Annotated in this window: 101 protein-coding genes (2 of these 101 cut by a window edge); 51 read left to right on the top strand and 50 right to left on the bottom strand. The window is 60.1% G+C overall.

Going from position 1 to position 115,343, the window contains the following annotated elements; genetic code table 11:
* Positions 1–254: the final stretch of a LysR substrate-binding domain-containing protein gene (locus tag ICY20_RS18960; RefSeq protein WP_159956938.1), read on the top strand. The gene continues 661 nt to the left of window position 1, outside the view; the window shows 254 of its 915 coding nt (coding positions 662–915); its start codon lies off the left edge, out of view; it ends in the stop codon at positions 252–254.
* Between the two features lie 152 nt (positions 255–406).
* On the top strand, positions 407–1,675 hold the full coding sequence (locus tag ICY20_RS18955) for a tyrosine-type recombinase/integrase (RefSeq protein WP_194938335.1): 1,269 nt from the start codon (positions 407–409) through the stop codon (positions 1,673–1,675).
* Positions 1,676–1,886: 211 nt separating this feature from the next.
* On the opposite strand, the gene ICY20_RS18950 is transcribed toward ICY20_RS18955, so the two are convergent.
* The 9 genes from ICY20_RS18950 to ICY20_RS18910 all read right to left on the bottom strand — a co-directional run bounded on the left by ICY20_RS18950 (position 1,887) and on the right by ICY20_RS18910 (position 14,289).
* On the bottom strand, positions 1,887–3,227 hold the full coding sequence (locus ICY20_RS18950) for a CitMHS family transporter (RefSeq protein WP_194938334.1): 1,341 nt from the start codon (positions 3,225–3,227) through the stop codon (positions 1,887–1,889).
* Between the two features lie 55 nt (positions 3,228–3,282).
* The gene (phbB, locus tag ICY20_RS18945; RefSeq protein ID WP_194938333.1) at positions 3,283–4,026 is read right to left on the bottom strand and encodes an acetoacetyl-CoA reductase; all 744 of its coding nucleotides are present in this window, start codon (positions 4,024–4,026) and stop codon (positions 3,283–3,285) included.
* 198 nt (positions 4,027–4,224) lie between these two features.
* Entirely contained in the window at positions 4,225–5,868 is a 1,644-nt protein-coding gene (locus ICY20_RS18940; RefSeq protein WP_194938332.1) for an acetolactate synthase large subunit, read from the bottom strand.
* 77 nt (positions 5,869–5,945) lie between these two features.
* On the bottom strand, positions 5,946–6,671 hold the full coding sequence (locus ICY20_RS18935; RefSeq protein ID WP_194938331.1) for a transporter substrate-binding domain-containing protein: 726 nt from the start codon (positions 6,669–6,671) through the stop codon (positions 5,946–5,948).
* 26 nt (positions 6,672–6,697) lie between these two features.
* The gene (locus tag ICY20_RS18930; RefSeq protein ID WP_159956950.1) at positions 6,698–7,951 is read right to left on the bottom strand and encodes an OprD family porin; all 1,254 of its coding nucleotides are present in this window, start codon (positions 7,949–7,951) and stop codon (positions 6,698–6,700) included.
* 109 nt (positions 7,952–8,060) lie between these two features.
* On the bottom strand, positions 8,061–9,377 hold the full coding sequence (locus ICY20_RS18925) for an MFS transporter (protein WP_194938330.1): 1,317 nt from the start codon (positions 9,375–9,377) through the stop codon (positions 8,061–8,063).
* A 61-nt stretch (positions 9,378–9,438) separates the two neighbouring features.
* On the bottom strand, positions 9,439–10,491 hold the full coding sequence (locus ICY20_RS18920) for a lactonase family protein (protein ID WP_194938329.1): 1,053 nt from the start codon (positions 10,489–10,491) through the stop codon (positions 9,439–9,441).
* Positions 10,492–10,572: 81 nt separating this feature from the next.
* Positions 10,573–13,251, bottom strand: a complete 2,679-nt coding sequence (gene acnA / locus ICY20_RS18915) for an aconitate hydratase AcnA (RefSeq protein ID WP_194938328.1) — start codon at positions 13,249–13,251, stop codon at positions 10,573–10,575.
* A gap of 150 nt (positions 13,252–13,401) precedes the next feature.
* Entirely contained in the window at positions 13,402–14,289 is an 888-nt protein-coding gene (locus ICY20_RS18910; protein WP_194938327.1) for a LysR substrate-binding domain-containing protein, read from the bottom strand.
* 179 nt (positions 14,290–14,468) lie between these two features.
* On the opposite strand from ICY20_RS18910, the gene ICY20_RS18905 reads away from it, so the two are divergent.
* A complete protein-coding gene (locus ICY20_RS18905) occupies positions 14,469–15,539 on the top strand; it encodes an isocitrate/isopropylmalate dehydrogenase family protein (RefSeq protein WP_194938326.1) in 1,071 nt (356 codons plus the stop codon).
* A 6-nt stretch (positions 15,540–15,545) separates the two neighbouring features.
* A complete protein-coding gene (locus tag ICY20_RS18900) occupies positions 15,546–16,589 on the top strand; it encodes an AbrB family transcriptional regulator (RefSeq protein ID WP_194938325.1) in 1,044 nt (347 codons plus the stop codon).
* On the opposite strand, the gene ICY20_RS18895 is transcribed toward ICY20_RS18900, so the two are convergent.
* The 10 genes from ICY20_RS18895 to purU form a co-directional block, all read right to left on the bottom strand.
* Positions 16,574–17,503 (bottom strand): GntR family transcriptional regulator, encoded by a 930-nt coding sequence (locus ICY20_RS18895; protein WP_194938324.1) that lies wholly within the window; start codon positions 17,501–17,503, stop codon positions 16,574–16,576. The two genes, ICY20_RS18900 and ICY20_RS18895, sit on opposite strands and share 16 nt — an antisense overlap.
* A gap of 91 nt (positions 17,504–17,594) precedes the next feature.
* A complete protein-coding gene (locus ICY20_RS18890) occupies positions 17,595–18,374 on the bottom strand; it encodes a 2-keto-4-pentenoate hydratase (protein ID WP_194938323.1) in 780 nt (259 codons plus the stop codon).
* On the bottom strand, positions 18,374–19,285 hold the full coding sequence (locus tag ICY20_RS18885; RefSeq protein ID WP_194938322.1) for an NAD(P)-dependent oxidoreductase: 912 nt from the start codon (positions 19,283–19,285) through the stop codon (positions 18,374–18,376). Before ICY20_RS18885 ends, ICY20_RS18890 begins: the two co-directional genes overlap by 1 nt.
* Before the next feature lie 83 nt (positions 19,286–19,368).
* Positions 19,369–20,694, bottom strand: a complete 1,326-nt coding sequence (locus tag ICY20_RS18880; RefSeq protein ID WP_194938321.1) for a spinster family MFS transporter — start codon at positions 20,692–20,694, stop codon at positions 19,369–19,371.
* Between the two features lie 135 nt (positions 20,695–20,829).
* Positions 20,830–21,723: a bifunctional 5,10-methylenetetrahydrofolate dehydrogenase/5,10-methenyltetrahydrofolate cyclohydrolase gene (locus tag ICY20_RS18875; RefSeq protein WP_159956970.1), complete on the bottom strand. Its 894-nt coding sequence runs from the start codon at positions 21,721–21,723 to the stop codon at positions 20,830–20,832.
* Positions 21,724–21,765: 42 nt separating this feature from the next.
* A complete protein-coding gene (locus ICY20_RS18870; RefSeq protein ID WP_194938320.1) occupies positions 21,766–22,356 on the bottom strand; it encodes a sarcosine oxidase subunit gamma in 591 nt (196 codons plus the stop codon).
* Positions 22,349–25,333 (bottom strand): sarcosine oxidase subunit alpha family protein, encoded by a 2,985-nt coding sequence (locus tag ICY20_RS18865; RefSeq protein ID WP_194938319.1) that lies wholly within the window; start codon positions 25,331–25,333, stop codon positions 22,349–22,351. The genes ICY20_RS18870 and ICY20_RS18865 overlap by 8 nt, the downstream gene beginning before the upstream one ends.
* Positions 25,330–25,656, bottom strand: a complete 327-nt coding sequence (locus tag ICY20_RS18860; RefSeq protein WP_159956976.1) for a sarcosine oxidase subunit delta — start codon at positions 25,654–25,656, stop codon at positions 25,330–25,332. The genes ICY20_RS18865 and ICY20_RS18860 overlap by 4 nt, the downstream gene beginning before the upstream one ends.
* Before the next feature lie 11 nt (positions 25,657–25,667).
* Positions 25,668–26,918 (bottom strand): sarcosine oxidase subunit beta family protein, encoded by a 1,251-nt coding sequence (locus ICY20_RS18855; RefSeq protein ID WP_194938318.1) that lies wholly within the window; start codon positions 26,916–26,918, stop codon positions 25,668–25,670.
* 27 nt (positions 26,919–26,945) lie between these two features.
* Positions 26,946–27,818 carry a formyltetrahydrofolate deformylase gene (gene purU / locus ICY20_RS18850; RefSeq protein WP_194938317.1) on the bottom strand — a complete coding sequence of 291 codons (873 nt, stop codon included), beginning with the start codon at positions 27,816–27,818 and terminating at the stop codon, positions 26,946–26,948.
* A gap of 56 nt (positions 27,819–27,874) precedes the next feature.
* Here purU and ICY20_RS18845 point away from each other — a divergent pair, with 56 nt between their 5' ends.
* The 6 genes from ICY20_RS18845 (at position 27,875) to ICY20_RS18820 (ending at position 34,007) form a co-directional block, all read left to right on the top strand.
* On the top strand, positions 27,875–28,738 hold the full coding sequence (locus ICY20_RS18845; protein WP_194938316.1) for a TetR/AcrR family transcriptional regulator: 864 nt from the start codon (positions 27,875–27,877) through the stop codon (positions 28,736–28,738).
* Between the two features lie 204 nt (positions 28,739–28,942).
* Entirely contained in the window at positions 28,943–29,233 is a 291-nt protein-coding gene (locus ICY20_RS18840; RefSeq protein ID WP_159956984.1) for a cupin domain-containing protein, read from the top strand.
* Positions 29,234–29,275: 42 nt separating this feature from the next.
* On the top strand, positions 29,276–30,511 hold the full coding sequence (locus ICY20_RS18835; RefSeq protein ID WP_194938315.1) for an aromatic ring-hydroxylating oxygenase subunit alpha: 1,236 nt from the start codon (positions 29,276–29,278) through the stop codon (positions 30,509–30,511).
* Complete coding sequence (locus ICY20_RS18830) at positions 30,501–31,517, top strand: hybrid-cluster NAD(P)-dependent oxidoreductase (protein ID WP_194938314.1); 1,017 nt, start codon at positions 30,501–30,503, stop codon at positions 31,515–31,517. The genes ICY20_RS18835 and ICY20_RS18830 overlap by 11 nt, the downstream gene beginning before the upstream one ends.
* Positions 31,518–31,680: 163 nt before the next feature.
* Complete coding sequence (locus ICY20_RS18825) at positions 31,681–32,307, top strand: YitT family protein (protein ID WP_194938313.1); 627 nt, start codon at positions 31,681–31,683, stop codon at positions 32,305–32,307.
* A 44-nt stretch (positions 32,308–32,351) separates the two neighbouring features.
* Positions 32,352–34,007 carry an electron transfer flavoprotein-ubiquinone oxidoreductase gene (locus ICY20_RS18820; RefSeq protein WP_194938312.1) on the top strand — a complete coding sequence of 552 codons (1,656 nt, stop codon included), beginning with the start codon at positions 32,352–32,354 and terminating at the stop codon, positions 34,005–34,007.
* 64 nt (positions 34,008–34,071) lie between these two features.
* Here ICY20_RS18820 and ICY20_RS18815 read toward each other — a convergent pair whose 3' ends face one another.
* The 6 genes from ICY20_RS18815 to ICY20_RS18790 form a co-directional block, all read right to left on the bottom strand.
* Complete coding sequence (locus ICY20_RS18815) at positions 34,072–34,899, bottom strand: quaternary amine ABC transporter ATP-binding protein (RefSeq protein ID WP_159956994.1); 828 nt, start codon at positions 34,897–34,899, stop codon at positions 34,072–34,074.
* On the bottom strand, positions 34,896–35,768 hold the full coding sequence (locus tag ICY20_RS18810) for an ABC transporter permease (RefSeq protein WP_194938311.1): 873 nt from the start codon (positions 35,766–35,768) through the stop codon (positions 34,896–34,898). The genes ICY20_RS18815 and ICY20_RS18810 overlap by 4 nt, the downstream gene beginning before the upstream one ends.
* A 52-nt stretch (positions 35,769–35,820) precedes the next feature.
* Positions 35,821–36,852 carry a glycine betaine ABC transporter substrate-binding protein gene (locus tag ICY20_RS18805; protein WP_194938310.1) on the bottom strand — a complete coding sequence of 344 codons (1,032 nt, stop codon included), beginning with the start codon at positions 36,850–36,852 and terminating at the stop codon, positions 35,821–35,823.
* Between the two features lie 79 nt (positions 36,853–36,931).
* Entirely contained in the window at positions 36,932–37,864 is a 933-nt protein-coding gene (locus ICY20_RS18800) for an electron transfer flavoprotein subunit alpha/FixB family protein (RefSeq protein WP_159957000.1), read from the bottom strand.
* 12 nt (positions 37,865–37,876) lie between these two features.
* Positions 37,877–38,626 carry an electron transfer flavoprotein subunit beta/FixA family protein gene (locus ICY20_RS18795; protein WP_194938309.1) on the bottom strand — a complete coding sequence of 250 codons (750 nt, stop codon included), beginning with the start codon at positions 38,624–38,626 and terminating at the stop codon, positions 37,877–37,879.
* A gap of 76 nt (positions 38,627–38,702) precedes the next feature.
* On the bottom strand, positions 38,703–41,129 hold the full coding sequence (locus ICY20_RS18790; protein ID WP_194938308.1) for a GcvT family protein: 2,427 nt from the start codon (positions 41,127–41,129) through the stop codon (positions 38,703–38,705).
* 421 nt (positions 41,130–41,550) lie between these two features.
* On the opposite strand from ICY20_RS18790, the gene ICY20_RS18785 reads away from it, so the two are divergent.
* On the top strand, positions 41,551–42,057 hold the full coding sequence (locus tag ICY20_RS18785; protein WP_159957006.1) for a MarR family winged helix-turn-helix transcriptional regulator: 507 nt from the start codon (positions 41,551–41,553) through the stop codon (positions 42,055–42,057).
* Positions 42,058–42,099: 42 nt separating this feature from the next.
* Here the strand turns inward: ICY20_RS18785 and ICY20_RS18780 are convergent, their stop codons facing one another.
* The 9 genes from ICY20_RS18780 to ICY20_RS18740 form a co-directional block, all read right to left on the bottom strand.
* On the bottom strand, positions 42,100–43,275 hold the full coding sequence (locus tag ICY20_RS18780) for a porin (protein ID WP_194938307.1): 1,176 nt from the start codon (positions 43,273–43,275) through the stop codon (positions 42,100–42,102).
* 216 nt (positions 43,276–43,491) lie between these two features.
* Positions 43,492–44,142, bottom strand: coding sequence for a maleylacetoacetate isomerase (gene maiA, locus ICY20_RS18775; protein WP_228758482.1), 651 nt, complete (start codon positions 44,140–44,142; stop codon positions 43,492–43,494).
* A gap of 16 nt (positions 44,143–44,158) precedes the next feature.
* Positions 44,159–45,502: an MFS transporter gene (locus ICY20_RS18770; protein WP_194938305.1), complete on the bottom strand. Its 1,344-nt coding sequence runs from the start codon at positions 45,500–45,502 to the stop codon at positions 44,159–44,161.
* Positions 45,503–45,537: 35 nt separating this feature from the next.
* A complete protein-coding gene (locus ICY20_RS18765) occupies positions 45,538–45,852 on the bottom strand; it encodes a non-heme iron oxygenase ferredoxin subunit (protein ID WP_194938304.1) in 315 nt (104 codons plus the stop codon).
* Between the two features lie 8 nt (positions 45,853–45,860).
* Entirely contained in the window at positions 45,861–46,337 is a 477-nt protein-coding gene (locus ICY20_RS18760; protein WP_159957016.1) for an aromatic-ring-hydroxylating dioxygenase subunit beta, read from the bottom strand.
* A 1-nt stretch (position 46,338) separates the two neighbouring features.
* On the bottom strand, positions 46,339–47,610 hold the full coding sequence (locus ICY20_RS18755; protein WP_194938303.1) for an aromatic ring-hydroxylating dioxygenase subunit alpha: 1,272 nt from the start codon (positions 47,608–47,610) through the stop codon (positions 46,339–46,341).
* 55 nt (positions 47,611–47,665) lie between these two features.
* Positions 47,666–48,361 carry a fumarylacetoacetate hydrolase family protein gene (locus tag ICY20_RS18750; protein ID WP_194938302.1) on the bottom strand — a complete coding sequence of 232 codons (696 nt, stop codon included), beginning with the start codon at positions 48,359–48,361 and terminating at the stop codon, positions 47,666–47,668.
* 4 nt (positions 48,362–48,365) lie between these two features.
* Positions 48,366–49,400 carry a gentisate 1,2-dioxygenase gene (gene gtdA, locus ICY20_RS18745; RefSeq protein ID WP_407692634.1) on the bottom strand — a complete coding sequence of 345 codons (1,035 nt, stop codon included), beginning with the start codon at positions 49,398–49,400 and terminating at the stop codon, positions 48,366–48,368.
* Between the two features lie 8 nt (positions 49,401–49,408).
* On the bottom strand, positions 49,409–50,398 hold the full coding sequence (locus ICY20_RS18740) for a 2Fe-2S iron-sulfur cluster-binding protein (protein WP_194938301.1): 990 nt from the start codon (positions 50,396–50,398) through the stop codon (positions 49,409–49,411).
* A 121-nt stretch (positions 50,399–50,519) separates the two neighbouring features.
* Between ICY20_RS18740 and ICY20_RS18735 the strand changes: the two genes are divergently transcribed.
* Entirely contained in the window at positions 50,520–51,425 is a 906-nt protein-coding gene (locus ICY20_RS18735; protein WP_194938300.1) for a LysR family transcriptional regulator, read from the top strand.
* Positions 51,426–51,429: 4 nt separating this feature from the next.
* Here the strand turns inward: ICY20_RS18735 and ICY20_RS18730 are convergent, their stop codons facing one another.
* Entirely contained in the window at positions 51,430–52,320 is an 891-nt protein-coding gene (locus ICY20_RS18730) for a LysR family transcriptional regulator (protein WP_194938299.1), read from the bottom strand.
* A 337-nt stretch (positions 52,321–52,657) separates the two neighbouring features.
* Between ICY20_RS18730 and ICY20_RS18725 the strand changes: the two genes are divergently transcribed.
* From ICY20_RS18725 to ICY20_RS18705, 5 genes are all read left to right on the top strand, one after another.
* Positions 52,658–53,998, top strand: a complete 1,341-nt coding sequence (locus ICY20_RS18725) for an OprD family outer membrane porin (RefSeq protein WP_194938298.1) — start codon at positions 52,658–52,660, stop codon at positions 53,996–53,998.
* A gap of 118 nt (positions 53,999–54,116) precedes the next feature.
* Positions 54,117–56,066: a glycoside hydrolase family 3 protein gene (locus ICY20_RS18720; protein WP_194938297.1), complete on the top strand. Its 1,950-nt coding sequence runs from the start codon at positions 54,117–54,119 to the stop codon at positions 56,064–56,066.
* A 238-nt stretch (positions 56,067–56,304) separates the two neighbouring features.
* On the top strand, positions 56,305–57,633 hold the full coding sequence (locus ICY20_RS18715; RefSeq protein WP_194938296.1) for an MFS transporter: 1,329 nt from the start codon (positions 56,305–56,307) through the stop codon (positions 57,631–57,633).
* Positions 57,634–57,666: 33 nt separating this feature from the next.
* Entirely contained in the window at positions 57,667–58,758 is a 1,092-nt protein-coding gene (locus tag ICY20_RS18710) for a M14 family metallopeptidase (protein WP_194938295.1), read from the top strand.
* Between the two features lie 155 nt (positions 58,759–58,913).
* Positions 58,914–60,254 carry an OprD family outer membrane porin gene (locus ICY20_RS18705; protein ID WP_194938294.1) on the top strand — a complete coding sequence of 447 codons (1,341 nt, stop codon included), beginning with the start codon at positions 58,914–58,916 and terminating at the stop codon, positions 60,252–60,254.
* Positions 60,255–60,313: 59 nt separating this feature from the next.
* Here the strand turns inward: ICY20_RS18705 and ICY20_RS18700 are convergent, their stop codons facing one another.
* Complete coding sequence (locus ICY20_RS18700) at positions 60,314–61,804, bottom strand: aldehyde dehydrogenase family protein (protein ID WP_194938293.1); 1,491 nt, start codon at positions 61,802–61,804, stop codon at positions 60,314–60,316.
* 296 nt (positions 61,805–62,100) lie between these two features.
* Between ICY20_RS18700 and tynA the strand changes: the two genes are divergently transcribed.
* A complete protein-coding gene (tynA, locus tag ICY20_RS18695; protein ID WP_194938292.1) occupies positions 62,101–64,389 on the top strand; it encodes a primary-amine oxidase in 2,289 nt (762 codons plus the stop codon).
* A gap of 49 nt (positions 64,390–64,438) precedes the next feature.
* Here the strand turns inward: tynA and feaR are convergent, their stop codons facing one another.
* From feaR to ICY20_RS18675, 4 genes are all read right to left on the bottom strand, one after another.
* Positions 64,439–65,353 carry a transcriptional regulator FeaR gene (gene feaR / locus ICY20_RS18690; protein ID WP_159960211.1) on the bottom strand — a complete coding sequence of 305 codons (915 nt, stop codon included), beginning with the start codon at positions 65,351–65,353 and terminating at the stop codon, positions 64,439–64,441.
* Between the two features lie 82 nt (positions 65,354–65,435).
* On the bottom strand, positions 65,436–66,359 hold the full coding sequence (gene paaX / locus ICY20_RS18685) for a phenylacetic acid degradation operon negative regulatory protein PaaX (RefSeq protein WP_159960208.1): 924 nt from the start codon (positions 66,357–66,359) through the stop codon (positions 65,436–65,438).
* A 79-nt stretch (positions 66,360–66,438) separates the two neighbouring features.
* Positions 66,439–67,035: a phenylacetic acid degradation protein PaaY gene (gene paaY / locus ICY20_RS18680; RefSeq protein ID WP_159960206.1), complete on the bottom strand. Its 597-nt coding sequence runs from the start codon at positions 67,033–67,035 to the stop codon at positions 66,439–66,441.
* A gap of 94 nt (positions 67,036–67,129) precedes the next feature.
* Positions 67,130–67,366 (bottom strand): hypothetical protein, encoded by a 237-nt coding sequence (locus tag ICY20_RS18675; protein ID WP_194938291.1) that lies wholly within the window; start codon positions 67,364–67,366, stop codon positions 67,130–67,132.
* Here ICY20_RS18675 and paaF point away from each other — a divergent pair.
* The 14 genes from paaF (at position 67,365) to paaZ (ending at position 81,495) form a co-directional block, all read left to right on the top strand.
* Positions 67,365–68,138 (top strand): 2,3-dehydroadipyl-CoA hydratase PaaF, encoded by a 774-nt coding sequence (gene paaF, locus ICY20_RS18670; protein ID WP_194938290.1) that lies wholly within the window; start codon positions 67,365–67,367, stop codon positions 68,136–68,138. The genes ICY20_RS18675 and paaF overlap by 2 nt on opposite strands.
* Positions 68,139–68,167: 29 nt before the next feature.
* On the top strand, positions 68,168–68,959 hold the full coding sequence (paaG, locus tag ICY20_RS18665; protein ID WP_194938289.1) for a 2-(1,2-epoxy-1,2-dihydrophenyl)acetyl-CoA isomerase PaaG: 792 nt from the start codon (positions 68,168–68,170) through the stop codon (positions 68,957–68,959).
* 3 nt (positions 68,960–68,962) lie between these two features.
* The gene (paaH, locus tag ICY20_RS18660; RefSeq protein WP_194938288.1) at positions 68,963–70,480 is read left to right on the top strand and encodes a 3-hydroxyacyl-CoA dehydrogenase PaaH; all 1,518 of its coding nucleotides are present in this window, start codon (positions 68,963–68,965) and stop codon (positions 70,478–70,480) included.
* A complete protein-coding gene (paaI, locus tag ICY20_RS18655; RefSeq protein WP_135291716.1) occupies positions 70,473–70,922 on the top strand; it encodes a hydroxyphenylacetyl-CoA thioesterase PaaI in 450 nt (149 codons plus the stop codon). The genes paaH and paaI overlap by 8 nt, the downstream gene beginning before the upstream one ends.
* Positions 70,915–72,120, top strand: a complete 1,206-nt coding sequence (pcaF, locus tag ICY20_RS18650; protein WP_194938287.1) for a 3-oxoadipyl-CoA thiolase — start codon at positions 70,915–70,917, stop codon at positions 72,118–72,120. Before paaI ends, pcaF begins: the two co-directional genes overlap by 8 nt.
* A gap of 105 nt (positions 72,121–72,225) precedes the next feature.
* The gene (gene paaK, locus ICY20_RS18645) at positions 72,226–73,551 is read left to right on the top strand and encodes a phenylacetate--CoA ligase PaaK (RefSeq protein WP_135291714.1); all 1,326 of its coding nucleotides are present in this window, start codon (positions 72,226–72,228) and stop codon (positions 73,549–73,551) included.
* A 174-nt stretch (positions 73,552–73,725) separates the two neighbouring features.
* Positions 73,726–74,715 carry a 1,2-phenylacetyl-CoA epoxidase subunit PaaA gene (paaA, locus tag ICY20_RS18640; RefSeq protein ID WP_122486330.1) on the top strand — a complete coding sequence of 330 codons (990 nt, stop codon included), beginning with the start codon at positions 73,726–73,728 and terminating at the stop codon, positions 74,713–74,715.
* A gap of 15 nt (positions 74,716–74,730) precedes the next feature.
* On the top strand, positions 74,731–75,012 hold the full coding sequence (paaB, locus tag ICY20_RS18635) for a 1,2-phenylacetyl-CoA epoxidase subunit PaaB (RefSeq protein ID WP_007943393.1): 282 nt from the start codon (positions 74,731–74,733) through the stop codon (positions 75,010–75,012).
* An 8-nt stretch (positions 75,013–75,020) separates the two neighbouring features.
* Positions 75,021–75,782 (top strand): 1,2-phenylacetyl-CoA epoxidase subunit PaaC, encoded by a 762-nt coding sequence (paaC, locus tag ICY20_RS18630; RefSeq protein ID WP_194938286.1) that lies wholly within the window; start codon positions 75,021–75,023, stop codon positions 75,780–75,782.
* Positions 75,769–76,293, top strand: a complete 525-nt coding sequence (gene paaD / locus ICY20_RS18625) for a 1,2-phenylacetyl-CoA epoxidase subunit PaaD (RefSeq protein ID WP_194938285.1) — start codon at positions 75,769–75,771, stop codon at positions 76,291–76,293. The genes paaC and paaD overlap by 14 nt, the downstream gene beginning before the upstream one ends.
* Before the next feature lie 33 nt (positions 76,294–76,326).
* Entirely contained in the window at positions 76,327–77,403 is a 1,077-nt protein-coding gene (paaE, locus tag ICY20_RS18620) for a 1,2-phenylacetyl-CoA epoxidase subunit PaaE (RefSeq protein ID WP_194938284.1), read from the top strand.
* Positions 77,404–77,448: 45 nt separating this feature from the next.
* Positions 77,449–77,757 (top strand): DUF485 domain-containing protein, encoded by a 309-nt coding sequence (locus ICY20_RS18615; RefSeq protein ID WP_194938283.1) that lies wholly within the window; start codon positions 77,449–77,451, stop codon positions 77,755–77,757.
* Complete coding sequence (locus tag ICY20_RS18610) at positions 77,754–79,400, top strand: cation acetate symporter (RefSeq protein WP_194938282.1); 1,647 nt, start codon at positions 77,754–77,756, stop codon at positions 79,398–79,400. The genes ICY20_RS18615 and ICY20_RS18610 overlap by 4 nt, the downstream gene beginning before the upstream one ends.
* A gap of 31 nt (positions 79,401–79,431) precedes the next feature.
* The gene (gene paaZ, locus ICY20_RS18605; protein WP_194938281.1) at positions 79,432–81,495 is read left to right on the top strand and encodes a phenylacetic acid degradation bifunctional protein PaaZ; all 2,064 of its coding nucleotides are present in this window, start codon (positions 79,432–79,434) and stop codon (positions 81,493–81,495) included.
* A 55-nt stretch (positions 81,496–81,550) separates the two neighbouring features.
* Here paaZ and ICY20_RS18600 read toward each other — a convergent pair whose 3' ends face one another.
* The 3 genes from ICY20_RS18600 to ICY20_RS18590 all read right to left on the bottom strand — a co-directional run bounded on the left by ICY20_RS18600 (position 81,551) and on the right by ICY20_RS18590 (position 86,221).
* Complete coding sequence (locus ICY20_RS18600; protein ID WP_228758481.1) at positions 81,551–82,747, bottom strand: amino acid aminotransferase; 1,197 nt, start codon at positions 82,745–82,747, stop codon at positions 81,551–81,553.
* Positions 82,748–82,836: 89 nt separating this feature from the next.
* Positions 82,837–84,132 (bottom strand): dihydrolipoamide acetyltransferase family protein, encoded by a 1,296-nt coding sequence (locus ICY20_RS18595; RefSeq protein WP_194938280.1) that lies wholly within the window; start codon positions 84,130–84,132, stop codon positions 82,837–82,839.
* 1 nt (position 84,133) lies between these two features.
* Positions 84,134–86,221: an alpha-ketoacid dehydrogenase subunit alpha/beta gene (locus tag ICY20_RS18590; protein WP_194938279.1), complete on the bottom strand. Its 2,088-nt coding sequence runs from the start codon at positions 86,219–86,221 to the stop codon at positions 84,134–84,136.
* 246 nt (positions 86,222–86,467) lie between these two features.
* Here ICY20_RS18590 and ICY20_RS18585 point away from each other — a divergent pair, with 246 nt between their 5' ends.
* Positions 86,468–86,950, top strand: a complete 483-nt coding sequence (locus ICY20_RS18585) for an Lrp/AsnC family transcriptional regulator (protein WP_194938278.1) — start codon at positions 86,468–86,470, stop codon at positions 86,948–86,950.
* A 106-nt stretch (positions 86,951–87,056) separates the two neighbouring features.
* Here the strand turns inward: ICY20_RS18585 and ICY20_RS18580 are convergent, their stop codons facing one another.
* The 3 genes from ICY20_RS18580 to ICY20_RS18570 form a co-directional block, all read right to left on the bottom strand.
* Positions 87,057–88,451 (bottom strand): MFS transporter, encoded by a 1,395-nt coding sequence (locus ICY20_RS18580; RefSeq protein WP_194938277.1) that lies wholly within the window; start codon positions 88,449–88,451, stop codon positions 87,057–87,059.
* A 35-nt stretch (positions 88,452–88,486) separates the two neighbouring features.
* A complete protein-coding gene (locus ICY20_RS18575) occupies positions 88,487–89,689 on the bottom strand; it encodes a mandelate racemase/muconate lactonizing enzyme family protein (protein ID WP_194938276.1) in 1,203 nt (400 codons plus the stop codon).
* Positions 89,690–89,821: 132 nt separating this feature from the next.
* A complete protein-coding gene (locus ICY20_RS18570; protein ID WP_194938275.1) occupies positions 89,822–90,871 on the bottom strand; it encodes a LacI family DNA-binding transcriptional regulator in 1,050 nt (349 codons plus the stop codon).
* 151 nt (positions 90,872–91,022) lie between these two features.
* Between ICY20_RS18570 and ICY20_RS18565 the strand changes: the two genes are divergently transcribed.
* The 13 genes from ICY20_RS18565 to ICY20_RS18505 all read left to right on the top strand — a co-directional run bounded on the left by ICY20_RS18565 (position 91,023) and on the right by ICY20_RS18505 (position 106,465).
* The gene (locus ICY20_RS18565; protein ID WP_194938274.1) at positions 91,023–91,751 is read left to right on the top strand and encodes a putative quinol monooxygenase; all 729 of its coding nucleotides are present in this window, start codon (positions 91,023–91,025) and stop codon (positions 91,749–91,751) included.
* Between the two features lie 124 nt (positions 91,752–91,875).
* Positions 91,876–93,024, top strand: coding sequence for an L-dopachrome tautomerase-related protein (locus ICY20_RS18560; protein WP_194938273.1), 1,149 nt, complete (start codon positions 91,876–91,878; stop codon positions 93,022–93,024).
* 109 nt (positions 93,025–93,133) lie between these two features.
* Complete coding sequence (locus ICY20_RS18555; protein ID WP_159957082.1) at positions 93,134–94,141, top strand: LacI family DNA-binding transcriptional regulator; 1,008 nt, start codon at positions 93,134–93,136, stop codon at positions 94,139–94,141.
* Positions 94,142–94,395: 254 nt separating this feature from the next.
* A complete protein-coding gene (locus ICY20_RS18550) occupies positions 94,396–95,121 on the top strand; it encodes a gluconate 2-dehydrogenase subunit 3 family protein (RefSeq protein WP_194938272.1) in 726 nt (241 codons plus the stop codon).
* 58 nt (positions 95,122–95,179) lie between these two features.
* Entirely contained in the window at positions 95,180–96,952 is a 1,773-nt protein-coding gene (locus ICY20_RS18545; RefSeq protein ID WP_194938271.1) for a GMC family oxidoreductase, read from the top strand.
* Between the two features lie 10 nt (positions 96,953–96,962).
* The gene (locus tag ICY20_RS18540) at positions 96,963–98,258 is read left to right on the top strand and encodes a cytochrome c (protein ID WP_194938270.1); all 1,296 of its coding nucleotides are present in this window, start codon (positions 96,963–96,965) and stop codon (positions 98,256–98,258) included.
* A 67-nt stretch (positions 98,259–98,325) separates the two neighbouring features.
* Positions 98,326–99,672, top strand: coding sequence for a carbohydrate porin (locus ICY20_RS18535; protein ID WP_194938269.1), 1,347 nt, complete (start codon positions 98,326–98,328; stop codon positions 99,670–99,672).
* Between the two features lie 153 nt (positions 99,673–99,825).
* Entirely contained in the window at positions 99,826–100,542 is a 717-nt protein-coding gene (locus tag ICY20_RS18530; RefSeq protein WP_194938268.1) for a response regulator transcription factor, read from the top strand.
* Positions 100,539–101,876 (top strand): sensor histidine kinase, encoded by a 1,338-nt coding sequence (locus ICY20_RS18525; protein ID WP_159957094.1) that lies wholly within the window; start codon positions 100,539–100,541, stop codon positions 101,874–101,876. The genes ICY20_RS18530 and ICY20_RS18525 overlap by 4 nt, the downstream gene beginning before the upstream one ends.
* Before the next feature lie 131 nt (positions 101,877–102,007).
* On the top strand, positions 102,008–104,242 hold the full coding sequence (locus tag ICY20_RS18520) for a TonB-dependent siderophore receptor (protein ID WP_194938267.1): 2,235 nt from the start codon (positions 102,008–102,010) through the stop codon (positions 104,240–104,242).
* A 113-nt stretch (positions 104,243–104,355) separates the two neighbouring features.
* On the top strand, positions 104,356–104,643 hold the full coding sequence (locus ICY20_RS18515; RefSeq protein WP_159957098.1) for a DUF3649 domain-containing protein: 288 nt from the start codon (positions 104,356–104,358) through the stop codon (positions 104,641–104,643).
* Positions 104,640–106,181, top strand: a complete 1,542-nt coding sequence (locus ICY20_RS18510) for a PepSY-associated TM helix domain-containing protein (protein WP_194938266.1) — start codon at positions 104,640–104,642, stop codon at positions 106,179–106,181. The genes ICY20_RS18515 and ICY20_RS18510 overlap by 4 nt, the downstream gene beginning before the upstream one ends.
* Positions 106,178–106,465 carry a DUF3325 domain-containing protein gene (locus ICY20_RS18505; RefSeq protein ID WP_159957102.1) on the top strand — a complete coding sequence of 96 codons (288 nt, stop codon included), beginning with the start codon at positions 106,178–106,180 and terminating at the stop codon, positions 106,463–106,465. The genes ICY20_RS18510 and ICY20_RS18505 overlap by 4 nt, the downstream gene beginning before the upstream one ends.
* A 38-nt stretch (positions 106,466–106,503) precedes the next feature.
* Here ICY20_RS18505 and ICY20_RS18500 read toward each other — a convergent pair whose 3' ends face one another.
* The gene (locus tag ICY20_RS18500; protein ID WP_159957104.1) at positions 106,504–107,286 is read right to left on the bottom strand and encodes an NAD(P)H-dependent oxidoreductase; all 783 of its coding nucleotides are present in this window, start codon (positions 107,284–107,286) and stop codon (positions 106,504–106,506) included.
* A 16-nt stretch (positions 107,287–107,302) separates the two neighbouring features.
* Positions 107,303–107,491, bottom strand: a complete 189-nt coding sequence (locus tag ICY20_RS18495) for a tautomerase family protein (protein WP_159957106.1) — start codon at positions 107,489–107,491, stop codon at positions 107,303–107,305.
* 102 nt (positions 107,492–107,593) lie between these two features.
* Between ICY20_RS18495 and ICY20_RS18490 the strand changes: the two genes are divergently transcribed.
* Positions 107,594–108,490, top strand: a complete 897-nt coding sequence (locus ICY20_RS18490; RefSeq protein WP_200846291.1) for a LysR substrate-binding domain-containing protein — start codon at positions 107,594–107,596, stop codon at positions 108,488–108,490.
* Here the strand turns inward: ICY20_RS18490 and ICY20_RS18485 are convergent.
* A complete protein-coding gene (locus ICY20_RS18485) occupies positions 108,435–108,971 on the bottom strand; it encodes an SRPBCC domain-containing protein (RefSeq protein ID WP_194938265.1) in 537 nt (178 codons plus the stop codon). The two genes, ICY20_RS18490 and ICY20_RS18485, sit on opposite strands and share 56 nt — an antisense overlap.
* Before the next feature lie 85 nt (positions 108,972–109,056).
* Between ICY20_RS18485 and ICY20_RS18480 the strand changes: the two genes are divergently transcribed.
* On the top strand, positions 109,057–109,968 hold the full coding sequence (locus tag ICY20_RS18480) for a LysR family transcriptional regulator (RefSeq protein WP_194938264.1): 912 nt from the start codon (positions 109,057–109,059) through the stop codon (positions 109,966–109,968).
* Here the strand turns inward: ICY20_RS18480 and ICY20_RS18475 are convergent, their stop codons facing one another.
* Positions 109,969–110,373 carry a hypothetical protein gene (locus ICY20_RS18475; RefSeq protein WP_159957112.1) on the bottom strand — a complete coding sequence of 135 codons (405 nt, stop codon included), beginning with the start codon at positions 110,371–110,373 and terminating at the stop codon, positions 109,969–109,971.
* A 179-nt stretch (positions 110,374–110,552) separates the two neighbouring features.
* Between ICY20_RS18475 and ICY20_RS18470 the strand changes: the two genes are divergently transcribed.
* From ICY20_RS18470 to ICY20_RS18460, 3 genes are all read left to right on the top strand, one after another.
* Positions 110,553–111,461 (top strand): alpha/beta fold hydrolase, encoded by a 909-nt coding sequence (locus ICY20_RS18470; protein WP_194938357.1) that lies wholly within the window; start codon positions 110,553–110,555, stop codon positions 111,459–111,461.
* Between the two features lie 199 nt (positions 111,462–111,660).
* A complete protein-coding gene (locus ICY20_RS18465) occupies positions 111,661–114,093 on the top strand; it encodes a TonB-dependent receptor plug domain-containing protein (protein WP_194938263.1) in 2,433 nt (810 codons plus the stop codon).
* 62 nt (positions 114,094–114,155) lie between these two features.
* Positions 114,156–115,343 carry the 5' portion of an ABC transporter substrate-binding protein gene (locus tag ICY20_RS18460; RefSeq protein ID WP_194938356.1) on the top strand. 426 nt of this gene lie beyond the right edge of the window, so 1,188 of the gene's 1,614 nt are visible here — the first part of the coding sequence; it begins with the start codon at positions 114,156–114,158; its stop codon lies beyond the right edge, outside the window.

The following is a 115,343-nucleotide window of genomic DNA, read 5'->3' as shown; positions in this document are numbered from 1 at the left end:
ATGTGGTGTTGGCTGTGCCGCAGTTCAATGGCCTGGGAACCTTGCTGGCAGGCACCGATATCGTTGCCATCGTGCCGGACTATGCCGCCGAGGCATTGACGGCAGCCGGCGGCTTGCGCGCCGAAGAGCCACCCATGCCGGTACGTTCGTTTGAGTTGCATATGGCTTGGCGTGGGTCTCAGGACAATGATCCGGGGGAGCGGTGGTTGCGGTCGCGGATTCAGATGTTTTTCGGGGACCCCGAGAGTTTGTAACTGAATTCCACTGAGTTCCAAAAAACCATTTATAACAACGGGTTATAGCCTTGGTAGGTCCACTGCCGTTTATCTGAATCCACTGAGTTCCGAGGCAGGTGGGGGCATAATTGGGGGCAAATTTCGGTTCCTTAAAAAGGATGCCCCCACCGATGCCCTCAGAAAATGCAGTCGTTTTCAAACGAAAACTCAGCGACGCCTTCATCCGCACGCTGACTGAACCGGGCAAGCACGCCGACGGCGAAGTACCTGGCCTCTATTTGGAGGTGAGGCCGTCGAGCAAGGCTGGAAAAAACCCTTCTAAGTTCTGGCGGTTGAAATATCGGCTGCACGGCAAGGAGAACCGTTTCTCGATCGGTGCCTATCCCGACATCGGACTGAAAGAGGCGCGCGATATTGCCCGCGGTGCACGCCGTGACGTGGCCAACCACACCGCCCCCCTCAAGGCCAAGACCGCCAAGATCGAAGCACAGCTGGTCAACGAAGAGCGCACCTTCGCTTACGTCGCCGAGCAATGGCTGGCATTCAAGTCCGCCGATCTGGTGACCAAATCCATCGCAGGGTTTCGCGGAGCGCTGAAAAACCACATCTTGCCTGCCATTGGCAAGCAGCCGGTCAGCCAGATCAAGCTGGAGCACATCACCGCGATCATCACCGAGCTGCGTCGTCAGCGCACCATGGCCATGGCCCGGCGCGTGCGCACCCTCATCCGTGCCGTGCTGGGTTTCGCCGAAGGGCGCGGCTGGGTGGAGCGTAACGTGGCGCTCAGCAACATCGAGGAATTGAAGATCCGCCACATCGTCACCAGCAACCCGGCGATCGAAAGGCCGGCTGACCTGGGCCGGCTTCTTCTGCGCTTGGATGACTGCAACGACGGCAGCGTTGCGACCGCAATGCGTCTGCTGGTGATGTTACCCGTGCGCCCCGGCGAACTCGCCCAGATGCGCTGGGAAGATGTCGATCTGATTGGGGCGGATTGGCGATACGTGGTGAGCAAGACCCAACACCTGGACAAGAGCAAACACATCGTACCGTTGCCCGAACAAGCCTTGGTCCTATTGCGCGAACTAAGTAGAACCCGCGTGGTGGATGAAGAAGGCAAAGGCTGGGTGTTCGGCTCCCCTATCTATCCTGGTCGCCCCATTAACCCGACCTCCATGCTCAAGTCCTTTCAGCATATCTGGCCAGAATATGCCATCACCGCTCACGGTTTTCGCGCTACCTACCGAACCATTGCCCACGAGCACTTGGGTATCGATCCTATTGTGCTCGAACTGTCGTTGTCCCACCGAATGCCTGGGGCGCTTGGCGCGGTGTATGCGCGTGCACAACTATTGGCGCAGCGCCGGGAGGCCGCCCAACAGTGGGCGAACTACCTGGACCTCTTGAGGAGGAGCGCGACGCATGATAAGGAAAGCTAGCGGTATAGCGAAGACAATCAAGGAGACGTCGAGGGGAAACGGGTCTTCTCTTACTAGTCTACCTATCTGAAAACGCGTGCTTTTATTTAAAGCAACCGCGTCAATAGATGAGATTGCAGTCTGTGTCCGGGGCACAACAAGCCTATGATCCAGGCATCGATCGCGCGATGCCGAGATGCTCTTGCAGTGCCCTGGACTCTAAAGAAATGCTTCAAGCCGCTGAGGAATACCAAGGATACAAACCAAACGCCATTGACGCCGCCATGATGACCAGGCACAACAACAGCGACCATTTGAAGGTGTACTTCTGATGATCACTGAACTCCACCCCCGCCAGCCCCGCCAGCAGGTACGTCGATGCAACCAGCGGGCTGAGCAAATGCACCGGCTGACCGACCATTGAGGCGCGGCCGATCTCGGCGGCGGTGATGCCGTAGGCCTCGGCAGCGTGTGCCAGTACCGGCAATACGCCGTAGTAGAACGCATCGTTGGACATAAAGAAGGTGCCAGGAATGCTGATGATCGCGGTGATCGGCGCCAGGTACGCACCCCAGCTTTCTGGCAAGGCCCAGAGCAGAGTTTCCGACATGGCCTTGACCATTCCAGTCCCCGACAGGATCCCGGCGAAAATGCCCGCCGCGAGGAAAATCGCAATCTGGTTAAGTGCGGTCGGCGCATGGGCAGCAATGCGGCGACGTTGGTCGTCGATGCCTGGGTAGTTAATGACCAGTGCGACCGAGAACGCCAACATGAACAGAATCGGCAGCGGCAACAATTCCACCACCAGGCAGCCCATCAGGGTGATGGTGAGGACGGCGTTGAGCCAGAACATCTTCGGGCGGCGCAGCTCGGCGTTTTCGTCACTTAGGGTGAGCAAATCGCTGAAGTCATCATCCGTTGCACTCACGTGGCGACCTAAGTTGCCAGGTAGGGTCAGGGTGCCCAAACGCTTGCGCTCTTGCAGGCCGAGGTAGAAGGCCAGCCCCAGCACGCTGAGAAAACTGATGATCATTGCCGGGATCAGCGGCAGGAACAGCTCGGTGGTTTCCACTTGCAGCGAGGCGGCGGCACGCGCCAACGGCCCGCCCCAAGGCAGCAAGTTGGTCACACTTGCCGCCAGAATAACCACACAGGGTAATATCAACGGGTTGATGTTCAAACGTTTGAATAACGGCAACATGGCCGTGATGGTAATCATGTAAGTGGTAGAACCATCACCGTCCAGCGAGACCATCCCCGCCAGTAATGTGGCAAACAATACGGCCTTAGCGGGGTCGCCTTTAATTAACTTGAGGAAGGTTTTGATAATAGGGTCAAACAGCCCGGTATCAAACATCATGCCGAAATACAAAATAGCGAACATCACCATGACCGCCGTAGGCGCAACTTTACGCAGCCCCTCGATCATCATCAGGCCCATATCACCGCTAAAACCGCCCAAGATGGCGAATATGATCGGAATGGTAGTCATGGCGACTAATGGCGCTAGTCGCTTGGTCATGATCAACGACATAAATGTGATGATCATGCCGTAGCCAAGAATGGACAGCATTGGTATCTCCAGCGTTATTGTTTTTATAAAGAAGTTGCAGGCATCAGCTGTGGAATCAGCTCATGTGCAGGCCACCGTTGATGGCGAAGTCTGCGCCCGTGGCGAATGAAGACTCTTCCGAGGCCAGCCAGGCACACATGGCCGCGACTTCTTCCGGGGTGCCCAGGCGTTTTACCGGGATGTCCTGGATAACCTTGTCCATGCGTTCGGTTTCGGTAATCGCCTTCAAGCGTGCGGTACTGATATAGCCAGGCGATACGGTGTTCACGGTGACACCACGCGCCGCCACTTCACGTGCCAGTGCCCGGGTAAAGCCACGAATCGACGACTTGGCGGTGGCATAGTTAACCTGACCAACGTGCCCCAGTTGAGCGTTAACCGAGGAGATATTGATCACCCTGCCCCATCCGCGCGAAGTCATATCGTCAATGACTTGCTTGGTGACGTTGAACAGGGAGTTGAGGTTGGTATCAATGACGGTCTGCCAATCGGCGGGCACCATATCGCGGAACAACACATTGCAAGCTGTACCGGCGTTATTCACCAATACATCAACTGGGCCCACATCTTTACGCACTTTCTCAAAGGCTTTAACAGTGGATTCCCAATCGGTGACATTGCCCTCAGAGGCAACAAATTCAAACCCGGCCTGTTTCTGCTGTTGTAACCATTGCGTGCGTATGGGCGAGTCCGGCCCACAGCCGGCCACCACAATAAACCCGTCTTTTGCCAGGCGCTGACAGATAGCAGTACCAATACCACCCATGCCGCCGGTCACAAACGCAATCTTCTTGGACATTACGCACACCTTTATAATTTTTATGGGGTCGTTGAAATGAATTAATTAAACGCACACACATGCGCCTGAACTCATCCTAGAAAGAGCAGGCGCAAATGAAAATTGGTGATTAAGCAAAGCAGCGTTCTTGTTAAGAGAACGCTGCACATCTGACAAAATAGTCGAGCGCTACTTTGTTACGACATGTTTGCACACGCATTAAACCGCCAACGCGCGCTCCCGTAATTCGCTGTTGAGAATGCGGTCGTTCTCGCTGTAATCCACCGGGCAGTCGATCACGTGCACACCGGGCGTGCTGATGCAGTGTTCCAGCAACGGTAAGAAGCCTTCGGCGCTTTCTACGCGGTGACCCTGGGCGCCATAGGCCTGGGCATATTTGACGAAGTCCGGGTTGCCGTAATCCAGGCCGTAATCGGTGAAGCCCATGTTGGCCTGCTTCCAGCGGATCATGCCGTAGCCGTCGTCACGCAGGATCACCACCGTAATGTGCATCCCCAGGCGCACCGCGGTTTCCAGTTCCTGACTGTTCATCATGAAACCACCGTCCCCGCACACCGCGACCACTGGGCGATCCGGGTGCACCAGGTGCGCCGCCATCGCCGACGGCAGGCCGGCGCCCATGGTGGCCAGGGCGTTGTCGAGCAGCACGGTATTGGGCTTATGGGCCTTGTAGTTGCGGGCGAACCAGATTTTGTAGATGCCATTGTCCAGGGCAACGATGCCTTCGGACGGCAACGCACGGCGGATATCGGCAACCAGGCGCTGCGGGTACACCGGGAACCGCGCGTCGTCGGCGCCTTCCACAATCTGCGCCTCATTGGCTTCGCGGATCGCCAGCAGACGCGTAAAGTCCCAATGGTCAGTGCCAACCAACGCTTCGCCGATCTGCCACACGGCATTGGCGATATCACCGATCACCTCAATCTGCGGGAAGTACACCGCATCGACTTCGGCAGAGCGGAAGTTGATATGAATCACTTCGGTACCGCCCCGCACCATAAAGAACGGCGGTTTTTCGATCACGTCGTGGCCAATGTTGATAATCAGGTCCGCGGCCTCAACCGCACGGTGCACAAAGTCACCCGACGACAACGCAGCGTTGCCAAGGAAGCGCGGGTGACGCTCGTCGACCACGCCCTTACCCATCTGGGTGGTGATAAACGGGATACCGGTGTGGTCGATCAGTTGCTTGAGCACCTTGGCCGTCATCTTGCGGTTGGCGCCGGCGCCGATCACCAGGATCGGGCTGCGTGCGGTTTTCAGCTTCTCGACGGCGGCCTCAACGGCCTTGTGTTCCGCCAGCGGACGCCGATGCAGGCTCGGCGGGATCGGCAGGCTGTCGGTCTGCTCGGCGGCGATATCTTCCGGCAACTCCAGGTGCACCGCGCCCGGCTTCTCTTCTTCCGCCAGGCGGAACGCTTCACGCATACGCGCTGGGATGTTGTCGGCCGAGGCGAACTGATGGGTGTACTTGGTGATGGGCGCCATCATTCCGCACACATCAATGATCTGGAAACGGCCTTGCTTGGATTTTTTGATCGGCTTCTGGCCGGTGATCATCAGCATCGGCATGCCGCCCAAGTAGGCATAGGCGCTGGCGGTCACCAGATTGGTCGCACCAGGCCCCAGGGTCGACAGGCTGACGCCGGTCTTGCCGGTCAGGCGACCGTAGGTCGCCGCCATAAACCCCGCCGATTGCTCATGGCGCGTCAGGATCAACTGGATCTTCGACTTGCGCAGAGACTCCAGCAAATCGAGGTTTTCCTCACCAGGAATGCCGAACACATACTCGACACCTTCATTTTCCAGGCATTGCACAACCACATCGGCGGCCTTGGCCATTTCATTTCCTCAAGCACGGAGGGCGTTAGTGCCCTTGACGTTCAATTCCGGAGGTCGTGAGCCGACCTCCTTGTTTATTACGGTGCAACAGTCACATCCGCCTGGCCGCTCTGCGCCAGTGCGGTATGAATAAAACCTTCGGCTTTCTTGCGCTCGACAAACCCACGCACATACGCCGCTCCTGCGTCGCGCCCACGCGGCACCGCCATCGCCTGGCGAATGGCGGTAAAGGCATCGGGCAACACCCGATAGCGCGGGTCTGCATCGGCGACCTTCTGCAACGGCTGGCGTACGCCGGCCGCAGCATCAAGATCGCGTTCAATAAACAGGTCAACCGCCCCGGCCGAGGTATCGGCACGTTCCAATTGCGCATGGCTCAAGCTGCGGGTGAGGAACAGGTCATAGGCCGCGCCTTTGCCCACCGCCAGTTGCAAGCCGGCCTGATCGAGATCGCTGACCGCCTGATAAGGCGAATCACGCTCGACCAGGTAGGTGCCCTCGATGATCACGTACGGCTCGCTAAAGGCGATCTGCGCCTCACGCACCGGCTCGATCGCCAGAAATGCGATAGTCCAAACGCCCTCCTCCAGTGCCGCAAACACCTTGCCTGCCGCATCAAAGGTGCGCATCTGCAACGGCACGCCAAGCTCTTCGGCCAGGGCTTTGGCCAAGGCCACAGACACCCCTTGCGGGCTTCCGTCCGGCCCTTGCTGGGCCAGTACCGGGTTACCAAAGTTGATCGCCGCGTGCAGCACGCCATCCGGCGCGAGGTCTGCGAGTACGGCAGGCAAGTCAGTCGTCATCGGTCACTCCATTAAAGGTTGGGGGCTTACCAGATCGGCAGCGTGTAGGAAATGATCAAGCGGTTTTCATCCGCACCCCGGGCAAAGTTGGACCTGTAGGCCGCGTTGCGCCAGCGAATACCCACATCTTTCAGCGCTCCGGACTGGAACACATAACCGATATCGGTGTTGCGCTCCCACTCGCGCCCTTCGGCGGCGAGGGTGGCGGCGTTGGCACGATCACCCTTGACGTAGCGGGTCATGAAGGTCAAGCCATTGATGCCGATAGCGGCAAAGTTGTAGTCGTACCGCACCTGCACAGAGCGCTCACCGGGCTCGGCGAAGTCGTTGATCTGGATGTAGTTGGTCAGGTACGGGTCGGTGCCATTGATAAACGGCATCGAAGTATCGCCGTTCATCTTTTGCAGGCCCAGGCCGAGCGCGTGGCCACCCAGGCTGTAGGTGAACATGCCGCTCAAGGCCCCGCTGTCGATAGCACCACCCCGGGCATTACCGGCGTCATCACTGAGCATGTAGCGCAGGTCACTTTTGAGCTTGCCCGGGCCGACACTCCAGACGTGGTTGATGCCGAAGAAGTTCTGCCGGTAGACGTCCTGCAATTGCGCGTACTGATAGCTCAGGCTAAGCGTCTTACTCACGGCGTAGTCGGCGCCGCCCACCCAGTAATCATCACCCTCCACCACGCCCTTGAATCGACGGTTCTTGTTGTTCAGGGTGATCGGCTGGGCATTGCTGGAATCGCGATCGGTCATGCGATTGAAGCGTGCGCCGGTCAGGGTCAGCCCGTCGATTTCGTTGCTGGTCAGCAAGCCACCTTCAAAGGTTTGCGGCAGGATGCGCCCGGTGTTGGCCTGTAAAGTCGGCAGCTTGGGAATCAACGTACCGTACTTGAGTACGCTGTCAGACACCTTGACCTTGGCCGTCAGGCCCAAGCGACTGAACGTATCGGCCGCGCGCCCGTCGTCATGCACCGGCAGCAAACCGGAGCCTGCACGGTCCGGGCTGGAATCGAGCTTGATGCCGAGCATGCCCACTGCATCCAGGCCAAAGCCGACAGTGCCGGGGGTGTAGCCGGAACGAAAATCGAGGAGGAAGCCCTGGGCCCACTCTTCACGTTTGGACTGAGCAGTACCGTCGCGAAAATCACGGTTGAAGTAGTAGTTGGACGTCTGCAGGTTGAGCTTGCTGTCCTCGACAAATCCCTCGGCGTTGGCAGTGCCAGCGATCATGCAGGGCGACAAAGTGATCAGGGTACGCAGCATATTTTTATTGTTGTGCATCTGGCGGTTCCTTTTTTATGGGCATGCGACTGCCCGGCCCGAGCATGGGCCGGGAAAATACAGTTCCTACAGGGGGGGGGTGGGAAAGGCCGCAGGACGGCCCCTCGAATCAATGTGCGGAAGCAGTCACCGGCTGGTCCGGTTCCTGGTTGGTGACCCGCATCAGTACGGTCATCACAAACGCGATGAGCAACAGCGCACTGAGGAAGATCAGGCCGGTCGCGGCGCTCTGGCTGTTGCCCTTGACCACGCCAATCAATGACGGGCCGACAAAACCACCCAGGTTGCCGATGGAGTTGATCACCGCAATCGAAACAGCGGCGGTGGCACGGTCCAGGAACAAGGTCGGCAGTGCCCAGAAAGGCGATTTAAAGCTGTACAGGCCAGACAGCGCCACACAGATCATCAGCATCGACGCCACCGGACTGGCCAGCATGCCGGCGCCCACCAGGCCCAGCGCGGCAATTGCCAGCGGAATGGCCGAATGCAGCTTGCGCTCGTTGCGACGGTCGGAACTGCGCGACCAGATAATCATCGCAATGGTCGCAACGATATACGGCAGCATGGCGATCAGGCCGATCTGGGTATGGGTCAGGTTGCTGGAGAAGCCCCTGATGATCTGCGGCATCCAGTAACCAACACCGAGGCTGCCGCACTGGTACACGAAGTAAATGAACGAGAGGTACAACACCTTCTTGTTGACCATGGTCTTGAACACGCTCAGGCGCTTGACGTTCTTGCGGCTCTGACGATCGCGCTCAAGCTCAGCGAGCAGCCAGTCTTTCTCCTGCTGAGTCAGCCATTTGGCTTGTTCCGGCTTGTCGGTCAGGAAGAAAAAGCACGCGATGCCCAGGAACACCGCTGGCACGCCTTCCAGGAACAGCATCCAGCGCCAGCCGCTCCAATCGAACCACTTGATGTTGTCCATGATCCAGGTCGAAAGCGGAGCGCCGATGATGTAGCTGACCGGAATCGCCGCGGTGAACAGCGCCACCGTGGTTGCCAGTTCCCGTGCGCGGAACCAGTAGGTCAGGTAGACAATCACGCCCGGAAAGAAGCCCGCTTCGGCCACGCCCAGGAAGAAGCGCAGCACATACAACTGCTCGGCCGACTGGGCAAAGGCCGTGGCGGCGGCAATAAAACCCCAGGTCACCAGGATGCGGGCAATCCACACCCGAGCACCGAACTTGTTGAGCATCACGTTGCTCGGCACTTCAAACAGGAAATAGCCGATAAAGAAGATCCCGGAAATAAAGCCGAAGGCTTCACTGGTCAGGGCCAGCTCCTTGTTCATCTCCAGCGCGGCATAGCCGATGTTGGCGCGATCCAGGTATGACACGATGTACAGCAGGAACATGAACGGGATGATGCGCAAGGTAATCTTGCGGACAATCGCCTGTTCATCGACAGTCTTGTTATTGTTCATAGGCACCTCATCTGGGACGAACCTTGGCCCGTCCCTATCATTGTTATCGTTGTGTCGCTAATCAGGCAGAAAAAATCATGCACACCGGGCTGCCGGTCGAAGCCGAGAAGCCGGTTTTGGTCAGGGCACCGCTGTGCGGGTCAACCGCGAAGGACACCAGGCTGTCGCTGTCCTCATTGAGCGCAAACAGGAACCGTTGGTTGGGCGTCAGGGTGAAGAAACGCGGCGTCTTGCCTGCGCTGGTCACACACTCCACCTGGCTGAGCAAACCGCTGCTCCGGTCGATGGCGTACACCGCAATGCTGTCGTAACCCCGGTTGGAGGCGTAAAGAAAACGCCCGCTGCGGTCGATATCAATCGCCGAGGCGCGGCTGTTGCCGGTGAAGCTCGCCGGTAGCGACGGCAGCACCTGAAGCGGCTGCAATGCGCCGCTGTTTGGATCAAAACGGTAAGTGGTAACACTGGAGTCCAGTTCGTTGATCACATAGGCAAACGCGGCCTTGGGGTGCATCACGATATGGCGCGGGCCGGCCCCTTCACGGGTCGCCACAAAGGGTTGCTCGGCGGGCTGCAACAGGCCGTCGGCAAACCGGTAGCTGAACACGCGGTCCAGGCCTTTGTCCGGCACCAGCACAAACTGGCCGGACGCATCAAACGGGTTGAAATGCGGCTTGGCAAACGGCTGCTCGACACGGTGCGGGCCTAACGGCCCTTCGAGCGTGAGCAGTTGATTGACGCTCCCCAGGCTGCCGTCTACGCCAACGTTGAGTACCGCCAGGCTGCTGCTGATGTGGTTGGACACCACCAAAAAGCGCTCGCTCGGGTCCAGCGCCAGGTGCACGGGGTTGTTGCCCTCGCAGCTCTGGCGATTGAGCAATGTCAGCTTACCGCTGAGCGTGTCGACGCTGAAGGCGCTGACTTCGCTGCGATCACCGTGCACGCTGTACAGGCGGTCGCCTGCACGATTGAGGATCAGGTAGGACGGGTTGACCAAATCACCCAGCACTTGCACCTGTTCCAGCGTGCCGGCTTGCTGGTCCAGCCGATAAACCGTGATGCCATCACCTCGGGCATTGCGTTCCCGGGTTGTGCGCGATCCAACATACGCGAACATAGGGGTAGTTCTCCCGCTTGCAGAAAGGGTTGAAGACCGTGTCGGTCAAGCCCGGCCCCACAGGGTGAGGCCGGTGCAGCATCAGCGCCGGGTGCGGGCGACGACCTTGCGAATCACGAACGGCAGGACACCGCCATTGGTCAGGTAGCGCACTTCCTGCTGGGAATCGACGCGGGCAATGACCGCGACTTCATCACGGCGCCCGTCGGTGCGGCGAATCACCAGAGTGATGGCGTTCTCCCCGACCTCCAGTGCATCCAGACCGAGGAAGTCGAACTGTTCCGAGCCATCGAGCAGCAAGTCGTCAACGCTCTGCCCCGGCTGGAACACCAGAGGCAACACGCCCATGCCAATCAGGTTGCTGCGATGGATGCGCTCAATGCTTTGCGCGACCACCGCCTTGACCCCGAGCAACGCCTGCGCCTTGGCGGCCCAGTCACGGCTGGAGCCGGCGCCGTAGTTGATGCCCGCAAACACCACCATCGGCGTGTGCTGCGCCGCGTAGCTTTTGGCGGCCTCGTACAGCGGCAGGCACTCGCTGTGGTCGGCGTTCCAGGCCCAGGCACCGAGGCCTGGCTGCTGCGCGCCGAGCAGGCGGTTTTGCACGGTTTTGTTGGTAAAGGCGCCGCGCAGCATGACTTCGTGGTTGCTGCGACGGGTGGAATACTGGTTCAGGTCCTGTGGGTCTTCGCCACGCTCCAGCAACCACTGGCCGGCCAAGCTATTGGCCGGAATCGCGCCCGCTGGCGAGATATGGTCAGTGGTGATGTTGTCGCCCAGCACCATCAGTACACGGGCGTCGCTGATGGCCAACGACGCCTTCGGCTCGGCCTGGATATCGGCCAGGTACTGCGGGCGACGCAGGTAGGTCGACTGCGGGCTCCACGGGAATTGCACACTGCCCTCTGCCGAGAGCGCCTGCCAATGGTGGGTACCGTCCCACACCGTGGCCAGCCGCTGCTGGAAGAATTCCGGCTTGACCACCAGGGCCACCTGCGCCGCAATTTCCGCGTCGGAAGGCATCAGGTCGTGCAGGTAGACCGGCTGGCCCGAAGCATCCTCGCCCAATGGCTGCGTGGTCAGGTCGATATCGATGGTGCCGGCGATGGCGTAGGCCACACACAGCGCCGGGGACGCGAGGTAACCTGCGGGCACCTTGGGGTTGACCCGACCTTCAAAGTTACGGTTGCCCGACAGCACAACCACACCCTTAAGGCCCTGGTCCGCAAACGCTTCGACATGCTCTTCCAGACTGCCGGAGTTACCGATGCAGGTCATGCAGCCGAAACCCGCCAGATCAAAACCCAAGGCCGAGAAATCCTCCAGCAGCTTGGCTTCAGCCAGGTAGTCCGCCACCACTTGCGAGCCCGGCGACAGCGACGTCTTCACCCAGGGCTTGCGTTGCAGGCCAAGGGCACGCGCTTTGCGCGCTACCAATCCGGCCTGGATCATTTGCGCCGGGTTGGCGGTGTTGGTGCAACTGGTGATCGCCGACATCACCACGGCACCGTGAGTGATGGGCTGGCCGAAGGACGGCTCGTAGAAACTTTGATCCTGAGGGGCGTTGATCAGCTTGCCGCCACCCAGCACTTCATTGCGGAACGACGCGGCTGCGTGGGACAAGGCCTGCCGCTGGTGCGGCTGATGGGGCCCGGCCACGCTCGGCTCGATACTTGCCAGATCCAGCTCGATCAACTCGTCAAACGCGGGCTCGGCCAGTTCATCGCGACGCCACAAAGGCTGAGCGCTCATGTAAGCAATGACCTGCTCGCGCAACTTCGCGGGACGACCGCTGAGCTCCAGGTAAGCGAGGGTTTCGTTGTCGAACGGGAAGAACACCACCGTCGCACCGTACTCCGGCGCCATGTTCGACACCGTGCCACGGGCCGCCCAGCTCAGGCTGGACAATCCTGGGCCGGTAAACTCGACAAACTTACCGACCACCGAGCGCTTGCGCAGAATTTCAGCCACATGCAGCGACAGATCAGTAGCGGTCACGCCAGGTCGCAGGGTATTGGTAACCCGAATGCCGATGACTTTGGGAAAGCTGATTGGCACCGGTTCGCCCACCATGGCCGCCTGCCCTTCCAACCCGCCGACGCCCCAGCCGAGAACACCAATGGCATTGATCATCGGTGTATGGCTGTCGGTGGCGACCATGTCATCCGGATGCAACAGACGCTCGCCGTTTTCACCGCGACTTTCCCAGACCACCTGGGCCAGCGCTTCCATGTTCATCTGGTGAATGATGCCGGTACCCGGTGGGATCACACCGAAGTTATCCAGGCTTTTCTGCGCCCATTTGATAAAGCGATAACGTTCGCTGTTGCGGCGAAAATCGATGTCCAGGTTCTGCTCTACCGCATCGGCTTCGGCATAACGCTCAACAATCACCGAATGGTCGATGGTCAGCACGGCCGGGATCAGCGGGTTCATCGCCTGGGGGTCACCGCCCAGCTCGGCCACCACATCGCGCATGCCCGCAAAGTCGGCCAATGCCGGCAGGCACGTGGTGTCGTGGAACATCAAGCGGTTGGGCTGGAACGGCACTTCGCAATTCGGGCCCTGGCCGATGGCGCGTGCCAGTACCGACGCCAAGGCGTGCGGCGAGCAACGCGCAACGTTTTCCAGCAGGATGCGGATGGAGTACGGCAGCTTGGCCAACTGGTCGTGGCTGAGCAGCTTGCTCAGGTCGACGATGGTGAAGGCGTCATCGTTGACCACGAGGGGGCTGAAGAGGTCGCAGGCAGTCTCGGTCATGCTTATATCGCTCGCTTTCTTATAGTGTTCACCCGACGTGGCCCAGGCGGCCGACGGGGTGGATGAGCGGATACTAAGAGCAGTCTGGCGGGATGAAAATTGGTCAATTACCACAGCAGCGTTCTCCGAACGAGAACGCTGGGCAGGCGTTCAATCCGGCATCTTGAGGTGGTCGATAAAAGTCTTGAGGGTGGGCGATGCGGCCTCGTATTTACGCAACGCGAGCAACAAGGTGCGCTGGGCCCATGGCTCATCCAGCGTCACCATCTTGAGCTTGTGGCTACGCACATATTGATTGATCACGCTGCGCGGCAGCACCGCAATGCCCAAACCGGCCGAGACCATGCGGCACATACAGTCAAAACTGCTGATCCGGATACGCAGCTTAAGGGCCATGCCCAGTTTGCTCGCTTCGCTGGTGAGCAGCGTGTGCATCGAGCTTTCCAGGTGCGGCCCGACGAATTCGTGCTCCAGCACCTCCTTGAACTTAATGCCCTTGCGCGCCGCCAGCACGTGCCCGGCAGGCACCACCAAGGTCAACTCATCGTGCCGATAGGTGATGGTTTCCAGCCCCTCCGAGGGCGTTTGTGCCGCAATGATCCCAAGGTCGGCACGCCCATCCGCCACGGCCCGAATCACCGCCGAGCCCACCCGTTCCTCGATATCAAACTTGATTTGCGGGTACAGCTCGGCAAATCCGGCGACGTCTTGCGGCAGGAACTGCGACAGCGCGGACGTAATCGCGTGAATACGGATATGCCCCTTGACCCCGCTGGCGTATCCGCTGAGCTCAGTGTCGAGTTGCGCCATGGTCTGCTTGACCTGGCGGGCATAAAACAACAGTGACTGCCCCGCCGGCGTCAGCTCGACCCCGCGCGCATTGCGCAGCAGCAGCGGCGAGCCCACCTGCGCCTCCAGCTCAGTGATGCGCTTGCTGATCGCGGAGACCGCTACATGCTTGATGCGGCCGGCACGCGTGAGGTTGCGCTCTTGGGCGACGGTGATGAAAAGGTCCAGGCTGGTGAGGTCATAGCGCACGAGAAAGTCCTGACATGGCAGCGTTTGGGGTGGGTCGCTCTGGGAACAGAATAGTCCTTGAAACCTGATGGGCGTTGAACCGGCAGAGAGTCGCCATAAACAATAGTTGCATAAACTGCATTTATGAAGACTAAAATGCAATCACAAAAACTAACCGTCGACTGGCGTAGGAGAGTGTTATGCGTGTTCTGGTTCTTCCCGGTGATGGCATCGGTCCGGAAATCGTTGATGCGGCCATGGCTGTAGTGCGGGCCGCCAACGACACCTTTCAGCTTGGCCTGAGCTTCGATTACGACGACGTTGGCTTCGTAAGCCTTGAAAAACATGGCACCACCCTGCGCGACTCGGTGCTGGAAAAAGCCAAAACCTATGACGGGATCATCCTGGGCACCCAATCCCACGCGGATTACCCAGCACCGGAAAACGGTGGCCGCAATGTCTCTGCAGGCTTTCGGACTGGCCTGGATCTGTACGCCAACGTCCGCCCGGCACGTACACGGGCGTTTATTGAATCGAACATGAAACCGGGCAAGCGCATGGACCTGGTCATCATGCGCGAAGCCACCGAGGGTTTTTACCCCGACCGCAACATGTCGCGCGGCTGGGGTGAAGTGATGCCGTCGCCGGACATGGCGCTGTCCACCCGCAAGATTACCCGCCAGTGCAGCGAGCGCATTGCCCGGCGTGCGTTTGAGCTGGCGATGCAGCGCCGCAAGAAAGTCACCGCGATCCATAAGGCCAACAGTTTTCATATGACCGACGGCCTGTTTCTGGAATGCGTACGCCACGTTGCCAAAGACTTTCCTGAGGTGCAGCTAGACGACCTGCTGGTGGACGCCGCCACCGCCCATCTGGTGCGCAACCCGGAACAGTTCGACGTAGTGGTCGCGACCAACTTCTATGGCGACATCCTCAGTGACCTGGCCAGCGAATTGTCCGGCAGCCTGGGCTTGGCAGGTTCGATCATGGCCAGCGACACGCACTGCTGCGCACAGGCTCAGCACGGCTCGGCCCCCGGTATCGCAGGGCAGGATAAGGCGAACCCGGTCTCGATGATTCTGTCGGTAGCCATGTTGTTGCAGTGGCTGGGTGAGCACCACAGCCGCAGCGCGCTGAATGACGCCGGCAGGGCTATGGCGGCGGCAGTGGATACGGTGCTGGAAAACCCGGCCACCCGCACAGCAGACCTGGGCGGTGCTATGGGCTGCCAAGCCTTTGGTGCAGCGGTAGCTCACGTCATTGCAGGTTGATGGCTAATGCTCAATAGCCTTAAAACCTGGTGGGCCACGCCGCTCGTGGGCATTGCCGGCGCGCTGCTGGCCAAACTGGCGGACTGGCCGTTGCCATGGATCATCGGCTCCATGCTGGCGGTGATCGTCGTGCGTTGCAGTGGCTGGCTGATCGCCGAAATCCCCAATGGCCGCAAATCCGGGCAGTGGATGATTGCCACCTCCATTGGTCTGCACTTCACCCAACCTGTGGCACAGGAGATTTTCAGCCACTTTCCCTTGATGCTTGCCGCCGCCGTCCTCACGTTGCTGCTGGCCTTGGCCGGCATCGCCGTCATGCGCCACCAGGGCATGACCCTGACCACCGCCTACTTCGCGTTCATGCCCGCCAACTTTGCCGAGATGATCCAGCTGGGTGCGCGTTACCGTGCCGATGTCAGTCAAATTGCGGCGGCGCACAGCATCCGTCTGGTGTTGATCGTGCTCAGCGTACCGCCCGCAATGTTCCTACTGATGCACCTGGCACCTGACGCTGTCGTAGCCACCCGTCCACCCGCCGATTGGCATTGGCTTGGGCCGTTGCTGGCCGGCGGAGTGCTGGTGGCGCTGCTGTGGAAGCGTCTGGGTTTACCCAACCCCTGGATGTTCGGCCCGATGACACTCTGTGCCGTGGTAACGGCCTCATTCGACCTGCGCACCGCGCTGCCCGTGGAACTAAGCCAGTACGGCCAACTGATGATTGGCTGTGCCTTGGGCAGTTTTTTCGACCGTGCATTCTTTCGCCGCTCGCCGCGTTACCTGCTCAAGGTGGCGGTGTTCACCCTGTGCATGATCGCCGGCACCTTGGTGTTTGCCTGGGGGTTCGGTGCGCTCTCGGGCTTTCCGATCCTGACCCTGGCGCTGGGCATGATGCCGGGCAGCAGCACGGAAATGTACCTCACGGCCGAAGCCTTGCACCTCGGTGCCGGCATGGTCACGGCGATGCAGATCATGCGCCTGGTGGTGGTGATGCTCTGCGCCGAACCGATCCTCAAGCTGTGGCTGGCCAGGCAGGATCAAGACAACGGCTGAGCCTGTTGACTCGACAACGCACCGCTGCGGCGCAGCTTAAGAACCGTGGACTTGCGCGCAAACGAGCCTCTGAGGTGGCGGCGCATCAGGTCCGAGGCTTGGAGGTTGTCGCCCTGCTCCACCAACTCGATGATCTTCAGGTGTTCGGCACACTGCGAATACACGCGCTTGCGATCGACCATAGCGCGGTACTCGATCAACCGGCGCATATTGTTTAGTTGCTTGAGCATCAGCAGGTACAGCGGGTTGCCCGAGAGCTTGATCAACTCTTCGTGAAAGCGGATACCGGCCTTGAGCAAGGCCTCCGCCGGGTAGGTATCGATGCTCCCGGCCAGCAGATCCTGCTGCTCTTTTTTGAGCTGGCTTAGCACTGGCCGATCACACATAAACGTTGTTTCCAGCAGTGCCGCAGGTTCAATCAGTGCACGCATGTTATAGATCTGTTCGAGCGCTTCCGGGGTCTTCGCCACATCCAGCAGGCGCCAGCCATACCCGGGTTTTGGCTCCGCCCAGCCGACCCTGGCGGCGCGACTGAGAATGTCGTCCACCTGAAGCTTGGTCAGGGCATAACGCTCTCGCAGGTATTTTTCCGTCACTTCGGCCGGGATGGCGTCGTTGAGCCAGTCCTCAGACAGTTGGTAATACGCCGGCGGTTCTTCCAGGGAGATGACTTCGTCACTTTGGACGCCGATGGGCTCAACGCCGCCGAGAACGAAAAAGCCCCGGTTCGGGATCTGTTCCAGCACGCTTTGCTCAGCCAGCACCGTCAACGCCTCGCGCGCGGGCGAGCGTGAGACCTGAAAGTTATCTGCGACTTTCTGCGCACTCAAATGGGCACCACGGGCGAGCTCCCCAATCAGGATCTGTTGCCTGATCTCGAAAACGATTCGCTGCACCAGTGTGCTGGTTACCATGTCTAGGGACCCATTCAATAAGACGCCGGCGCCCAGTATACGTGAGCGCACGGCGGTTATCGCGGGGCTGACCTGCCCGGTTTTTTATCGGTTACAGCGTGAACGTCAACACCGTGCCGAAATACTGCACCGAAACGCAGAACCCCGTACCCACCAGATCAAAAGGGGCGCACATGGCGCCGGTGGAAACGATATCGCCGGCCCGCAGGACTTCACCGCGATCAGCAGCATGGGCGTACAGCGCGGCCAACGAACTCAAAGGGTCGGTCGCGGCATCGCCGGACAAGCCATGGGCCTTGGGTACACCATCCAAGTAGACCACTGCCGTCGCGGCAAGCTCGGCCAACAATGCTTCGTCGATCCCTGCACACAGCGGTTCACTGATCACCAAGGCTTCAAAGCCGACGTTATCAGCCGCAAAACTGGGCCAGCCGACGCTTTTTCGATCAACAAACCGCGAGCGTACGACCTCGAAGGTCACGCACGTCGTACGGATATCCTTGGTCGTAGGCAGGCGCCCGGATTCGGGCGGCACATCCCGATCGAGCACAAAGGCAACTTCACATTCGATGGTCACCGGTGTCAGTGCCGGCAGGTGTATCTGTGCGTTGTTGCCATGGCAACGCGCGGCTTCCAACTGGCCCACCAAGGGCCGGGACAGTCCGCCTGCGCGCCTGGCCGCCGGGCTGCCGACGCCCAGTTTCCAGCCGACGCGCTGACCTCCCGCTGCACGAAATAACTGATCCTGCGCCGCATAGCCTTGGCTCAACGTTTCGGGCTTGAGCTTGTCTGGCAACGCCGACAGCAGTTCACCGCTTCGCCAGGCTTGCAGCAGGTGTTCGGCGGTGGCTTGGGGTACGAAAGTAGTCATTAAAACCTCGGGCTGACGAGTTGCGGCTCAGGGCTGCGAAATAGCACGCCCAACAGCGTTTCAAACACTTTGATCATCGCCCCTTTGTCCAGGTGGCCATGACCTTGCAACAGCGCGGTCTGGTAAGTCGTGGTAGCGGCCGCCAACACCGGCAGCGGCAGGCCCATGGCCGCGCTCAATTGCACGCCTTGGAGGATGTCCTTGTAGGCGTTCTCCAAGGGGTAACCACTGGAGAAATCGTCAGCCAGGATGCGCGGCAGAAAGTATTCCGAGGCATGGCTACGCCCGGTACCCCTGTTGACCACCTGCGTGATCTGCTGCGGATCAAGGCCGAGCTTGCAGGCCATGGGCATGATCTCGGCCAGCGCAGCGATGTTGATGTTGTAGAGCAATTGATTGACCAACTTGGCCAACTGTCCACTGCCCGCAGGTCCCATGTGCAGGACGCTGGATGCCATGGTTTTAAGGTAAGGCAGCATGTCTTCGACCACCTGCGCCTCGCCGCCGCACATCACGGTCAACGTGGCATCGGCTGCGCGCTGGGCCATGCCAGATACCGGCGCGTCCAAAAAACGCAGGCCCAACGCGGCAAGCCGACGGTCAATCTCAAGGGTCTGCGCGTGCCCGCTGGTGCTGGTGTCCACCACCGTGCTGCCCGGACGCATCCACTGGGCCAAGCCCTGGGATGAGAACAGCACCTCTTCGACCACCGCGTCATTGGGCAGGCAGAGAAAAACGGTATCGCAATCGGCCAGGGCCCTACGGTCGTGGGTTGGGCGCGCGCCTAACCGCCCCATGGCCGGAAACGCTCGACCACTGGCGGAGCTGACAAGCAGGCCTGGGCATGCCTCCAATAAGTGGCTTGCCATGGGCAATCCCATCTCCCCCAGACCGATAAACGCAATCTGCATGCTGTGTTCCTTGGCTGTGTACGTACCCCCCAGCCTAAGGGCACAGCGTCATGATTAAAAATATCGGTTAATGATGTGAGGGTTCACAACTTGTGATGAATTGGCTGTACACGCTCATTCATACACCGCCCCGCCGCATAATAATGATACGCCGCCCAAAACCCCGTCAGCGTAAAGGCCAACAGCACATAGCGCAGCGACTCCTGGGGGTTGTCCAAGTGGGGAGCGAGCAGGTCGGAGCAAAAACCCATCAATTGCGGAGCGACGGCCAAGTTGGCGATATTCACGACAAACAACAGCACCGCAATGCCCTTGGCACGCATGGAGGGTGGAAAAAGGTTCTGGATCAACCCGCTGGTGGGGCCGATGTAGATATAGATGATCGGGATGAACAGCCACAGCGCGAGCGTGACGAAACGCACATCATGCACGGCAAACACGGCGATAGAACTGAGCGTGCCCAGTAGCGTGGTCCAACCGACAAACCGGGGTTGCAGTGACAGCGGCTTATTGCGATAGCGCAACATCATGAACACGGTCAGCAGCATAATCAGCGTACCGCCAACACCGTGAATCGGCCCCATCAACGCGCCCGCCTGGCCCACGGTGAGGGCATAGGAACGGCTCAGAAAGGCCGGTACCCACCACACGATGCCCCATCCCCAGAAGGTCAGCGCCGTTGCCCCGGCCATGATATGAAACACCGCTTTGGTGTTCAGGATAAATGTCAGGGTTTCACGCAAAGAACTGGACGTTATGGCCGCAGACGCAGGTGCATCATCCTGCTGACCACGCTTTGGCTCCCGTACAACCGCCCATACCAATGCCGCGATGGGTAAACCGCATAGGCCAAACACCATCAACGCGGCGCGCCAGCCGTACGCATCGTTAAGCAGGCCCGCACCGGTGGCGCCGAGCCAGGCACCGACACTGGCGCCCAGACCGACTACCGACAGCGCAAACGCTCTGGATTTGGCCGGGAAGTAATCGGATATCATCGAGTGACTGGGCGGCGTGCCGCCGGCTTCGCCCACACCTACGCCGATACGTGCGATCAGCAGATGCCAGAAGGTACCGCTAAGCCCGCAAACAGTGGTCATTACCGACCACACCCCTACCGCCAGCGCGATCATGCGCTTTCGATTTACCCGATCAGCCAACACACCCAGCGGCAAGCCCGCCGTGACATAAAAAAGTGCGAGTGAGGTACCCGTTAAAAAACCGACCGCGCTATCACTCAGGCCAAATTCCTGTTTGATCGGTTCGATTAGGGTTGAAAGCACGTAACGGTCAGCGATATTCAAGGCGTATACGAGGGTCAATAGTGTCAGCGCAACCCACGCCTCGCCGCTGATGGCCCGAGTTTTAGTTGCAGCCGAGATGCTTTGTGGCGCCGGATCAAAAAGCACGGTGAGTCCCCCTTATTGTTTTTTTTCGCAGAATGGACTGGGGGTTGCGCTGCTGGCAAGAGCGGCATACCCAACGTTAAGTTAGGTGCGTCGGGTAGCGGTTCAAGCGGGTATAAAATCGCGCCAATGCCCTCTCTACAAACCTGCTTCTGCGCCATCAATACCGTGCTGATCGCAGGCTGCAACCAAGGTATTGCGCAGCAGACACGCAATGGTCATAGGCCCAACGCCGCCCGGCACCGGCGTGATCGCCCCGGCAACGTCAAGCGCCGACTCGAAGTCCACGTCGCCCACCAGACGCGAGCCATGCTCGCTGACGCGAATGCGGTTGATGCCCACGTCGATCACTGTGGCACCCGGTTTGATCCAACTGCCCTTGACCAGTTGCGGGCGGCCGACGGCGACAAAGAGGATGTCGGCGCTGCGGCATACACCCTCAAGGTCAGCGGTACGCGAATGAGCAATGGTCACCGTGCAGTTTTCCTGCAACAGCATGATCGCCAGGGGCTTGCCGACGATGTTGGAACGCCCAAGCACGACCGCATGCTTGCCCGAGAGGTTGTCGCCCAGATATTGCTTGGCCAGAATCACGCAACCCTGTGGGGTGCACGGCATCAGGGGGCGGCCCTCACCGGTCATTAAAAGGCCGGTGTTGGTAATGTGAAAGCCGTCGACATCCTTATGCGCCGCGATGCCGGCAATCACCTTGGCCGCATCGATGTGCGCCGGCAACGGCAACTGAACCAGGATGCCATTGACGGTGGGGTCGTTGTTCAAACCCTCAATCACCGTCATCAGCGTGTCAGTGTCCAAGTCGGCGTCGAAGCGTTTTTCAATGCTGTGAATGCCCGCCTGCTCAGCCTGCAGGATTTTGTTGCGCACGTAGACCTGGCTCGCCGGGTCCTGGCCTACCAGTACCACCGCCAAGGCAGGGGTGAGGCCAAACTTGTCTTTCAACTGAAGCACAATTTGCTGGGACGCCTGGTTGAGTTGCGCAGCCGCCGCCTTGCCATCAATCAAAGTAGCCATATTGCTTCCTGTCATCGGTGTTATACGAAAAAGGGGATACGGCTAAGCCGCAGAGAATTCCTTGGCAGCATCCGCGAGCCAACTGAGCGTGGACACGATGAACGATGCCTCCACATAAAGGCGGTAATGCCCCGCTCGCTCGTGAATCAGCATCGCTGGCTGGTGGGCGAAGCGCGCGGTCATGACGCTGCCAGGGGTGAACACGGCGGGGTCGCAATCCACCGCGCAGCCTTTGGCCAGAAAATCTGGCGCCGCCGGCCCGCTCACCAGCACACAGGCGCGGCTGTCGGAGATCACGGTCACGGTGGCGAACACGCCTTCCAGCGCCGTGTGCAATGCGCCAGTCAGGCTGCCCTGCTGGCTGGCGGGGACAAAGACCAGTGTCTCCTTTGGCCCGGCCCAGGCCGTTTCACACACAGGGCCTTGAGCAATGGCGCCAGAGCCAGGCACCCCGACCCCGCAAACCGCCAGTAACGCAGCGGCTACGCCAGGGTCTGTGGCATTGGCCTGAACCCTCAGAATGCCGCCATACGGCGGCTCGGTAATACTCAGGCAAGGGGTGTGAATCGGAAACGTATAGGTGCCAGGCACTCGCGCTTTGATCACGCTGTCGCGGGCGATGAGCTTAACCATTGAGACGCTCTCCCTTGGGATCGAAATGCGCCGGCGAGACGATACGCGCGGCGATGATCTTGCCATTGGAATAAATGAACACCTGTTCATTCAGGCGCGACGCGCCACGTCGGACGATACCCAGGCCGATATGCTTGCCCAGGGTCGGGCTGAATACAGCTGACGTGACATACCCATGGCTGGCCATCGGCGCGACCGACGTATCACGCTCCACGACATGCCCACCCACCGGCAGACGTTGCTGCGGGTCATCGGGTTCGAGACCAACGAATTGCAAGCGGTCTGCGGCCTGTTCCGCCTGACGCTGCAACGAGCGACGACCAATGAAGTCCACCGCCTTGCGCTCGATGACACGTGCCATGCCCAAGTCCAACGGGTTGGAGCACGCATCGGTGTCACTGCCGACGTGGATATAGCCTTTTTCGGTACGCATCACTTCCAAGGCTTCGACGCCATAAGGCGTGATACCAAAGGTTGCGCCGGCCTCAAAGACTTTGTCCCACAGCGCTTCGGTGTACCGCGCGGGCACGCCGATTTCGAACGTCACATCACCGGTAAAACTGGCACGAAGCACCCGCACGGCCACTCCGTCGATGGCGCCCTCGCGGTATTGCATATGCCCGAACTGTTGCGCCGAGAGATCAATACCGCAATCGAGCTGTTCCATCACCTGCCGCGCCAATGGACCAGAGAGGGTGAGGTTGCCCCATTGGGTGGTGATGTTGCTGATATGCACCTGCAAGTCAGGCCACTCGCATTGCAAATACTCTTCCATCATTAAGGCTACGCGCCCCACCGCACCGCTGGTGGCATGCACCAGGAACATCGTATCCGCCATGCGGATGATCACGCCGTCGTCGATCAGCACGCCGTTTTCATTGGTCAGCATCGCGTAGCGTGCAAACCCCACCTTGAGACTGGACAGGGTATTGACGTACAGGCGATCAAGAAATGCAGCCGCGTCGGGACCGGTGACCTGGATCTTGCCCAGGGGCGAGCCGTCGAACATACCAACCGTGGTGCGTGCGGCGGTCACCTCGCGCAAAGTGGCCGCATGAATATCCTCATTGCCGCGCGGGTAGTAATCCGGGCGTTGCCAACCGTAGTCGCCGAACTTGGCCCCATGCCGCACGTGCCAGTCATGGGCCGGCAGCGTCTGCCAAGGCGCATACCCCTCACCCACCGTCGGCCCCGCGAAAGCGCCCAGGGTCACGGGCTGGTAAGGCGGGCGAAACTTGGTGGTACCGACCTTCTCGATGGGCTTGCCGGTGAGCTGCGCGAGTATGGCCAGGATATTGAAATTACTCGATTTGCCTTGATCGACGCTCATGCCGCCAGTGGTGTAGCGCTTGACGTGCTCCACCGAGACGAAGTTTTCGCGCACCGCCAGTTCAAGGTCGGACACCTTCACGTCGTACTGGAAATCCACCCATTGCTTGTCGGTCGGCTCCGAGCGCGTGAACCAGAACGGCTCAATGGCCGACGCGAGCGCTTCGTCGCACGCCGTCCAGCTGCGTGCCGCGATAACAACACCCGGCTTGAGCTTGCGAGCGACATCTGCGCCAGCCTTGTAGCCTTCGTCCAGGCATTCCTGCAGCGTCATCTGGCCGTTGGCGGCCCCCACCACAGTCAAGGGCTGGGTCGTCGTGCCGGGTACCAGGCACGCTCGTGGTTCGTCGTAACGCAGGCTGCCACCCGACTGGCTGTGCAGGTGAATGGTCGGCGTCCAGCCACTGGACAGCGCCAACACATCACACTCCAGAAGCTGAGTGCTGTTATCCAACTGCCCCGTGCCTGAATGCGCCGCCAATTGCACCGCCGTGATGCATTTGGTGCCTTTGATATCCCGCACACCCTGCCCCAGCACATGGACAATGCCCTGTGCGGCCAGTTGCTCGCGCAAGCGCGAGTCGACGCTGCGACGGGTATCGACCAGCGTGATCGACCTGACGCCCAGCGCCGCAAGGTCCAACGCGGTGCGGTAAGCGCTGTCATTGTTGGTCACCACCACGACCTTCTCACCGGCGACCACGCCAAATCGATTGGCATAGTGACGCACCGCCGACGCCAGCATGACGCCGGGGCGATCATTGTTCGGGCAGATCAATGGGCGCTCCAGCGCGCCCGCGGCCAGGATCACTTCCTTGGCGTGGATTCGCCACAGACGCTCGCGGGGTTTATGCAAGGCCGTGCCCACCGGCCCCTGAGTCTGCAAGCGCTGCGACGCCACCAGGAAATTGTTTTCGTAGTAACCACTGACATTGGTGGCCGGCAGTAACCGTACATTGGGTTGCGCCGCCAGCGTGGCGATGGATCGGGCAACCCAATCGGTTGCCGGCTGGTTATCAATCGTCAACCGTTCGCCCCGCAAGCTACCGCCGAACGTTTCCTGATCATCCGCCAGCACCACTCGCAGGCCACTGTCGGCCGCCGCCAGCGCGGCAGCGATGCCCGCCGGGCCACCGCCGCAGATCAGCAGGTCGCAGTGCAGGTTCTGTTTTTGGTAGTTCTGTACATCCCGCTCCGTGGGCGCCTTGCCCAGACCGGCAATCGGCCGCACAAAACGCTCATAAAAGTGCCAGGTCGGCCAGATCATCGACTTGTAGTAAAACGACGCTGGCAACAAGCGACTGAAGCGGTCCATGACCCCCAGCAAGTCATGTTGCACGTTGGGCCACGCATTCTGGCCACGGGCTGTGAGCCCTTCATACAACATGACCATGGTGGCGCGGACGTTGGGCTCAGCAAATCCACCGGATTCCAGCTGAACGAGCCCGTTGACCTCCTCCACCCAACTGCCCATTAGGCCGCGTGGTCGGTGCAGCTTGAAGCTACGCCCTACGATCTTCACACCATTGGCCATTAAGGCGGCGGCGAGCGTATCACCGGTTCGACCCTGATAGGGTTTGCCATCGAACTCGAAGTTGATGACCTTGGCAGCGGCACCCGGCACCGCCAATCGGTTCAATTGCGTCATGATAAGACCTGCTGTGCGCCGTCACATTGAACGTTGTGCTCGGCCTCGTACGAGAAACGCGGCACGTCACGTAGCTCCAGAACCTGGGTAATGCGATGCGTCAACGTATCGCGCTCGCACACAAACCACTGGCGGCAACCGTAGGTATGTCGCCACTTCTCGCGCGCCAGGCCACGCGGGTTATCCCGCCGAAACAGGTAATCGGCCCATTGCACATCCGTCAGCTGCGCGGGGGTAGCCGGGCGCACCCGATCCCAGGGCCCGCCGTAGGTGAACTCGTCCTCGTCCCTGGCACCACAGTGAGGGCATTCAATTATCAACATGGCATAACCCCTTAGTGATCCACGCCGGCAGCGGCCGCTTCATTGACAAACCGTCCACTGGCAAAGCGCTCAAGACCAAAGGGTTTGATCAACTCGTGTGGGCGGTCGTGGGCGATGGTGTAGGCCAGCGTGTCGCCCCCCGCCGGAATGGCCTTAAAGCCACCAGTGCCCCATCCAGTGCTGATGTACAGGCCGGTCACTGGGGTCTTGCCCAAGATGGGGCTGGAGTCAGGGGAAATATCGACAATGCCTGCCCACTGACGCATCAGTTTCAAACGGCTAAAGGTCGGGAACAGATTCAAGGTGGCGCTGACGGTTTCTTCCAACGCCGGCAAGGTGCCGCGCTGACCGTAGGACGGATAAGCATCCGCGCGCCCACCGATGAGTATTTCGCCCCGGTCCGATTGGCTGACATAGGCGTGCACAGTCGGCGAGACCACGATGCCGTTGAGCACCGGTTTGATTGGCTCGCTGACCATCGCCTGCAAGGCAATACTCGCAATCGGCAGCTTGAGGTCGACCATCTGCGCCAGTATCGACGAACTACCCGCCACCGCCATGGCCACTTTATCGGCCTTGATCACACCAAAGGGGGTCTGCACCCCGGTGACGCGATTGCCCGAGCGGTGAATGGCCGTCACTTCGCAATTCTGGATGATATCGACACCCAGGCTGTCAGCGGCACGCGCATAGCCCCAGGCGACGGCGTCGTGACGCGCTACACCGCCACGATTCTGGATAAACCCGCCCATGATCGGGAAGCGCGCCTGCGCACTGGTATCCAGCAACGGCATAAACTCGCGCACGCCCTGCAGCGTGATCATTTGCGCATCCACACCCTGCATCTGAATCGAATTCGACCAGCGTTCAAGCATGTCCATCTGGTGTGGAGTGTGCGCCAGGGTCAGCACGCCGCCCTGGCTGAGCATCACGTTGTAGTTCAGCTCCTTGCCCAAACCCTCGTACATTTTCAGCGAGTGCTCGAAAAAATTCGTGCTCTCGGGAAAGAAGTAATTGGAGCGGATCGCGGTGGTATTGCGGCCGGTATTGCCGCCACCGATCCAGCCCTTTTCAATCACCGCGACATTGCGGATGCCGTAACGGTGAGCCAAGTAGTAAGCGGTGGCGAGGCCCTGGCCGCCCCCACCGATAATGACCACGTCATAGGCTTTTTTCGGCTCGACGGTACGCCAGGCAGGCGTCCAGTTGCGATGCCGCGACAGCGCATGCTTGGCCAAAGACAGCAGCGAATACTTTTCCACAGCGACCTCTTGCGCCAGGCGCCAGGGTTAAAGAATCACGGTGCGATGACCGTTCATGAACACGCGGCCATCGCAATGCAGGCGCACCGCATGGGAGAGCGCAATGGATTCGGTGTCGTGCCCTACCAGGACCATGTCTTGTGGACGGAATTTATGATCAATCGCGCGCACTTCCTGAACGATGATCGGACCTTCGTCCAGGTCGCTGGTGACATAGTGGGCGGTGGCGCCAATGATCTTCACCCCACGCTCGTGCGCCTGATGGTAAGGCTTGGCCCCTTTGAAACCTGGCAGGAATGAGTGGTGGATGTTAATGGCACGCCCATTCAGGGCACGGCAGAGGTCATCGGAGAGGATCTGCATGTAGCGTGCGAGCACCAGCATTTCGGCGTCGGTGTCGTTCATCAGTTGGAGAATCTGTTGTTCCTGTGCGGACTTGGTGGCAGGCGTGACCGGCAAATGGTGGTAAGGAATGCCATACCACTCCACCAGCCCACGGCAATCATCGTGATTGGACACCACGCCGACAATGTCCACCTCAAGCGCATTCGAGCGCCACTTGGTCAAGAGCACATTCAGGCAGTGATCGTACTTGGAGACCGCCAGCATGATCTTCGGACGCTGCTCCAGGCTGCGAATGCTGAATTCCATATCCAACTCGGCCGCCAGGCCCGCCATCAGTTCATTGAGCTGATCCAGGCTGACTTTCAACACGTGAGACTTGAACACCATCCGCGCAAAAAACATCTCGGTGTCCGGATCACTGTAGTGACTGGACTCACACACAAACGCCCCATTGTCGTAAAGCAAACCGGTGGTTTTGGCCAGGATGCCCAAGCGATCAGGGCACTTGAAGGTAAAGAGATAGCTGACGGAAGCGCTATGGTTCGTTGCAGTCATGACCGGTTTCCTGATGACGTGAATTCACGTGAATCGTTGCCCGAGCGACCAAAGTCTTGGCGCTCACCCAGGCCTCAATTAATTCACCTGACTTAATTTCAGTCAACGCAAAAGCACGTTTGACGTTCGCAATTCTCATGGAGTACAACGCCTCAGGCGGCTACCGTGGTAAAACACCGACGGCGACTTATCTTTGCCGCGAACGTATCCAGGAGGCACCTTTGGCTCGTACCGTTGCACCGCAGGACATCAAGCTGCGCCTGATCCTGACCGCCCTGCATCTCTTTTCGGAGCAGGGTATTGCGGCTGTTTCACTGCGCACGGTGAATCGCGCCGTTGGCCAGAAGAACACCTCTGCTGCGCACTATCATTTTGGCGATAAGCCGGGTTTGGTCGATGCGGTAATCAGCTTTATCCAAGACTGGTTTACCGCACAACGTGAAGCCCCGCTCAGTACGCTGGAAGCCAGCGCCCGCTTGGCCCCGGTCCTTACGGAAGACGTTTTACGCGTATGGGCAATGCCCTATATCGTGCTGATGAAAACCGAGGAATGGGGCTACGCGGCTATCCGCTTGATTGCCCACCTGCAATTTGAGCAAGAGAGCACGGGGCGCGAAGCTCACAGTCGCGTCGCCACTGATGCCTTGCGCAGGCTCAATACACTGATGGAACAAAGCGTCCCCGAGATTGCACCGGTATTGACACGCCATCGGTTTGCCTTGTGCGTAAACAGCATCGTGCAGAACCTGGCCAATGCCGGCGCACATCTGGACAGCGACCCTGCCGTGAACGCCAAGCAACTCGACGCCTTGCTTGAACTGTACTTGGAGGTCAATTCGGCCGGGCTCAAAGCCCCCACCGCCATCAAGAAAGACAGCGCCATTTATAAAAGATTGGGAGCAATCCCCAGCCTTCTCTAGTACCAGCAAAGCCAATCCCACGAATGACTCTCCCATGTCGAGTCGGCTAGATCGCTGCGCCCTGCTGCCCACCACCCTCCCCCTGCTATCACGCGGCTAACGCTCAAGCCCAGTGCATCCACACCGCCAGATTTGACTGAAACAAACCTGCCCTCGCTGGCTAAGGTGGCCAAAACGCCCTTAGACGCAACGAGATTGGCCCCCATGGACTTCAGCACAACCCGATGGCTGCCGACAGCCACCCCCGGCGTGTTGCAGGCAACCCTGCACCCTCCGTCCGGCCCAGCGTGCACCGCCCTGATGAAGCTGGAACCGGGTACGCGCACCGAACCCCACGCGCATCCCACCCAGTCCGAGGAGATCTTTGTCCTCGATGGTTGCTTTGAGGATGACCACGGCACCTACCAGCCCGGTGACTATTGCATTCGCCCGCGAGGCACACCGCATCGCGCCTGGTCTGCCACAGGCTGCATCGCCATTGTGATTTACCGCTGATCAGAACGGCCTGGCATCCCGGCCAGGCCTAAGGAGTGAGGAATGAACACCAACGCTGATTGCCTGGGCACCCCTGTGGAACGCCTGATCAATGAACATCGACCAGGCTATTCACTCGCACAAGCGTTTTATAAGGACACCACGGTGTTCCAAGCCGAACTGGAGGCCTTGTGGTTCAAACAATGGATTTTCGCCGGCTTGGAATGCGAGCTCGGCGAACCCGGGATGTGGTTCAAGCTGGATCTGGGTGAAGCCTCTGCGATCATTATCCGCAGTCATGATGGGGCTGTGCGCGCCTTTCATAACACCTGTCGCCACCGGGGTTCACGCCTGTGCAGCGCGGACAAGGGCAAGTCCCGCAACCTGACGTGCCCGTACCATCAGTGGACTTATGACAGTCAGGGGAAATTGCTGTTTGCCAAGGAAATGGGCGACGACTTCGACAAGACCGAGCACGGGCTCAACCCGATTCACGTCGAGTCGGTCGGGGGCTATATCTTTATCAACTTTGCGGCTGAGCCGACGCCGTTCGAGGCCTTTAAATTCGGGATAGCGCCTTACCTACAGCCGCATCAGCTATCCAGCGCCAAAGTGGTGTTCGAATCGACCATCATTGAAAACGCCAACTGGAAGTTAGTGGTCGAGAACAATCGCGAGTGCTACCACTGCGCCGGTAGCCACCCAGAACTGCTCAAAACGATTGCCGAAGTGGAAGACACCAGCGATCCAAAATGCAGCCCGGCCTATGTGCAAAAAAGCCAGGCAGACGAACAGCGCTGGGTGGGCCAGAACCTGCCCTATAAGCTGATCAAAGGTGCCGATAGCGGTTGGCAGATTGTGCGGGTACCGATGGCGCGTGGCTTGTCCTTCACCATGGACGGCCAGCCCGCCTCGTCACGACTGATGGGTGAACTGCCGGACTTTGACGTGGGTTCTGTGCGCTTGCTGCACTTTCCAAACACCTGGAACCATGCGCTGGGTGACCATGCCCTGGCGTTTCGCGTGCTGCCGTTAGATGCCCAGCGCACTGCTGTGACCACCAAGTGGATGGTGCACAAGGACGCTGTTGAGGGTGTCGATTACGACTTGGAAAAACTGACCAAGGTGTGGCTCGCGACCAACGACCAGGACCGCACGCTGGCCGAGAACAATCAGTTAGGCATTAACTCTCCCAGCTACCGACCAGGCCCCTACTCGCAATATTTTGAGTATGGCGTACTCGCGTTTATCGATTGGTACCTGGCCGCCCTGCGCGAAGGACTCAATGATGGTCGCTGATCCCAACGCCATTGAGCTGGAGTGCACGGGCGTCACGCCGGAAACGGCGAATGTGCGTACGTTCACGTTCAAGCCCGTCATCCCCGGCACCTTACCCGCGTACCTGGCGGGACAGTTCATCACCCTGCTGTTGGAGATCGATGGTGCGCCAGTGCGCCGCTGCTACACCGTCTCGTCCGCGCCGTTGGACGACACCGCGCAGGAACAACTGGCGATTACGGTAAAGGTCAAAGACGGCGGGCTGGCCTCCAATTGGCTGCATCAGCACCTGGTGCCGGGTACGCGGATCCATGCGCTGCCCCCGGCGGGCAGGTTCCATATCGCTGACACTCGCCCGGAAAAATACGCGTTTTTCGCGGGCGGCGTCGGCATCACGCCGGTGTTATCGATGGCGCGCTGGCTGGTCGCCAGTGGCTGCGCGCTGGACATTGCGTTCATCCAGTGCGCCCGCGAAGCCAGTGAGTGGCTGTTCATCGATGAGTTGCGTGGCTACGCCCACCACCCAGGGTTCACGCTGCATTTGCGATCCAGCAGTGAGCACGGCCGGCTAACGGTCGCGGGGCTGGCAACGCAGGTTCCCGACCTGCACGAACGTCAAGTCCTGTGCTGTGGCCCCGATGGTTTCATGCGCCATGTCCAGGCCCTGGCTCATGCACTGGGCGTTCCGCACGCGCACTATCAGCAGGAAAGCTTCGAGGTCGGCACGCACCCTTTCGGTGAAGTGGACGAGGCGGCACAGCGCGAACATTACACCCTCACCTTTACCGCAGACGGCACGCAAGCCCATTGCCGGGGTGACCAGACCTTACTCGACGCTGCACGTGAAGCCGGTGTCTATGTGCCCTACTCGTGTGAGGCCGGTATATGCGGCACCTGCAAGGTCCGAATATTGCACGGGCAAGTCACCGGTCAAGATGACGGTGGGCTAGAAGATGGCGAGCTGGAGCAAGGTTGGGCACTGGCGTGCTGTTATCGCCCGGTGACCGACCTGGACATTGAGCTGTAGGCCGATAAGCCGTCCCACCCAACAAACAACGACAAGAAGACTTCGACCTCTGGTCACCGACTGCTTAAGAACCGGTCGCGCTAAACCCCGCCCGTGGGGCGGTGCAGCGTCCGGGAACCTTTCAACTATTCCCGTCCCAGCGGAATACATCGGATGTCGACGCATGTTAGCTGCACTTAAAACCCCCGCCATCGAGCACAAGCACACCCTACTGGAAGACACGCAAGCCATCGTGATCGGTACCGCGCTGATCGCACTAGCGTTGAATATGTACGCTAAATGCACGCTGATTACCGGAGGCGCCACCGGGTTGGCCTTGCTCACGCACTACTTCACCGGCTGGACAATCGGGCTGGCGTTGTTCGCTATCAACCTGCCCTTCTACTGGCTGGGTTACAAACGCATGGGCCTGGCCTTCATCATCCGTACCCTGATCGCCATCAGCTCGCTGGCCTTGCTCACCGACCAGTTGCCCCGCTGGGTCTCGTTCAACGAACTGCATCCCTTGTTCGCGGCGCTGATGGGCGGGGGCTTGATCGGCCTGGGGTTCATCATCGTGTTCAGGCATGGTGCAAGCCTGGGCGGGGTGAACATTTTGGTGCTGCACTGGCAAGCCAAATACCGCATCAATGCAGGTAAAACTCAGATGGCGATCGACGTAGCCATCCTCCTGAGTGCCTTACTGATCGCCCCGGTGAGTGCCGTTCTGTACTCATTATTGGGCTGCGTGCTGGTTAACGTGCTGATGATTCTGAACTTCAAACCCTCCCGTTATCTCGGCCACAGCTGAGCGCGGTGAGCCCCGACACCCAAAAAAAACAAGAGGAACGTGCAGTGCAGCGTGAACACATGGAGTTTGATGTCGTGATCGTGGGGGCAGGCCCAGCGGGCCTGGCCACCGCCTGTCGGCTTAAACAGATGGAACCACAATTGGGCAGACCACTGTCTGTCTGCGTGGTGGAAAAAGGCTCGGAGGTAGGCGCACATATTTTGTCCGGCGCCATCTTCGAGCCAAGGGCGCTCGACGAACTGTTCCCCGACTGGAAGTCCACCGGTGCGCCCCTGCACACGCCGGTCAAGCGCGATGAGCTCTACGTACTCAGAGATGCCGCACGTGCGCTAAAGCTGCCTGATGTACTCGTCCCCAAGACCATGCACAACCAGGGAAACTATATTATTTCCCTGGCCAACCTGTGTCGCTGGCTCGCACAGCAGGCTGAAGCATTGGGCGTTGAGATCTATCCCGGTTTCACTGCGCAGGAGGCGATCATTGATGAGGCCGGCATCGTGCGCGGCATCGTCACGGGCGATCTGGGCATTGATCGGAACGGTCAGCCCAAGCCCGGCCAGTACACACCGGGCATGGAGTTAAGAGCCACCCACACGGTGTTCGCCGAAGGGTGTCGTGGCCATCTGGGCAAGCAGCTGCAGCAACACTTTGACCTCGCCCGCAACGCCGACGCCCAGCACTACGGCATCGGCATCAAGGAAGTGTGGGACATTGACCCCAGCCTGCACGAGGCCGGCCTAGTGGTGCACACGGCAGGCTGGCCACTGGACGATAGCAACCCCGGTGGGTCGTTCCTGTATCACTTGGAAGGCCATCAGGTCGTGGTCGGCCTGATCGTCGATCTGTCTTATCGCAACCCCTACCTCTCGCCGTTTCATGAGTTCCAGCGCTACAAACATCACCCCGTTATCGCGCGTTACCTCACGGGTGGTCGTCGGGTCGCCTATGGCGCCCGGGCAATCACGAAAGGCGGGTTGAATGCATTGCCGAAGATGAGTTTTCCCGGGGGGTTGCTGATCGGTTGCGATGCCGGCACCTTGAATTTTTCCAAGATCAAGGGCAGCCATACCGCGATGAAATCGGGCATGCTCGCCGCCGAGTGCATCATCGAGGCGCTGGTGACAGACACGCCAGCCGGTACCGAACTGACTCACTACGCAGACGTATTCCGCCAGAGCTGGGTCTATGACGAGCTGTACAACAGTCGCAGTTTCGGCGCGGCGATTCACAAATACGGCCTGTACCTGGGCAACGCTTACAACTTTGTCGAACAGAACCTGTTCAACGGCAAGCTACCCTTCACCCTGCGTGACACACAGCCCGATCATCTACAACTGCAGCTGGCCAAGGACGCCAAGGTCATCGACTACCCCAAGCCCGACGGCAAGCTGAGTTTCGACAAGCTGTCCTCGGTGTTCCTCTCCAATACCCATCATGAAGAAAACCAACCAGTTCATTTGAAACTGGCGGACCCCCGCATGCCCCTGGATAAAAATCTGCCGTTGTTCGCCGAACCCGCGCAACGCTATTGCCCTGCCGGCGTGTACGAGATCGTCGAGGTGGAAGGCGCATTGCCCAGGTTCCAGATCAACGCGCAGAACTGTGTGCACTGTAAAACCTGCGACATCAAGGACCCGGCACAGAACATCACCTGGACACCGCCTGAAGGTTCAGGTGGCCCTAACTACGCCAACATGTAGGCACGAAAAAAGGACTGCACGAGCAAAGGAGTGGAAACCTCGTGCAGCCTGAAGGAAGAGAGAATCAGTGGCCGCGCTTTTCCACGAAGCGTCTTACGTAGTCGTCGGCCGGGTGGTTCATGATCTCGTTAGGCGTGCCCTCCTGGACCACCCGCCCATCTTTCATGATCGCGATACGCGTGCCGATCTTCAGCGCCTCGTCGAGATCGTGGGTGATGAAAATCAGGGTTTTGTGCATCTCTTTCTGGATATCCAAGAGAATGTCCTGCATCTCGTTGCGAATCAGTGGGTCCAAGGCACTGAAGGCTTCATCCAGCAGCACCACATCGGTTTCAGCCACCAGTGCCCGCGCCAACCCGACACGCTGGCGCATGCCGCCAGAGAGTTCATCCGGGTACTTGTCACCAAACCCCTTGAGCCCCAGCTTGCCGTCGATCCAGTGCAACGCCTTGCGTTCGCTCAGGCGTTTGTCTTCACCGCGGACCATCAAGCCAAAGGCAATGTTTTCCACCACCGTCTTGTGCGGCAGCAGCGCAAAACTCTGGAACACCATGCTGATCTGTTCGCGGCGCACAGTGCGCAGGTCGGTGTCCGACAGTTCAAGGATATTCTTGCCGTGGAGCAGGATCTGCCCCGACGTGGGCTCGATCAGGCGGTTGAAGTGGCGTACCAAGGTGGACTTGCCCGAGCCTGACAGGCCCATGATCACGTAGATTTCGGCCTTATTGATGGTCATAGAGACGTTGTTCACACCCACCGTACAACCACTGCCCTCCATAATCGCCTGCTTGTCATGGCCTGCTTTAGCCAACTCGATGGCCCGGCGTACAGCCGCAGGCTCGTCGCCGAACACCTTGAAAACATCTTTAACTTCCAGAACCGCAGTGCTCATGATCCGTAACCCGACTTGATGCGACGTTCGCGTTTGCTGCGCCCGAAGGACTGACTGATCCGATCGATGACGATCGCCAGGATGACAATGGCCAGACCTGCCTGCATGCCTTTGCCGATATCCAGATTGTTGATGCCGGCTAGCACGTCTTCGCCCAGCCCACGTGCGCCGATCATCGACGCAATGACCACCATGGCCAAGGCCATCATGATCGACTGGTTGATGCCGGCCATGATGCTGTGCCGGGCCAGCGGCAACTGCACGCGGATGAGCAATTGGCTGCGTGTGCAACCGAACGCCTGGCCAGCTTCGATCATGTCCGACGGCACCTGGCGGATGCCCAGGTCAGTGAGCCGAACCAGCGGCGGCAACGCATAAATCACCGTGGCAATAATCGCCGGCACCTTGCCCAAGCCAAACAGCATCAACACGGGGATCATGTACACGAAGGTCGGCAGGGTCTGCATCATGTCGAGCACCGGCGCCAGCAGCACTTTCAGCCAACGGCTACGGGACATCCAGATACCCACCGGCAGACCAATCACAATGGTCAGAAAAGTCGACAGCAGCATGATGGCCAGGGTTTGCAGCAGCTTGTCCCACAAGCCGAAGCACCCGATCAGGTACAGTAGCCCCACCAACGCCAGGGTGGTGATGACCCGCCGCGTGCCCAGCCAGGCCAGCACCGCGACCAGCGCGAGAATGGTCCAGGCGGGTAATGCGCGCAGGCCTTGCTCCAACGGTAACAAGGCCCACGCCAAGACGAAGTCGCTGACCGCTTGGAAATAGCTTCCATAATCCTGTACGACGGCTGTGAAGAAGCGGTTGATCCACTCTTCTACCGACAAGGGTATAAATATACCGCCCATAGTCACTCCAAAAAGCAGCAGGGCCAACGATAAGGTTGGCCCTGGTACTCAGTTAGTTAAGCGAAGCTTGAATTGTTGCGCCGATTTGCTCGGGCACCCAGGCCTTCCACACCGACGGGTTGTCGCGCAGAAACTGTTCAGCCATTTTTTCTGCCGGGATTTTCTTATCGGCCATTTCCGCGATGGCTTCGTTGACGGTGGTGATCGGCAGTTCAACCTTGCTGATCAATGCCACCAGACCGGGGTTCGCCGCGGCAAAATCAATCGCGACTGCCGTGGTCAAATTGGTAGCCGGAGAAGCCGAGCCGCACGGATTGTCTTGCGTGCTGCCGTTGATGGTTTTCCAACAGTCTTCAGTCCAGGTGGGTTCTTCCAGGCGAATGGACTTGTACTTGCCGAGGATGCTGGAAGGTTCAAAGTAACTGAACAACAGCGCTTGTTTACGCTGAAAAGCACCGGCGATAGCCGCATCCAAGGCCGCCCCGGTGCCAGGTCGGAAGTTGTTGTAGGTCGTCGTCAAGCCATAGGCCTTCATACGCTGATTATTATCCTTTTCACAACTCCAGCCCGATGGGCAATTCAAGAAACGGCCCATCTTCGGGTCTTCCGGATCCTTGAACAGGGCCTGGTACTTGGGCAAATCCGCGACGCTTTTCAGGTCGGGGGCCATTGGCTTGATGCCGTTGACGGGGTCGCCCTTGATCACATACTCGGGCACGTAGATACCTTCGATACCACCGCCCTTGACCAGCGACCCAATAAACTGAATTTTTTTATCTTTTGCCGCCTGCTCCATCGTGTCTGTGCGGCCCTGCCAGTACTCGACAAACAGTTGCAGCTTGCCGCCGATCAACGCCCCCATGGTGATGGGATTAGTCCCTGGCACCGTTTCGGTCTGACAGCCATAACCCCGCTCCATCAACTGCCGAATGATCTCGGTTTCAAACTTGCCACTGTCCCAGCCAACTTCGGCGAAGCGCACCATCTTGTTGTTGTCGCACCACGTGTTTCCCGTCGCTGCCATTGCCGTGTTGGCCAGCAAACCTGCGGCCAGGAATACCCCGACACTCACGCCTTTGGTCACTCTTTTCATGATCGCGCCTCTTTTAGAATGGACAATGAATCACGCATGACACATACCGACTTTTCTTGCAGGTTGCGTACTACAGGGCGGCGGTGAGCTGCGGAACCAGCTCGTACAAGTCGCCGACAATGCCGTAGTCGGCGACGCCAAACAGTGGCGCATCCGGGTCGCTGTTGATGGCCACGATGACCTTAGAATCTTTCATCCCCGCCAGGTGCTGTATGGCCCCACTGATGCCCACGGCGATGTACAGATCAGGCGCGACAATCTTGCCGGTCTGCCCTACCTGGGCGTCGTTGGGTGCGTATCCGGCATCCACCGCTGCACGGCTGGCCCCCAGTGCGGCGCCAAGTTTGTCCGCCAACGGCGTGAGTACCTGCTGATAACTTTGGCTGCTGCCCAGTGCGCGGCCACCGCTGACGATGACCTTGGCCGCAATCAGTTCGGGCCGATCACTGCTCAGTGTATTGGCGCCGATAAAGCTCGAAGTGCCAGCTTCAGCGCCGCCGGCCACCCGTAGGATCGGGACAGATTGTCCCCCTTGCGTCGTTGCCTCGAAGGCGGTCGAGCGCACGGTCATGACCACCTTGGCATCGGTCGCCTGTACCGTCGCGATGGCGTTGCCGGCATAAATGGGGCGTTCAAACGTGTCGGCGCCGATGACCTTGAGTACGTCACTGATTTGCGCCACATCCAATAGCGCTGCCACGCAGGGCGCCAGGTTCTTGCCTTGGGCGGTCGCGTTGAAAACCACGTGGGCGTATTCCGCCGCCAGGCTGACGATAAAGGGCACCAGGTTTTCCGCCAGGCCATGCTGCAATGACGCGGCATCGGCCAACAGGACCTGGCTGACGCCATTAAGCGTTGCGGCCTGCTCAGCGGCAGCGCCGCAAGACAAACCGGCAACCAACACATGCACGTCGGCGCTGATCAACCGGGCGGCCGTGATACTGTTGAACGTAGCGGATTTGATCGTGCCGGCATCATGCTCGGCAATAACAAGTACAGACATGGTGGTTCCCCTTCAAATGACCTTGGCTTCGTTTTTCAACTTGTCGATCAACTCGGCAATGCTGGCTACTTTCACCCCGGCCTTGCGCGTTGCCGGCTCGGCGACGCGCAAGGTCTTGATGCGAGGGGCAAGGTCGGCAGCCAGTTCGGCGGCGGCGATCACTTCGATGGGTTTTTTCTTCGCCTTCATAATGCTGGGCAGGCTGGCGTAGCGCGGTTCATTCAAGCGCAAGTCGGTGGTCACCACGGCCGGCAGCACCAAGCGCAGGGTCTGCATACCGCCGTCGATTTCACGGGTGACCCGCACCGCGCCCTCTTCGGTCTCGATGCGGCTGGCAAACGTGGCCTGCCCCCAACCCAATAGCGCCGAGAGCATCTGGCCGGTCTGGTTACAGTCGTCGTCGATCGCTTGTTTGCCCAGGATCACCAGGTCGGGGGCTTCGCGGGCAATCAGGCCTTTAAGGATCTTGGCCACCGCCAGGGGCTGCAATTCAATCTCGCTTTGGGCGAGGACGGCACGGTCAACCCCCAAGGCCAGGGCGGTGCGCAGCACATCCTGGCAAGCGTCGGTGCCGCAGGTCACGGCGATCACCTCCGTCGCAATACCCTGCTCCTTTAGCCGCACCGCTTCTTCGATACCAATCTCATCGAAGGGGTTTAGGCTCATCTTGACGGCGTTCAGGTCAACGCCTGAGCCATCACTTTTCACGCGCACCTTGACGTTGTGATCAATGACGCGCTTTACAGCCACTAGCACTTTCATAGGTTCGATTCCGTATTTCAGGTAGCCGGTCGCGCTGCGCTCTTAACAAAGAGCGCAGACCGTGATGTCCAGACAATCAGGCGTTGAGGGTTGCGCGCATGCGTGCGCCAGAGGGGTCGAAGGTGCAATCGAGGATCAGGCGTGCCGGGCGGCGATCGCCCAACACGTCCACCCCGTACTGAGCGTCGGTGTCGATCTTGTCGGCATCGACGTAGCCCATGGCGATGCTCTTGCCGACGGTGTGACCGAAGCCACCGGACGTGGTGTAGCCAGCCAGTTGGTCACCGAGCCAGATGGGCTCGAAACCGGATGCATCGGCATCCACAGCGTCGACCACCAGCGTAACCAGGCGGCGAGACGGGCCCTTTTCGCGCTCGCGCAGGGCCGCGTCACGCCCAATAAAGCCGGGTTTGTTGAAATCTACGAAGGCGTCCAGCCCGCTTTCGGCAGCGGTATAGTCCGTGGCGTACTCGCGATTCCAGATGCCGTAGCTCTTTTCCAAGCGCAGCGACATCAGGGCCCATACCCCGATTTTAGTCAGGCCAAAGGCTTCACCCGCGGCCAGTAGCGCCTTGTAAACACTCGGCAGGTATTGCGCCTCAACGTAAACCTCAAAGCCCAACTCACCCGACAGGCCAATGCGCGCAATTCGCCCAGGTGCGAAACCCAGATCGACCTCGCGCACCGAGAGTACCCGCTCCATACCGTCCAGCACGTTCGGGCCAAACGCGGCGCGCAACAGTGCAGGGGCTTTGGGACCGGAAATCGCCAGGGCCATCCAGGTTTCGCTGCGGTTTTCGATCAACACACCGGTGCTTGGCAGATGCTGTTCGAACCAACGCTGATGCCATTCCTGCAGGTAACCGGAGCCGGTGACCATGAACCGGTCTTCGGCCAGCCTCAACATGGTCAGGTCGCCCTTGAGCTTGCCGGACTCCAGCAACAACGGCGCCAGGCGTGCTCGGCCGATGTCCGGCAGGCGGTTGGCAAATACCCTGTCCAGCCACTCGGCGGCGTGCGGGCCACTGATCTCGTATTTGGCAAAGCTCGCCGCATCGAACACACCGACATGCTCACGCACTGCCTTGCACTCGGCGGCCACGTGTTCAAAGGCATTGGAGCGACGGAAAGTCGGGATTTCTATCGCCTCAACGCCAGGCGGAGCAAACCAAAGTGGCGTTTCCAGGCCGTAGCCGACACCGAAAATAGCATTGTCTTTTTTCTGATCTTCGTAGATCGGGGTGGTTTTCAGCGGGCGGCCGGCAGGCCATTGCTCGTTGGGCTTGGCCAGGTAAAAGCGGTTGCCGTAAAACTCCTTGGCCTTGGCCGTCACGTAGTTCTGGGTAAGGTTCGGATAGCGGGCAACGTCCATGGCGAACACGTTGTCATGGGGCTCACCTTCGATCATCCACTGGGCCAACGCCAAGCCGATACCGCCGCCCTGGCTGAAACCGGCCATGCAGCCGGCCGCCACCCAATAATTACGCTTGCCGCGCACCGGGCCAATCACTGGGTTGCCGTCCGGCGTAAAGGTGAAGGGGCCGTTGACGATTTTCTTGATACCGGCCTCGCCCACCAGAGGGAAGCGCTCAAAGCCCTTGAGCAAGGCATCTTCCAGGCGCTCCAGGTTGGGCACCAGCAGGTCGCTCTCGCCGTAGCTCCACGGGGTGCCGTCGAGCGCCCATGGCAGGCAGTTTTTCTCGTACACCCCCAGCAGCACGCCATTGTGTTCCTGGCGCATGTAGATTTCGCCGTCGAGGTCGGCGATCACCGGGATTTCTTTGCCGAAGGCTTTGAGCTCAGGAATTTCTTCGGTGATGAGGTAATGGTGTTCCATCGGAATCAGGGGCAGCTTGACTCCAGCCATGGCCCCCACTTCCCGCGCCCATAGGCCTGCCGCATTGACCACGTGTTCGGCATGGATAACGCCCTGATCCGTCACCACATCCCAGGTGCCATCAGGGCGCTGGTTGAGCGCGTCAACCTTGGTCTGCTGGTGAATCTCAGCACCATTTTTGCGCGCCGCACGGGCATACGCCTGGGTGCAGCCATAGGGATCAAGGTGGCCCTCATCCTTGAACCACAAGCCGCCGAGAACATCGGTCACATCCACCAAGGGACAGGCCGCCGCGATTTCGGAGGGCGTGATCAGTTGGGAGTCGATGCCCATGAACTTGTGACGGGTGTACTCGGTGCGCAGGAACTCCCAGCGCTCCGGGGTGGCGGCAAGGCTGATGCCGCCCGGAATGTGGATGCCGACATCCTGGTCACCCACTTCCTGGATTTCTTTATAAAGTTCGATGGTGTAACTCTGCAGGCGAGCCATGTTCATGTCGCCGTTGAGCGTATGAAAGCCCGCCGCGGCGTGCCAGGTCGACCCTGCTGTCAGCACCTTGCGCTCCAACAGCATGACGTCACGCCAGCCAAATTTGGTCAGGTGGTAAAGGACGGAGCAACCGATGACACCACCACCAATCACCACGACTTGAGTTTTCGTTTTCATCTCAGACTTCCTTCAAAGAACCCATAAAGCACTTCACCAGGGGCGCTTTTAGTTTCACACCACCCGCCTTGCATGGATCGAATTTAAGAGCCTGTAGTTGATTTGACTAAGTCATATCTGCGCGCATGCCAGCAATGCCGGGAACAAAGCCTTGAATCGGTGGAGAGTGCGCCAAGTCGATGCTTAGCGCCCCGTTTTGGATCGCTGCTGGCACGCCTCAAAACGTAACGATAGGTGCACCTACCCCAGTCATCGCCCGGCCAGGCGTTACCATAAGTGGCGCGCAGTCAGGGTGACAGTTTGGGCGTTCCTGGCTCGACCTAGATAAATCACATGATTTAAATGCGTCGGGGCTGTAGGACGATTCCGGCATAAGCTTTGCTAGTAATTAAGCTCACCGCTTTAATAGGAGCATCCCCCCATGAACGTTGAACAATTGAAGGCCTACTCGACTGCTCCAGCGGGGCACGACCGGATCTTTAACCCTCAGCGGATGATGGACATGCTCGATTATCGGCTGTACCTGGTCTACCGAGATTGCGGGCATGTCACCGAGACACTGTGCAAAAAGGAATTTGGCATCAATCGTCGGCGCTGGCGCATCATTGCTTCTCTGACCGAGTCAGAGGGTTCAACGGTGAGTCAGTTGGCCCAGCATGCCGAACTCGACATGGCCCAAACCTCCCGTACCATCGGCACCCTGATGCGTGAAGGTTATCTGCGCCGGCTGTCCAACCCGGACAACGCACGGTTTGCCAAGGTCGTCCTGACCGATAAAGGCCGGGACCTCTATACGCGCTTGTTTGAGCGGTATTGTGATGCCAATCAAAAGCTATTGGGGGTGTTGTCCAACGATGAAATGATGCAGTTGGATCGGCTGATCAATAAGTTACGCATCAATGCACTGACGCTCAATAACGCCATGTGATTCAAGCAAAAAAAACCCACGCCATGCGTGGGTTTTTTTACCTTAGAAGTAATACCCAAAATTCGCCAGCACCTGGTTCTCCCATTGATTGGAGCCCCCTGCCGCAAGACTTTGCGTGTAACTACTCCCCCCCACATACGGGTCGTTCTTGCCGAAGATCCACTCACCGGCGATAAACACATGCTCGCCGAGCATAAACGATGCACCCGCAATATAACGCTGAGTATCTTCGTAACCGTTACCGGACTTCAGGAACGTACTGTAGTTGCCATAAAGCTTAATGGCACTGACCCAATCACCCAGGTATTTGCCAGCGATATCGTAATTCAGGTCCGCCATCAACAATGTGCCACGGCTGGCAATGTTGTAGCTACTGTCATAGCCACCCAGCGTCACCACATCGTCGTTACCGGGATTGCGCGGCGACATTTGTTGGCGTGCGGCCAGCAAGCCGGTGGTCCATGCGCCCTTGGTGCCGGTCATGTGCAACGCCAACGCGTTTCTGCGGCCGTTGTCGTCCGTGTCACGGTTCTGCAGCTGCGACGTCAGCGCCGACACCCCCAGCTCGGTTTTCCAACCGTCCAGGTCGACGGTTTTCGCCACTCGCAGCGCAATCATATTGCGCTCCTGGTTATTCGACCCGTCCTCGACATAACTGTCGGCATCGGCCGGCACGTTGGAATAGCTGACCCCACCTTTACTGGTGCCCTTGCCCTGCCAGGCCGGGCGTATGTAGTAGCCCGCCTGTAGGTCCCAATCGCCGAGCTTCTGTTTGTATTTAGCGCCCACCTCGTACAGGTCTTCCAGGCCAAGGGTGTAGCCCAGCGTCTCAGTCACTGTGTTGCTGAAGTACGGCAGGATGCCGAAGGGCACCTGGTTCAACCCCACTTGGACCTGTCGATTCTCATCAAACTTGTAGCCGACCCAGGCGTATTCGGCGAAGGAGATATCACCAAATCGCTGGGTGTATTGATAGGGGTAGGCTTTACCGTAGAAACGGTATCTGGCGGAGGCAATCCAAGTATCTGAATTGTAATTAATGTAGGGCCGAAAGGTGTCGAAGTTTAGTTTTTGAATATCACGATCGGGGTCGTAATCGATCCGCGCGCGTAGCGCCGCGCCAACTTGCAGGTTATCAGTGACCTGCAGCGCGAAGACGGGGAAAGCGCTGCCGATCAGGCACACGCCTACCCCAAAACGCAACAAAGGACGTTTCATGGGTTTGCTCCTAGGTTATTTTATTGGCAGCTAAAATCCGCACTGAGACAGCGCAAATAATCCAGCTTATTGTTATTTTCAAAAACCAGAGACTGAGCAAGTCCCGCTGTTTCACCGCTGTATAAACAGCAGTGAATGTGGCTGGACCGGTATGCTCATAACAAACCCTACGCGCTTTTATATATTTGACTTAATCAAACCTAATGCACCTCGTCCTCACTCGGCATCCGGCTGCCTTTCCGGCGCAGCCTGGATAAACGCCTCGAGTGTGCGGCAGTGCGCGGCAATACGTTGGATCCTCGGCCATTGCCCAAGGTCGCACCCAAAACGCTCCGCGCTGAATACCTGCGGCATCAGACACACATCTGCAAGTGTCGGCTGGTGCCCGTGGCAAAAATCCCCTTCGGGCGATTCAGTCACCAACAACACCTCCAGCGCCGTCAGCCCTTCTTCGATCCAACGCTTGCACCAGGCGTTGATAGCCGCCTCGTCCAGACCCAGGGTTTCGCGCAAATAACTGAGCACACGCAGGTTGTTCAGTGGATGGATATCACACGCTATGGCCAATGCCAGATTGCGCACCCTCGCACGCCCCAAAGCATCTGCCGGAAGCAGCGGTACGTCTGGAAACGCCTCGTCCAAATACTCGATGATCGCCAGGGATTGACGCACCACGCCTTGGTCCACTGCCAGGCTGGGCACCAGGGCTTGTGGATTGATCGCAAGATAATCTGCAGTGCGGGTCTGGCCTTTGCGTAGGTGCACGAAGTGGTGCTCGGCGCTCAGCCCTTTCAGGTTCAAGGCAATACGGACGCGATAGGCCGCAGACGAACGGAAGTAGTCATACAAAATCATCGGATGCTCCATGGTGTTAAACAAGGGTTCAAGACTGAGGGTTCAACGCACCGCGGGGTTGACGGGTGCGCCCCAATAGCGTCACCGCCACGGCGGCCACTAGCGCCGGCAGCGCGGCAATCATCACAATCGAGTGCCCTTCCCAACCAACCGCAAGCAGCATCCCGCCTGCGACAGGGCCGAGGATCGATCCAATGCGCCCCACGCCCAACGCCCAGCCAATGCCGGTGGAGCGAAACGCCGTTGGATACAAATCGGCAACCACCGCGTTGACGCCCAACTGAGCGCCGACGATGCCAAACCCAGCAAAAAACACCGCGGCCAGCAACAGCGTTACCGGCAGGCTTTGTATCGCTGACAGCGCCACAAACACAGCCGCCCCGGTGTACGCCACCGCCAGCACTTTGAAGGGATTAAAGCGGTCGACTGCACGCGCAATGATCACGCTGCCGATCACTCCACCCCCGTTCAGCAACGCGGTGCCCAAAATGGCGGTCTTGAGCGGTAGACCAGCTTCTTTGAGCAGGGACGGCAACCAGTTCACCAGGAAGTACATCACCAACAGGTTCATGAAAAACGTTACCCAGATCAGCAACGTCATGCGCCAGCGGCCTGCCTTGAACAAATGCGCGACCGCAAAACCGGTATGCCGGGTTTCCGGCAGATAAAAGCGTGCCTCTGCCGCAAAGGCACCACCCGGTACCAAGCGGCGGACGATGCCACGCACGCTGTCAGTCTGATTGCCCTTGGCTGCCAGGAATCGAATCGACTCCGGCAACCACAGCAGCAACACCGGCCACGCCAGCAGGGGCAGCACACCGCCAAGGAAGAATACCGAGCGCCAACCCCAGATCGGGATCATTTGGGCACTGACGAAACCGCCGAGCATGGAGCCCAACGGGAAACCGGCGAACATAACCGTGACCATGGTCGCCCGTAGGCGTTTGGGCGAGTATTCCGAAGTCAGGGCGATCAGGTTGGGCATTGCACCGCCCAGTCCGATCCCGGTGAGAAATCGCAGGAGCAGCAGCTCATCCAGCGAGCGGACGGTCACCGTCAGTAACGCAAACACCGCAAACAGCACGGTGGATAGCACAATCACTTTGCGCCGGCCTACACGGTCGGCCATGGGCCCAAAGATCACGGCCCCCACCGTCAGCCCCAGCAGCCCCGCACCGAACACCGGGCCAAAACTGGCAGGAGCCAGGCCCCACTCCGCCGCAATCGCCGGCGCCACATAGGCGATGGATTGGGTATCAAAGCCGTCCAGCATCGCGACGATGCCACACAGCACGATTACCAAAATCTGGAAACGGCTGAGGGGGTTGATATCGATCAGGTGACTGACATCTAGTGCAGTGGAATGACTCATGGCAGGACCTTTATTGTTGTTTTAGTAGGCAAGGCTCAAACGAGGTTCAGCAAGATCCGCTCACCCTCGATCCGCACCGGATAGACCCGGATATTTTCGGTGAGCGGCGCACACAGCGCCTCGCCGCTCTTCACGCAAAAGCGCCCCTGGTGCAGCGGGCATTCAATTTGGCCATCTTCAAGGAAGCCATCGCTAAGGCGCGCGTTACCGTGGGTGCACAGATTGTCAGTGGCAAACACTTCGCCTTCGACCTTGTACAGCGCCACATCACGGCCGTTGGCCACCAGCCCGATCACATCGTCCTCGGGGACATCTGCCAAAGCCGCCACGTTGATCCATTCTTCATTCATGGCACACCTCAGATCGGGTAGATAATCGAGTTGGGGATCATCTCGCTGTCAAACACGCACAGCCTGGATTCCAAACGCAGGCCATCGGGTGTCCTGACCACGCTGTCCAGGTAGCGTCCCACATTGAAGACACTGCTGGGCTCGTCCGGCTTGGTACGAAACACCGCATAGTTGGTCTCGACCTGAATACGCGTGCCGTCGTCGCCGAGGATGCGCGGCAGGCTGACCACATGGCGTTGGTAGTACGGATCATGGAACAGGGTTTCGCGGATGCCGTAGATGCGGTCCTTGAGCATGCCTTTACTTTCAAAGCTGAGGGTCGCCAGCGGCCAGCCCTGTTCGTGGTTTTCGCGCGGCTGGAGCTTATACACGCACTGTTCGGTAAAAAACTCCGGCCAGCGGTCCCAGTCAGCTGCATCCAGCGCAGCGCTGTAGTCGGCCTGCAAGGCAACCAGGGCAAAAAACGTCTCTTGGTCAGTCTTCATCTCAGAGCCCCATCACCTTGCGCCAATAGTTGTACATGCCGCGGATCAGCGTTTCGGTGACCATATGATCGGCGTGCTCGCAGTCGCGTCCGCCCAGCTCCACCAGGGTGCGGTGCGCGGGTTTCTGGTTGAAGCCTTCCTGGGAAAACTCGATGACTTCACCGTCATCCGCCGAAACAAAGCCCGCCGGGCCGAACAAGTTGGCCTGACGCAGACGGCGCTGGGTCATTTCCTCGCTGTCGTCTTCAAAGCCGAAATGGGTCCAGACAAAATCGAACGAGTGCGGGCCATTGGGCTGTATATGCCGGGTCGACAGCGAGTTGACCTGCTGCTGGATGATCACACTGGGGAACAGCGTCATCAGCACAGCGGTCGGGCCCTTCCACCAGGGTTCGTATTCCACGTCAAGAAAACGCATGTCGTTCAGCGTCATGCTTTCCTTGAAGCTGCTGACCCCGCTGGTGACATCACTTTTACCGCCCTCGCCCCGGGTGGAGATCATCGCGGCGTGGCGGAACTGTTCATCCATGATCAACTTCGATTTATTGTCGGCGCGCCACAGGCCGAAGGTCACAAACCAGGTGTGCAGCAGCCCCGGGTGATACGGGTCTTTGATGTTTTCCTGCATCAGTTTCCAGTTGCCTGGAATGCGTTGGCGGTTGTAGCCCAGCAGCTTCAATTTGCGGCCGTCGAAGGTACGGTCGAAATAGGCGGCGATGTCCGGGCCCAGGTAGTCCTCCAACGGCTCGATATCGTGATCGAACGAGGCGAACACCACGCCGTTGCGCACCGCCACCTTCAACCGGGTAAGGCCATGCTCCTCGGGTTTGAAGTCAGCGGGCATGCCGCCATTGACCTTGCCGTCCTGCTTGACGCCACGCCGGAACGGCACGCCTTGCAGCTTGCCGGTCAGGTCGTAGTTCCATTGGTGATACGGGCAGGTGAAGTCCTTGCGATTGCCGGACTTCTCGCGACAGAACTTGACGCCACGATGGGCACAGACGTTTTCCACCACATTGACGCTGCCATCGTTGGCCCGCACCAGAATCACTGAGCGCTCGCCCACCACCGTGCGTTTGAAGTCGCCCGGGGTGGGGATTTCAGCCTCCAGCCCAACGTAGGACCAGTGTTTGCCATAGAAAATACGTTCCAGCTCACGTTGGTAGACGTCGTCACGGGTATAGGCCCAGAACGGAATCCGGCTGGAGCCGTCCTCCTGCCACGCAGGCATCTGCGCTTGAGCATTGGCGGGGTTACCGTAGATGAGGTTCATCCCAGTCTCCTTCTTATGGTTATAGGGGCGATCCTTCACAGGATCGCCGGGGATGTCAGGCCACGCTGACTTCGATGTGGCCGATGCCGTCAATCGACACGCGCATCAGGTCGCCGGGCACCACGGCACCGACGCCTTCGGGGGTGCCGGTCATGATCAGATCACCCTCGGTCAACTCGTCAAATGTCGACAGGTGGGCAATGCACTCCGCCACCGACCAGATGAGTTTGCTGATATCGGAGTTTTGCTTGGTCACGCCATTGACCTGCAACTGGATAGTCGCGTGCTCAAGAAAACCGACCTGGCTGACCGAATAGATCGGGCCAATCGGCGCCGACAGCGCGAATGACTTGCCGAACTCCCACGGCCGCCCCTGTTCACGCGCCTGCAATTGAATGTCGCGGCGGGTCATATCCAGCCCGACCGCATAGCCATACACATGCTCTAGGGCACGCGCCAACGGGATATCGCGCCCGCCCTTGCCAATCGCCACCACCAGTTCGGCTTCGTAGTGAAAGTTGCTGGTTTGCGGCGGGTACGGAATCGTCGCGCTGGGGTTGCTCACCACCAGCGCGGCGGCAGGCTTCATAAAGAAAAACGGCGGCTCGCGATCTGGATCGCGGCCCATCTCACGGGCGTGGGCGGCATAGTTGCGGCCAACACAGAAGATCCGGTGCACGGCAAACTGCTGTTTGCTGTTGGTAATGGGCAGGCTGCGCACGGCGGCCGGGGCAAATACATAAGCACTCATCAGCTCAACTCCTCTCTTCTTTCCACAAGCCGAGCGCTTCCTGAACGGGGCGATCGGAATAACTGAACAGCACGCACTCGACTGCTGCCTCCAACTGCACCGTCACCCAGGACGGCACGACAAAGATGTCGCGTTCGTCAAAGGCGACTTCGAGCTCGCCGATCCGGGCCAAACCGCGACCCTCCAGGCAGCAATACACGGTGCTGTCGGTACTGCGCAGCGGCGCCGTGCTAAATCCGGCCGGCAGTGCTTGCACGTAGGTGCCGATGGTCTGCATGGGCGAACGCCCGGTGGCCGGATTGACGAACCGCAGCTTGTGGCCGGTGTGCACGTCGGGTGTGCTGCGCAACAATTGGGTCAAGGCCGCACGGGTGTCGACATAACGGAAATGGCAGAGACGCGATGGCGTTTCGGGGGCGGCCTGGTAATCCACCGGCACCATGTTGCAACCGTAACGGGCCAGGGAGTCACCTTGGGGTTTGGTCACCTGTTGCATGGAATCACTGGCCTTTTCAGCAAAGCCGGCCCCCATGAAACGCACCAGGGGAATGTCCAGGCCGTCCAGCCATACCACCGGGCCTTGGCCGTCGTGACCATGGTCGTGCCAGGTGTGGGCCGGCGTGATGATGAAATCGCCGCGGCTCATCGGGATGCGTTCGCCGTCAACGGCGGTGTACGCGCCCTCACCTTCCAACACCAGGCGCAGTGCCGATTGGGCGTGACGATGGGCCGGCGCGACTTCACCGGGCAGGATCAACTGCAAGCCGGCGTACAGGCTTTGCGTCACGGCCGCCTGACCGCGCAAGCCTTCGTTTTCCAGGATCAACACCCGACGCTCAGCTTCGGCAGCCGTGATCAACTCACCGGCTTCCATCAGGTACGGGCGCATTTGCGCATAACGCCAGACGCTGGGTTTGACCTCGGTAGCAGGCCGCGGTGGCACCAGCGCATGCAACGACTCCCATAAGGGCGCCATGCTCTGCTGATCCAGGCGCGCGTAAAACGCTGCGCGAGGGTTCGCGCTTGAGAGATTAGGCAACGACATATTCAGGCTCCACTCGCATAAAAAGCATCGGCATGGATGTGCTCGAAGGGCACCCCCAGTTGGCTCACCAGTGTGTTCGCGGCTTCGACCATCGGCGGTGGGCCCGCCAGGTAGACCTTCCAGCCATCGAGGCGGGGAAAGTGTTCGGCGACCACATCTGTCACCCAGCCGGTCAAATAAGCAGAGGGCTGATCCGGCCCGGGGCTACTGAGCACAATGTGATAGTGAAAGCGCGGAAAATCCCGCGCCAACGCCTCAAGCATCGACACGCCATACACGTCGCGCTCGGCGCGCACCCCGAAGTACAGGTGGATGTCATTGGGCATACCGCTTTTCAATGCGCCGCGAATCACCGACAGCATCGGCGCCAGGCCCGTGCCGCCGGCGATGCAGAGCATCGGGCCGAGGTGTTTACGCCGCAGGTAGGAAGCGCCCATCGGGCCGTTGACTTTGATCGCGGCGCCGAGCGCCAGGCGCTCATCCAGCAAGGCAGTCACTCGCCCGTCCGGAACGATACGAACGTGAAACTCCAGCTCATCGTCGCCGCACAGGCCGGCCATCGAGTAAGAGCGCACCGCCTCCGGCCAGAACTGCAGGGTTACGTATTGCCCTGGGGAGAATTCCAATGGCTTGTTTAGCTTGAGGCGCAGTCGACGCACGTCGTGCGCCAGCGCCTCAAACGCGGTGACTGTGCCTTTGAGGGTACGCGCCGGGTGCATCACCACTTCATCAGGTTCAGGCACCTCGATGACGCAATCGGTTTGGACGGTGCACTGGCAGGCCAGGAAGTAGTCGCCGTGTTGCGGCGGCTGTCCAGCGGTGGCGTCCACATGCACAACGCTGCCGTGCAGCACCTTGCAACGACAGGTGCCACAGCGACCTGACATACAGCTGTAAGAGATGGGAATTGCATGGCTAAGCAGGGCATCAAGCAAATTGCTGCCGGCCACCACATTGATCTGCCGGTTAAGCGGTTGAACCAGAATTTCCACGTTACCTCCTAGGAATCCAGTCTTGTTTTTGTATTGACGGACACTCTAGGGCTGCCTAAGTTATTGAGACACCCAATATCAAAAATAGAAAATATTCATAAAACTAATAAGAAGACCCGCCATGATTCGCCTGAATGACATCGACTTGAACCTGCTGGTGGTGTTCCAGCACATGTATCGCGAACGCAAGACCGGCCTCGTTGCCGAGCAACTGGGGCTGTCCCAGCCGGCGATCAGCAATGCGCTGGCACGCTTGCGCAAGGCACTGGGGGACGAGTTGTTCGAACGTACCGCACGCGGTATGCGCCCCACGCCCTATGCGGACGCCATCGCCGAACCCATTGCCTTTGCCTTGTCGTCACTGCAAGACACCATCAATCACAACGACCACTTCGATCCCGCTGCCAGCACCCGCTCTTTTCGCGTAGCCATGACCGACCTGGGGGAAATTCACCTGTTGCCTGGGCTGCTGAGCCGCCTGGCTGCCGTGGCACCAGGGGTGCAATTGACCACGGTGCGCGACACCGCCATCACGTTGAAGGAGGAAATGGAGGCCGGCAGCGTCGACCTGGCCGTCGGCCTGTTGCCGCAGTTGGGCGCAGGGTTTTATCAACGCCGCCTGTTCCGGCAGAACTACGTGTGCCTGATGCGTCGCGACCACCCTTTGGCCAAGGGCGAGTTCGGCCTGGAGCAGTTCAGTGAGGCCAATCATGCGGTGGTCGTCGCCCAAGGCACGGGCCACGGGCATGCCGAGGAAGTGGTCACCCGTTCTGGCGTGCCGCGACGGATCAGCCTGCGGGTGCCGCACTTCGTCGCGGTGCCGTACATCATCAGTGAAACCGACCTGATCGTAACGGTAACGGAAAAGCTCGCGCAGCAAACCCTGCAGCGCTTCAACCTGGTGGCGCGCCCGCACCCGATGGCGATTCCGGCCGCGCAGATCAATATCTTCTGGCACCGCCGCGTGCATCAGGACGCCGGCAATATCTGGCTGCGCAACCTGTTTTTCGAGATGTTCTCGGAGTGAGCCACTAGGCCTTCAAGTTGCTCATCATGCAATCCACAAACTGCTGGGCCGCGGGGGTCAGCTGGCGCTCGCGGCGCTTGACCACGCACACCTGCAAGGGCGGGATGGCTTCAAGAATGTCGACGCGGCGAATCCCGTGATTCTTGAACGCCACGTCCACCAGTTCTTCGGCAAATACCCCAATCAGGTCGGTCTTACTGACCAGGCCCAAGGCGACCGCCACCGACTGGGCCTGGACTATGCGTGCCGGGGGCTCCAGGTTGAGCGGCGCGAAGATCGGCCTGACCAATTCAAGCTTAAGGCTGCCGTCCCCCGGCAAAATCCATTCGGCCTCATGCAGTGTGCTGAGCGAACGCGTCCTGCGCAACGGATGATGGGTGCGCATGCCAACTACCAGCGGCGAGGTGTACAGCGGGATCGTCTCGAACTCGGGTGATACGCTGGCTGGCGCCAGGTGCACCACTGCAAAGTCCAGTCGACCATCGAGCAATTGCAGCAATAGGCCGGGCATCACCGCCTCACTGAAATGCACATCCACCGACGGGTTGCGCTCGTGAAACTCGGTGAAAATGCCAGGCAAATGCGTCAGGGCAAAGGACGAAGTCACCGCCATCCGTACATGCCCACGCTCGCCGTCACGAATCTGTGCGATCTCGTCGCACGCGCGACGCATGTCCTCCAGCAACTGCCGGGCTCTTGGGGCAAAGGCAATGCCGTACGGCGTCAGCTTGACGCCCTTGCTCCCGCGCTCGACCAAGGGCGCGTCCAGCTCGCGCTCCAGTTCACGAACAATGCGGGTGATACCGGGCTGAGACAAGCCTAGGGCCCGCGCTGCGCCGCGAATACTGAGGTGGCTGGCCACCGCTGAAAAAGCATTGAGTTGGTTGGGTTTCATAAAGCGCCTCGTGGGGATGCCGGTTTGCTATCGCACTGACAACATTATTGTCTTTTTAAGCAGAGTTTAACTGCTTAGCATCTGTGAAGCGCATCACAATTGAGTGCTACGCGAAGAACCGATGTTCGCACCTATTCAGAGGCCAACCAGATGATTACCCATACACCACACCCTTAGCTAAACGCACGCTTGACGCAATAATCGGCGGAACTAATGCAGCACTTTCTTGTGCGCAGAAATACCTGCCCGTCCCTGCCATAAAACAATAATTTTTGATGTAAGCGTTCGATGTAATTGCACTGCCAAAACAACAATAAATCCTCTACAGGAAGCAAACATGCAAATCGTGCGTTCGACCCAAGTGGCCGTAGGGTTTTCGGCCGTGTTTTTTTTAGCTCCAATGACACTTCAGGCCCAGGAAGCCGGCTTTATCGAGGACAGTTCGCTGACCCTCGATACCCGCCAATGGTACTCCCACGAAATCGCCCGCAAGGACAACTACTACACCGCCCACACCTCTGATGGCGTGCGTAAGGTGCATGACCGTACTGCGTGGTCGCTGAGCGCCAAGCTCGACTATGTGTCCGGCTTTACCCAAGGCATGGTCGGTTTTGGCCTGGACCTGTCGCTTTACTCGGTCGTCGCGCTGGAGCGCAGCAAGTTGGCCACCGCGGGCGGCGGAAACCGCCTGCTGGTAAACGCCGACGGTGGTGTGGTCGACGATTGGAGCAAGCTCGGTATCGCGGCGCTGAAATTCAAAGTCGCAGACACCGTGGCCAAGGTCGGCCGGCATCAGGTCAGGACGCCGGTCATGGGCTTCTCGGACACCCGCATGCCGCCCTCCTCGTACAATGGCGCGTCGCTGGAAAGCCACGATATTGAAGGGCTGACGATCAAATCTGGTTATTTTGACCGGGGTACACCCCGCACCGCGGCGGGCAGTGAAGCGTTGCACCCCACGTACGGCTCACGCCTGGTCACCAGTGACTGGATTGCCTATGGCGGTGCGGACTACCTGTCCAAGAGCGGCTGGCGCGCCAGTGCCTACACCTCTCGCTTCAAAGACATCTGGGACCGCCAGTACCTGGGTGCGGGGCGGCAATTCAACTGGTTCGACATTGCCACTGATGTGCAAGTGGACTTCTACAACACCCAATCCAGCGGCAGTGAAGTGGCCGGCAAGATCGCCCAGCAGGCCTACGGCCTCACATTTACGCCAAAGTATAAAAACCACACGCTAAAACTCTCCTACCAACAGATAAACGGCGATGAGTATTTCGATCTTGTATCCGAATCGAATGCATTCACTTTGCCCAACAGCCAATTATCGAACTACAACGGCCCCAATGAGCGCTCATTTCAAATCAATTACATCAACGACTTTGCCGCTTATGGCGTGCCAGGCTTTAAAACCAATCTTTGGTACATCAAAGGTTGGGGCATAGATGGCACGCATTATGACGGCGGTACCAATGGCATCTATACCTCGGTACTTAAGCAAGACAATGAAAGTCATCACGAAATTGCCGCATTTGCCAGCTACGTCCTGCAATCGGGTCAGTTAAAGGGGGCCAATGTATTTGGTGGCTATGTCTGGCACCGCGGCAGCGGGCATCAATTGGAAGGCAATGTTGAAGAGTTTCGGCTGGTCTTCAATGTGCCGATCAAGATTTTCTAATCAGTCGATAAGGCTCGCACTAAGGGGGGGACGCCACGCGCGCCGCCCCGCTTTGATGCTGGTTGGTTATCCCCCCCCACAACGCTATTGCTCACACCCTGGAATTCGGAGTCCTCGCATGAGACACGTGCTACCTGTTTTTTTTATCGCGCTGGCCGCAAACGCCTGCGCCACAGACGCGGCGCAGACACAGCCGGTCATCGGCACGCGCAGCGCCCCGGTGATCGAGCTGAATGGACTGCGCTTTAAGGACTTGGATCGCAATGGCCGGTTGGAGCCGTTTGAGGACTGGCGGCTGGCTCCCGAACGCAGGGCCGCAGACCTTGCAAGTCGCATGAGCCTGGAAGAAAAAGTCGGGCTGATGTTCCACTCGACCCTGCCCGGTATCGGCGCACCGATTGGTGCCTCGACGGTCGGTTACGACCTGGAGGCGCTGCGTCCCCTGGTGCAGGACAAGCACGTCAACAGTTTCATCTCGCGACTTTCGGTAGCACCGGGAAAACTCGCTGAGCAAAACAACCAGGTGCAAACGCTGGCCGAATCTACACGTTGGGGCATTCCGGTCTCCATCAGCACCGATCCGCGCCATCACTTCCAGTTGGTCAGCGGCGCCTCGGTCAAGGGCGTGGCCTTTTCACAATGGCCCGAAACACTCGGCCTGGCAGCACTGCAGGATCCCGCGCAAACCCGTCGGTTTGCCGAGATCGCCAGCGCCGAGTACCGCGCGGTCGGCTTTCGGGTGGCGCTGTCACCCCAGGCTGATCTGGCGAGCGAACCGCGCTGGCCACGCGGTGCTGCGACGTTTGGTGCCGATCCGCAACAGGTCAGTGATCAAGTCGAAGCCTACGTGCAAGGCTTCCAGGGCCCAGATGGCCTGGGACCGCTGAGTGTAGCCACTGCGGTCAAACACTGGGTGGGTTATGGCGCAGAGCCGGAGGGCTTCGATGCACACAGCTACTATGGGCGCCATTTGGTCATGGACGAGAAAAGCTTCGCCCTGCACGTGCGCGCGTTTCAAGGCGCCTTTTCCGCGCATGCCTCGACCATCATGCCAACCTACGGGATCGTCACCGGCCTGACGCTGGACGGCCAGCCAATCGAGCCAGTAGGCGCAGGCTTTAATCGCCAGCTCCTTGAGCTGCTTCGCGAAAAGTACCACTTCAAGGGCCTGATCCTGTCTGATTGGGCGATCACCGACGACTGTGACGATACCTGCCGTGCGCCGAGTGGCGAGCACTCACAACTGCCGCAATCGATCGCAATGCCCTGGGGGGTGGAGTCGTTAACCCTGCAGCAACGCCTGGTCAAGGGCGTTCTGGCGGGGCTGGACCAGTTTGGCGGGTCTGACGCGGTGCAGCCGCTGCTGTCAGCGGTGCAGGCCGGCGAAGTACCCGTGGAGCGCATCGACGCCTCCGCCCAGCGCATTCTGGAGCAAAAATTCGCACTGGGGCTGTTCGAGAACCCGTATGTGGATCCGGTGGAAGCTGAGCGGGTCGTGGGTAATCCACAGTTCGTCAAGGCAGCGGATTTTACGCAACGGCGGGCCCAGGTACTCCTGGAGAACCAGGCCATGCTGCCAGTCGCGCCGGCGCACAAAAAGGTGTTCCTGTCCGGCGTGGACCGCGCGGTGGCCGAAACCTACGGGTTCACCGTCGTCGACACGCCCGAGTCGGCAGAATTGGCCATCATCCGCATCAGCGCACCGCATGAAATACTGCATCCGTATCACTTTTTCGGCCGCCGTCAGCACGAGGGTCGGCTGGACTTCCGTGATGGCGACCGCGACTACGAGGCCGTCAAACGCGCCAGCGCCAGAGTGCCGACGATCGTGTCGGTGTATCTCGACCGCCCCGCGATCCTGACTAATATCAAGGACAAAGCGGCTGCCTTACTGGTCAACTTCGGCGCCAGCGACGCAGCGCTGTTGGATGTGATCGTCGGCCGCGCCACACCGCAGGGGCATTTGCCGTTCGAACTGCCCTCGTCAATGGCAGCGGTGCGTGAGCAGTCTCCGTCATTGCCAGACGACAGCCAAGCGCCTCTGTATCCGCGTGGTTACCGGTTCTGACAGGCGAGCCTCACGCAACTAAGGCATACACCCCACACACGGACATGATTGGCACGGCTCAACCCACTGGGCCGGCTATGTTTCAGGGCGCACAATGCGATGTTTTTTTGCTATCACCCTGACAACATTATTGTCTTTTTATCTGAAGTGTATCTGCCTAGCATGAATGAGGCTCACCCCAGCTGACCGCTACTCACAAAAAAAACCTGACGTGCTCACCACCTCAAAGGTCAACCTAATGAACGCCCGTGCAAAGCAACCCGCCCCCAACCGGCGCAAAACCATCGTCGCCATCACGATCGGCAATGCCCTGGAATATTTTGACTTCACCGTCTACGGCTTTCTCGCCCTGATCATCGGCAAGCTGTTCTTCCCAACCTTCAGCAGCTACGGCCAGCTCTTGCTGACCGTCGCAAGTTTTGGCGTGGGCTTTATCATGCGCCCGCTGGGCGGCATCGTGATTGGCGCGTATGCCGATCGCTGCGGTCGCAAAAAAGCCATGAGCCTGACGATAGGCTTGATGGCGCTGGGCTGCGGGATCATCGCAATCACACCAACCTATGCGCAGATCGGCGTTGCGGCGCCGCTGCTGATTTTGTTCGCCCGGCTGATCCAGGGCTTCTCCGCTGGCGGTGAAGTGGGTGCGTCCACCACCTTGCTGGTGGAACACGCCACTCCAACCAACCGGGCTTACATGGCGAGTTGGCAGTTCGCCAGTCAGGGCCTGGGCATTTTGCTCGGTGCGCTGGTCGTCGGCGGCTTGATGGCTGCGCTGTCGACCGAAGCCATGGAAACCTGGGGCTGGCGCGTCCCCTTCGTGCTGGGCCTGCTGATTGCGCCGGTGGGCGCCTATATCCGTCGCCATCTTGAGGAATCGCTGGACGTACCGGCCACCTCGACCCAAAAGCGCCGCAGCCCGCTCTCGGAAGTGTGCGTCAACTATGGCGGCCGCGTGCTGGCAGCGATCCTCGCAGTGGCGGGCGGCACGGTCGCTGCGTATGTGATCACGTTTTATATGCCCACCTATGCGGTGCGTGAACTGGGATTACCGCCCACCGTCGCGCTGTTTGGCGCGGTGATCACCGGCGTTATCTCGTTTGCTCTCGCGCCGTTCGTGGGCCAGCTATGCGACCGCGTTGGGCGCAAGCGCCCGATCCTGTGGAGCCGTCTGGCCATGGCTATCCACGTCTATCCCGCCTTTCTGTGGCTTAACGCAGAACCGAGCGCCACCGTGCTGTTCCTGGTGGTCGGTGCGATGAGCGTGTGCCTGGTCTTTCAATCGGTCGCGCTGCTCACCATGTTGCCGGAAATGTTTCCCAAGCATGTGCGAGCCAGCGGCATGTCGCTGGTGTTCAGCGTCGGCGTTTCGCTGTTCGGTGGCTTCGCGCCGTTTATCAGCAGTTGGTTGGTCAATGCCAGCGGCAGCAAGTTGGCCCCTGCCTGGTATCTGCTCGCGGCGACCCTGGTTTCGCTGTTGGGGTTGCTGTGGCTGAAGGACCACACCGGCGTCGATATCGACAAGGCACCCGTGGACGTCGACGTTGAAGTGGCAAACGCCGTCGCTTAACCCCCTTTTCTTGAAACGGACCGGAAGGCAATTATGCAAGCTCACTCCCCCTCGCGCTTTTTTTCCTCCAGCTACGCCGAAGCGCGGCGTAAATTCCTGGATGCAGCAGCAGAACAAAGCGCTCATATCCAGTCGTTTGAATTGAATGGCTATCAAGGTGCGTTTGGTGAAACCTTGGCGATGGACGTTGCCGTGCTGGGCAATGCCGATGCAAAAAAACTGTTGGTCGTCTCCTCCGGCACCCACGGCCCCGAAGGGTTCTGTGGCTCAGGCTGCCAGGTCGCCGCATTAAACGACACGGATCTGCTGGCGCGCCTTGAGAAGGCAGACGTGCGCTTGCTGCTGATCCATGCCGTCAACCCATACGGTTTCTCCCATGTCCGACGTACGAACGAAGACAACGTCGACCTGAACCGTAACCACATTGATTTTTCCAAACCACTGCCAGAGAACGCTGGCTATCCAGAAGTGCACACCGTGGTACTCCCCGCTGACTGGCCGCCCACCCCCGAACAGGAAGCAGCCAGGGCTGCGTACATCGAGCAACACGGTGAGCGCGGTTACCGCACGGCGCTGTGCTCGGGGCAGTACGAGATGCCCGAAGGCATGTTTTACGGTGGCCAAGCACCGGCGTGGAGCAATCTGACGGTACGCTCGATCATCCGCGAGCATTCCCGCGGCGTGTCTGATATCGCCTGGATTGATGTTCATACGGGACTGGGCCCGCATGGTCACGGCGAAAAAATCTACCCGGGCCGCCCGGATGGCCTGCAACGTGCACGCGCTTGGTGGGGCACCGATGTGTTCGCGCCATTTGAAGGCGACTCTGTTTCGCCGGATGTCTCCGGGCCGATCGTCAGCGTCGCGTACGATGAATGCCCTTCGGCAGCGGTGACGTCCATGGGGCTGGAGTTCGGCACCTTGCCGGACATGGTGATGCTCGATCGCCTACGTGCCGATCAATGGGTACGCAACAACCCGCACGCCAGCGAATCGCAACGACGCGCCATTCACCAGGACCTGTACAGCGGTTTCTATTGCGACCACGACTATTGGAAGGGCTCGATTCTCGGCCAGATGCGAGTGGTACTGCTGCAAACCCTGCAAGGGCTCAGCGCTGGTTAACCGCACTTTTTAGTTCAACCCGGCGGTATTGCCCCAGCTTCACCCTGGCCGCATAGCCGCCACTTTATGAAGCCATAAAACAATAACGATGAAGTAAGCGTTCGATGTAACTGCACTGCCAAAACAACAATAAAGTCCTCTATAGGAAGCAAGTTATGCAAATCGTGCGTTCGACCCAAGTGGCCGTAGGGCTTTCGGCTGTGTTTTTTCTGACACCCACTACCACCCAGGCCCAGGAAGCCGGCTTTATCGAAGACAGTTCGCTGACCCTCAATACCCGTCAGTGGTACTCCCACGAGATCGCCCGCAAGGCCAACTTTTATCGTGCTCAAACTTCCGACGGTGTGCGTAACGTGCATGACCGCACCGCGTGGCTGCAGGGCTTAAAGCTCGACTATGTCTCCGGTTTTACCCAAGGCATGGTCGGCTTTGGTCTGGATGTCTCATTGTATTCGGCTATTTCACTGGAACGCAGCAAGTTGGCCACTGCCGGCGGTAGCAATCGTCTGCTGGCAGACAAGGATGGCAACGTTGTCGACGACTGGGCCAAGGCGGGTGTCGCGGCCCTGAAGTTCAAAATATCCGACACCGTCATCAAGATTGGCCGGCACCAGGTCAGGACGCCAGTGATGAACTACTCGGATACACGAACGCTTCCAGCCTCCTATGATGGTGCGTCATTGGAAAGCCATGACATTGAAGGTCTGACGATCAAGTCTGGCTACTTCGACAAAGGCACACCGCGCACCGGGGCCGGCAGCCAGGACTTGAGCCCGACCTTTGGCTCGCGCCTGGTCACCAGCGACGGCATCGGATATCTCGGCGCTGATTACGTTGCCAAGAGCGGCTGGCGTGCCAGCGCCTACGCCTCGCGATTTGAAGATATCTGGGACCGCCAGTACGTAGGGCTGGGACGACAGTTCAACGGGGACGTGATCACCAGTGACTTGCAATTCGACTTCTACTACACCCAGGCGAGCGGGCGCAAAACTGCCGGCAATATCGACCAGCAGGCCTATGGCCTGACCTTCACACCCAAGTATAAAAACCACACGTTGAAACTCACCGTTCAGCAAATCAAGGGAGACGAATACTTCGACTTTGTGGCCGAGTCCAATGCGATCAACTTGCCAAACACACAACTGTCGCTTTACAACGGTCCCAACGAACGCTCATTCCAAATCAATTACATCAATGACTTCGCCGCCTATGGATTACCGGGGTTTAAAACCAATCTCTGGTACATCAAAGGCTGGGGCATCGATGGCACGCACTATGACGGCGGCACCAACGGTATTTATTCCTCAGTAATCAAGCAAGACAACGAAAGCCACTACGAGGTGGGCACATTCGCCAGTTACGTCATCCAGTCCGGCAATTTAAAGGGCGCCAATGTGCTCGGCGGCTACGTCTGGCATCGCGCTAGCCAGTACCAGGCGGAAGGCAACGTCGAAGAGTTTCGGCTGATCGTTAACGTGCCCATCAAGATTTTTTGATCTGTCGCACCGCGATGTTGGTGGAGGCGCAACGGTGCGCCCCACCCGCACGGCTTAAATCAGTGTGCGATGCACACGGATTTAAGCTCGGTATAAGCCTCAATCACAGTGCGTCCAAACTCGCGCCCCATACCGGACGCCTTGACACCGCCAAACGGCATCGCCGGGTCGAGTACCACGTGAGCATTGATCCACACGGTGCCGGCTTCGATGCGCGGCACCAGGTTTAAGGCTTTGGTCAGGTCATTGGTCCACAGACTGGCAGCCAGGCCGTATTGATTGTCGTTGGCCAGTGCAATGGCGGTGTCTTCATCGTCAAACGCAATCACCGCCAAAACCGGACCGAACACTTCCTCTCGGGCGACGGCCATGCTGTGGTCCACGTTAGCCAGGATTGTCGGCTGCACGTAGAAACCGTCCCCCTCAATCAACTCACCTCCCGCCACCACCCGTGCACCTTGCTGGCGCGCGAGTTCGATGTGCTTGAGCACGCTTTGCTGTTGCTTGCGTGACACCAGCGGGTTAATTACCGCTTCATCATCCAAGCCGGCGCCAATTGGCAGTGCCGAGACCGCCGCTGCAAGACCTTCGACAAAATGGTCGTGGATCGAGCGATGCACGTAGAACCGCGACGCCGCCGCGCACACCTGGCCGTTGTTCAGCAGGCCCCCGAGGATCGCGCCCTGGATGGCTTTGCCGATATCAGCATCGGCGAGCACGATCATTGGGTTCTTGCCGCCTAACTCCAGGGCAAAGCGGGTCATGTTCTGCATGCACGCCACACCGACGCTTTTGCCTACGGCGGTTGAACCGGTGAACGACACCTTGCTCACCAACGGGTGACTAGCCAGCGCGCCGCCAACCGAAGCACCGCCCCCGGTGACAACGTTGAACACACCGGCCGGTATGCCTGCCTCAATGGCCAGTTCAGCCAGGCGCATGGCGGTCAGCGGTGTTTCCATCGCTGGCTTGATGATTACCGTACAGCCGGTGGCGAGGGCCGGCATGAGCTTCCATGCCGCGATCATCAGCGGGAAGTTCCACGGCACGATACCCACCACCACGCCCACCGGTTCGCGCTTGGTAAAAGCAGTGAACTTGGCACCCGGCGGCAGTGGGATCGACACATCGAAAGTCTGCCCTTCAATCTTGGTGGCCCAACCGGACATGTAACGCATAAATTCCACGGTGGCGTTAAGGTCCAGGGCCCGCGCCATATTGATCGACTTGCCCTGGCTCAGGGTTTCGAGCTGGGCCAGTTCTTCGGCGTGTTCTTCCACCAGACGGGTGAAATTCAGCAGAATGCGTTCACGGTCAGCCGGGCGCAATCCAGACCACACGCCTGCCTTGAACGCGGCATGGGATGACTGCACGGCCCGCTCGACCAGTTCCACCGGCGCATCCAGGGTTTCGCACAGGCTCTCTCCGGTGGCCGGGTTGAGCACTGCGATGGTTTGCCCTTCGCCAAACACCCACTGGCCGTCGATAAAGCAACCGTGGCGACGGTCCAGGAATGCAGTAACCCGGGGCAAAATCTCAACGTTGCTCATGATTCACCTTTTGTTCGAATGATTTAGCAGGGAGGTGGCGTGATTGTCCGCGTACGCTTTAGCGGCAGATTTTCCCTGCGTGCCAGATGTTTTTTCGGCGCTGCCAAACCGACCTCGCTGGCAGCCACATTCAATGCTTTGGCAACCACCTGACCTTTTTGCCGCCGCTGCCTGGCCCTATGATCCATTCAGGCACGCAGCACAAGGATTTTGGCGAGAATCCAAAAGCATCCCTTTCTGCGCTGTAGCAAAGTGCTACCTGACACTGTCCTCGGTTCACCTCAAGGAATTCAGAAATGCTCTCGCCCACCGCTTTGCTCAAAAGAACGCCCCTTGCGCGGCTCGCGCTGGCCATCGCCCTAGGCACCTTCGGCCTGCCTGGCTTGCAGCCCACTGCGCAAGCCCATGGCGGCGCTGCCGAAATGGTGCCGCTGCAGTCGACCCTTGAAGCGTTCGGCGCCACGGTCAAATGGGACGACTACGCTAACGTATTCGTGATCGCCAAGGACGGGGCCTACGTCAAGGTCAAACCCGACAGCAAGGTGGCTGTGCTCAATGGCAAGCGCATGGAGTTGCCGGTGCCGGTGGTGTTCAAGGGCAAGACGGCCTACATGTCCAAAGACTTTATCAACCAGGTGTTCCAGTCCGGCCTGGACAAGACCTTTGTCATCGAGACCCGCCCCAGCCCGCTCAACCCGTTGAGCGCGGATGAGATCAACAGTGCGGTCGAGATCATCAAACAGTCTGCAAACTACAAACCTGGTTTTCGTTTCACCGAAATTTCCGTACACACGCCGCCCAAGGATCAGGTGTGGAATTTCATCTACAGCGGGCAAAAACCCACCCAGTCGCGCCAGGCCAATATCGTGGTGCTCGATGGCAAGCATGTGATCGAAGGTCAGGTCGACCTGGACAGCAAGACCCTCTTGTCCTGGAAGCCGATTGAAGGCGCCCATGGCATGGTGCTGCTGGATGACTTCGCCACCGTGCAGTCGGTGATCGAAACCAGCGCTGACTACGCCCAGGCGCTGGCCAAGCGCGGCATCACCGATATCAAGAAGGTGGTGACCACGCCGCTGACCGTCGGCTACTTCGATGGCAAGGACGGGCTGACCCAGGACAAGCGCCTGCTGAAGATCGTCAGCTACCTCGACGTTGGCGACGGCAACTACTGGGCACACCCGATTGAAGGCCTGGTGGCGGTGGTCGACCTTGAACAGAAAAAACTGATCAAGATCGAAGACGGCGCGGTGGTCCCGGTGCCGATGAAACCCACCCCCTATGACGGCCGCGGCCGCAAGGGCGTGGCGCTCAAGCCGTTGGAGATCATCGAGCCCGAAGGCAAGAACTACACCATCACCGGCAACAGCATCCACTGGCAGAACTGGGACTTCCACGTGCGCCTGGATTCGCGCGTGGGGCCGATCCTGTCCACCGTCACCTATGACGACAAGGGCAAGAAACGCAAGATCATGTACGAAGGCAACCTGGGCGGCATGATCGTGCCCTACGGCGACCCGGACGCTGGCTGGTACTTCAAGGCCTACCTGGACTCGGGCGACTACGGCATGGGCACCCTCACCTCGCCGATTGCCCGCGGCAAAGACGCCCCGGAAAACGCCGTGCTGCTGGATGCCACCATCGCCGACTACACCGGCGCCCCCACCACCATCCCCCACGCCATCGCGGTGTTCGAGCGTTACGCCGGCCCCGAATACAAACACCAGGAAATGGGCCAGCCCAACCTCAGTGCCGAACGGCGTGAGCTGGTGATCCGCTGGGTCAGCACCGTGGGCAACTACGACTACATCTTCGACTGGGTCTTCCAACAGAACGGCACCATCGGTATCGACGCCGGCGCCACCGGTATCGAAGCGGTCAAGGGCGTCAAGTCCAAGACCATGCACGAAGCCACCGCCAAGGAAGACACCCGCTACGGCACCCTGCTGGACCACAACATCGTCGGCACCACCCACCAGCACATCTATAACTTCCGCCTGGACATGGACATCGACGGCGAGAGCAACTCGCTGGTGGAAGTGAACCCGGTGGTTGCACCGAACGACCGTGGCGGCCCACGTACCAGCACCATGCAAACCGAGCAACGAGTGGTCAGCACCGAGCAGCAGGCCGCGCAGAAGTTTGACCCGTCTACCGTGCGCCTGTTGACCAACTTCGGTAAGGAAAACAAGGTCGGCAACCCGGTTTCCTACCAGTTGATCCCCTATGCCGGCGGCACACACCCGGTGGCCAAGGGCGCCAATTTCGGCAAGGACGAATGGCTCTATCACCGCCTGAGCTTTATGGACAAGCAGCTGTGGGTCACGCGCTATAACCCGGAGGAAAAGTACCCGGAAGGCAAGTACCCGAACCGCTCGCAAAGCGACACCGGCCTGGGGCAGTTCACCAAGGACGACCAGTCCATCGAAAACAGCGACGACGTGGTGTGGCTGACCACCGGCACCACCCACATTGCGCGTGCCGAAGAGTGGCCGATCATGCCGACCGAGTGGGTGCACGTGCTGCTCAAGCCGTGGAACTTCTTTGATGAAACGCCGACGCTGAACCTTAATTCACCTAAATAACCCACGCGCAAAAAAGCCCCTGTCACCGTCGTGACAGGGGCTTTTTGTATCAACCGAATTGCTTGCGGTACTCCCCCGGCGAAATGCCAAACCGCGACTTGAACGCCGTAGAAAAGTAACTCGAATCCGAAAACCCCCACGAATACCCCAACGCCGACAACTTCTGCTCGGCACGGGATTGGCGCAGCGACTCAGCACACAAATCCAGCCGACGGTTCTTGATATAGCGCGCCACCACCAACCCCTTACGCGCAAACATCCGATACAGCCCACGCATCGACACGCCAACCTCCCGTGCCAGCAACTCAGGGCACAGGTCTTCCGAGCGAATATGCGCATCGATATAGCCAAGGGTCTTGCGAAAGATGCGCTCGTGGGGATCATCCGCGCCTTCGCACTGGGTGATGGCCGGGCGCAGCAGGCTGACCACCGCGTCCAACGTGGCTTCGCTTTCCTGCTGGCTCAGGTTGGCCTGGCGCGTGGCGTCCAGTATCAAGTGGTGGGACAGCGTGGCGATAGGCGACGTGGCGGCGATCCGGTGCCCACACTTGACCGGGTTGAAACGCAGGGACTGTTCCACCAGCGGGTACGGCAAGATCAATGACAACTGCCGGGAGCTTTCGCTGTAGGTGAAGTCACTGGGCTGTGAGGCGTCGATCAGGGTGATATCCCCGGCAGACAACGCCACCCGGTTCTCGCCCTGGGCCATGTTGGCCGTGCCTTCGAGTTGGAACACCGCAAAATACTTACCACCCTCGCCCGCCGCGACTTCCCGTGGCGTGCGGTAAAGCCGCGCCTGGCAAGCGTCGACGAAACTGAGTTTGAGTGCACCGCTGTGGTATTCGCGGATCTGCCCGGAAAACTCATCGCCCAGGGTTTGTGCGTTGAAGGCACCGCAGATCTGGTTGATCTGGTGGAGCCATTGGTCGAACCCATCACGGCGCTGTGCAAATGTTGAAGTCATGTGAGGCCTCACGCAGGCTTATTTTTATTATCTACGTCGATCCACGCTAAAACGGAGAGCATGTTGCTGGGTTGATGGCGGGTTATTTGAGCCCGCCAAAGCGTCGGTAAAAACTCTCGCCGACATCCGGCAAGGGCCCGTCGGCGGTTTCCAGTGCGCTGTTCAACCATTCTTCGGCCTTGGCGAAGATCAGACGGTAGATATTGCGGCACAACTGTCGTGCGGCGCGACCTTCCCAATCACCGGGCAATAGCTCGTCGGGCAACTGGGGGTCGCGTAGCAGTAATTTGCGGTACTCATGCACAAGCAGAACCCGTGCCAGGAAGCAGTCGGACGGCAACAGGTTCTCCTGCTCGCGCAGGGCTTGCCAGAGCGGTCGGAACAGTTGGATGAACTCGCTGTAGTGGGTGGCCAGTTCCTCGATATTCCAGCTTTCGCGCACCTGCAAACGCAGGGCCTTGGAGGCCAGTACATCCTGGGCGGTGGTTTCGAAGACGATGGTTTCTTCGAGGGCGCCCAGGTCCTGCAAGGTGGCGTTCACATCGGCGCGGTCGCTGCGCGGGCAAGCCAACAGTACGGGCGAGATCGCACCAAAACCTTGCCATTCCAGCTCTTCGCGCACCTGTTTGCGCTTGTCCTGAGCCAGCTGCGTAAGCATCACCAGGCACCAGGAACCATCCCAGGCCGGTACAGTAGAGCTGTACACGCGCTTGAAAGCTTTGTCGAAACGTCGGCGGCCAGTACCGGTGAGGCTGTAGTAGCTGCGCCGCCCGACTTTCTCGGCGGTGAGCCAACCCTCTTTGGTCAGGCGGAAAATCGAGGTGCGGATCAGCCGCTCATTGATGCCAATGGGTTCGAGCAACTGGATCAGGCTACCCAACCAGACGGTGCCGCCATGGGGTTCGATGGCATCCCCGTACAGGGTGATGATCAGCGAACTGGCGCGGATCGGCGTCTGCTCCTGGAAGCGCGTGATCAGGGAATTCAACGGGGCTAGGGACGACATGGGCGTACCGGACAGGAAAAAAGGCTGAAATATACCCGGCGAGCGGGCCTTGTGACCATCCTGCGCATGCAATGCACGCTCACAGCGTTGCGCCCTTGGGCCGCAGGCCGCTGTCGCTGACCCGTGGCCGCTGGGGTTCGACGGCATCAAGGGGCTCGCACTCCTGCATCTGTTCCAGGCAACGCTTGGCCAATTGTTGGTACTCGCGGGTGCCGGTTTGTTTCCAGCTCACTTCTTCATCGCTGAGGCTGCGCTTGACGCTGGCCGGCGTGCCCATTACCAGGGATTGCCCGGGGCATTCGAAACCGGCCTTGACGAACGCCGTGGCGGATACGAATGACCGCGGGCCAATGCGCGCGCCGTCCATGACCACCGCATTCATGCCCACCAGGGCGTCCTCGCCAATGCGGCAACCGTGCAACACCGCGCCATGGCCGATATGGCCGTTGCGCTCGATTACCGTGTCGCTCTCCGGGAAACCGTGCATCACGCAGGTGTCCTGAATATTGGCGCCCTCCTCCAGCACGATACGGCCGAAGTCGCCGCGCAGGCTGGCCAGCGGGCCGACATAGCAGTGCGGGCCAATGATCACATCGCCAATCAGCACGGCCGATGGATGCACATAGGCTGTGGGGTCGACTACCGGGGTGAGGCCATTGAGGCTGTAGCACGTCATAGAGAATTCCTTGAAAGCGCAAAGCGATGCGCATGCAGACTTATTTTGTATCACATCACTTATCTCACACAAAGCACAAAAAACCGTATCACTTTTAAGCGCCGGCCAAGCGGGCTTCTAAAACGCCAATAATCTCAATCAAATAGGGATATAAAGACCGAAAACGCGGGAATATTGAAAATAACAAACCCACAATAGGACACGTTAATTCAATTTCATACTTGATTTTGTGTATCGCGTTAAAGCTATACTCTGGCAAAACCGGCCACCTGCGGCCGATCCAATAATGAGCCGGCACCCAAGCCGTGCGTGCACCGAGGGCATCCGCCATGCCTCAGACCCTTGCCGTCGAATTCCTTGCACCGGGCGTGCGCCTGATTACCCTGCAGCGTCCCCAGGCATTGAATGCCCTCAACACCGAGCTGTTGAGCGAACTGGCTGCCGAACTGGCCGATGCCCAAGCGGACGACAACACCCGTGCCGTGGTCCTCACCGGCAGTCGCAAAGCCTTTGCCGCCGGCGCCGACATCAATGAAATGGCCGAGCGCAACCTGGTGGGCATCCTCAATGACCCACGCCAGGCCGCCTGGCAGGCCATCACCCACTTCAACAAACCGCTGATCGCAGCGATCAACGGCTTCGCCCTCGGTGGCGGCTGCGAACTGGCAATGCATGCCGACATTCTTATTGCTGGCGAAGACGCCCGCTTCGGCCAGCCGGAAATCAACCTGGGCATCATGCCCGGCGCCGGTGGCACCCAACGCCTGCTGCGAGCGGTGGGCAAGTCCATGGCCATGCAGATGGTGCTCACCGGCGAGCCCATCAGCGCCCGCCACGCCCAGCGCGCCGGCCTGGTCAGTGAAGTGACCCAACCCGAACTCACCGTCGAACGCGCCCTGCAGATCGCCCGCAACATCGCCGGCAAAGCCCCGCTGGCCGTGCGCCTGGCCAAGGAAGCGCTGCTCAAGGCGATGGACACCGACCTGGCCAGCGGCCTGCGCTTTGAACGCCATGCCTTCACCGTGCTGGCCGGCACCCGCGACCGCGAAGAAGGCATCCGCGCCTTCCAGGAAAAACGCACGCCGACCTTCACCGGCCAGTAACCCCAGCATTCCCAGAGAGCCCCCTGACCATGACCTTCGAACACATCCTGTTTTCCATCGACGCTGGCGTCGCCCTGCTCAGCCTCAACCGGCCTGAGCAACTCAACAGCTTCAATACGCAGATGCACGGCGAGGTCAAAGAAGCCCTCAAGCAAGTGCGCCAGAGCCCGGATGTGCGCGTATTGTTGCTGACCGGTGAGGGGCGCGGCTTTTGCGCCGGGCAAGACCTCAGCGACCGCAACGTCGCGCCGGGCAGTAGCGCGCCGGACCTGGGCGAGTCCATCGAGAAGTTCTACAACCCGCTGATTCGCCAATTGCGTGACCTGCCGATGCCGGTGATTTGCGCGGTGAACGGTGTGGCCGCCGGGGCTGGGGCGAATATTCCGCTGGCCTGCGATCTGGTGCTGGCATCGCGTTCGGCCAGTTTTATCCAAGCGTTCTGCAAGATCGGCCTGATCCCCGACTCTGGTGGTACCTGGACCTTGCCACGCCTGGTGGGCATGGCCCGGGCCAAGGCACTGGCCTTGCTGGGTAACCGCTTGAGCGCCGAGCAGGCCGAGCAATGGGGGCTGATCTACCGCTGCGTAGACGACGCCGAGTTACGCAACGAGGCGCTGACCCTGGCCCGCCACCTGGCCACCCAGCCGACCTACGGCCTGGCGCTGATCAAGCGCAGCCTCAACGCCAGCCTAAGCAACACCTTTGACGACCAGCTGGAATTGGAAAAAGACCTGCAACGCCTGGCCGGGCGCAGCGAGGACTACCGTGAGGGCGTCAGCGCCTTCATGGAAAAACGCACGCCAAGCTTCAAGGGGCGCTGAGCCATGACCGCACTGAACACCACTGCACGTATTGCCGTGATCGGCGCCGGGGCCATGGGCGCCGGTATCGCCCAGGTTGCGGCCCAGGCCGGCCACCTCGTGCTGCTGCTGGACAACCGCCCCGGCGCCGCCGCCCAAGCCATCGACGGGATCGACCGGCAGTTGGGCAAGCGCGTGGAAAAAGGCAAGCTTTCGGCCGACGCCCGCACGGCCACCATCGCCCGCTTGCAGGCGGTGGAGTCCATCGACGCCCTGGCCGATTGCGCATTGGTCATTGAGGCCATTGTCGAGAACCTGGAGGTCAAGCGCGCCCTCTTCCGCCAACTGGAAGGCATTTGCGGCGAGCAGTGCATCCTGGCCAGCAACACCTCGTCGTTGTCGATCACCAGCATCGCCGCCCAACTGGAGCGCCCGCAGCGTCTGCTGGGCCTGCACTTCTTCAACCCGGCGCCGGTGATGGCGCTGGTGGAAGTCGTCTCCGGCCTGGCCAGTGACCCAGCCCTTGCTGACTGCCTGTACGCCACCGCCAAGGCCTGGGGTAAAAAACCTGTGCACACCCGTTCGACGCCGGGCTTTATCGTCAACCGCGTGGCCCGCCCGTTCTACGCCGAAAGCCTGCGCCTGCTGCAGGAAAACGTTGCCGACTGCCCAACACTGGACGCGCTGATGCGCGACGCGGGTGGTTTTGCCATGGGCGCCTTCGAACTGACGGACCTGATCGGCCACGACGTCAACTATGCGGTGACCTGCTCGGTGTTCAACGCCTACTACGGCGACAACCGCTTCCAGCCCTCGCTGATCCAAAAAGACCTGGTAGACGCCGGGCGCCTGGGGCGCAAGAGCGGCCAGGGCTTCTACAGCTATGCAGACGGCGCCGAGCGGCCAACGGCGAAAACCACACTCAGCCAGCGAGCCGTCACCACCTGCGTGGTCGAGGGTGACCTGGGTATCGCCAACGCATTGCTCCCACGCTTGCGCGAACACGCCATCGACGTCATCCACCGCGACGGCCAAGGCCTACTGCGGGTCGGCGATGCGGTGCTGGCCCTGAGCGACGGGCGCATGGCCTGCCAGCGCGCCCAGGAAGATGGCCTGCGCAACCTGATCCTGCTGGACCTGGCATTCGACTACGGCACCGCGAGCCGCATCGCTATCAGTTGTGCGGCGGGCATCGACCCTGGCGCCTTTGAAGACGGTGTGGCCCTGCTGCAACAAGCCGGGCTGCGCGTCAGCCTACTCAGCGACAGCCCGGCACTGGCCGTACTGCGCACGGTGGCGATGCTTGCCAACGAAGCCGCCGACGCCCAACTGCAAGGCGTGGCCTCGGCCGCCGACATCGACCTGGCCATGCGCGCCGGGGTCAATTACCCCCAAGGCCCGCTGGCCTGGGCCGATGCCATTGGGCCTGCCCATGTGCTGCGCGTGCTGGAACACCTGTACGCCAGCTATGGCGAAGAACGCTACCGGCCGTCGCTGCTGTTGCGCCGCCGCGTGGCCGAAGGGAGAAGTTTGCATGACTAACCACGACGCCAACCGCCTGGCCAGTGCCTGCGCCCAAGCCCTGTTCGAACGCGACAGCGCCAGCCAAGGCATGGGCATGCGCCTGCTTTCAGCCGCCCCAGGCACCGCCCGCGTGGGCATGAACGTGCGCGCCGACATGCTCCAGGGCCACGGCACCTGCCATGGCGGCTACCTGTTCGCCTTGGCCGATTCGGCCTTTGCGCTGGCCTGCAACAGCTACAACGAGGCCACGGTGGCCATGGGCTGCAGCATCGACTACATCGCCCCGGCCCGCCTGGGTGACACCCTAAATGCCGACTGCATCGAGCAAAGCCGCTCCGGCCGCACCGGCAACTACGACGTGCGTATCGAAAACCAACGGGGCGAGTTGATCGCCCTGTTCCATGGCAAATCCTACAAAGTGCGCGGCCCGGTGCTGGCGCAGGAGACCCCGAATGAATGACGCCCTGATCATCGACGCGGTGCGCACCCCGATTGGCCGCTACGCCGGAGCCTTGAGCAGCGTACGCGCCGACGACCTCGGCGCAGTGCCGCTGCGCGAGCTGCTGCGCCGTCACCCCAACGTGAACTGGAGCACCGTGGACGATGTAATCTACGGCTGCGCCAACCAGGCCGGTGAAGACAACCGCAACGTGGCGCGCATGTCGGCGCTGCTGGCCGGGTTGCCGGTGAGCGTGCCAGGCACCACCCTCAATCGCCTGTGCGGCTCCGGGCTGGATGCCATCGGCAGCGCCGCCCGCGCCATTCGCTGTGGTGAAGCCGGCTTGATGCTGGTGGGCGGCGTGGAATCCATGTCCCGCGCACCGCTGGTGATGGGCAAGGCCGAGCAGGCGTTTGCGCGCCAGGCTGAGGTCCATGACACCACCATCGGCTGGCGTTTCGTCAATCCGCTGATGAAAACGGCCTACGGCATCGACTCCATGCCGGAGACCGCCGAGAACGTCGCCGCGCAGTTCAATATCTCCCGCGCCGACCAGGACGCGTTTGCCCTGCGCAGCCAGCAACGGGCTGGCGCAGCGCAAGCCAACGGGCGCCTGAGCAAAGAAATCGTCGCCGTTGAAATCCCCCAGCGCAAAGGCCCCGCCAAGCGCGTGGAGCAGGACGAACACCCGCGCGGCGACACCACCCTTGAGCAACTGCAAAAGCTCGGCACGCCATTTCGCGAAGGCGGCAGCGTCACTGCCGGCAATGCGTCCGGGGTCAATGACGGGGCGTGCGCGCTATTGCTGGCCAACGCCGAAACCGCCAAACGCTATGGCCTGAAGGCACGTGGCCGGGTGGTCGCCATGGCCACCGCCGGCGTGGAGCCGCGCATCATGGGTATCGGCCCGGTACCGGCGACCCACAAGGTGCTGGAGCTGGCCAACCTGAGCCTGGCGGACATGGACGTGATCGAGCTCAACGAAGCCTTTGCCGCCCAAGGCCTGGCGGTGCTGCGTGAACTCGGGCTGGGCGACAACGACCCACGGGTCAACCCCAACGGCGGCGCCATCGCCCTGGGCCATCCCCTGGGCATGAGCGGCGCGCGCCTGGTGACCACCGCCCTGCACGAACTGGAGGAACGCCAAGGCCGTTACGCGCTGTGCACCATGTGCATCGGCGTCGGCCAGGGCATCGCGCTGGTCATCGAGCGTCTATAGGACCAAATAATCCCAATTCCCAGGGAGCCGAGCGGTATCCTTGGGGCATGCACTCAAAGCCCTGGTGCAACCGGGCTGGAACACAAAAATAATTCGAGTGAAGTCATGAACATGCCAATTGCCCAAACCGTGCTTGAACCTGTGCTGGACCCGCTGGAAACCGCCAGCATCGACGAGCTGCGCCAGCACCAACTGGACCGCCTGCGCTGGAGCCTCAACCTCGCGTACAACAATGTGCCGCTGTACCGCCAGCGCTTCGATGCGCTGGGCGTGCACCCGCGCGACATCACCTGCCTGGAAGACCTGGCGAAGTTTCCGTTCACCACCAAGTCCGACCTGCGCGACAACTACCCCTACGGCATGTTCGCCGTGCCCATGCACGACGTGGTGCGACTGCACGCGTCCAGCGGCACCACCGGCAAACCCACCGTGGTCGGCTACACCCAGAACGACATCGACACCTGGGCCAACGTGGTCGCCCGTTCGATCCGCGCAGCGGGTGGGCGGCGTGGCGACAAGGTGCATATCTCCTATGGCTACGGCCTGTTCACCGGTGGTCTCGGTGCCCACTATGGTGCCGAACGCCTGGGCTGCACGGTGATCCCGATGTCGGGCGGGCAGACCGAGAAACAGGTGCAACTGATCAAGGATTTCCAGCCGGACATCATCATGGTAACGCCGTCCTACATGCTCAACATCGCCGATGAAATCGAGCGCCAGGGCCTCGACCCGCACAAGCTCGCCCTGCGCCTGGGCATCTTCGGCGCCGAACCATGGACGGGCGAGCTGCGCAGCGCCATCGAACATCGCCTGGGCATCACCGCCCTGGACATCTACGGCCTGTCGGAAATCATGGGCCCGGGCGTGGCCATGGAATGCGCCGAAACCAAGGACGGCCCGACCATCTGGGAAGACCACTTCTACCCCGAAATCATCGACCCGGTCACCGGTGAGGTGCTGCCGGACGGGCAGATGGGCGAGCTGGTGTTCACCTCCCTGAGCAAAGAAGCGCTGCCGATGATCCGCTACCGCACCCGCGACCTCACGCGCCTGCTACCCGGCACCGCACGGCCAATGCGGCGCATCGACAAGATCACTGGGCGTAGCGACGACATGCTGATCATCCGTGGGGTCAACGTGTTCCCCACCCAGGTCGAGGAGCAGGTACTCAAAGTCAAACAGCTGTGCGAGTGCTACGAGATCCATCTGTATCGCAATGGCAACCTGGACAGCGTTGACGTGCATGTGGAACTCAAGGCCGAACATCAACACCTGGGCGACGAACAGCAAAAGGCAATCGCGGGCGAGCTGAGCCGGCACATCAAGACCTATATCGGTATCAGTACCCGTATCGTGTTGCAGCCTATGCACTCGATCAAGCGCTCCGAAGGCAAGGCCTGCCACGTGATCGACAACCGTCCCAAAGCATGACTGCTGCACTTTAAGCCCCGCTCTGGCGGGGCTTTTTTTTGCCCGCAGGAAAACCGGCAAGCCCAAAGCGATACAAAAATATTAATGACACGTTATTTTGTGTTTGATAAATATTTCTGTATCACTTATAAAGTTCTCCATGCCTTTAAACAGATTCACGGCGGGAGACTCACCATGTACGCACAGCTTGTAGAAACCGGAGTGAAGCGCATCAAGGACCTGTCGGAGATGTCCGAGCAGGAGCGCCACTTCCAGGAAAAGATCGATGCCGAAATCAAGATCGAAGCCAAGAACTGGATGCCCGACGCCTACCGTCAGACCCTGATCCGGCAGATTTCCCAGCACGCCCACTCCGAGATCGTCGGCATGCTGCCCGAGGGCAACTGGGTGACCCGCGCACCGACCCTCAAGCGCAAGCTGCAATTGATGGCCAAGATCCAGGACGAAGCCGGCCACGGCCTGTACCTGTACAGCGCGATGGAAACCCTGGGCGCCGACCGCGATGAAGAAATCGCCAAGCTGCACAGCGGCAAGGCCAAGTATTCGAGCATCTTCAATTACCCGACCCTGAACTGGGCCGACATGGGCGCCGTGGGCTGGCTGGTGGATGGTGCTGCGATCGTCAACCAGGTGGTGCTGCAACGCACCTCCTACGGCCCCTACTCCCGGGCCATGGTGCGCATCTGCAAGGAAGAGAGCTTTCACCAGCGTCAGGGCTACGAAATTCTGCTGACCATGATGCGTCACGGCACCCAGGCGCAAAAAGACATGGTGCAGGACGCGATCAACCGCCTGTGGTGGCCGTCGCTGATGATGTTTGGCCCAAGCGATGAGCACTCGCCCAACAGCGCCCAATCCATGGCCTGGAAGATCAAGCGCCAGAGCAACGACGAGCTGCGCCAGCGTTTTATCGACCAGACCATCCCGCAACTGGAACTGCTGGGCTGCACCTGCCCCGACCCGGACTTGAAGTGGAACGCCGAGCGCGGCCACTACGACTTCGGCGAGATCCAGTGGAACGAGTTCTACGAAGTGCTCAAGGGCAACGGCCCGTGCAATCAGGAACGCGTGGCCACTCGCCGCAAAGCCATTGAAGACGGGGCCTGGGTGCGCGAAGCCGCCGTGGCCCACGCCCGTAAAAAACACAATAAGAACGCTGCCTGATCCGGAGTTGCCGCTATGTCTGAATGGACCCTTTTTGAAGTCTTCGTGCGCAGCAAGCACGGCCTGAACCACAAACACGTGGGCAGCGTGCATGCCGCCGACACCACCATGGCCATCGAGAACGCCCGCGAGCTGTACACCCGTCGCAGCGAAGGCGTGAGTCTGTGGGTAGTGCCCTCGGCCTTGATCACCGCCTCGTCGCCGGATGAAAAAGACCCGCTGTTCGACCCTTCCGACGACAAGGTCTACCGCCACGCCAGCTTCTACGAGTTGCCGGCCGAAGTCGGGCACATGTGAGGTCGACCATGAACACGCAAACCGATTTGATCGAATACCTGCTGCGCCTGGGCGACAGCGCCCTGATCCAGGGCCAGCGCCTGTGCCAATGGTGCGGCCACGCACCGGCGCTGGAAGAAGAACTGGCGTTGATGAACGTCGGCCTTGACCTGGTGGGCCAGGCCCGCAACTGGCTGGACTATGCCGCCGAACTGCTGGACGACGGCCGCGACGCCGACGACCTGGCCTTCCGCCGCGATGAACGCGCCTACCGCAACCTGCTGCTGGTGGAGCAACCCAACGGCGACTATGCGGTGACCATCCTCAAGCAGTTCCTGTACGACGCCTGGCACTTGCCGGTGTTGACGGGCCTGAGCCAGTCCAGCGACGAACGCATCGCCGGGATCGCCGCCAAGGCGGTTAAGGAAGTCACCTATCACCTGCGCCGCTCCGGCGAATGGGTGGAACGTTTGGGCGACGGCACCGAGCACAGCCATGCACGCATGCTCGCGGCGATCCCCGAGGTATGGCGCTTCACCGTCGAACTGACCAGCGCCGACGACAGCGAGCAGCGCCTGTGCGCCGCCGGTATTACCCCGGATGCCGCGCAGGTAGCCGCCGCCTGGCAGAACACGGTGAGCGCACTCTTCGCCAGCGCCACCCTGCCCGTGCCGCCCGCCGCGAGCTACTTCTACCTGAATGCCCGGCGCGGCCTGCACACCGAGCACCTGGGCATTCTATTGGCCGAGATGCAGTTTTTGCCCCGAGCGTACCCCGATGCGACCTGGTGAGCTGATCGCCAGCGACCGCCCGGCACAGCCCACCGAGCTGGCCGCCGCCTGGGCCACCCTCGCCCAGGTGATGGACCCGGAAGTGCCGGTGGTCAGCGTGGTCGACCTGGGCATCGTGCGCGATCTCGACTGGCAGGCGGGCCACCTGCATGTGGTGGTCACCCCCACCTACTCCGGTTGCCCGGCCACTGAAGTGATCGAGAGCGATATCCGCGATGCGCTGGAGCAGGCTGGTTTTCGTGCGCCGCACCTGGAGCGCAAGTTGACCCCGGCCTGGTCCACCGACTGGATCACCGAAGGTGGCCGCGAGCGCCTGCGCGCCTACGGCATCGCACCGCCCCAGGGCAGCGCCAGCAAGCGCAGCCTGCTCGGTGAAAGCCCGGTGGTGGTATGCCCGCACTGCGCAAGCAGCCACACCGAAGTGCTCAGCGAGTTCGGCTCCACCGCCTGCAAGGCGCTGTACCGCTGCCGTGAGTGCCTGGAACCGTTCGACTATTTCAAGTGCATCTGAGGGGCCACTGGCCGTCTCGGTGGGAGAATAACAATGAGCAAATTTCATAGCCTGGTGATCAAGGACGTACGCAGCGAAACCCGTGACGCGGTGTCCATCGCCTTCGAGATCCCCCAGCACCTGCAAGACAGCTTCCACTTCACCCAGGGCCAGCACCTGGTGATGCGCACCCAGTTGGATGGCGAAGAAGTGCGCCGCTCCTATTCGATCTGCACCGGCGTGAATGACGGTGAACTGCGCATCGCCATCAAGCGTGTGGCCGGTGGGCGTTTTTCCGCGTTTGCCAATGAACAGCTCAAGGCCGGGCACAGCCTGGAGGTGATGCCGCCCGCCGGGCATTTCCATGTTGAACTGGACCCTGCGCGCCACGGCAACTATTTGGCCGTCGCGGCCGGCAGCGGCATTACGCCGATCCTGTCGATCATCAAGACCACCCTGCAAACCGAGCCCCATAGCCGCGTGACGTTGCTGTACGGCAACCGTTCCAGCTCCGGCGCGCTGTTTCGCGAGCAGCTTGAAGATTTGAAAAACCGCTATTTGCAGCGCTTGAACCTGATCTTCCTGTTCAGCCGCGAACAGCAGGATGTGGACCTCTACAACGGCCGCATCAACGCCGACAAATGCGAACAACTGTTCTCCCGCTGGCTGGACGTCAAAACCCTCGATGCTGCGTTCATCTGCGGCCCGCAGGAAATGACCGAGACCGTGCGCGACAGCCTCAAGGCCCGCGGCATGCAGCCTGAACGCATTCACTTCGAACTGTTCGCCGCCGCCGGCAGCCAGCAAAAGCGTGAGGCGCGCGAAGCCGCCCGCGAACTGGACGCCGCCGTCAGCCAGATCACCGTGATCAGCGACGGCCGCGCCCTGGCCTTCGACCTGCCGCGCAACAGCCAGAGCATCCTCGACGCGGGCAACGCCCAGGGCGCCGAATTGCCGTATTCGTGCAAGGCCGGCGTGTGCTCGACCTGCAAATGCAAGGTGATCGAAGGCGAAGTGGAAATGGACAGCAACCACGCCCTGGAAGACTACGAAGTAGCTGCCGGCTACGTGCTGTCGTGCCAGGCATTCCCCATCAGCGACAAGGTGGTGCTGGACTTCGACCAACTCTGACGCGTGCCGCCACACCCCAACACAACAATAAAAAGGACCACCGCCATGACTCCCGACGATATCGAACGTATCCACCGGCATCCCGACTTTATCCAGTTGGTACGGCGCAAACAGCGCCTGTACTGGTCCCTGTCGCTGATCATGTTGGTGGTGTATTTCGGCTTTGTGCTGTTGGTGGCGTTCTCCCCCGCCACCCTCGGGCAATCCCTGAGCGGCGGTGTGACCACGGTGGGCATGCTGGTGGGTGTGGTGATTGTGTTGCTGGCGTTCGCGCTGACCGGTTTTTACGTACACCGCGCCAACCATGTGATCGACCCGCTCAACGACAAGCTCAAGCAGGAGTGCGCCGCATGAGCCGGTTGATTGCGTGGTTCCTGTTGCCCCTGGCGTTGGCCACCGACCTGGCCATCGCCGCCGATGACGCGGCGCGCCCCCTGAACTGGAACGCCATCGGCATGTTCCTGGTGTTTGTGCTGTTTACGTTCGGTGTGACGCGCTGGGCGGCGTTACGCACCCGTTCGGCGAGTGACTTCTACACCGCTGGCGGCGGCATGACCGGTTTCCAGAACGGCCTGGCGATTGCCGGTGACATGATCTCGGCGGCGTCCTTCCTGGGCATCTCGGCGATGATGTTCCTCAATGGTTACGACGGTTTGCTGTATGCCCTGGGTGTATTGGCAGGCTGGCCGATCATCCTGTTCCTGATCGCCGAGCGCCTGCGCAACCTGGGCAAGTACACCTTTGCCGATGTGGTCTCGTACCGCCTGGAACAAACCCCGGTGCGCCTGACTTCGGCCTTCGGCACCCTGACCGTGGCGCTGATGTACCTGGTGGCGCAGATGGTCGGCGCGGGCAAGTTGATCGAGCTGCTGTTTGGCATCGACTACCTGTACGCGGTGATGCTGGTGGGCGTGCTGATGGTGTTCTACGTGACCTTTGGCGGCATGCTCGCGACCACCTGGGTGCAGATCATCAAGGCGGTGATGCTGCTGTTCGGCACTACCTTCATGGCGTTCATGGTGCTCAAGCATTTCGGTTTCAGCACCGAGGCGATGTTTGCCGGGGCCGCCGCCGTGCATGCCAAGGGCAGCGCGATCATGGCGCCGGGGGGCTTGCTGTCCAACCCTATCGACGCGATTTCCCTGGGAGTGGGCATGATGTTCGGCACGGCCGGGCTGCCGCATATCCTGATGCGTTTCTTTACCGTCAGCGACGCCAAGGAAGCCCGCAAGAGCGTGTTCTACGCCACCGGCTTTATCGGCTACTTCTACCTGCTGCTGATCGTGGTGGGCTTTGGCGCCATTGTCATGGTGGGCACCGACCCAACCTTCCGTGATGCCAGCGGTGCGATCATCGGCGGCGGCAACATGATCGCCGTGCACTTGGCGCAAGCGGTGGGCGGCAACCTGTTCCTCGGGTTCATTTCAGCGGTGGCGTTTGCCACGATCCTGGCGGTGGTGGCTGGGCTGGCGCTGTCCGGTGCGTCGGCAGTGTCCCACGACCTGTATGCCTGCGTCATGCGCAAAGGCCAGGCCACTGAACAGCAGGAGATCCGCGTATCGCGCATCGCCACGCTGTGCATCGGCGTGCTGGCGATCATCCTTGGCTTGTTGTTTGAGTCGCAGAACATTGCGTTCCTGTCCGGCCTGGTGCTGGCGATCGCCGCGTCGGTGAATTTCCCGGTGCTGTTCCTTTCGATGTACTGGAAGGGCCTGACCACCCGTGGCGCCGTGGCAGGCAGCCTGGCCGGGCTGGTCTCGGCGATTGTGCTGCTGGTGCTTAGCCCGGCGGTGTGGGTCAACGTGCTGCATCACGACAACGCGCTGTTCCCGTATTCCAACCCGGCGCTGTTTTCCATGAGCCTGGCGTTTTTCAGTGCCTGGCTGTTTTCCGTCACCGACACCTCACCGCGTGCAGCCCTTGAACGCGGCCGTTACCTGGCGCAGTTCATCCGTTCCATGACCGGAATCGGTGCCGCTGGCGCCAGCAAACACTAACCCACTCGTTTTCTACCCTGGAGGAACCGTGATGTCTCACGCCCCTACTCTGCAAAGTTTCATCGCCGGTCGCTGGATCGGCCAACACGGCGCACAAGTACTGCGCAGTGCCATTGACGGCCATGAGATTGCGCGCACCCACGAAGAACGCCTGGACTTCGCCGAAGCCGTTGCCCACGGCCGCAGCCAAGGCGTAAACGGCCTGATGGCGCTGGACTTCCAGCAACGGGCACAGCGCCTCAAGGCACTGGCCCTGTACCTGAGCGAGCGCAAGGAACAGCTCTACGCGATCTCCCATCACAGCGGCGCCACTCGTACTGACAGCTGGATAGATATCGAGGGCGGCAACAGCACCCTGTTCACTTACGCCAGCCTGGGCTCGCGGGAGCTGCCATCGGGCAACATCGTCCACGAAGGTCCGGCGATGCAATTGAGCAAAAAAGGCAGCTTTGCCGGCACGCACATTCTGGTTCCGCGTGGCGGCCTGGCGGTGCATATCAATGCTTTCAACTTCCCCATCTGGGGCATGCTTGAGAAATTCGCACCGAGTTTTCTGGCCGGGATGCCGTGCATCGTCAAACCAGCCAGCGCCACCAGCTATCTGACTGAAGCCGTGGTGCGCCTGATGGACGAGTCCGGCTTGCTGCCGGCAGGCAGCCTGCAATTGATCATCGGGAGCACGGGAGACCTGTTGGATCGCCTGCAAGGCCAGGATGTGGTGACATTCACCGGCTCCGCCGACACTGCCGCCAAACTGCGGGTGAACCCGAACCTGATCCGTAATTCGGTGCCGTTCAACGCCGAGGCGGACTCGCTGAATTGCGCGATCCTCGCCCCGGACGTGACGCCGGACGACGAGGAGTTCGAGTTGTTCATCAAGGAAGTCGCGCGTGAAATGACCGTCAAGGCCGGGCAGAAATGCACCGCCATTCGCCGCGCAATCGTACCAGGCAAACATATCGACGCCGTGGCTTCGCGCCTGCGTGAGCGACTGGCCAAAGTCGTGATCGGCGATCCGTCGGTAGAAGGTGTGCGCATGGGACCTTTGGCGTCCCACGATCAACAAAAAGATGTGGCTGAACGCCTGGAAGCCCTGCTGCACAGTAGCGACCTGCTGTTCGGCGCTCGCGATGGTTTTGAACCGCGTGGTGAAAACGTCGGCCAGGGCGCGTTCTTCGCCCCTACCCTGCTGCAATCACGCGACCCACACGCCGAAGGCGGCGCTCACGATATCGAGGCGTTCGGCCCGGTGAGCACGCTAATGGCTTACGACGACCTGGACGAAGCCCTGGCCCTGGCCGCTCGTGGCAAAGGCAGCCTGGTGGCAAGCCTGATCACCAAAGACCCACAGATTGCCGCCAAAGCGATCCCGGTAGCCGCCGCCTGGCATGGCCGCTTGCTGGTACTGGACCGCGAGTCCGCCGCCGAATCCACCGGCCACGGCTCACCGCTGCCGCAACTCAAACACGGCGGGCCTGGACGTGCAGGCGGCGGTGAAGAGCTTGGCGGCCTGCGCGCAGTAAAGCACTACCTGCAACGCGCAGCGGTACAGGGCTCACCAACCATGCTGGCAGCGGTAACCGGTGAATATGTGCGCGGCGCCAAGGTCATTGAAACCGAAGTGCACCCGTTCCGTCGCTTCTTCCAGGACCTGCAAATCGGCGAGTCGCTGCTGACTCACCGCCGTACCGTCACCGAAGCCGATCTGGTGAACTTCGGCTGCCTGTCGGGCGATCACTTCTACATGCACTTCGACGACATCGCCGCCAAGGAATCGCAATTCGGCAAGCGCATTGCCCACGGCTATTTCGTGCTGTCAGCGGCCGCCGGGCTGTTCGTTTCGCCGGCGCCTGGCCCGGTACTGGCCAATTACGGCCTCGATACCTTGCGCTTCATCAATCCGGTCGGCATCGGTGACACTATTCAGGCGCGCCTGACCTGCAAGCGCAAGATCGACCAGGGCAAGAAGAGTTCACAGGGCAGCCCGCAAGGTGTGGTGGCATGGGACGTGGAGGTGACCAATCAGCTGGGCGAGTTGGTTGCCAGCTATGACATTTTGACATTGGTTGTAAAACGCGAAGAAACCAACGCGTAAAAAACCCTGCTTCAGCATCCCCCCTACACCGGGGGGATGACTTAAAACAGGCGTGTCACACCGTCAAACCGGACTTCAAGGCAGCAGCAACTTCGTCCAACCTCTCAAGCGGCAGACCGGAGATGTTTATTCTGCCGTTCCCCACCAGGTATATCCCACTGCGCTCACGCAGGTGCTCAACATAGGCAGGGGTGCGATTGAGATGAGAGAACATACCTTTCTGCAACTCAATGCTCTTGAATTCGTCATACGCGTCAATTTTTCGAAGCTCTTCGCACAAGCCCGCCCGTAACGTTTTAATCCTCTCGGCCATTTCCAGCACTTCTTGATGCCACTGCGCCTTGAGCACCGGGGTACTGAGAATATGTGAGACGACAGCCCCGCCATGCGCCGGCGGCATGGACCAGAGGCAGCGCGCGGTATCGATCACTTGAGACTTGACCGCTTTCAAGGTTGCGCTTTCGATACAGCTGATCAGCAAAGCACCCGTACGCTCCCGATAGATCCCGAAGTTTTTCGAGCAGGAAATGCTGGTCATCACTTCAGGAAGCTCAGCGCAAAACAAACGCAGTGCCCAGGTATCTTCTTCCAGCCCTTCACCAAAACCCTGGTAGGCCATATCAAATAATGGCAGCAACCCTTTCCTTTTCACGACCTCAAGAATCGAACGCCATTGATCCGCATCCGGATCGATTCCGGTTGGATTATGACAGCAGGCATGCAGCAGAACGGCATCGCCCTCTGACAAGCCTTCGAGCGCCGTTAGCAGCGCCTCTAGATTGAACGCACCCTCGGACGTAAGGTGCTGGCAGGTCTGCACACACATTCCGGCGCGTCGGAACAGCTCTTCATGAATCGCCCAAGTGGGCACTGGAACCAAGATGTTGCGTACCGCCGTGCGCTTTAGAAATTCGGCCATCAGTCTCAGGGCCCCGGTGCCACCGGGTGTTTGTACCCCTGCATATTGATCAGCCAAGCGCGCATCCGAAGCTTCGCCAAACACCAGCCGGATAATGGCCTGGTTGAATGCGGGCAACCCTTCTGAGCCCAAGTAAGCCTTGCTCACCTGATGTTCCAGCAGCCACTCTTCAGCCGCCTGCACGGAGGCCAGCACCGGCGTTTTCCCCGCAACGTCCTTGTATACGCCAATACCCAGATCGACTTTATTGCTGCGGGTATCCTGGGCAAACGTATCGGCAAGACCCAGGATCGGATCGTTGGGCAACAACTGCAAAGTATTAAAAGTTGGCAAAGTTAGACTCCCGTCAATTGGTGTTCAGACCACGTGTTTCCCACTCCATAAAAAAACGCGACAACGTCGCGTTTTCTGTTCAATTGCAATCAGCCTTCCAAAGGCCAGTTTTCGATGACCTCCACGAAACGGCTCAACCAGGCATTCGTGACACTGCCATCCAGCACCCGGTGATCGATCGTCAAGGACACGTAGGCCTTGGGCCGAACCTGGAAGCTGTCGACGCCGTCGACTTCTCGAACCACCACGCGCTTTTCCAGCGCACCAATACCCAGAATCGCCGATTGCGGCTGATTGATAATGATCGGCGAGGCGAACAAGGAGCCTGAAGTACCGTGGTTGGAAATCGTGAACGTGCCGCCTTGCACGTCCGCCGCCTTGAGCTTGCCGTTGCGGGCTGCCATGGTCAGCTCCTGTAGCCGCGAAGCGATGCCGAGGATGTTCAGCTCCTGGGCTCGCTGGATCACCGGCACAATGAGACCGGTCTCGCCCAGCGCGGTGCCGATGCCGATACTGATGTCTTTGAAGACTTCCAGGTAGTCGTCATGCCAGCGACTGTTTACATTCGGTACCGCCAACATGGCTTGCACCGAAGCGGCCACAAAATAAGTCGTAAAAGTCAGGTTCACATCCTGGTCGGCATACAGTTTTTTGTTCTTCTTGCGGTGCGCGATGATCGCGCTGAAGTCTGCTTCAAACACAGAGGTGACATGGGGTGCCGTGCTCACGGAGTGCTGCATGTGCTCGGCGATTTTGCGGCGCATGCTGCTATGAGGAACGTGAGCACTCACACGTGGGCCACGCTCACCTGAAGCGGGCACGACGGCCGAGGGAGCGGCCTGCGCTTTCGTGGCCGGCGCAGGCACTGCCTTTGCCTGGGGCTTGGGAGCCGGCAAGGGCACGGAAAGTGCCTGTTTTACCGGTTCTGCCTGCACAAACGCGAGCACATCCTCACGGGTCAACCGCCCGCCTCTTCCCGTTGCAGCAACGGCCGTCGGCGCAACATTGTGCTCCCTTAACAGCCTGCGCACCGCAGGCGATAAACGCAACTCAGGGTCGAACACCACTGACGAGTCTGCTGGCGACTCGATAAGAGGTTCCAGCACGGGGGCAGACGGCTCCTGCACGCCGCCTGCGTTAATCACGCCCAATACGGCACCGGGCTCGGCGTCCGCGTCCTCGCGCAGGATAATCTCCAACGTTCCATCGGCCGGCGCGGCAATCTCAACCACGACTTTGTCGGTTTCCAGTTCGACCACCGGTTCATGTTTACGGACTGTATCGCCAGTTTTCCTCAACCAAGTGCGGACGACTGCTTTGGTACCTTCCTGCTCCAGTGGGGCAATGATGTTCAAACTGCCAGGTTTGATGGTCATGTCATTCATGTCAGAAGCCCACCAGGTAGTCGATTTTGCTGCGGATAGCGTCTACAGACGGCAGCACGTGTTCGAGCAACGTAGGGTGGTGCGGACTCGGAATATCCGGCATGGTCAGTCGAGCGACCGGGGCATCCAGGCTCATAAAGGCCTCATCTGCTACTACGGCCGCAATTTCTGCACCGAAGCCAGCGGTGCCCAGATCCTCATGCACGATCAAACAACGGTGGGTTCGGCGCACCGAGGCCAGCACTGCCTCGCGATCCCAAGGCATCAGGGTACGTAGATCGAGCACATGGACCGAGCGCCCTTCCGCCGCCTTTTCACAGCGCTCAACCATCGCTCCCCACGTCACAATCGTCAGGTCATTACCCTCGACAACGCTGCGGGCCTTGCCAAAGGGCACGATAAAATCATCGCCCGGGTACGGCCGACGAGCCGACGCAGAGTCGAGCATGGCGCGGTGTTCAAAGAAGATCACAGGATCGTTACCGCGCATGGCACTGCGCAGTAAACCTACCGCGTCTTCGGCATTGGACGGTACCGCGACCTGCCAACCTGGCGAATGCACGAACTGCACTTCGTTGGTCTGGCTATGCCATGGATCACCGCACTTGAAGAAGCCACCGGCAATGCGCACCACCATCGGCGCTGCAAAGCGATTGTTGGTACGCCAGCGCATGGTACCGCAGTCATTCAATTGTTCAACGGCAGGATCGGCGTATTTACGGAATTGGATTTCCGGGACAGGCACGAGTCCGGCGACGGCCATACCCACAGCACGACCGATGATCCCTTCTTCGGAAAGGCTGGTATCAAACACCCGAGCCTCGCCGTACTTTTCCTGCAAGCCCAAGGTGACCGCATGCACGCCACCTTTGGGGCCGATATCTTCACCAAACAGCACCACACGTGGGTTGACCTCCAACTCGCGGTCTAAGGTGCGTCGGATGGCCGCGACCATATTGAGCCGTTGTCCTTCCTGCAGCGGAATAAACGTGGTTGCCGATGGCGTGTATCCCTCCGACCACTGCCCGCCCCGCGCCTGCATTTCACCTTCATGGAACACGTGGTGTGTGACGCGAGCAGGGTCACTGACTGGCCGGGCTTCGGCCTCAATGCGTGATGCATTGACCTCGGCGCGAGCGTTTTCACCCAGCTCATCCCACTCGCTGGCAGTCATGCGGTCGGGCACCAGGAAGTCGCGCAACTTGTGCAGCGGGTCACGGGCCCATTCCATTTTGATGAAGTCCGCGGACTTGTAGGTCTGGGTGTCCTGGAAACTGTGCCCTTGCAGGCGCGGCACCTTCAGGCGTAACAAACATGGCCCTTGATGAGTGCGAACGTGGTCCACCGCCTGCTCGACCAACTCGGCACTCTGCACAGGATTGGAACCGTCACCGCTGAGGATGTGCAGGTTCTGGAACCCGCTGAGGTTGGCTGCGATATCACCACCGGGGGTTTGAAAGGTCGACGGTACGGAAATGCCATAACCGTTGTCTTCGATATAGAACAGCATCGGCAGCTTTTGCGTGGTCGCAATGGTCAGCGCCGCCCAGAAACCGTTGGTGGCGACAGAGCCGTCACCACCTAGCACCACACTGATCGCGGTGTCATAGGACGCATCCTTCAAAACCTTGCTGCGGTATTCGATGGCCTGCGCCCAGCCTGCCGTGGGCGTGTACTGCGCACCAACGCCCCCACACATTGGCAACGCCGTCGGGCCGCCAGGGTTGGGGTAATTGAACACCACCCCAATATCCCGGCCATCCGAGTAGCCACCCGCACGCGCCATGGACGATCCCAAGGCATCCGCCATGTCCACGCCCATCGCCAATAGCAGCGGCCGTGAACGGTAGTAGCCGCAAGCGGCGTCGTTGCGATTAGTGAGTTTTGAGCCAAGCAGAATTTGCGCTAAATCATGCCCTCGCGCAGAAAATTGATAGAGCACCTTTTTTTCCGGCACCAGGGTCTTTTCTTCCAGTTCATCCAAAGCCCTGGACACGTGCAGAAGATAGGCAATGCGCGGCCAGTTCACGGTCGAAACCGCGTTATCCGGGTTTTTTACGTCAAGGCTTTTACGGCGTGGAGCGGACATTTTATTGTTATCCTCGCGAGCGAAAGAGCAGGCATAAAGGCCTTACTCATGTGCTGACGAGCTTAAAATTGCGCACCCGAAAAGTGCTTTTTCAATTGATCAAAATCATTCAATTAAAAGTAATATATTCTCGATAAATGCATAACCGTGAAAAATTATGCTTTATAAAAAACAGACCTTGAAAAGCGATGCTGAAAATCTGCACAGTCGCCAAACTACGAAATTATTTTCCGGACATTATAAAAAATGGAAAAAAATAATCTGCTGGATACTTACAGCCTGAAAATTCTCGCCGAGTTGCAGACGGATGGCCGTTTGACCGTTCAGGACCTGGGCAAAAAGATTGGCTTATCCACTTCGCCGACCTGGAAACGCCTGAAAGATCTCGAGCGCGAAGGCGTCATTCATCACTACACTGCGGTGCTCGACCGTACACGAGTCCACTTGGGCACCTGCGTGCTCGCCGAAGTGAACCTGGCCCGGCATGTCGGCAATGTGGTGGAAGAGTTCGAGCAAGCGGTGCGTGATTGCCCCGCAATCATCGAGTGCCACAGCACCACTGGGCGTGGTGATTATTCGCTCAAGGTGGTGACACCCGACATTGCCCACTACGACGCGTTTCTCTATAACGTGATTTTCAAGTTGCCCGGCGTCAGTGAAATCCGCTCCAGTGTGGTACTGCGCGAGATCAAGTCACCTTCGCCGTTGCCACTGGATCATTTGCAGTAGCGTTTTGACGGCCAGCCAGGGCTAACCTCGCCCTGCATTCCAACGCCTTTACCACGCGCGCTGTTGCAGAGACCTCGGCAGGCACCGATGTGCCGGGCTGGAGCAGTCATTGGAGTCTGCGTTGTTTCGCATAGGCAGGTGTCAGCAGCGAGGCTTCTTTGGCCAACGTCGCTGGCTCGTCAGGTCGCTTCAACGGCCCGACGACAAACAGGTAGCACACAAACGCACCCGCGGCATTGAGGGCCACGTAGATCAACGCGCCGTTAAACGAGCCCATCGACTGCACCATATAGCCGATCACCACCGGCGTGACGATACCGGCGACACTGCCAAAGGTGTTAAAGATCGCGCCGTTCATGCCCGCACTGTTTTTCGGCGACACGTCAGCAATGATCGCCCAGCCTAACGCGCCCATGCCCTTGCCAAAAAACGCGACGGCCATAAACACCACCACCAGCAGATCGGTCTGCACGTAGTTGCACAGGATCATGCTCATCGACAATGCCATGCCGATAAAAATGGGCAGTTTGCGCGCCATCGTCAGGCTGATGCCCTTGCGCAGCATCCAGTCCGATACCATGCCGCCGCTGATGCCACCGATAAAACCGAAGATCGCGGGAATGGCCGCCAACAGCCCGGCATTGAGCAACGACAGCCCGCGCTGTTGCACCAGGTACACGGGAAACCAAGTCAGGAAGAAAAACGTCAGGGTGCTGATGCAGAACTGCGCCATATAGATACCGACAAACATGCGCTGGCTCAGCAAACTGCGAGCGCTGGCCCAGGTATCGCGCCAGCTGTGTTGCTTGCCAGGTACGGCCGCCTGCTCTTGCAGGCCAGCACCGCCGGCGCGGATTTCTTCCAACTCGACAGTCGTCAGCGTAGCGTGGTCCAGCGGTGCCTTGATGCGCGCGATAAACACAATGCCCATGGCCACACCGGCAAACCCCATCACGTAGAAAATCCACGGCCAGCCCCATCGTGTGGAGATCCAGGCCAGTAACGGCGTGAACACGACTGCGGCAAAATACTGCGACGCGTTGAAGACAGCGGTCGCGGTGCCGCGCTCAGCGGTGGGAAACCACATTGAGACGATTTTGCTGTTAGCTGGAAAGCACGGCGCTTCGGCGGCACCCACCATGAAGCGTAGGGCAAACACCGCGAAGAAGGCCACGCCCACCGGCATCATTGCCACGGTGCCGATGGCAGCAGTGAATACCGACCAGGCAATAATCGCGATGCCCAATACCTTGATGCTGCCAAAGCGGTCAATCGCCAGCCCGCCCGGCAGTTGCAGCAACATATAGGCCCAGGCAAAGGCGGAAAACAGCCAGCCCATTTCGCCGTGACTCAAACCCATTTCGTGGGACAGGCTCGCGCCCGCAATGGACAGCGTGGCGCGGTCGCCCTGGTTGATGATCATCATGATGAACAGCAGGATGATCACCTCAAAACGGCGGTGTTCAGCGATGAAGCGTCGAAGAGAACGTGTTGTTTTCATTGTATTCTCGATGCCGAAAAACGGAGGTGCCCGGGTCAGACCCGGGTTTCGCGAATGATCGCGTCGCGGCGCTGCCTGACCTCGGGGCGCAAGGCGGTGCCCAACCCCGGTAGAGTCGGGGCGGCGGCGTGGCCATGAGTGATCTCGGGCAGGTGCGTGACCAGTTCGCCATACCAGGTCGACAGCGAGGCGCGCACCACTTCCTGCAATACGGCGGTGGGTGCATGGATGCCCAGTTGCAGGCCAGCAAACAAGGCCACCGGGCCTGTGCAGTCGTGGGGGGCCAAGGGTTTGTTGTAGACCTGCGCCAGTGCCGCGATCTTGCGGGCCTCGGTAAAACCGCCGCACCAGACCAGATCGAGCATCAGATAGTCGAGGCTGCCGGCGTTCAGCAGGTCGCGGTAGGCCACGCTGCCGCCGAGGGTTTCACTGGCGCAGATCGGCACGCGTGTGCGGCTGCGCAGGTCGGCGAGCGCCTGGACGTCGTCCATTTTGCACAGCGGGTCTTCGACCCAATACACGTCGAACGGCTCCAGCGCCTGGCAAATACGCAACGCGGCTGCGCTGTCCCACAGGCTGTGAAGTTCACACATGATTTCGATGCGATTACCCACTGCTTCGCGGATCTGGCGGAACACCTCAACACCCTTCTCGACCTCGGCAAGGCTGATGCTATTGGCGCCTGGCTGACGGGCGAATTGGTCAAAGGGCCAGATTTTCATCGCCGTGTAGCCCTCTTCCACCAAGCTGATGGCCAACGCGGCAGGGTCACGGCTGAACGCTAGCTGATCGTCATAGGGGCCTTGGGCGCGGTCGCTGGCACTGATTTCACGGCGAGCGCCTTGTTGGGTGTTGAATTCATAACCGGCACAGGTGTTGTACACGCGAATGCGCTCGCGGCAGGCACCGCCGAGGGCTTCATGGATCGGGATGCCGTGGCGCTGGCCCATCAGATCCCACAGGGCGATGTCCACCGCACTCGCAGCGCGGATCTCCGCACTGGCGCTGTGGTAACCCACATAAGGCGTGGTGAGTTCCAGGGAGATGGCTTCGATTTGCCGCGCGTCCCGACCGATCAGGCCGGGAGCTATCAGCTCATGCACGGCGGCCTCGACGGTGGCCGCGCCGCGGAAGGTTTCGCCGAGGCCGATCAGGCCTTCATCGGTCTCGATTTCCAGCCAGATCAGTTTTGGACGTTCGGGCAGGCGAAGGGTCCGAATGCAGGTAATTTTTGACATTGTTGTTATCCCAAAGCGGTTTTTACTAAATGGTATCGGTACCATTTATAGCTAAAACCTACCTTAGGTTGATCATGCCAACAAGCACATTTGTAAATCGTCGGTGAGTTTTTACCGCTGAGCGGGCTGGAATCAGCCCCGGCTGAGGGTGGTCTCGCGCTGAACAAGGGTGAAGCCGATATCGGTGATCGACTCAGCAGAACCGCTGCCTTGCAGGCGCTCGAGCAGCATGCGCGCTGCGGTATCGCCCATCAGCGTACCATCAATGCGCACAGTGGAAAGTGCCGGAAAGGTATGGGCAGCAAAGCTCATGTCGCCAAAGCCCATCACTGCCAGATCCTGCGGAACCCACAAACCGCGCGCAGCCGCTTCGGTCAATACGCCGTGGGCGATCGTGTCGGAGGTGCAGACAATAACCGGGGGATTCCCCGCTACCAAGGGCTCTTCCGCAAGTAACGCACTCAAGCCTTCGCGCCCCTGCGCCAGGCTCGGCAAGCCTTGGGCGATGCGCTGCGGCACTGCATTGATGCCCTGCTCGGCCAATGCCTTGATAAAACTCGTGGCGCGCCGCAACCCGCGCGGGTCGTCCACCGCCAGCAAGGCAAAGCGTCGATAACCTTGGGCGAACAACTGCCGCGCCACTGCCCGGCCGGCGTCTTCGTGGGAAAAGCCCACGAGCATATCAATCGGCTCAGGGCTCAAGTCCCAGGTTTCGACTACCGGCACACCGGCAGCACGCAGGCGGTTGCGGCTGGCGGGGGTATGCAGGGTACCGGTGAGAATGATGCCATCGGGGCGGCGACTGAGGATCACCTCCAGCAACTCTTGCTCTTGCTCACGCTGATAGCCGGACACCCCGAGCAGCACCTGATAACCCGAACGGGTCAGGCGTTCATTGATCGCCTGGAAGGTGTCGGAAAATATCGGATTGGTCACCATCGGCAGCACCACCGCCACCAAGCGGGTGCGATTGGACTTCAACGAGCCGGCCAAACGGTTGTGCACATAGCCTGTCTGTTCCACCGCCCGCTGCACCTTCAACCGCGTCGGCGCACGGACTGCCTCAGGGTTGTTCAGGTAACGCGACACCGTCATTGGCGCCACTCCCGCCAAGCGTGCGACATCGCGCAGGGTGACTGTGGCCCGTGTTTGACCGCTGTGATCAGGTGGAATCGCCGCCATGTGCTGAGTGATATCCGCGTAGGTTCAAGGTGAGGTGAACGGCAGATGCTAACAGTTGCACGATGGCCAAGGCGAAATTCGACCAACCGGCCCTTGACAGATTGAGAGCGCTCTCATCAGGATGCGACCTCCAACCCACAGGAGATGCTGTATGCAAAACGCCCCACAGACACGCCGTACGCCCTGGTTCAAAGGGCTGCTGGCGGGCACATTGATCACCGGCGCCGCGCAGGCCGCCGAGCTTCCGGACCCGGTGCCATTGCACTACCTGAATATCCAAACCATTCAGCCGCAAACCCGCGCGGCCTTCGTAGCCTCAATGCGCAACAACGCCCTGCAAAGCCGCAAAGAGGCGGCAAACATTGTGTTCGACGTCGGTGACCTGGGCGGCAACGACCCGACATTGGTGCTGTTCGAAAGCTGGCGCGACCGTGCCGGGTACCTTCAACACGAGGGCTCTGCGCATGTGGCGCCGGTGATCGCGTTGGTGCCCACCGGTTTTGCCCGACCCGAGCGAAAGTACTTGCTGCAGAACGTCGTGGACCTGCCCGCCCCCGCCCGCAAAGCGATCGACCAGCCCAGCGAGACCCGCAACGTGGTCGCGCTGGTGAAGATCAAGGCGGCGCAACGCCAGGCGTTTATCGATGGCGTAAGGCCCGTGATCGAGCAGTCACGTCAAGCCCAGGGCAACCTGGTGTTCGACGTTTACCAGCAACACAACGACGCCAATACTTTTGTCATCTATCAACGCTGGACGGATGCAAAGGCCTATCAACGCCAGCGCTTGACCGCCTACACCAACGCCTTCAGCGCGCAATTGAACACCTGGGTGGATGGCGCTCCAGAAGTTCTGGACCTCAAAGACCGCATCGAGAATTAAACCGCCAAGCGCAAAAAAACTCGCTTGACTTAAAAATGGTACCGATACCATTCTGAAAAAGAGCGCGCTGATATCAGCCGCCGCGTCGCCGCTACAACACCCAATAAAAAAGGAGATGCACCTCATGCAACGACGTAGATTGATCCAAGGCGCCGCCATCCTGGCGTTCGCCCTGCCCGCCCTGGGCTTTGCCGCTACCACACCGGCTGCCGCCGATAGACTCACAACCGAAGTCAGTGCCGATGCCATCGTCAACGCCGTGGCCGCCACCCGCGACGGCACGTTGTTTGTCGGCCTGCCACGCTGGCACGCCACGACGCACACCTCCTCATTGGCCCGTGTAAAGGATGCGACCCATCTCACCCCATTCCCAGGCGGCGACTGGAACAACTGGGCGCCGGGCAAGGATGTGAAAAACGCCTTTGTGCAGGTCAACTCCGTGCATGTTTTCGACGACGACACCGTGTGGATCGTCGACCAGGGCGCCCCCGACAACCAGACCACGCTGCCCGGCGCCGCGAAAGTCGCGCAGTTCGACAGCAAGACCGGCAAGACCCTACGCGTGTTGCGTTTCGACGATAAAATCCTGCCACCAGGCGCGGTTATGAATGACCTGCGGGTGTTCGACAACCGCGTCTATATCACTGACGCCGGCGTCGGCGGCCTGATCGTGCACGACCTGAAAACCGGCAAGACCCTGCGCCGCCTGCACAATCGCCCGCAGCTACGCCAACCGTTGGACAGCCCGCTGCTGGCCACCAACGGCCGGCTCTATGAGGACGAAAACGGCAAACGCCCGCAAGTCCACGCCGATATGCTGGAGATTACCCCCAACGGCGAGTGGCTGCTGTTCTCCACGCCGAGCAGCCCGATGTGGAAGATCCCGCGCAAACTGCTCGACGATGCTTCCATCAGCGACGACGAGCTGGAACGCCATATCGTCAAGGCTTTCGATAAAGGCACCATCAACGGCACGTGCATCGACTCCCTGGGCAACATCTACCTGGGCCTGGTGGAGTCACGCAGCATTGGCGTGGTCGCCCCGGATGGCCGCACCGCCACGCTGATCCAGGACGACCGCCTGATCGGCCCGGATGCGCTGTTCATCGACGCCAACCGCCGCCTGCTGATTCCGGCGACCCAAGGTGAGTTGATGGCCAACTTCAACCGGGGCGTGAATGGCACGTCCGGCACCTTTAATGTGTACTCCATGCCGTTGCCAGCCTCGGTGGATGGCATCCCGCTGGGCAATTCGATGTCGTTTCGCAAGTAACTAGACGCCAGCGCCCCCGGCTATAACGGCCGGGGGCGTTCGGCTGAACGCTTTTCGTGGTTCATGCGATACTCTGCGCCTCTTCATTCAGAGCGCCTGACCTCGCCCCATGAAAAAACCTTTCACGACCCTGGAAGATGTGGCCCTGGCCGCCAATATGTCCCGTGCGCAAACCTCCCGTGCCCTGCGCGGCGACCCGGGCGTGCGCCCTGAGACACGTGAACGTATTGCCGCGATTGCCGCCGAGCTGAACTATCGGCCCAACCTGGCCGCTCGCAGCCTGGTGTCTGCGCACTCCTCCATCGTCGGGCTGATCATTGGCGACCCCAGCAACCCGTTCCATATTCAGTTGGCCCAAGCCGTCGACCGCGCCCTGCTGGCCCGTGGCTTCGAACCGGTGACCACGCTGCGCTCGGCCGAGGATGGCTCGGCGGTGAACGAAACTGAACGGCTACTGCGCTTTCGGGCGGCCGGGGTGATTCTGATCGCACCGCTGATTACCTCCAAAGCCATCAGCACCATTGCCGACAGCCTGCCGTGCGTGTACCTGGGCAGCCAGCGGGTCAATCATCCACGCGTCACGGTGATCACCGTCGACGACAATGGCGGCGTGCGCACCGCGATGGAGCACCTGCTGTCCCTCGGCCACCGGCGTATCGCTCACCTGGGGGGCGGTAACGAGGCGTCAGCACGGGAACGCACCAAGGCGTATTGCGAAGTGATGGAGCAGGCGGGGCTTGAACCGTTTTTCCTGCGCGGCACCCACGATGCTGCTTCAGGCCGCCGTGGTGTGGATGCGCTCTTCACCGACGCCAACCCACCGACGGCGATTTTCGCCTCCAATGACTTCCTTGCACTGGGCGTACTTGACCGTCTAAAGGGCATGGGTTTGTCGGTACCGGAAGACGTCTCCGTGGTCGGTTTTGATGACATCCCAAGTGCTGCCAACTCGGTATTTTCCCTGTCGACCTTGCGCCAGGATATCGATGCCCAGGCACAGACCGCCGTCGATTCACTACAGGAAATCATGGCCAACAGCGCCAAGCGTATCCGCCGCCATGTGATGCCGGTAGAGCTGGTTTTGCGCCACTCATCCGGGCCGGTGAAAGCCATCTGAGCGCTGCATTTCGGGCTGTTTCGCCCCCCTGATGGATTGACGCGACATTGTGTCGCGGCCTAGAATCGCCGCCTGCCAGCTCCGGATGCAACATTTTGTGTCCGTTTTGCTGGCTTTTTTTCGAGACAAAATGAGAACGCTCTCAATTTTTGAGGTGCGTTTATTTTTTGACAAAAAATGAGAGCGCTCTCTACATAAATCGCATTTTTTGTGCGAAATCGGCGCCGAAATGCTGCACCTGATAAGGAGTAAAAATGGACCGTCGAAGTGTATTGAAAGCCGGCATGGTGCTGATCAGCACCAGCGTGGCGGCCTCGATTTTCCGGCCCGCCGGCGCCGCGCTGAGGGTCCTCAACGGTGGCACCAAGTGGCTGGCCAAAGAGACCTTGCCGCCCTCCCCGGTCGACCCGACCAAGCGCATGTTCCTCACCGACAAGGAAGTCGCTCAAGTGACCGCGATCTTCGATCGCCTGATCCCAGCCGATGAAGTCAGCGTCAGCGCTTCCCAGGCCGGTTGCGTGGTATTCATCGATCACCAGTTGGTCACGCCATGGGCGGCGGGCGCCTTGCGTTACCTGAGTGGCCCGGAAGAAAAAGGCAGTAGCACCCAGGGCAATCAGTCCCTAAGAACCCCCGCGTATGTGTATCGCACGGGCCTGGCAGAGCTGGACAAATACTGTCTCGATCACTTGGGCAACAGCTTTGAAGCCCTGAGCATCGAGCAGCAGGATGAGTTGCTGGAGCAGATGGAGAACGGCCAGGTGCAATTGGCGTCTATCCCGTCCAACGCGCTGTTCTCGCAACTGCTTAGCAACGTGCAGGAAGGCTTCTTCGCCGACCCGATCTACGGCGGTAACAAAGACATGGCGGGCTGGAAGATGGTCGGTTTCCCCGGCGCACGTTACGACTACCGCGACTACGTGAACCTCAAGGGCCAGAAGCTCGACATCATCCCCGTGAGCCTTATCGGCCGTATCTGAAGCCCGATTTTCATCCTAATGACGCCGTATAGGCGCATGCCTGATCTGGAATGCATTCATGAATTACAAACGACCTAAAGCCGATGCAGTCATCGTCGGCCTGGGCTGGGCCGGCGCGTTGATGGCCGAAGAACTCACCCGCGCCGGGCTCAACGTAGTGGTGATCGAGCGCGGCCCGTGGGAGCAGACCCACCGCAATATGCCGCCGAGCATTGCCGCCGATGAACTGCGCTACGGCGCCCGCCGCGAGGCCCTGCGCCCGCCGAGCGTCGAGACCCTGACCTTTCGCAATAACCGCCACGAAAAAGCCCTGCCCGGCCGCGACATGAACAACTGGGTGGTCGGCTACAGCGTCGGCGGTGCCGGCAAGCACTGGTCGGCCAACGCCTGGCGCTTCACCCCGGCGGACTTCACTATGGCCACCCGGGTCAAAGAACGCTACCCGAAGATGAACCTGCCCGAAGGCCTGATCGTGCAGGACTGGGGCGTGACCTATGACGACCTGGAACCGCACTACGATCGCTGGGAAAAAATCTCCGGCATCTCCGGCAAGGCTGGCGTACTGAACGGCAAGGTACAACCCGGCGGTAACCCGTTTGAAGGCTCGCGCACCTCGGAATACCCGACGCCGCCGCTGGTGCGTTCGCGCTGGAACGACATGTTCCACCAGACCACCGAAAAGATGGGCCTGCACCCCTTCCCGATTCCCGCCGGCACCATCGGCGCGGCGTTTACCAACCCGCTGGGGATCAACCTGGCGCCGTGCACGTACTGCGGCTTCTGCGGCTTCTATGGCTGTGGCAACTGGTCCAAGTCGTCACCCAACGCTTGCGTGATCCCGGCGCTGATGACTCGCCCCAACTTCACCTTGCTCACCGAGTGCACCGCGCTTAAGGCCGAAAAAGCGGCAGACGGCAAGACCGTCACCGGCGTGACGTTCCTTGATTCAGACAAAAACATCGGCTTTCAACCCGCGGATATCGTGGTGTTTGCCGCGTTCCAGTTCGACAACGTGCGCTTGATGCTGCTCTCCGAAGTCGGCACCCCGTACGACCCGGAAACCCGCAAGGGCACCGTGGGTCGCGCCTATAATTTCCAGACCATGTCCTACGGTTTCCTGTACTTCGAAAACGAGCACATGAACCCGTTCATCTCCACGGGCGCGCTGTCGACCCAGATCGACGACTACAACGGCGACAACTTCGACCACACCGACCTGGGCTTTCTGGGCGGCGCTGGCATCCAGGCACTCAGCGACCAAGCCACGCCGATGGGCATGACCGACCGCGTGCCTGCCGGCACCAAAATGTGGGGCTCGCAGTGGAAAAAAGCGTTCCAGCACAGTTACCAGAACTACGCCAAGATCCAGGGCCAGGGCACCTCCTACGCCCACGTCGAAAGCTACCTGTCGCTGGACCCGAACTACAACGATGCCAACGGCCAGCCGCTGCTGCGCATGACCTTCGAGTACAACGAAAACGACCGCAAGATGGCGCGTTTCGTACGCGACCGCATCGCGGATATCTGCCGTGCCAGCGGCGCCAAGACCTGGGATGCGCAGGCCTTCCCGGATGAGCCCTTCTCGCCCAACCGCGCCTACGACAGCGGTCACACCATTGGCGGCGCCGCCATGGGCCTGGACCCGGCCACGTCGGCCCTCAACCGTTATCAACAAAGCTGGGATGCGCACAACCTGTTCGTGATCGGCGCGTCGTCGTTCCCCAACAACGCCGGCTACAACCCCACTGGCACGCTCAGTGCGCTGACCCTGTGGACCGCCAAAGCCATCATCAATGACTACCTGCGCCAACCTGGCCTGCTGACCCGCTGAGGACAACACCGTGAAAAAGCTCACCAAGCTCGCTGCGGTCGTTGCAGGCTGCGGCATCCTCGGCATGGCCGGGTTTATTGGCTTTGCCAAATATGGCGAACACCGTACGTTCCCGGCCATCAAAGCCGACACCACCGGCCCGATTGCCGCGCAGATCAAGCGCGGCGAATACGTCGCCGCCACCGGCGACTGCATGGCCTGCCACACCGCGCATGGCAAGCCAGCGTATGCCGGCGGTTATGTGCTGGAGACCCCCTTCGGCGTGATCAAAGCGTCAAACATCACGATGGATAAGGAAACCGGGCTCGGCAACTGGGACCTGGCACGCTTCGACAAGGCGGTGCGCCACGGTATCGGCACCCACGGCTATCTGTACCCGGCAATGCCCTATACCGCGTACGCGAAGATGACCGACCAGGACATCGCCGACCTGTGGACCTACATGCAAACCATCGCCCCGGTAAAGCAGAAGGTGGTGGAGAACGAACTGCCCTTCCCTTACAACCAGCGCGTATTGCTGGCGGGCTGGAACCTGCTGTTCTTCCGTGACCAGCCGTTCACCCCGCTGCCGGGCGTGACGGCCATCGTCAATCGCGGTGATTACCTGGTCAACGGCCCGGGCCACTGCGCCGCTTGCCACACCGCCAAAAACTTCCTCGGCGGCGACGTCAGCGCGGCTCTGCAAGGCGGCACCCTGCAAGGCTGGCATGCGCCGGACTTGACCACTAACCCAAGGGTCGGCCTGGGCCACTGGACCGAAGACGATATCGTCAGCTACCTGAAGACCGGCGCCAGCCGTCAGTCGGTAGCGACCGGCCCGATGCAGGAAGCCGTGGAATATTCCACGCAGCATTTGACTGACCCTGACCTGAAAGCGATTGCCGCCTATTTGCAGCAACTGCCGGCCAGTCCGTCAAAAACCACCACCGCTATCGCCGCCACCGACCCGCAAATGGTCACCGGCAAGTTGGTCATGGAAAGCCAATGCAACGCCTGCCACAACACCGATGGCTCGGGCGTACGCCACATGATCCCGGCCCTGAGCGCCAGCGCCCAGGTCAACGCCGACGACCCGGCCAACCTGCTGCATGTGGTGCTCAAGGGTGCCGAAGGCCCAGTCACCGCAGGCAACCCAACCGGCGCCGGCATGCCGCGTTTCGACTGGCGCCTGCCGGACGACAACATCGCCGCCGTGCTCACGTACATCCGCAATAGCTGGGGCAACAGCGCACCACGCGTCACCCCGGACGATGTGAAACAAGCGCGCAGTCAACTCGATGCGCAGCAATGGCTGGACCGTCAATAACAATAATTGCCGGCGGTGCGCCTGCGCGCTGCCCGGCACCACCCTTGGCTCTGGAAGACAACACATCATGGAACTCAAGCGTCTACGCACACTGCCTCAAGGCTCTGCCACTGCCCTGCTGCTCTGCCTCTGCGCCGCCAGCGGCTCGGCCAGCGCTGAAGCCTTCGCCGCCGATTCGCCGTGGATGACCGGCGACTGGGGCGGCCTACGCACCGACCTGCTCAAGCAGGGTGTCGACATCAAGATGGGCTACCTTGGCGAAACCGCCACCAGCCTGCGCGGCGGCTATAGCCGTCACGAGCACCCCACACGCTATTCCGACCAGTTCAACCTGGGCGCTGATATTGATCTGCAAAAATTCATGGGCTGGGAAGACACGCTGTTCAGCGTGGCAATCTCCAACCGTAACGGCCGTGAATTGGGCGAGAAAATCGACGACCCGCGCGCGCGTGGTATGGGCTCGACTCAGGAAATCAACGGCCGCGGTAGCGTCACGCGGTTGGGCGAACTGTGGCTGAGCAAGGGTTGGTTCAATGACCGCATCAACCTCAAGGCCGGTCGTTTTGCCGTGAGCGACGAGTTCGCGTCGGAAGATTGCGTGTTCCAGAACCTGGCCTTTTGCGGCTCGCAACCGGGCAACTACGTCGACAGCATCTACAACGGCCCGATCAGCCAATGGGCGGCGCGCCTGCGCTACCGCCTGACGGACGAGGTGTATGCACAAATCGGCGCATTCAACGTCAACCCGTCGAACCTGGAAAACGGCAACGGCTTCAAGCTCAACACGGCCGGTACCACTGGCACGCTGGTACCGGTGGAGTTGGTGTGGACGCCCCGCGTGAACGACCTGCCGGGCGAGTACCGCCTCGGCTACTTCCGCAGCACGGCCAACGGCACCGACCTCTATAAAGATGACAACCGCCAACCGGCCGCCCTGACCGGCAACGACTACCGCAGCGTCTCCAGCCGCCATGGTTACTGGTGGGTGGGCAAGCAGCAGGTCACCTCGGTGGATGGCGACCCATCGCGCGGCCTGACCCTGACGGCCAGCCTGTCGTTCTACGACCGTGCGACCACGCCCGTTGCCAGCTACCAGAAGCTCAGCGCCCTCTACAAAGGCCCCTTCGATGCACGCCCCAAAGACGCCCTTGGTTTCGGCGTAGCCCGCGTGCACGGCAGTTCGCACCTGCTGCGCAATGCGCAAACGGCCAATGAAGCCAGCGGCCTGGGCTATGACGACGCAGGCTACGTGCCCGAGCAACACAGCATGTATGTGGCCGAGCTCAACTACCGTGTGCAAGCCACACGCTGGCTGAGTGCGATGCCAAGCCTGCAGTACATCAAACACCCGGACGGCGTGCGGGAAGTGCCGAATTCGCTGGTGTTTGGCATGGAAGTCCAGACGCTGTTTTGACACCCAAGCGTAACTTGACCATAGGCAGTCCATCCCGGCGTTCTGACGGCGATGGACTGTTGGTTTTTAGGGCCCATGACCCCGCTGAATAGGAATGTGCGCGGCTTTTGGTTAGGATGGCGCTTTATAATCATTCTCATTTGCAGGCTTTGCATGTTAGTCGCCTCCCTCCCCTCTACCGCCACACGCATCCTCGCGATCGAGGATGACCCGATACTCGCTGCCGACCTCGATAGCCATCTGGTACAACGCGGGTTTTCGGTCACAGTGCGTCAGGACGGCGGGCACGTCCTCGATCTGCTGCGCGAAGAGCGCTTCGATTTGATCCTGATGGACATCATGCTGCCTGGCAGCAGCGGCCTGCAGGTATTGGCACAGTTGCGCCAACGCCAACGCATCCCGGTGATCCTGATGTCGGCCTTGGGCGCCGAGCAGGACCGTATCACCGGCTTCAGTCAGGGCGCTGACGACTACTTGCCCAAACCCTTCAGCATGTTGGAAATGGACGTGCGCATTGACGCGATCCTGCGCCGCGTCGCTTACGAGCAGGAGCGCCTGGCGCCTATCACCCAACACCCGCAGTTGGTGTTCGACGAACAGCGGGCGGATGTGTGCCGCAACGACGTCTGGGCCAATTTGACCGCCACGGAATATCGGGTGCTGGAAACCCTGGTCCAACACTCCGGCGAGACCTTGAGCAAGGCGTTTCTCTATCAGCAGATCATGCACCGAGCCTATTCCCAGCATGATCGAAGCCTGGACATGCACGTCAGCCGGGTTCGGCGCAAATTGCAGGCCATCGGCTACACCGCCGGGCGCATTGAAACCGTGCGCGGCATGGGCTATCTGCTCACGCCGCTACCGTCATGAAGCTGCCTGGCCGGCACTCGCTGCTGTGGAAGTTGACCGGGGTGCTTGCGCTGTTGTGCCTGCTGGTGATCAGCCTGCAGGCCGACCTGAGCAAGCGCGTGCGCGAGGCGACGGCGTTGCTGCCTGACTCCGCAAAACTCGCCTATGGCACCTATGCACAGCAAGCCGAAAGCGCTTTGAAAGCCCAGGGCGCCCAAGGCGTGGACGGCTTTTTACGCACGCTGCGCGAGCGCGAAAAGGTGTGGGCCGTGGTGGTGGATCAACACCAGCATTCACTGTCTTCCACGCCCCTGAGCGAGCAAGAACGACGCAAACTCGACTTCGTCCGCCCCTTGGACTGGACCGTCGGCAGGCCCGGCAGCCGGCCGACTTTTTTTGTGGCCTTAAGCGATGGCCATGCGCGGCTGGTGATGGAACTGCCCAAGCGCTTTGACCCGCGCCAACACCTGAAGCTCTGGGACATTTTGCTGCAATGGGTGCTGCCCGCCAGCCTGGCACTGCTGCTGGGTTTTCTGTTGTACCGCGTGCTGATTGCGCCGGTGGTACTGCTGCGACGCCAGGCCGCCGCACTGAGCGCCGGCGACCTGGGTGCACGCGTAGGGCCGGCCATGGCCAAGCGTCGGGACGAGCTGGGTGACTTGGCCCGGGCGTTCGATCACATGGCCGAACGGCTGGAGAGCACCCTCACCTTGCAACGCCGCTTGATGCGCGACCTCTCCCACGAACTGCGCACGCCCCTGAGTCGCCTGCGAGTGGCCGGTGAACGCGAGCAGGATATGCACGCCATGCGCCAGCGCCTCGAACGCGAAGTACGCGGCATGGACCAGCTGATCGGCGATACCCTCGAACTGGTATGGCTCGACACGGACCGCCCTGCCCCGACGCTGGAACCGGTGGAGCTGGACCAGCTGTGGGACGTGGTGTGTGCCGACGCAAGCTTTGAAAGCGGGCTGCCCATGGAGCGTTTCCCCTGTGAACTGCCAGCAGATTGCCGCGTGTTGGGTAACCTCAACGGCTTGGCCCAAGCGCTGGAAAACATCCTGCGCAACGCCATCCGTCACTCCCCGCCAGGCGGCACGGTGACACTGGCGGGTGTGCAGGATGAAACCGGGTGGCACGTATGGATCGAGGATCAAGGCCCCGGTGTGCCTGAGGATATGCTCGAACATATCTTCCAGCCTTTCAGTCGCCTCAATGCCGCACGCCCCGGTGGCAGCGGCTTTGGCCTGGGCCTGTCAATTGCGCGCAGTGTCGTGCAACTGCAAGGTGCACAGCTGTGGGCCAGCAACACCGGCAGCGGCTTGCGCATGAACCTATGGCTGCCAAGTGTATAAAATGTAAATCAGATTTACTCTCAGTTGGGAATCACTACTATTTGCGCCACCCTTGGAGACACAGGGTGAGCGCCCCCTCATGTACCTGACGCTCACGCTCCATCGGTCTGATCACCTAAGGAGTGTTATCGATGTACCCCAGGTTCAAACTCAAGCATCTCGTCGTAGCGCTGATGGCCTGCGCCCCTGGCACCCTGCTCGCCGAAACGGCCGCCTCAACGCCTGAAGCGCCGGACACGGCGCTCGTGTTGGGTGATACCCATGTAGTGGCCACCGCCGAAGAAGAGCTGAAGCAGGCCTCCGGGGTCTCGATCATCACCGCCGAAGACATCAACAAACGCCCGCCCGTCAACGACCTGTCGGAAATCATCCGCAAAATGCCAGGGGTCAACCTGACCGGCAACAGCGCCAGCGGCACCCGGGGCAATAACCGCCAGATCGACCTGCGCGGCATGGGCCCGGAAAACACGCTGATCCTGATCGACGGCAAACCGGTGACCTCGCGCAACTCGGTGCGCTACACCCGCTCGGGCGAACGCGATACCCGTGGCGACAGCAACTGGGTGCCCGCCAACGAAGTCGAAAGCATCGAAGTGCTGCGCGGCCCGGCCGCTGCGCGCTACGGTTCGGGCTCCATGGGCGGCGTGGTTAACATCATCACCAAGCGCCCGACCCAAGAGCTCACCGGCTCGATTTCTGCATTCACCAATATGCCCGAAGACGATGCCGAAGGCGTGACCAAACGCACCACCTTCAGCCTCGCCGGGCCGTTGACCGAGGCGCTGACTTTCCGTGTCTATGGCAACCTGAACAAGACCGATGCCGATGATGCCGATATCAACCAGGCCAACACCGACACGGCGTCCGGCGCGTCCCTGGCCGCCGGCCGTGAAGGCGTTCGCAACAAAGACCTCAATGGTCTGTTGAGCTGGGAGCTCAATGAGCAGCAGATCCTCGATTTCGAGGCCGGTTTCAGTCGTCAGGGCAATATCTACACCGGTGATGTGGGCACCGGCGGCACCGACTCGTTGACCCCTGGCAGCACCATCAATAAATGGTTGGGTCGCGAAACCAACACGATGTATCGGCAGAATTTCTCGGTCACCCATCGCGGCGACTGGGCATTCGGCACCTCAAAAGTCTTGGCGCAATACGAAAAAACCCGCAACAACCGCCTGCTGGAAGGCCAGACCGGTTCGGTCGACGGCGACATCAGCGCGAATGCCGACAAAAGCACCAGCACCTACAACAGCTACCTGCTTCAAGGCGAGTTGAACATCCCGTTGGACGTGTTGCTGCCGCAGACGCTCACGCTCGGCTCGGAATGGAACCGCCAAGAGCTGGACGACCCCAGCACCTTCGACCGCGCCATCGGCACCACCCTGCCCAACTCCGCTGCGGGTGCGCGCTCCACCAGTATGGACGCAACCATCATGGCGGTGTTTCTCGAAGACAATATCGAGCTGACGCCCAAATGGTTCGTGACGCCAGGCCTGCGCCTGGACCATCACGACCAGTTCGGCGCCAACTGGAGCCCGAGCCTCAACAGCTCCTACAAGCTGACCGACGACCTCACGCTCAAAGGCGGTATTGCCCGTGCGTTCAAGGCGCCAAACCTGTACCAGTCCAACCCCAATTACCTGTACCGCAGCAACGGCAACGGCTGCGCGCCGAGCCTGAACGCCAGCGGCTGCTATGTACTGGGCAACGCCAACCTGGACCCGGAAATCAGCATCAACAAAGAGCTGGGGCTGAGCTTTGCGCGTGAGGGGTGGACGGCGAGCCTGACGTATTTCCGCAATGACTACGACAGCAAGATCGTCTCCGCCAACAGTGAAGTCGGCCGTACCGCCGCCAATGAGCCGATCCTGCAGTGGGACAACGCCACCGACGCCGTGGTCAAGGGCTGGGAAGGCAGTATCGGCGTGCCGTTGCTGGGCGAACAGGGTGAAACGCTGAGCTGGAACACCAACTTCACCTATATGCAGGACAACACCGACAGCGATGGCAACCCGTTGTCGGTAGTGCCCAAATACACCGTCAACACCATGCTCGATTGGCAAGTCAACGAGGCCCTGGCCCTGAGCCTGACAGGCACCTACTACGGCAAGCAGGAACCGCGTGACTACAACCCGACACGGGCTGTCGAGGTCACCGCCGCCAACGAGATGAAGACGCTCGACCCGTACCACATCTGGGGTGTGGGCGGCACGTATGAGCTGAACAAGCACCTGTCGTTCGGCGCCGGCGTCAGCAATATTTTCGACAAGCGCGTGTACCGCGAAGGTGCGGGCACCAGTGCCGGGGCCAGTACGTACAACGAACCGGGGCGTGCGGTGTATGCGTCTGTCACTACCTCGTTCTAACGCCCATTAACGCCCCACCCATCGCCCAGCCGGCTCGCCGGCTGGGCGTTTGTGTGTACCCATACCGATAAAATGTCCCCGGCCTATCACGGGGCAATTGATGAGCAAGCCGGATGAAAACGCCCTCCCCTTACGGGCCGATACTGTCCCGAATCGCCGCTGCCCTGCTGGGCGGCTACCTGTTCACCTATGCCTTTACGGCCGCCTTGGCGCGCCTGCTGCCGCTGGGCAAGATCGACGCCATGATCATCGCCAGCCTGCTGTCGTTTGCGGTGTACACGCTGGCCATCCTGTGGGCATTCGCCTGCCGCAGTGCCACCCGCGCCTGGGCCGGCTTGAGCCTGGCGCTGCCGTTGGCGGCCATAGGCTTCTGGTCGGATGGTCTGGAGTTTTTGCGATGAAAAACAAGACCTTTACTCAATCCTTGTCCTGGTTGCATACCTGGAGCGGCCTGCTGCTGGGTTGGCTGCTGTTTGCGATTTTCCTGACCGGCACCCTGGCGGTGTTCGATAAAGAAATCGATGGCTGGATGCAGCCGGAGATTCCCGCCCACAGCCTCAGCCAGGGCGACGCCGCGCAGGTCGCGCTGACGTATCTTCAGGCGCAGGCACCGGACGCCAGTGCCTGGAATATCGGCCTGCCCACCGCGCGCTCACCTGAGTTGACCGTGTCCAGCGGTGAGCAACGGCGCGGCGGCGGCCAGACCCTCGACCCCACCACCGGCGAATTGCTGGACGTGCGCGAAACCGCCGGCGGCGGGTTCTTTTTCCGCTTCCACTTCACCCTTAACCTGCCGCGTAATATCGGCATCTGGCTCACCGGCCTGGCAGCCATGGCAATGCTGGTAGCACTGGTCAGCGGCATCGTGATCCACAAGAAAATCTTCAAGGAGTTTTTCACCTTCCGCCCCGCCAAGGGCCAGCGCTCGTGGCTGGATGCGCATAACGCCAGCGCCGTGTTGGTGTTGCCGTTTCACTTGATGATCACCTACACCGGGCTGGTGATTTTCTACCTGATCTATATGCCGGCGGCCGTAGACGCCCTGTTCGGTGGCGACCGTGACGCCGTCAACCGTGCGATGCGCGGCGCGCCAGCGGAACAACACGGCGCTCGCCAGGGTCAGCGCCCGCCGGCAGCCGCCAGCGCCGCGCCCCTGACCGCATTGGCGCCCGTGCTGGCCGAGGCCGAGCGCGTCATGGGCCCGGTCGCCGGGTTGTCGATCCAGAATCCTGGGCGCAGTGATGCACGCATCGAGGCACGGCCCGTGCTGGGCAATCGCATCGAGCTGACCAAGGGCATGAGCATGGTCTTTGATGGCGTGAACGGCAACGTGCTGCGAGCACCGACAGACAGCCGTGCCAGCCTGCTGACGCAAAAGGTCATGGCCGGTCTGCATTTCGCACAATTTGGCGGTTACCCGATGCGCTGGCTGTATTTCATCTGTGGCTGGGTCAGTTGCGCGATGATTGCCACGGGCCTGGTGCTGTTTACCGTCAAGCGCCGAAGACGCCATGACAGCGAAGGCATCCTTGGTACGTGGCTGTATCACGCCGCAGAGCGCCTCAACATCGCGGTGGTTGCCGGGCTTGGCGTGGCATGCGTCGCCCTGCTCTGGGCCAACCGCCTGCTGCCCGTGGAGTTGAGCGCACGCGGCCTGTGGGAAGTGCGGGTGTTTTTCCTGGTCTGGTTGTTGAGCCTGGGCCATGCCATCGCACGCCCGTGGCAAGCCGCCTGGCGCGAACAGCTGGGGTTGGCAGCGGTGCTGTGCATGGGCTTGCCGCTGTTGAACCTGCTAGGCGCAAACCGAGGGCATGCCCTTGCACTGGAAATCACCAGCGTGGCGCTTGGCGTCATGCTCGCAGCGGTTTGCTGGAAACTCGGGCAACCGACCCGGCCGCGCACCATTAAATCCGACAATCAAAGAGGCGCACTGACATGAACCCAGCCTTGATTACCGGGCTTCTACTGGCCTGCCTCGGCATGACGGGTCTATGCCTGGGCCTTGCACGCAACTACAAACCCCTCGGCCGGCCAGCGCCCGGCACAGCCGTGCTGAGAGTATTGCGTGGCACAGGCTGGCTGGCACTGATCGCCAGCCTGGGCTGTAACGTGATGGCCTGGGGCTGGGCCATGGGGCCGGTGGGCTGGTTGGGGATGCTGTCGTTGGCGGGGGTGGCGCTGGTCTTTCTGTTGCCGTATGCACCTCGCGTCAGGGCCAGATAAACCTGTTGCAAGACGCCTTCACCACCAGCGCCCGGGGCTCAAGTGAAGGTGTCAGCGGCCTGGTGATGGGTCTGACCTGCCCGTGGGTTCCACTGGAAACCTGAGCGCGCCACAACCCCAGGTTTCAAGCGCTGATCGTCGCCGTAGTCTTCACGGGGATGAAAGAACAACGGTGTCACCTTATCGATTTCCTTCAACACTGCGGCGTAATCCTCAAGATACGTTTTACGCTCGCCCTCGGGCACATTGCCCGGCATCCAGGCCACATACGGCGGCAATACGTCAAACCCCAAGTAGCGGAAGATCCCGTTATGAATCGGCCATAGAATGTGGTGGATGCTCCCGTCAATCCCATCCGGCTGATACAGGCTCTCGGCAGTCCCGGTCGTGACGCAGACCATAGCCCTGCGCCCCTTGAATTTGCCCTTGTCGTATTTCTCGCCAGAGGCGTAGGCAAAGCCACGGGTCATGGTGCGATCGACCCAGCCTTTAAGAATGGCGGGCATCGAAAACCACCAGATCGGGAACTGAAAGATCAGCACATCGCACCACAAAACTTTTGCCTGCTCCTGCTCCACATCAAACGTGGCGCGACCATGGGCGAACATGTTTTCTTGCTCGGCCGCCAGGTTTAGAAAGCCGGCGTCTACACGTGGGGTAGTGATGTCATCAGCGTCCAGGCTCGGCTTCCAGTCGAGCGCATACAAATCACTGACTCGAACCTGATGCCCCTGTGCAGTCAACACCTCGACCGCACGGTCTTTGAGCGCGCCATTGAAGGATCGAGGCTCGGGGTGTGCGTAAACAATCAGAACATTCATCGCTCGCTCCTCAAGGTCAGAGCCCCGGCTCGAACAGCTCCCCGGCCACCGCCCAGTTACATGCTGGGACATCCTCAAACACAACGTGGACCCACTTGGGGTCTACCCCGGTATGCTTGATCAGTGTTTGGGTAATCTCGGCAGCCACCTGCACTTTGGCAGCTTGAGGTTTGTCGTCGAACCAGGTTACGCGTACAACAGGCATGTTCAGTCCTCTCATCAGGGTTAATAGCCATTGATTTTCCGGGCATGCCCCACCCCGTGACAAACCATCGTTTTTCGTTGTATGGAAGAGAAAATCTGCGCCATGAAACCTGATATCCCCCTCAAAGCCATCGCCTGTTTTGACGCGGTCATGCGCACCGGCAGTGCGCTGCTGGCCGCCGAGCAGATGTGCGTCACGCCAGGAGCCGTCGGGCAACAGGTGCGCAAGCTGGAGGCGTGGCTGGGTGTGGCGTTGTTCACGCGCAGTGTGCGCAAGTTGCACCCAACTCAGGCCGCACTCACCTACTGGGACCACGTGCAACCCGCGCTGATACAGCTGGAGAACGCCAGCCTTGCCCTGCGCAACCGTCAGGACCAAAGCGTGCGCCTGAGCCTGCCGCCCGCCTTCGCCAATTCGTGGTTCGCCAGACGCATGCCGACCCTCATCGACCAAGACACGCAACTCAAGTTGCACCTGAGCGCCAGCACCGAGCTGGTCGACGTCACGCACGATGGCTTTGACCTTGCGGTGCGCCATTGCGATGGGCGGGTTCAGGGGCTGGTCGCCGAGTTGTTGCTACACGATGAAGTGCGGGTGTATTGCAGCCCGAGCTATCGCGAACGCTTGCAGCTACACACGTTGGCCGACCTTAAACGCGTGACGCTGCTCTACACCACATCGCACGCGCATTGGCCCAACTGGCTGGCCCAGGTCGGCCTGGGCAATACCGAAGTGAGCAACGGCATTCGCTTCGATCAGCCGGAACTGGCCATCGATGCGGCCCGGCGGGGACAAGGCTTGGTGCTGACCAGCCCGTGGCTGGTCGAAGACGCGATCGAACAAGGTCAATTGGTGCAAGTGTTCGAAGCGGCTCTGACGGTCGGTAAAGGCTATTACCTGGTGCACAACGACCAATCGCCGTTACGCGACCCGGTCGAGCGACTCAGGCAGTGGTTGTTGGCGTCGGCGCTTGAGTGCTCGCCTCACGCGCAGCCCTGACCAACCCATCCAACCAATCCTGATGCCCATTGATCATCGGGTTTGGCCGCGTCATCGCCAGTTCCGCAGCCGGCTTACCCTTCTGGGTTTCCTGGGTGAGGATGCGCACACGACCTTGGGATAGATCCTCGATCAGCCACGCATGGTGTACATCCAGACGCGTATCACCCTCACCCGCCCAACCGTGCCAGGCGATTCGCCCCGGCTGCCCAGCAACGGGCGGGACACATTCATTGCACTGGGCCTCCACCGGGAAGCCGAAGGTTTCAAAGTAGAAGCGTGTGCCGTCCTGCAACTCAGGGCCTGGCCCGTCATGCAAACGCACGTTTGCCGAGTTGGCGTAGTACGTCGGCCACCGTGCTGCATGGCTTAGCAACGGCCAGACATCGGCGGCAGTGAGGCCGGCGACGATAATTTCATTGGACACGAAGTTTTCGGTGAAGCCAGGCAGGTAGCCTTCTGGCCAGACAATCTCACGCATGATCAGCACTCTGAGGTAATGGACGAGCGCCATGGTCGGTGCTAGCGTGAAATAACGCCAATCGCCATATTTTATCCAGAGCATCATGAATTCTGATATCAGACACCTCGACTTCAACTTGCTCAAAACCCTCGATGCCCTGCTCGACGAACGCAGCGTCACCCGCGCCGCCGAGCGCCTGTCGCTGACCCAACCCGCCGTGAGCGGCATGCTTACCCGCCTGCGGGAAAGTTTTGATGACCCGCTGTTCGTCCGTGCCCAGCGCGGCATGGTGCCGACCTTGCGCGCCGAGCAATTGGCAGCGCCGGTCAAACAACTGCTTGGCGATATTGAGCACCTGCTGCGGCCCCAAGCCTTCGACCCGGCCACGGCGGACATGACCGTTTCGATCGCCTCGACCGACTACGCGTTGCGCGCGGTGGTCGTGCCGTTCCTCAGCGCCCTGCGCGTCCAGGCGCCGAATATCCGCGTGGCCGTGCAATCAGTGGATGCACAGCAACTGCCCGGCCAACTGGAACGCGGTGATATCGACCTGGCCCTCGTCACCCCGGACAGCACCGTGCCGGGCCTGCACGCGGCGGCGTTGTTTGAGGAGCGCTATGTGTGCGTGATGCGTGCGCAACACCCGGATGCAGCGGGCAAAACCCTGACGCTGGAGCGCTTCTGCGCACTCGACCATGCACTGGTCTCGCCCTCCGGTGGCGCGTTCCACGGGGTGACCGATCAGGCACTGGCCCGCATCGGTAAATCGCGGCGTGTAACAGTGTCGGTGACCAGCTTCCTGGTGCTGCCCGATATCTTGCGTACCAGTGACTTGATCGCCGTTGTGCCTCGGCGCCTGGCATTGCACGCTGAAGGCCTGGCAATGCTTGAGCCCCCGGTTGAAATACCAGGGTTTAGCAAGACTGTGGCCTGGCATGAGCGTACGCATCACGATCCAGCGCATCAGTGGGTACGTAGAACGTTAATCGACACCTGCAAGGCGCTTGACACCTAATCAGAGGGTTATAGACGCCCCCGGATAGAACACCGTGTTAAGTACCAACAGCAACAACCAAAATCCGATCTCAAGGGTTTCGGAAATCGGCTGGATGCGTTTCAACGCACCGTACACATGCACGACGAACATCAAGCTGAACACCACAAACAGCAAGTCGAAGGCGTAACTGAAGCTCGTGCCGGTGGTGGCCGAGCGTAGCATCGCAACCTCTATCACCAGGATGAACGCCCCCAAGCAACGCCCGAAGTAGATCGCCAGGTGCTGGTGCTCGGGGATCGTCCAGCCCATGAGCCGGGCCCAGGCAATCGGCGCGATAAATAGCGGGATGGCGAAAAACAGCGTGGTGGTGATCATCAGGATGCTGATGTAGTGCTGACTGTAGTGGGCGTAGTAACCAAGCATGGGCAAAGTCCTTATTGTTTTGGGGCGTCCCGACAACCATTGCAGGTGCCTGCTGCGCCGTCCAACGCAACGGCGCCCTACAGGACTAAAGAGACCCGGCGCAGGCAATTGGGATTAGTGCTTTGTACGGTGCCTACCAAATGGGTCTACGCTCCTCACACCCTCCTGGAGACGCCATGATGACCCGAGCCCTGCTGATCGCATCCATGCTCCTCGCCGTGGCCGCTGCGGCCCACGCCGGCGTGCCCGCCTTCCCCGCGTCATTTCATACCCAGGACATTGCCGTCGAAGGCGCCAAGATCCACGTGCGCGTTGGCGGCAAAGGGCCAGCCGTGGTGTTGCTGCATGGCTTTGGTGACACCGGCGATATGTGGGCGCCGTTGGCCGCTGACCTCGCTCGGGACCACACCGTGGTAGTGCCCGACCTGCGCGGCCTGGGTTTGTCGTCGATTCCCGAGAGTGGCTACGACAAGAAAACCCAAGCTGCCGATGTACGTGGCGTACTCGCCAAACTGGGCATCGAGCATGCCGTGGTGGTCGGCCATGACATCGGCACCATGGTGGCGTTTGCCTACGCGGCGCGCTACCCGCAGTTGACCGACCGACTGGTGGTGATGGACGCGCCAGTGCCCGGCATTGCGCCGTGGAACGACATCGTGCGCTCGCCCATGCTGTGGCACTTCGATTTCGGTGGGCCCGACGCCGAGCGCCTGGTGGCCGGCCGTGAACGTATTTATCTCGACCGTTTCTGGAATGAGTTCGCGGGCGACCGCACCAAAATCGATGAAGAAACCCGTCAGCATTACGCCAAGCTGTACGCGCGCCCCGGCACCATGCGCGCCGCGTTTGCGCAGTTTCGCAGCATCCGCCAGGACGCGGTGGACAATGCCGCGACGATGACCACCAAGCTGACCATGCCGGTGCTGGCGATTGGCGGTGAAAAGTCCTTCGGCAACAATGAAGCCATCGTGATGCGTAATGCCGCCAACAATGTCACAGAGTTGGTGATTCCCGGCGCAGGCCATTGGTTGATGGAAGAAGCCCCCGCACAGACCATCAAGGGGGTTCGTGACTTCATTGGCGGGTAGCTCGCGACATAATAAAAATAGATGATCTTATGAAACCACAAAATAACATTGTCTGATAATTAGCTTATTCCAAAAAAGAATTTCCCCGCAGTTTTTTATAGAGATATCTTCATTTCACAGACCGACCCCATGCCTGGTGGAGGACCTAAACCCCCGACCACCAGGAGCCTTCAGCAGGCTCACATGGACTCTTTCTGATATGCCAGACCTCACCGCCCCGCTGCCCCTGAAAAAATTCCACCTGTCGCTCTTGACCAGCTCCCTACTGCTGGCCGCAGTGCCCTCTTTCGCCGACACCGTGAAAGAAGACGCCAAGCTCGACACGGTCACTGTGATCTCCACCGGCCTGCGCGGTCAGCAGCGCACCGTGGCCGACAGCCCGGCACCGATTGATGTGATCAACAGCGACCAGCTGCTCAAAACCGGCCGGGCTGAGTTGTCGGAGGCGATTGCCAAGTTGCTGCCGTCGTTCAACTTCGGCACCAATATCGCCGGCTACAACTCGGTGACGCGCCCGCTCAGCAACCGCAGCCTGGGCCCGGCCTACACCCTGGTGCTGGTCAACGGCAAGCGCCGCCATAACGGCGCCACCGGTCAACGCGGGTCTATCGATAACAGCGGTGCGAACGCGGTAGACATCGACCTGATCCCGGTGAGTGCCGTGGACCATATCGAAGTGCTCAAAGACAGCGCGGCCGCGCAGTACGGCTCGGATGCGGTGGCGGGTGTGATCAATATCATCCTCAAGAACACCAAGAGCGGCGGCCACCTCGAAACCAGCTACGGCCAGCTGTTTTCCGGCCAGGGCGAAACCATCAAGGTGGCCGGTGACCAGGGTTTCGAGCTGGGCGAAGGGGGTTTCTTTCACCTCTCTGCCGATGCGCGCAAACGGGGCAATGCCTCCTGGAACGACAAGGCTGACAGCAGTGTGCGGGCGTTCAATGACCCCGCCAAGGAAGCGGCCTGGGACCGTGTTGCCATCAAGAACGGCGACCCCGACCTCAAGGCCTTCAACCTGGCCTACAACGCCGAGTTGCCGCTCGAAGACCTGACGCTGTACTCCTTCTCTACCTATGGCGAGCGTGATGCCGAGGCTGCCAACTATTTCCGCCTGCCCACCGGTACGGCTGCCGTGCCCGAAGTATTCCCCGATGGCTACTTCCCGCTGAACAACATCAAGGACCGCGACTATCAATTGCTGTTTGGCGGCAAAGGTGAGGTCGCCGAGTGGAACTGGGACCTGAGCACCACCTACGGGCGCAACAATGTGCACCACTCCAGCGACCTCAACATCAACCCGTCCCTGGGCACCGCGTCACCGACCAAGTTCGACAACCTGGCGACCTTTCGCTTTGAACAGTGGGTGAATAACCTCGACTTCACACGCCGCTACGACAGCCTGTTCAACCTGACGTCGCCGGTGCAGGTGTCAGCCGGTTTGGAGCATCGCTGGGAACACTTCAGTACGTTCGCAGGTGATCGCGAAGCCTACATTACCGGCACCTACCCGGCCGCTTCGGGTGCACAGGCTGCGGTGACGATTCGCCCTGAAGATGAAGTCAGCCTGATCCGCAATAACTACGCCGGCTACCTCGACCTGGGCTTTGACCTGACCGACCGCTGGTTTCTCGATGTCGCCGGCCGCATCGAACACTACGACGATGACTCAGGCAACACCTTTGGCCTGAAAGTGAACTCGCGCTACGAGCTGACCGACACCGTGGCCGTGCGCGGCACCGTGGGCACCGGTTTCCGTGCGCCCTCGTTGACCCAGATCGGTTACACCGTGGCCGACAACCGCGTTGCGGTGGATGCCAACGGCAACGTGGTGCCGGCCGTGACTCGCCTGACGCCTTCGGGCAGCAACCTGGCAAAAGCCCTGGGTGGCGATGACCTCAAGCCGGAGAAATCCCGCAACCTCGGGCTGGGCCTCACGTGGCAACCGGCGCCGCGCACCAGCATCACCGCCGATGCCTACCTGATCGACATCGATGACCGCATCGCCCTGACCAGTAACATCTACGACCGCGGCAACGGCGCGATCAACGCCATTCTCACCGCCCAAGGCGTGCCCAGCGGCACCTGGGTCAACTACTACACCAACGCCTTCGATACTCGCACCAAAGGCCTGGACGTAGTGGCCGACCACACCACGCCGCTGGATAACTTTGGCGAGGTGCGCTGGAGCCTGGGCTTCAACTGGAACAAGACCACCATTGAAGGCACCCGCGACACGCCGAATGCGCTGGCAGGTTCTGGTGTGACCCTGGTGGGCCGCGACCGCGCAGGCGACCTGACTGACGCCTCACCCAAGACCAAGTGGATTCTGGGCGCCAACTGGAAGGTCTCGGACCTGGCGGTCAACCTGCAAACCGCCCGCTACGGCGCGGTCAAGACCCTCGCCGTGAACCCCACAGGCGACCGCAGCTTCGGCGCCAAATGGATCACCGACCTGGACGTGAGCTACACCTTCGTCGACAGCCTCACCGTGAGCATCGGCGGCACCAACATCTTCGACGTGCGCCCCGACAAGCACGCCGTCTACAGCAACCTGGGCCTGGCGGCTTACGGCAACCCACCGTTCTACCCCGGCGGCGGCTACTGGTACACCAAGCTGGCCTACGACTTCTGATCCACACCTCTCACGCACCCGAATCGCCATACGAGGGCACCCCATTGAATACCTCCAACTTGATGAGCCGTCTGCTGGCACCCTGCGCCCTGGCGTTGGCTCTTGCGGGCTGCTCACCTTCGGGTGAGCAGGCCCAGGCCAACAAAACCCTGAACATCGCGTTTTTCGGCGACAACACCATCCTGGTGAGCGTCGACCCGTTCCAGGTGTATTGGCTGGAGCACCGCGTGTTGCTGCGCAACGTCGCCGAGTCACTCACCGACCAAGACCCGGAAACCGGCAAGATCATCCCGTGGCTGGCCAAAAGCTGGGACGTGAGCGACGACGCGCTGACCTACACCTTTCACCTGCGTCAGGACGTCACTTTCAGCAATGGCGAACGCTTCGATGCCAAGGCGGTAAAGACCGCGTTTGACAGCGACAAGGCTCTGGCCACCGAGTTGCCGGCGACCTTCGGCGCCACGTATCTGGCGGGTTATGACCACGCCGAAGTGGTCGACGACTTCACCGTCAAGCTGGTGCTCAGCAAGCCAAACGCGGGTTTCCTGCAAGCCACCTCAACCACCAACTTGTCGATCCTCGCACCGGCGTCGTACGCCCTCACCGTCAAGGAACGTTCGCTGGGCAAGATCATCGGCACCGGCCCCTTTGTACTGGAGAGTTACACCCCGGAAGTCGGCGCGCACCTGACCAAACGCAAGGGCTACGCCTGGGCATCGGCCAATATGAAAAATCAGGGTGAAGCACACCTGGATGCGGTGGATGTCACCTACATCCCCGAAGAGAGCGTGCGCAATGGCTTGTTCCTGCAAGGCAAGGCCGACATCCTGTGGCCACGCAACCCGTTTTCGGAAGTGGACCTCAAGCTGTTCCAATCCAAGGGCGCGACCATCCAAAGCCGTTCGCTGCCGGGGCCGGCACTGAACCTGTTCCCCAATACCCGTGGCGAGCGCATTCTGGCCGACCAGCAAGTGCGCCTGGCGGTGCAAAAAGCCATCGACCGCAAGAGTTACGCCAGCACCGTGTACAACGCCGAGTTCCCGGTGGTGCAAGGCGTGTTCGACGTGACCACCCCCTACGCCAAAAGCCAGGCCGCCAAGCTCGGGTACGACCCGGCAGCTGCCGAACAATTGCTCGACCAAGCCGGCTGGGCCAAGGGCGCCGACGGCTACCGGCACAAAAACGGCAAGCGCTTGAGCCTGAGCTACAACATCAGCCCGGCTGAAACCGCAGGCGATGTGTTGATCCAG

Source organism: Pseudomonas pisciculturae (assembly GCF_015461805.1).
Classification (GTDB): domain Bacteria; phylum Pseudomonadota; class Gammaproteobacteria; order Pseudomonadales; family Pseudomonadaceae; genus Aquipseudomonas; species Aquipseudomonas pisciculturae.
The sequence above is the reverse complement of the archived record's forward strand: the minus strand, read 5'-3'. Positions and strand labels throughout refer to the sequence as shown.

What these genes read in the sequence shown, in the direction of transcription:
- ICY20_RS18955 (WP_194938335.1), top strand. Translation starts at nt 407, where the DNA reads ATGCCCTCAGAAAATGCAGTCGTTTTCAAACGAAAACTCAGCGACGCC.
- ICY20_RS18950 (WP_194938334.1), bottom strand. Translation starts at nt 3,227, where the DNA reads ATGCTGTCCATTCTTGGCTACGGCATGATCATCACATTTATGTCGTTG.
- phbB (WP_194938333.1), bottom strand. Translation starts at nt 4,026, where the DNA reads ATGTCCAAGAAGATTGCGTTTGTGACCGGCGGCATGGGTGGTATTGGT.
- ICY20_RS18940 (WP_194938332.1), bottom strand. Translation starts at nt 5,868, where the DNA reads ATGGCCAAGGCCGCCGATGTGGTTGTGCAATGCCTGGAAAATGAAGGT.
- ICY20_RS18935 (WP_194938331.1), bottom strand. Translation starts at nt 6,671, where the DNA reads ATGACGACTGACTTGCCTGCCGTACTCGCAGACCTCGCGCCGGATGGC.
- ICY20_RS18930 (WP_159956950.1), bottom strand. Translation starts at nt 7,951, where the DNA reads ATGCACAACAATAAAAATATGCTGCGTACCCTGATCACTTTGTCGCCC.
- ICY20_RS18925 (WP_194938330.1), bottom strand. Translation starts at nt 9,377, where the DNA reads ATGAACAATAACAAGACTGTCGATGAACAGGCGATTGTCCGCAAGATT.
- ICY20_RS18920 (WP_194938329.1), bottom strand. Translation starts at nt 10,491, where the DNA reads ATGTTCGCGTATGTTGGATCGCGCACAACCCGGGAACGCAATGCCCGA.
- acnA (WP_194938328.1), bottom strand. Translation starts at nt 13,251, where the DNA reads ATGACCGAGACTGCCTGCGACCTCTTCAGCCCCCTCGTGGTCAACGAT.
- ICY20_RS18905 (WP_194938326.1), top strand. Translation starts at nt 14,469, where the DNA reads ATGCGTGTTCTGGTTCTTCCCGGTGATGGCATCGGTCCGGAAATCGTT.
- ICY20_RS18900 (WP_194938325.1), top strand. Translation starts at nt 15,546, where the DNA reads ATGCTCAATAGCCTTAAAACCTGGTGGGCCACGCCGCTCGTGGGCATT.
- ICY20_RS18895 (WP_194938324.1), bottom strand. Translation starts at nt 17,503, where the DNA reads ATGGTAACCAGCACACTGGTGCAGCGAATCGTTTTCGAGATCAGGCAA.
- ICY20_RS18890 (WP_194938323.1), bottom strand. Translation starts at nt 18,374, where the DNA reads ATGACTACTTTCGTACCCCAAGCCACCGCCGAACACCTGCTGCAAGCC.
- ICY20_RS18885 (WP_194938322.1), bottom strand. Translation starts at nt 19,285, where the DNA reads ATGCAGATTGCGTTTATCGGTCTGGGGGAGATGGGATTGCCCATGGCA.
- ICY20_RS18875 (WP_159956970.1), bottom strand. Translation starts at nt 21,723, where the DNA reads ATGGCTACTTTGATTGATGGCAAGGCGGCGGCTGCGCAACTCAACCAG.
- ICY20_RS18870 (WP_194938320.1), bottom strand. Translation starts at nt 22,356, where the DNA reads ATGGTTAAGCTCATCGCCCGCGACAGCGTGATCAAAGCGCGAGTGCCT.
- ICY20_RS18865 (WP_194938319.1), bottom strand. Translation starts at nt 25,333, where the DNA reads ATGACGCAATTGAACCGATTGGCGGTGCCGGGTGCCGCTGCCAAGGTC.
- ICY20_RS18860 (WP_159956976.1), bottom strand. Translation starts at nt 25,656, where the DNA reads ATGTTGATAATTGAATGCCCTCACTGTGGTGCCAGGGACGAGGACGAG.
- purU (WP_194938317.1), bottom strand. Translation starts at nt 27,818, where the DNA reads ATGACTGCAACGAACCATAGCGCTTCCGTCAGCTATCTCTTTACCTTC.
- ICY20_RS18840 (WP_159956984.1), top strand. Translation starts at nt 28,943, where the DNA reads ATGGACTTCAGCACAACCCGATGGCTGCCGACAGCCACCCCCGGCGTG.
- ICY20_RS18835 (WP_194938315.1), top strand. Translation starts at nt 29,276, where the DNA reads ATGAACACCAACGCTGATTGCCTGGGCACCCCTGTGGAACGCCTGATC.
- ICY20_RS18830 (WP_194938314.1), top strand. Translation starts at nt 30,501, where the DNA reads ATGGTCGCTGATCCCAACGCCATTGAGCTGGAGTGCACGGGCGTCACG.
- ICY20_RS18825 (WP_194938313.1), top strand. Translation starts at nt 31,681, where the DNA reads ATGTTAGCTGCACTTAAAACCCCCGCCATCGAGCACAAGCACACCCTA.
- ICY20_RS18815 (WP_159956994.1), bottom strand. Translation starts at nt 34,899, where the DNA reads ATGAGCACTGCGGTTCTGGAAGTTAAAGATGTTTTCAAGGTGTTCGGC.
- ICY20_RS18810 (WP_194938311.1), bottom strand. Translation starts at nt 35,768, where the DNA reads ATGGGCGGTATATTTATACCCTTGTCGGTAGAAGAGTGGATCAACCGC.
- ICY20_RS18800 (WP_159957000.1), bottom strand. Translation starts at nt 37,864, where the DNA reads ATGTCTGTACTTGTTATTGCCGAGCATGATGCCGGCACGATCAAATCC.
- ICY20_RS18795 (WP_194938309.1), bottom strand. Translation starts at nt 38,626, where the DNA reads ATGAAAGTGCTAGTGGCTGTAAAGCGCGTCATTGATCACAACGTCAAG.
- ICY20_RS18790 (WP_194938308.1), bottom strand. Translation starts at nt 41,129, where the DNA reads ATGAAAACGAAAACTCAAGTCGTGGTGATTGGTGGTGGTGTCATCGGT.
- ICY20_RS18785 (WP_159957006.1), top strand. Translation starts at nt 41,551, where the DNA reads ATGAACGTTGAACAATTGAAGGCCTACTCGACTGCTCCAGCGGGGCAC.
- ICY20_RS18780 (WP_194938307.1), bottom strand. Translation starts at nt 43,275, where the DNA reads ATGAAACGTCCTTTGTTGCGTTTTGGGGTAGGCGTGTGCCTGATCGGC.
- maiA (WP_228758482.1), bottom strand. Translation starts at nt 44,142, where the DNA reads ATGGAGCATCCGATGATTTTGTATGACTACTTCCGTTCGTCTGCGGCC.
- ICY20_RS18770 (WP_194938305.1), bottom strand. Translation starts at nt 45,502, where the DNA reads ATGAGTCATTCCACTGCACTAGATGTCAGTCACCTGATCGATATCAAC.
- ICY20_RS18765 (WP_194938304.1), bottom strand. Translation starts at nt 45,852, where the DNA reads ATGAATGAAGAATGGATCAACGTGGCGGCTTTGGCAGATGTCCCCGAG.
- ICY20_RS18760 (WP_159957016.1), bottom strand. Translation starts at nt 46,337, where the DNA reads ATGAAGACTGACCAAGAGACGTTTTTTGCCCTGGTTGCCTTGCAGGCC.
- ICY20_RS18755 (WP_194938303.1), bottom strand. Translation starts at nt 47,610, where the DNA reads ATGAACCTCATCTACGGTAACCCCGCCAATGCTCAAGCGCAGATGCCT.
- ICY20_RS18750 (WP_194938302.1), bottom strand. Translation starts at nt 48,361, where the DNA reads ATGAGTGCTTATGTATTTGCCCCGGCCGCCGTGCGCAGCCTGCCCATT.
- ICY20_RS18735 (WP_194938300.1), top strand. Translation starts at nt 50,520, where the DNA reads ATGATTCGCCTGAATGACATCGACTTGAACCTGCTGGTGGTGTTCCAG.
- ICY20_RS18730 (WP_194938299.1), bottom strand. Translation starts at nt 52,320, where the DNA reads ATGAAACCCAACCAACTCAATGCTTTTTCAGCGGTGGCCAGCCACCTC.
- ICY20_RS18725 (WP_194938298.1), top strand. Translation starts at nt 52,658, where the DNA reads ATGCAAATCGTGCGTTCGACCCAAGTGGCCGTAGGGTTTTCGGCCGTG.
- ICY20_RS18720 (WP_194938297.1), top strand. Translation starts at nt 54,117, where the DNA reads ATGAGACACGTGCTACCTGTTTTTTTTATCGCGCTGGCCGCAAACGCC.
- ICY20_RS18715 (WP_194938296.1), top strand. Translation starts at nt 56,305, where the DNA reads ATGAACGCCCGTGCAAAGCAACCCGCCCCCAACCGGCGCAAAACCATC.
- ICY20_RS18710 (WP_194938295.1), top strand. Translation starts at nt 57,667, where the DNA reads ATGCAAGCTCACTCCCCCTCGCGCTTTTTTTCCTCCAGCTACGCCGAA.
- ICY20_RS18705 (WP_194938294.1), top strand. Translation starts at nt 58,914, where the DNA reads ATGCAAATCGTGCGTTCGACCCAAGTGGCCGTAGGGCTTTCGGCTGTG.
- ICY20_RS18700 (WP_194938293.1), bottom strand. Translation starts at nt 61,804, where the DNA reads ATGAGCAACGTTGAGATTTTGCCCCGGGTTACTGCATTCCTGGACCGT.
- tynA (WP_194938292.1), top strand. Translation starts at nt 62,101, where the DNA reads ATGCTCTCGCCCACCGCTTTGCTCAAAAGAACGCCCCTTGCGCGGCTC.
- feaR (WP_159960211.1), bottom strand. Translation starts at nt 65,353, where the DNA reads ATGACTTCAACATTTGCACAGCGCCGTGATGGGTTCGACCAATGGCTC.
- paaX (WP_159960208.1), bottom strand. Translation starts at nt 66,359, where the DNA reads ATGTCGTCCCTAGCCCCGTTGAATTCCCTGATCACGCGCTTCCAGGAG.
- paaY (WP_159960206.1), bottom strand. Translation starts at nt 67,035, where the DNA reads ATGACGTGCTACAGCCTCAATGGCCTCACCCCGGTAGTCGACCCCACA.
- paaF (WP_194938290.1), top strand. Translation starts at nt 67,365, where the DNA reads ATGCCTCAGACCCTTGCCGTCGAATTCCTTGCACCGGGCGTGCGCCTG.
- ICY20_RS18675 (WP_194938291.1), bottom strand. Translation starts at nt 67,366, where the DNA reads ATGGCGGATGCCCTCGGTGCACGCACGGCTTGGGTGCCGGCTCATTAT.
- paaG (WP_194938289.1), top strand. Translation starts at nt 68,168, where the DNA reads ATGACCTTCGAACACATCCTGTTTTCCATCGACGCTGGCGTCGCCCTG.
- paaH (WP_194938288.1), top strand. Translation starts at nt 68,963, where the DNA reads ATGACCGCACTGAACACCACTGCACGTATTGCCGTGATCGGCGCCGGG.
- paaI (WP_135291716.1), top strand. Translation starts at nt 70,473, where the DNA reads ATGACTAACCACGACGCCAACCGCCTGGCCAGTGCCTGCGCCCAAGCC.
- pcaF (WP_194938287.1), top strand. Translation starts at nt 70,915, where the DNA reads ATGAATGACGCCCTGATCATCGACGCGGTGCGCACCCCGATTGGCCGC.
- paaK (WP_135291714.1), top strand. Translation starts at nt 72,226, where the DNA reads ATGAACATGCCAATTGCCCAAACCGTGCTTGAACCTGTGCTGGACCCG.
- paaA (WP_122486330.1), top strand. Translation starts at nt 73,726, where the DNA reads ATGTACGCACAGCTTGTAGAAACCGGAGTGAAGCGCATCAAGGACCTG.
- paaB (WP_007943393.1), top strand. Translation starts at nt 74,731, where the DNA reads ATGTCTGAATGGACCCTTTTTGAAGTCTTCGTGCGCAGCAAGCACGGC.
- paaC (WP_194938286.1), top strand. Translation starts at nt 75,021, where the DNA reads ATGAACACGCAAACCGATTTGATCGAATACCTGCTGCGCCTGGGCGAC.
- paaD (WP_194938285.1), top strand. Translation starts at nt 75,769, where the DNA reads ATGCGACCTGGTGAGCTGATCGCCAGCGACCGCCCGGCACAGCCCACC.
- paaE (WP_194938284.1), top strand. Translation starts at nt 76,327, where the DNA reads ATGAGCAAATTTCATAGCCTGGTGATCAAGGACGTACGCAGCGAAACC.
- ICY20_RS18615 (WP_194938283.1), top strand. Translation starts at nt 77,449, where the DNA reads ATGACTCCCGACGATATCGAACGTATCCACCGGCATCCCGACTTTATC.
- ICY20_RS18610 (WP_194938282.1), top strand. Translation starts at nt 77,754, where the DNA reads ATGAGCCGGTTGATTGCGTGGTTCCTGTTGCCCCTGGCGTTGGCCACC.
- paaZ (WP_194938281.1), top strand. Translation starts at nt 79,432, where the DNA reads ATGTCTCACGCCCCTACTCTGCAAAGTTTCATCGCCGGTCGCTGGATC.
- ICY20_RS18595 (WP_194938280.1), bottom strand. Translation starts at nt 84,132, where the DNA reads ATGAATGACATGACCATCAAACCTGGCAGTTTGAACATCATTGCCCCA.
- ICY20_RS18590 (WP_194938279.1), bottom strand. Translation starts at nt 86,221, where the DNA reads ATGTCCGCTCCACGCCGTAAAAGCCTTGACGTAAAAAACCCGGATAAC.
- ICY20_RS18585 (WP_194938278.1), top strand. Translation starts at nt 86,468, where the DNA reads ATGGAAAAAAATAATCTGCTGGATACTTACAGCCTGAAAATTCTCGCC.
- ICY20_RS18580 (WP_194938277.1), bottom strand. Translation starts at nt 88,451, where the DNA reads ATGAAAACAACACGTTCTCTTCGACGCTTCATCGCTGAACACCGCCGT.
- ICY20_RS18575 (WP_194938276.1), bottom strand. Translation starts at nt 89,689, where the DNA reads ATGTCAAAAATTACCTGCATTCGGACCCTTCGCCTGCCCGAACGTCCA.
- ICY20_RS18570 (WP_194938275.1), bottom strand. Translation starts at nt 90,871, where the DNA reads ATGGCGGCGATTCCACCTGATCACAGCGGTCAAACACGGGCCACAGTC.
- ICY20_RS18565 (WP_194938274.1), top strand. Translation starts at nt 91,023, where the DNA reads ATGCAAAACGCCCCACAGACACGCCGTACGCCCTGGTTCAAAGGGCTG.
- ICY20_RS18560 (WP_194938273.1), top strand. Translation starts at nt 91,876, where the DNA reads ATGCAACGACGTAGATTGATCCAAGGCGCCGCCATCCTGGCGTTCGCC.
- ICY20_RS18555 (WP_159957082.1), top strand. Translation starts at nt 93,134, where the DNA reads ATGAAAAAACCTTTCACGACCCTGGAAGATGTGGCCCTGGCCGCCAAT.
- ICY20_RS18550 (WP_194938272.1), top strand. Translation starts at nt 94,396, where the DNA reads ATGGACCGTCGAAGTGTATTGAAAGCCGGCATGGTGCTGATCAGCACC.
- ICY20_RS18545 (WP_194938271.1), top strand. Translation starts at nt 95,180, where the DNA reads ATGAATTACAAACGACCTAAAGCCGATGCAGTCATCGTCGGCCTGGGC.
- ICY20_RS18535 (WP_194938269.1), top strand. Translation starts at nt 98,326, where the DNA reads ATGGAACTCAAGCGTCTACGCACACTGCCTCAAGGCTCTGCCACTGCC.
- ICY20_RS18530 (WP_194938268.1), top strand. Translation starts at nt 99,826, where the DNA reads ATGTTAGTCGCCTCCCTCCCCTCTACCGCCACACGCATCCTCGCGATC.
- ICY20_RS18525 (WP_159957094.1), top strand. Translation starts at nt 100,539, where the DNA reads ATGAAGCTGCCTGGCCGGCACTCGCTGCTGTGGAAGTTGACCGGGGTG.
- ICY20_RS18520 (WP_194938267.1), top strand. Translation starts at nt 102,008, where the DNA reads ATGTACCCCAGGTTCAAACTCAAGCATCTCGTCGTAGCGCTGATGGCC.
- ICY20_RS18515 (WP_159957098.1), top strand. Translation starts at nt 104,356, where the DNA reads ATGAAAACGCCCTCCCCTTACGGGCCGATACTGTCCCGAATCGCCGCT.
- ICY20_RS18510 (WP_194938266.1), top strand. Translation starts at nt 104,640, where the DNA reads ATGAAAAACAAGACCTTTACTCAATCCTTGTCCTGGTTGCATACCTGG.
- ICY20_RS18505 (WP_159957102.1), top strand. Translation starts at nt 106,178, where the DNA reads ATGAACCCAGCCTTGATTACCGGGCTTCTACTGGCCTGCCTCGGCATG.
- ICY20_RS18500 (WP_159957104.1), bottom strand. Translation starts at nt 107,286, where the DNA reads ATGAATGTTCTGATTGTTTACGCACACCCCGAGCCTCGATCCTTCAAT.
- ICY20_RS18495 (WP_159957106.1), bottom strand. Translation starts at nt 107,491, where the DNA reads ATGCCTGTTGTACGCGTAACCTGGTTCGACGACAAACCTCAAGCTGCC.
- ICY20_RS18490 (WP_200846291.1), top strand. Translation starts at nt 107,594, where the DNA reads ATGAAACCTGATATCCCCCTCAAAGCCATCGCCTGTTTTGACGCGGTC.
- ICY20_RS18485 (WP_194938265.1), bottom strand. Translation starts at nt 108,971, where the DNA reads ATGCGTGAGATTGTCTGGCCAGAAGGCTACCTGCCTGGCTTCACCGAA.
- ICY20_RS18480 (WP_194938264.1), top strand. Translation starts at nt 109,057, where the DNA reads ATGAATTCTGATATCAGACACCTCGACTTCAACTTGCTCAAAACCCTC.
- ICY20_RS18475 (WP_159957112.1), bottom strand. Translation starts at nt 110,373, where the DNA reads ATGCTTGGTTACTACGCCCACTACAGTCAGCACTACATCAGCATCCTG.
- ICY20_RS18470 (WP_194938357.1), top strand. Translation starts at nt 110,553, where the DNA reads ATGACCCGAGCCCTGCTGATCGCATCCATGCTCCTCGCCGTGGCCGCT.
- ICY20_RS18465 (WP_194938263.1), top strand. Translation starts at nt 111,661, where the DNA reads ATGCCAGACCTCACCGCCCCGCTGCCCCTGAAAAAATTCCACCTGTCG.